Here is a 115,343-nt window from a genome sequence, read left to right on the forward strand (position 1 = left end):
AGCGCTTCAAGGCGCAGCATCCGTCCATCGCCACCAAGTCCGGCATCATGCTCGGCCTGGGCGAGACGATGGAGCAGGTGCAGGCCACCTTGCGCGACCTGCGCGCGCACGATGTCGACATGATCACCATCGGCCAGTACCTGCAGCCGACGCCGCACCATCATCCGGTGATGCGCTACTGGACGCCGGAGGAATACAAGGCGCTGGAGGACTACGGCAATGCGCTGGGCTTCAGCCACGTCGCTTCCGGGCCGATGGTGCGCTCCTCGTATCACGCCGATCGTCAGGCCGCCGGCGCGGGCGTCGCTGCTTAAGCCAGCCGATCACGCCTGCGCCCACGCTCAGGCGGGCGCGGCCGCCAGTGCCGGCGTCATCTGATGCCGCATTCGGCCGCATGCCGAGTGCATGTCGTCGCGAACTGCTCGCGACCGCCCGCGAGTAGCTCCGATGATTTCGAGCTAGAACGACCCACACGACCCCGCACACCGCGGGTCGTGGTGTCTCCGGCCGCTGCTCTCGGCTTGCAGGGTACGGTCGCGTTCACAATCCGCTACAGGCCCGGCGCTAGGCTGATTCAGCCAGCGGATGACAACGCCAGCAACTTTGGGCACTGTCATGCTGTCTGATCCGTTCACCGCCTTTCTTTCGTCGGCCCTGTGCCGAGAGCCATTCGATGACCTACAACGTTTCTGCGTCCATGAAGGCCGGCCTGCTGGCGCTGGTGTTGACCACTCCGATGGCATTGCTCGCACGCGCCGACACGGCGTTGCCGGCGGCAGCCACGCCCGACCAGGCCACAGCGACCAAGCTGGTCTATGGCCTGCTCTCCGACAGCCGCTATGCCTACCGTCCGCGCACGCTGGACGAGGCCATGACCAAGGACGTGTTCAAGCGCTATCTGGAAACCCTGGACGGCAGCAAACAGTTCTTTACCCAGACCGACATCACCGGATTCGCACCGCTGGAAGCAGGCGTGGGCGACGCGCTGCGCGGCGGCAAGCTGGATCCGGCGTTCCAGGTGTTCTCGGTCTACAAGAAGCGCGTCGACCAGCGCGTCAAGTACGCGCGCGACCTGCTCAAGCAGGACTTCGATTTCACCGGCAGCGACAAGTTCGAGTACGACCGCAAGGACGTGCCGTGGGCTGCCGACGACAAGCAGCTGGACGTGCTGTGGCGCCAGTCGGTGATGAACGACTGGCTGCGCCTGAAGCTGGCCGGCAAGAAGCCCGAAGACATCCGCAAGACGTTGGACAAGCGCTATGCGGCGCTGGCTGATTCGGTCAACGAGTTGAAGGCCGAGGACGTGTTCCAGTTCTTCGTCAACGCCTACACCAACGCAGTCGATCCGCATACCGACTACTTCACGCCGCGCACGGCCGAAAACTTCAATCAGCAGATGTCGCTGTCGTTGGAAGGTATCGGTGCGCAGCTGCAGAAGCAGGACGACATGGTGGTGATCCGTGAGGTCATCCCGGGCGGTCCGGCAGCGGTGGATGGCACGCTCAAGCCGGGCGATCGCATCGTCGGCGTGGGCCAGGCCAAGAACGGCGCGATCGAGGATGTGATCGGCTGGCGCATCGACGACGTGGTCGCCAAGATCCGCGGCAGCAAGGACACCCAGGTGCGTCTGGAATACATCCCGGCCGAATCGGGCATCGACGGCAAGCACCGCACCGTGACGCTGACCCGGCAGAAGGTGCGCCTGGCCGAGCAGGCCGCCAAAGGCGAGACCATCACCCTGCCGGCCAAGGGCAGCGAGCCGGAGCGCCGCATCGGCATCATCAAGCTGCCGGGCTTCTATCAGGATTTCGAAGGCCGTCGTCGTAACGCGACCGACTATGCCTCGGCAACGCGCGACGTCGCCAAGCTGCTGGCCGGCTTCAAGACCGACAAGGTCGACGGCGTGGTGCTGGACCTGCGCAACAACGGCGGCGGTTCGCTGGACGAGGCGATCGAGCTCACCGGCCTGTTCATTGAGCAGGGCCCGGTGGTGCAGGTGCGCGAATCCGGCGGCCGGGTCACCGTCAATGGCGACAGCAATCCCAAGGTGGCCTGGGATGGTCCGCTGGGCGTGCTGATCAACCGCGGCTCGGCATCCGCCTCGGAGATCTTTGCCGGTGCCATCCAGGACTACGGCCGCGGCCTGGTGATCGGTGAAACCAGCTTCGGCAAGGGCACGGTGCAGAACATCGTCGACCTGGACCGCTGGCCGGCGGCGGAAGGTCAGCGCTACGGGCAGGTCAAGCTTACGATCGCGCAGTTCTTCCGCGTCAGCGGCTCCAGCACCCAGCACAAGGGCGTAGTGCCGGACATCGCATTCCCGGCCAGCGTGGATGCCACCGAGTTCGGCGAGAGCACCTACGACAACGCGTTGCCGTGGACGCGCATCGCCGCCGCACCGCACACCCAGTACGGCAACTTCGCGCCACTGCTGCCCAAATTGCAGGGCCTGCACACCGCGCGTATCGCCACCGACAAGGAATTCCAGTGGTGGGAAGAGGACGTCAAGCAGTTCCGCGATGAGAAGGCCAAGAAGTACATCTCGTTGAACGAAGCCGAGCGCGTTGCCGAGCGTCAGAAGCAGGATCAGCAGCGCAAGGATCGCCAGCAGGTGCGCAAGCAGCTGGGCCTGCCGCTGGACCCGCTTGCCGAAGACAGCGATGACGGCCTGACCGGCAACGAGCGCGATATCGTCAAGGACACCGCGCGTGAGAAGGCCGCAGAAAAGCGCCCGGATCCGTTGCTGCACGAATCGGCCGCCATCCTCGCCGATGCGCTGGGCTTGCTGTCGCAGGACCAGCCGCTGTCGGCGCAGGTGCTGCCGCAGTCGACCGCGCCGGGACGTTGGGCCGACTGATCGTTCGTCGAACAGCTGGCGACGACATCAGCGTTAAATACAAGAAACGCCACCGCATCGCGGTGGCGTTTTTATTGGCCGACCCTTTCATGTCTGGCACGACGTCGCGAGCGGATTCGACTGACGATCGAGTGCCGGCTGCCGTGCCTGTGTGTCGTGCGACGCCCGTTGTACTTACGCCAGTGCCTGCCAGACACCTTGCAGACCGAGCACCAGCAAGGTGGTGAAAAAGAAACGTCGAAACGTCTCGGCAGAAATGCGGTTGCGCACCCAGGCGCCCAGCCACATGCCGATGGCGGTGGGTAGCAGTGCCCACAACGACGGAGCGATCGCCGCGCGGGGTAGTGCGCCGTGCCAGGCCAGTGCACTGGCCAGCGCCAACGTCGCCACGCCGAAACACCAGCCCAGGGAGCGGATCAACAGCTCGCGCGGTAGTTGCAGGGCGGTGAGGTAGGGCAGTGATGGCAGCACGAACACGCCGGTGGCGCCACTCAACAGACCGGTGGCCAGGCCGGCCAGTGGCCCTGCCCACGGTTCGTGACGTGCCTGCATCGTCCAGTGCCGACGGGCCAGCCCAAGCAAGGCGTACAGCGCCAGCAGCGCGCCCAACCCGGCGCGGACCAGGCTGGGGTCGGCGCCTGTCAGCACCCCTGCACTCAGCCAGGTGCCCAGCGTCACGGCGGCCAGCAATGGCCACAGACGTCGCAAGAGGGTCGCGGTGTCCGGCCCCCAGGCTTGCTGCACATTCGTCACAAGCGAAGGCAGAGCCAGTAGGGTCGCTGCCTCGGCAGGCGTCAGCCACAGACCCAGCAGCCCCATCGCAACGGTCGGCAAGCCCATCCCGGCCACGCCCTTGACCCAGCCTGCCAGCAAAAACACGCCTGCGATCAGATACCAGTGGGTGTGCAATGTCTCCATGCAGCCAAGGATCCGGGCTTGCTCCGCGGCGGACAATGCGTGATTGTTTGATGCAGGCTTCGGCAGCGCCGAAGGCTAAGGCGGGACGCCGCGCGTGCAGAGGCCCCTGGCTTGGCTGGCCTGTCCTGTCGGTGGCGAGCGCATGTCGATGACTGCACGTGCTTGTGGAGCGCTCATGCATCTGGAATTTGTCGATTTACGGTTGTTCATCGCAGTGGTCGAGACCGGCAGCATTACTGCCGGTGCACAACGCGAGGCGTTGTCGCTGGCCGCTGCCAGTGCGCGGATTCGTGCGCTGGAGCTGCAGGTGGGCGCCGTACTGCTGGAACGCGGGCGCCGCGGCGTCAGTCTGACTCCGGCCGGCGGCGTGTTGCTGCGGCACGCACGGCAATTGCAGCGGCAGGCCGAGGCGCTGCAGCTGGAGCTGGGCGGCTACGGTGGCGGTGGCCAGGTGACGCTGCGGCTGGCGGCCAATACCGCGGCGCTGTCGGCATGGTTGCCCGAACGGTTGGCGGATTTTCTCATCGCACATCCGCAGCTGGATCTGGCATTGACCGAGCAGGGCAGCGACGAAGCTGCCGATGCGGTGCGCGAGGAACGCGCCGACATCGCCGTGGTCGCGGGTCATGCCGATCTCAGTGGGCTGCAGGTGCTGCCGTTCCGTGAGGATCGACTGGTGCTGGTGATGGCTGCAGCGCATCCACTGGCCGGTGCCGCGACGCTGCAATTGAGTGAGCTCGCGGGAATGGACACGCTGGGGCTGGCCGGCGACAGCGCCTTGCAACGGCATCTGCGCGTGCAGATGAACCGCGCCGGCGTGCAGGTGCGCATGCGTGCAAAGGTACAAGGCATCGACGTGTTGTGCCGCATGCTCGCACAAGGCTTGGGCGTGGCGATTCTCCCGCACGCCGCAGTGCAACGCTCATGCGTACGCGATCAACTGGCCACGGTGCCCCTGGATGCAGCCTGGGCACCGCGGCAACTTTCGATCGTGCTGCGTTGCGAGCCTGCGTCATCGACCATGCTGCAAGCGCTGGTCGATTGGCTGCAACGCGACTGAGCTGCGTCGCGTCAGAGCGGCCGGCATCGTGACAGCGTCACGTCGCTGGCGCGGTCAACGCGGCCAGGCGAATTCGGCCAGCACCGGATAGTGGTCGGACGGCAATACACCGCCGGGACGCTGATCCAGCGTGGAAAAGCGTGTCGGTGTCAGGCCGCGGAACAGGATCCAGTCGATACGACGGGTCGGCTGCGTGGTGAAGTCCTGGAAGGTTTTTTCCGGGCCTTGCGGTTCGGGGGCACGGGCGCGTGCATCGCCAAGCGAGGCGGTGAGGACGCGGTAGGTGCCCTGGTCGGGATCGCTGTTGAAGTCGCCGGTCAGCACCACCGGAATGTTGGCCGGCAGCGCCGCGATGCGCGACAGGATCAGGCGCGCGCTGCGCTCGCGGGCGGCCTCGTCCTGGTCGCGGTGGGCGAAGTGCGTGTTGAGCAGATAGAAGCGGCGCTTGTCGCTGCGGCGCTCGAACAGGGCCCAGGTCACCATGCGCGGCAGGTCGGTGTTCCAGCTGCTGCTGCCGGGGACCTGTGGCGTTTCCGACAGCCAGAAGTCGCCCGATTCCACCACCGACAACGCGCGGCTGTCGTAGAACACGCCCATGTGCTCGTCGCTGTCGTCGCCGCGGCGGCCCTTGCCGAACCAGCGGTAATCAGGCAGTTGCGCAGCCAGATATTGCACCTGCTCCTGCACCAATTCCTGCGTGCCGAAGACATCCGGGTGCACTTGTTCGACCAATGCCGCCATCGCCGCGCGGCGCACGCTCCAACGCTTGTCGCCATCGGTATCCACCGGCACGCGCACATTGAACGACATCACCCGCAAGGGCGCAGGCGCAGGTGCAGACAACGCAGGCAAGGCGATGCACAGCAGCGCGAGTGCGGCGAACAGGGAACGTGAGATGGCGCGAACGGACAGGCGTGACATGCAGGCGGATTCCTCAAGGACCAATCGGCGAGTCTAATCGGCATGCATGACCGAAATGTCATCGACATACCGTGCGCGCTTGACGTCGTCGCACATCGGCGTAGCATTTGCACCAAGCCATCGGATAGACCGCTGGCTGCCTACTCAACCGTGAGGGATTCTCATGGCACCGCAGTACGACTATCTCGTGTTTATCGGGCGTTTCGAGCCCTTCCACAACGGCCACGCCGCCGTCGCCCGCCACGCGCTGGGCAAGGCGAACAAGCTCATCGTGTTGATCGGCTCTGCCGACACGCCCCGCACCATTCGTAATCCGTGGACCGTCGCCGAACGTGCGGTGATGATCGAGTCCGCGTTGCCGGGCGAGAGCCAGCGGCTGATCCTGCGCCCGTTGCGCGACCATCTGTACAACGAAAGCCTGTGGATTGCCGAGGTGCAGCGCCAGGTCGCCGAGGCCGTGCAGGCCGATGGCGGCACGCTCGATGCGCGCATCGGCCTGATCGGCATGGACAAGGACGCCAGCAGCTACTACCTGCGCGAGTTTCCGCAGTGGCCGCTGGAAGATGTGCAACATACCGCCACGCTGTCGGCCACCGAGTTGCGCCGTTATCTGTTCGAGGCCGGCGAGATCGGTTTCCACGGTGGGTTGCTGATGCTGCGCGGCAATGTGCCGGCGCCGGTGTACGACATGCTGGAAGCGTTCCGGCGCAACTCGCCGAGCTATGCGCAGCTGGTGGCCGAATACCGTTTCATCGAGCAGTATCGCGCCGCCTGGAAGGATGCGCCGTATCCGCCGACCTTCGTCACCACCGATGCGGTGGTGGTGCATTCGGGCCACGTGCTGCTGGTGCGTCGTCGCGCCGAGCCGGGCAAGGGCTTGTGGGCATTGCCGGGCGGTTTCGTCGGCCAGGACGAAGGGCTGCTGGACGGCTGCCTGCGCGAGCTGCGCGAGGAAACACGGCTGAAGGTGCCGGTGCCGGTGCTCAAGGGCTCGTTGCGCGGACGCCAGGTGTTCGACCACCCCGAGCGCAGCCTGCGCGGGCGCACCATCACCCATGCATTCCATTTCGAATTTCCGGCCGGTGAGTTGCCCGCGGTGCGTGGTGGCGACGATGCCGACAAGGCGCGCTGGATTCCGCTTGCCGAAGTCATGGCGATGGGCCCGCGCCTGTACGAAGATCATCTGCATATCCTCGAATTCTTCTTGGGTCGCGGCTGAGGCCGACAACGATTGCGTGCCGTCATCCACCAAATGCGTCCGCGCGCAATCCAAGATCGGCTTGAACCGTAGCCTCCCCGCCGGCGGACAGACCGCTGGTTCATTCGACGCGAAGGAGCTTCCGTCATGCATTACCTCGATAACCTGCTGCTCAACACCGACAGCTACAAGGCCAGCCACTGGCTGCAGTATCCACCCGGCACCGATGCAGCGTTTTTCTATGTCGAATCGCGCGGCGGCGTCTATGACCAGACTGTGTTCTTCGGCCTGCAGTCGATCCTGAAAGAGGCCATCAGCCGGCCGGTGACGCATGCCGACATCGACGATGCGAAGGCCTTGCTGGCCGCGCATGGCGAGCCGTTCAACGAGGCCGGCTGGCGTGACATCGTCGATCGTCTCGGCGGGCAACTGCCGATCCGCATCCGTGCCGTGCCCGAAGGCACGGTCGTGCCCACGCACAATGTGTTGATGACGATCGAATCCACCGATCCCAAGGCGTTCTGGGTGCCGTCGTACCTGGAAACGCTGCTGTTGCGCGTGTGGTACCCGGTGACGGTGACAACGGTGAGCTGGCAGGTGAAGCAGGTGGTACGCGATTACCTGCAGCGCACCAGCGACGATCCGGAAGGGCAGTTGCCGTTCAAGCTGCATGACTTCGGCGCGCGTGGGGTGTCCAGCCTTGGTTCGGCCGCGCTGGGCGGTGCCGCGCATCTGGTGAACTTCCTCGGCACCGATACCTTGTCGGCGTTGCTGCTGGCGCGTGCGCACTACCACACGCCGGTAGCCGGCTATTCGATTCCCGCTGCCGAGCACAGCACCATCACCAGCTGGGGCCGCGAGCGCGAGGCCGATGCGTATCGCAACATGCTGGCGCAGTTCGCGCGCCCTGGTTCGCTGGTGGCGGTGGTATCGGACAGCTACGACATCTACCGCGCGATCCGCGAGCATTGGGGCACCACCTTGCGCGAGGAGGTGATTGCCTCCGGTGCGACGGTGGTGATCCGTCCGGATTCGGGCGACCCGGTGGATGTGGTCGAGCAATGCCTGCTGCTGCTGGACGAGGCGTTCGGCCATCAGCGCAACGGCAAGGGCTACAAGGTGCTCAACCATGTAAGGGTGATCCAGGGCGATGGCATCAACCCGCAGTCGCTGCGCGCGATTCTCGAACGCATCACTGCTGCAGGCTATGCTGCCGACAACGTCGCCTTCGGCATGGGCGGTGCGCTGTTGCAGAAGGTGGATCGCGACACCCAGAAGTTCGCGTTGAAGTGCTCGGCCGTGCGCGTGGACGGGCAATGGATCGATGTCTACAAGGACCCGATCACCGACAAGGGCAAGCAGAGCAAGCGCGGTCGGCTGACCCTGCTGCGCGACCGTGCCGATGGCAGCTATCGCAGCGCGTTGCTGGATGAAGTCGACGCGCATGCCGACAGCGAAGATGCGCTGGTGACGGTGTGGGAGAACGGCGTCATGCAGCAGGAGTGGACCCTGGAGCAGGTGCGCGCACGTGCCGACGCCGCGCGCCGCTGACGTTCGCCGCGCGGCTAGCGGCATGCACGCCTCCTTCGACGACGACTCGTTGCTGTCTGCATCGCCGCTGTTGGCCGGGTTGCGCGCCGCCGCGCCCAGCCTGCGGCGGCGTGTGCCGCAGCAGGACGAGAGTAGCCGATGGCATGCATTGCGCATCGGCGAGCGCGCGTATCGGGCAGCGTTGCCGATCACCTTGACCCCGTATGCCTCGGTACGACCATGTTCGGCGCGCTGCGGCTTCTGTTCGGAAAACCTGCGTCAACACCGTGGTGGCCCGGCGGCAGCGATGTTGCGGCCAGGGCCGGACTACTTTGCGCAGTTGCGCGCTGCGTTGCGGCTGCTGCACAGGGTGCCGTTGTCGTATTCCTTGTCCGGCCTGGAGATGACCGACGACCCGGACTGGTTGCAGGCCTTGCTGCAGACCCTGGCGACGACGCCCGACGGCCCGTGCGTGGAGCAGCGTGTGCTGTACAGCAATGGTGCCGGCCTGGCGCGCGCGCAGGGGGCACAGTTGCTCGATGCCCTGGTCGACTTCGGTCTGTCGTGGATCGAGCTGTCGCGTCACCACCCGCTGCAGGCCGGCAACGACGCGATCATGCGCTTTCGTCCAGACGAGCCCATTGCCGATGCGGCCATTTTCGCGCGGACGGCGCAACGCATCGCAGCGCGCCTGCCGGTGCGGCTGGTCTGCATCGTGCAGCGGGGCGGCGTGGACTGTGCCGATGGCGTGGCGCAGTACATCGCGTGGGCGCGTCGCTGTGGCGCCACGCAGGTGATCTTCCGCGAGTTGTCGCGTCTGGACGATGCGTACCGCAACAATGGCACCTGGCGCTACATCGCGCAGCATCGCATCGGCATGGAAAGCCTGTTGGCGGACTGCATGCAGCAGCCGTGGTGGTCGCATTGGCAAGCCGACGGCATGACCGAGGGTTATTACTTCTGGAATCTGCGCATGCGCAGCGAGGACGGCCTGGAAGTGGTGTTCGAAAGCGCCGACTACGCGGCCATGCACGCACGCCACGCCACAGGCGACCTCTACAAGCTGGTGTTCTTCGCCAATGGCCGTCTGTGTGCGGGCTGGGACCCGGATGCCGATGTGCTGTGGGAGCCGGCCGATGGATGAACTCGACCAGCGCAGCTGGTGGACGCCGGCGCCGGATGAGCCGTCCTGGGCATTGCCCGAGGATCTGCGCGCAGCCGATCCGCTTGGCGGGCGCGACTGCGGCTGGGTGAATCAAATGCGCCCGTTCGTGCGGCACTTCAGCGTGCCGGGCGCACAGGTGTTCGATCCGTTCTGTGGATTCGGCAGCACGCTGCTGGCGGCGGCGCTGGAAGGGCGTGGCGCGCATGGCATGGAGATCGATGCCGCACGTGCGCGCCTGGCACGCACGCGCCTGCAGCGGCACGGCGTGCAGGCGCCGGTCGTGGTCGGCACGCTGGTCGACACCGCGCCCGCTGCGGCGGTCGATCTGTGCCTGACCAACGTGCCGTATTTCGGTTGTCACTGGCGCGGTGCGGCATTGCCGGGGCAGTTGTATGCCAGTGCCGATTACGCAGGCTACCTGTCCGGCATGCGGGCGGTATTGCATGCCTTGCGCAAGCGGATGCGAGTGGATGGCTTCGGTGTGGCGATGGCGGAAAACGTCGTCGTCGGCGGGCGGGTGATTCCGCAGGCGTGGGATCTGGGGCGGATCCTTGCCAGCCTGTTCACCCTGCGCGAGGAGCGGGTGCTGTGCTACCGGCGGCCGGGCGCAGCGCTGGCGCCTGCAGGCACGCACAGCAATCGCAGCCACGAGTACGCGCTGATCTTCCAGCACTGCCGTGCGCAGTTGGACCTGCAGCAGGCAGCGCTGCTGCTGCAGGCGCTACGTGCAGACGGCCTGCCGGTGCAGGTGCACGGCAGCTACGCGCGCTGGCTGCAGGCGCCCGAGTCGGTGCCGGAGGGGCCGGCGGATCTGGACCTGATCCTGCAGGCCGAGCAGCCGCTCTGGGACCGCCTCACCGTCTGGCTGCAGGCGCAGGGATTCGCCTTGAGCCTCTGGGGCGAGCCATGCCGGGCGCCGGTCGCGCTGGCGGCGGTGCGTGCCCACCACTATCTGCGCGCCGAGCGCATCGGCGCAGACGGCAGCCGCCTGCAGCTGGACCTGCAACTGCCAGCGGATGAACCGCCGTTGCCCTGATCGGCCAAGCGACGCCGCGCGCACACCGGTTGCGGCTATGCTCTGTGCCGGTTTTGGATGCCGGAATGTCTCCATGTCTTGTTCTTCCCTGATTGCGCGCGGTGCCCTGCTTGGCGCGCTGGCAACCCTGGCTGGTTGCGGTGGCAGCAAGGGCGACACCATGCTGATGCGTGAGTCGTTCAATTCCGACGACACCTACTCGCGCAGTGTGGCCTCCACCTCGCCGCAGGCCTGCGAGGCCGCGCGCCGGGTGTTGTTGAGCCAGGGCTATGCGGTGACGCGTGCCGATGCCGCTGCGGTGGAAGGCAGCAAGAACTTCCAGCTCAAGGAAGCCGACCAGAGCGAACAACTCAATCTGCGCATTTCCTGCGCCACGCAGGACGGCGGCAAGGCGCAGGTGTTCGTCAGCGCATTGCAGGACCGTTACGCGCTGAAGAAGAGTTCGACCTCGGCCAGCGTCGGCGTGGGCGTGCTCGGTTCGTTGTCGTTGCCGGTCGGCAGCAGCGGCGATTCGCTGGTGCGCGTGTCCAGCACCACGGTGCAGGACGCGGCCTTCTACAAACGCTTCTTCGACCGTCTGAATTCGTACCTGCCCAAGGTGACCGAAGCGGTGCCTGCACCTGCAACTGCTGCTCCGCCACCGCCACCGCATGCGATATCACAAGCACCGGCTCCGGTGCCTGCGGCCGCTCAGGCCAGCGAGGCGGCCACTGCTCCCGCCACGCCAGCAACAGCTGCGCCGCAACCTGCCGCAACACCTGTCGAACAGCCACCAGTGGCGCCATTGCCGGTAGAGGCGCAGGACCCGCCGCCGACACCAGCCAAGCTGCCGCAAACCGAGCCAGCAAGCCAACCGTGACGGAGCGATTCAGGCTCTGCTCCAAAGCCTGAATAGCCGGTTGCACGCTTCACGTTGCGTTCTCGACCAAGTGGCGAAAGTGGAACCATGACTCGCCAAGGGGCGAGATGGAGACAGACGATGAAGATGCGCAATTCCCTTGTGGGTATGTCCCTGATCGCGTTGATGGCAACCAGCACACTGGCGCAGGCGCAAACGCGTTCGTACCAGCAGCGTTACACCGAAGCAGATGAGGGCCGCAAGTTCGGCGATGGCACGCGCGTGCGCTGCCGCAATGTCGAAGTGCAGAAGAACTCGACCGATCCCAATCGCATCGGCGGGACAGTTGCCGGCGCGGCCATTGGTGGCCTGCTCGGCAACCAGGTTGGTGGCGGCAACGGCAAGAAGCTGGCAACCGTGGCCGGTGCAGTTGCCGGCGGCGCAGCGGGCCGCACCATCCAGGGCAACCGTCAGCAAGCCAACGGTAACCGTCAGGTCGAGCGCGTCTGCGAACGCCGCTGAACCTGATGCAGTGAATCATACGAGCCCCGGTCCTGCCGGGGCTTTCTACGTCTGAGGATGCAGCAGCTTGCTGCCGATCTACACCACTTTGTACCGATGAGTGCGTTCCAGAAGCCCCGCCCGCGGCGGTGGACGGGAGTAATGCGGCCTGCGTCAGTATCAGTATTCGCGCCGCACCTACCGCGCCGCCGCCTCTCCGTGCGTCTATGCGCGATGGCGCTGCTCGGTGTGCAGCTGTTGCAGGCTGCCGCGGCCGCGCCGAGCGAGACCGCACGCAAGGCGTCCGTTGACTGTGTGGATGCCGTGCTGCAGAAGCTGGGCTGGAGCATTCGCAGCGCCGCAGTGGGTGCGCCGGTGATCCAGCGCGGCGAGCCGTGTACGCGCGGTTCGCTTGCGCAGGCGCGTGCGGCCGGCGATCTGCAGCTGACGCTGCCGGCCAGCTGGAACGTGCAGCAACGCGGCGCCGCGCTCAAGGCCTTGCTGGACGACAGCGCCACCCAATGCGCATACGCGTTCGAACTCGGTGCGGCCACACGGCGTGCCACCACGCAGCTACAGGACAACCCGGGCTACCGGTTTTCGGCGCTGCAGCTGGGCTGGATCGGATTCGGCTGGCGTGGCGCGGCCTCGCAGGGCTGGAGCGGCTTTCGCAGTTTCGGGCGCGGCTATCAACCGCGCGGCAGCAATGCGCAGGCGCTGGATGCGTTCTATCGCGGCCAGGTGCGTTCCGAATGCGGGGTGGGGCGGCAGGTGGCCCAGCTGGCCACCCAGCGCGAGTTGTATGGCGATGCCGGATTCGATCAGGTGTTCACCTCGGGCGAGTTGTCGATCGGCACGTTTCTGACCCTGCACGACACCGACAGCATCCTGCTGGGCGCGCATGCCGGCGAGTTCTTCGCCGACGGCAAGGCGGCCAGGACCGCGCAGCTGGGCCGGCAGGCATTTGTCGGCGCGCCGGGATTTATCGCGCATGTGTTCGACAAGTCGTTTCTGGACGACATCCACAACCAGGCCGAAAACTTCGTGGTGGTGGACGTCAGCGATGCGGCGGCGCGGGCGCTGGCGCAGCACGGCGGCTTTGCGCACTACGATGCGCTCAACCGGCAGATCTGGGAGCTGGCCAGGGAACTGCGCGGGCCGGGCAAACGTCGCTTCGAGCGGCTGCTGTATGAGCGCGATGCCGCGCTGCGCGCCACGCTCGACCCGCAGCAGCAGGCACGCCTGCAAACGCTGCAAGGCCTGCTGGATGACCCGTTCTACCAGGGCTTTCTGGTGTACGTGCATCCCAAGGGCATCAAGCCGATCGGGTACCACGTGGCGCGCCTGCTCGATCGCAATCCGCGCACGCCGTATGCCATCGACCTGACCCTGCACAATCTGCGCAGCACCTTGTACTGGCGTTGGATCGACTGGCAGCTGCAACAGTGCGGCGCCGGCACCACGGCGGAACAATCCATTGAGAATTCCGCCACGCCAGCGTACGCCGGGCGTGGCACCCTGCACTGATCAGATCATGAGGAGCGATTATGGAACTGGGTATGGTGGGTTTGGGCCGCATGGGCGCCAACATGGCCGAGCGCCTGGTGCACGGCGGACACCGCGTGCATGGCTACGATCCTGGCGAAGGTGCGCGTAGCAGTGCGCAGGCCAAGGGCATTGTCACCGCCGATGCGCTGGACGCACTGGTGTCCGCGCTGCCGAGCCCGCGCGTGGTGTGGTTGATGGTGCCGGCGGGCAAGATCGTCGACGACACCCTGGGGCAGCTGCTGCCGCTGTTGCAGGCCGGCGACATCGTCATCGATGGCGGCAATTCGTACTACAAGGATTCGCAACGCCGCGCCGCGCTGCTGCATGCCAGTGGGATCGCCTTTGTCGATTGCGGCACCAGCGGCGGCGTCTGGGGCCTGCAGGAAGGCTACAGCCTGATGGTCGGCGGCGACGAAGCGGCGGTGACCACGCTGCATCCGGTCCTGGCCACGCTGGCGCCGGCAGCGGACAAGGGCTGGGGCCGCGTCGGCCCGAGCGGCGCCGGCCACTTCACCAAGATGGTCCACAACGGCATCGAGTACGGAATGATGCAGGCCTATGCCGAGGGCTTCGCGCTGATGCAGCACAAGAGCGACTTTGCGCTGGACCTGCACCAGGTCGCCGAGATCTGGCGCGATGGCAGCGTGGTGCGTTCGTGGCTGCTGGATCTCACCGCCGATGCGCTGGCGCACAATCCGACCATGGCCGGTATCGCACCATTCGTGGCCGATTCGGGCGAAGGGCGCTGGACGGTGGCCGAGGCGATCGACCTGGAAGTGTCGGCGCCGATCATCACCTTGTCGCTGATGGAGCGGCTGCGCTCGCGCGACAAGGACTCGTTCACCGACAAGCTGCTGGCCGCAATGCGCAACCAGTTCGGTGGTCATGCGGTCAAGACCACCACGGAAGCCGCGCCGACGATCGGCAGCAAGGACGTCTGAACGATCGCGCCGATTCCTGCGCGCCTGCATGGCGCGCAGTGCAGGTCTGTTCCATCGCGTCTGTGTGCGGCGACTGCCGGCGTGCGCGCTGACTGATGGCAGTGCGCATCGATGCAGTGCCTGGGCGTGGCAGCGCAGAACGCGAGCGCGCCATTGCCGATGCCAAATGTTGGCTGGGCGCCTGCACCGGCGCCCGGCCGTGCATCAGTCGCGTGAAGCCGCGTTCGCGCCTTCCAGCCATTGCACCTGGCCCGAGGCGGCGCTGCGTTGTGCCAGCTCCAGCAGTTCCATCACCTGCACCGCGTCGGCAGCGCTGACCGGTGCCGGTCCGGCGCCGGCCAGGGCATCGCGAAACGCGGCGTAGCACTGGCGGTAGTCGCCCGGCGTCGTGTCGGGTTGATGGGTATGCACGCGGCCTTCGTCGTCGACGCGGGTCAGCGTGCCCGGAAGCGGGTCCACGCCCCAACCGGCGGTACCGGGGCGGCGTCCGGCGCGTAGCTGGTCTTCCTGGGTATCCAGCCCATGCTTGAGGTAACTGCCACGGGTGCCGTGCACGGCAAAGCGCAGGCCGCTGTCGGCCACCAGCGAGCCGGCGTGCAGGATCACGCGCAGCCGCGGGTAACGCAGGGTGACGTGGAAGTAGTCGTCGCTGCGCGCCTGGTTGCGCTGGCGCTGCAGGTCCGCGCCGATCGCCTGTGGCGTGCCGAACAGCTGCAGCGCCTGATCGAGCAGATGCGGCCCCAGGTCGTACCAGAGACCGGCGCCGGGGATGTCGCTTTCGCGCCAGCGGTCGCGCACCTGCGGCCGGAAGCGGTCGAAATGCGAATGGAATTCCACCACCTCACCCAACTGGCCTTCGTCGATCAGCCGGCGCACGGTGAGGAAGTCCGCATCCCAGCGCCGGTTCTGGAACACGCTGACGATGCGCCCGGCCGCCGCCGCCGCAGCGACCACTTCGCGTGCCTGTGCGGCGTCCAGTGCAAAGGGCTTGTCCACCAGCACATGCTTGCCGGCGGCCAGGGCCTGCAACGCGAACGGTGCGTGGGTTTGGTTGGGGGTGGCCAGCACCACCGCATCCAGCGCCGGATCGGCCAATGCCGTTTCCAGATCGGCCAGCACGGCGACATCGGGGAAGTCGGCCTGCACCTGCTGCGGCTTGGACGACACCACGCTGTGCAGGGCCAGGCCGGGGGTGCCGGCGATCAGCGGGGCATGGAAGGTGCGGCCGACATAGCCATAGCCGACGACGGCCAGATTGAACGGTTTAGGCATTGAAAACGGTTCATCGCAACGACGGAGGAGGCCTGCATGGTATTGCACCCACGCGTGTGTGCCGGGTTCACAACCCCTGCATCCGGCAGTCACGTGTGCACGACGAGCGCCACTGCAGACTGCGGCCACATTCACAGGAGGGTACATCCGATGAAGAACATCACACATGCACGCAAGCTGCTGGCCCTGGCGCTGTCGCTCGGTCTGACGCTGGGTGCCTCGCAGGCATTCGCTGCGCCGCAGGAGCACGCCGCGCACAAGGATCACGCTGCCGACAACATGAACGAATCCAAGAAGCCGGTGACCGACACCTGGATCACCACCAAGGTAAAGGCCGATCTGCTGGCCACTGACAATGTGTCGGGCACCGACGTCAAGGTCGAGACCAAGAACGGCATCGTCACCCTGACCGGCACGGTTGCCACCAAGGCCGAGCACGACAAGGCCGTGGCAGTTGCCAAGGGCATCGAAGGCGTCAAGAGCGTCAAGTCCACCGGCCTAAAGGTCGTCGCTGCAAAGATGTAATTGCAGCGGTAGCGAATGCCGGGCCAGCCGAGGCGAGGCGGCTGAACCGAGCACAAGGCGCACTCCATGGGGTGCGCCTTTTTTGTTGCCTGCGCGCACGACGGGCACGCCGACGGGCGGCTGGGCGCTCGCGCCATTTTCACGTTTACTGCACTTATGATATGCCCATTCAGCTATGTCGCCGTGGGAGTGATCAGGCTGAATCGTTAATCTCATCCTGAGCCTGATCGGAGACAATGCCGACTTGCCTTCGGGGCCTTGGCAGCGAGCGGATACAGACCTAGCAATGCAGACAACGGTCCAAGAAGACAGATGGGATCGCTGGCGCCTGCCATTACTGGCGGTTGCCGTGTTTCTGATTGTGGTGGTGCCGTCGCTGCTGCTGCAGCAGATGGCGCACAACGCCAACCAGGCCGCGGTGTGGGTGTCGCATAGCCAGGAGGTGCAGGAGACCGCCCAGCGCCTGGAAGCGGCGATGCGCGATACCGAATCTGCGGCCTTGATGCGCTCGCATGGCGTGCAGCGCCCGGCCCTGCTGGAGCGCATGCGGCGCGGCCGGCGCGAGTCGCTGGCTGCGGTGCAGCGGCTGATCGTGCTGACCAAGGACAACCCCGCACAGCAGGTGCGGATGGGGCGTATCCAGAGCACCATCGAGCGGCGCCTGTTGCTGGCCGAGCGGATTGCGGTGACCACCGCGCCGGAGCAGATCCGTCTGCTGATCAACGACATGACCCTGAACAACCCGATCCGCGTGCTGATCGACGAGTTGCAGGACGCCGAGGGCAAGCTGCTGGAGTTGCGCAGTGCGCGCGCCGACACCGAACGCACGCATTACGCGGTGTTGAGCTGGGGCACGCTGGTGGTGCAGTTGCTGCTGCTGGGCACGGTGACCTGGTTGCTGCAGCGGCAGATCCGTCGCCGCCTGGCCGCCGAGCAGGAATACCTGCGCGCCAACGGCCGCGCGTCGTCGGTGCTGCAGACCGTGCGCGAGCCGATCGTGCTGCTGGATTCCGGCCAGCGCATCCTGCTGCACAACCCGGCGTTTGCCGAGTTGTACGGGCTGGACGAGCGCGGCAACGAATCGATGCCGCTGGAGGACGTGGGCGATGGCGTCTGGCGCGATGCGCAGATCCATCAGCGGCTGGCCGACGTGTTGCTGCGCGGCCGCGAGTTGTGGGACTACGAACACGAGCAGCGCGCCGCCGATGGCGTGCAGCGCACCATGCTGATCAACGCGCGGCGCATGCCGCTGCCGGACACCAGCGACGAAGACGTGGTGCTGATGACGGTCAGCGACATCAGCCTGCAGAAGGCCTCGCAGCTGCGCATCCAGGAGCTCAACCGGCAGATGGAAGGCAAGGTGGAGCAGGTGTCGGAGGTCAATCGCGAGCTGGAAGCCTTCAGCTATTCGGTCTCGCACGATCTGCGCGCGCCGCTGCGCCATGTGGCCGGATTCTCCGACAAGCTGGCGCGCCACCTGGGCGATGCGGCGGACGAGAAATCGCGTCACTACATGGAAGTGATCAGCAGCTCGGCGCGGCGCATGGCGTCGCTGATCGACGATCTGCTGGTGTACTCGCGCCTGGGCCGCAGCGCGCTGCGGTTGCAGGCGGTGGACATGCAGTCGCTGGTGTCGGAAACCCGCGCGATCCTGGATTCCAACGTACAGAGCGAGAACACCGGCCACCGTGTGGACTGGCATATCGCGCCGTTGCCGGTGCTGGTGGCCGACGAGAACATGATGCGCCAGCTGTGGATGAACCTGCTCGGCAACGCGGTGAAATACAGTACCAAGCGCGAGGTGGCCAGGATCGAGGTCACCTATACGCCGATGGCCGACGGCGGCCACCAGTTCAGCGTGCGCGACAATGGCGCCGGCTTCGACATGGAATACAGCGCCAAGTTGTTCGGCGTGTTCCAGCGCCTGCACAAGGCCAGCGAATATCCCGGGACCGGTATCGGCCTGGCCAGCGTGCGGCGTGTGCTGACGCGTCACGGCGGCCGGGTCTGGGCCGAAGGCGCGGTCGACGAAGGCGCCACGTTCTATTTTGTGCTTCCTCCTGCGCTTGAAGCGCCCAACCAAGAGTTCAATGTATGACCGCCATCCGTACCATTCTTCTGGCAGAAGACAGCCCGGCCGATGCGGAAATGGCCGTCGACGCGCTGCGCGAAGCCCGCCTGGCCAATCCCATCGTGCACGTCGAGGACGGCGTGGAGACCATGGACTACCTGTTGCGTCGGGGCATCTTCGCCGATCGCGAGGAAGGCCTGCCGGCGGTGTTGCTGCTGGACATCAAGATGCCGCGCCTGGACGGGCTGGAAGTGCTCAAGCAGATCCGCAGCGAGGAGTCGCTCAAGCGCCTGCCGGTGGTGATCCTGTCGTCCTCGCGCGAGGAGAGCGACCTGGCCCGCAGCTGGGACCTGGGCGTGAATGCCTACGTGGTCAAGCCGGTGGACGTGGATCAGTTCTTCAACGCAGTCAAGACGCTCGGCACCTTCTGGGCGGTCATCAATCAGGCACCGGAGCTGGACTGACCCATGCTGCAAGAGGGGGGCAAACTGGAGCAGCTGAAGATCCTTCTGGTGGAAGATTCACCGGAAGACGCCGAGCTGTTGTCCGATCAGCTGCTCGATGCCGGGCTGGATGCGGCGTTCGAGCGTGTGGACAGCGAGCCGTCGTTGCGTGCCGCACTGGATGAATTCCAGCCGGACATCGTGCTGTCGGACCTGAGCATGCCCGGTTTTTCCGGCCATCAGGCGCTGCGCCTGGTGCGCCAGAGCGGCGCCACGCCCTTCATTTTCGTCTCCGGCACCATGGGCGAGGAGACCGCGGTCAAGGCGCTGCAGGACGGCGCCAACGACTACATCATCAAGCACAACCCGACCCGTCTGCCGAGCGCGGTGATCCGCGCGATCCGCGAGGCGCGCGCCGACCTGGAACGCCAGCGCGTGGAGAGCGAGCTGATGCGCGCGCAACGGCTGGAAAGCCTGGCAATGCTGGCGGCCGGGTTGAGCCACGACCTGCGCAACATCCTGCAGCCGTTGCTGATCGTGCCCGACCTGCTGGCCGGACGCACCGACGATCCGCAGCTGCGCCAGCTGGCCAACGTGGTGGCCGAGTGCGGCCGGCGCGGGCACGAGATGGCCGAGTCGATGCTCTCGTTCGTGCGTGGCTCCAACAAGCCGCGCGAGCAGGTGTCGATCGCCAGCCTGTTCCAGGCCGTGCAGATGTTGCTCAAGAGCAGCCTGCCCGACGGCGTGCGCCTGCAGATGGACACGATCCCGCTGGATCTGACCATCGAGGCCAACTACACCGAGTTGCAGCAATGCCTGCTCAACCTGGGCCTGAATGCGATCCAGGCGATGCCGGGCGGCGGGATGCTGACCCTGTCGGCCGATCGCCACGACGGCACGCGCGTGCGCATGAGCGTGGCCGACACCGGCGTGGGCATGAACGAAGATACCCGCGCACGCCTGTTCAGTCCGTTCTTCACCACCAAGGCCGATGGCACCGGCCTGGGGCTGATTTCCTGCAAGCGCATCGTCGAAAGCTACGGCGGCAGCATCGTGGTCGACAGCCGCCTGGGCGAGGGCACGCGGTTCGACATGATCGTGCCGATGCGTGCGGCCGCAGTGACGATTGCCGACACCGAGCCGCCGCTGGCGTTGGGGCATGGGCAGCGCATCCTGCTGGTGGATGGCGAGGCCACGCGCCTGTCGCTACTGGGCAATGCCTTGTCCAGCCAGGGCTATCAACCGCAGCTGGCCACCGATGGCGCGGCGGCGCTGCAACTGGTGCAGCAGCACGCGATGCCGGACCTGGTGATCATCGACAGCGACATCATCCAGCTCTCGGCGGTGAGCGTGTTGTTGAGCATGCAGGAGCTGGGCTACCACGGCCCGGCGATCGTGCTCGAAGATGTCGGCGCGCCGCTGCAACGTTCGCATTTTCCGCCGGACATCCCGGTGCATGTGCTGCGCAAACCGCTGGAAATGCGCCGGGTGTTCCGCGCGGTGGCGCATGCGCTGGAAGCGGCCTGAGGCCAGGGTCTGGCGCGCTGCGGGCGGGCAGGCTCAGATGCGACACGATTGCAACAGTTGACGCCCACGCTGGCCGCATGCGCGAATAACGCATGACCACCGTGCTTCTCAGCCTCGGCAGCAACGTCCAGCCGACCCACTACCTGCGCCTGGCCGTCGACGCCTTGCGCGCACGCTTCGGCCAGCTTGCCGTCTCGCCGGCGTACCGCACGCCGGCGGTGGGCTTCGACGGGCCGGACTTCGTCAACAACGCCGTGGCGCTGGACACGGACATGGACCTGGCTGCGCTGGATCACTGGCTGCATGCGCTTGAAGATGCGCACGGCCGCGATCGCAGCGGCCCGCGTTTCAGCGACCGCACCCTGGACGTGGATGTGGTGTTCTTCGGCGATTGCATCATCGAAGGCCCCGGCCATCTGCGCATCCCGCGGCCCGAGCTCAAGCATGCCTTCGTGTTGAAGCCGCTGGCCGATATCGCGCCCGATTTTGTCGACCCGCTGAGCGGGCAGACCCTGGCCGCGCTGTGGCAGGCGCACCCGCAGCACGGCATCGCGTTCATGACGGTGGCGCTGGATGCGGCCCCGGCGCTGGATGTGGCGCGCTAGCGCCGTTGCAGCTCAACTGAGCTGGCGGCCGCCGTCCACATGCAGGGTGTGGCCGGTGACGAAGCCGGCGTCGTCCAGCAGCCAGCGCACCGCCTCGGCGATTTCCTCCGGCGTGCCGATGCGAGCCAGCGGCGTGCGTGCGAGCAGCGCCTGCCTGGCCGCTGCGGATTTGCCTTGCTCCGGCCACAGGATCGCGCCGGGCGCGACCGCGTTGACGCGTACCTCCGGTGCCAGCTCCAGCGCGAGCGAGCGGGTCAGCATTTCCAGCGCACTCTTGGACGCGCCGTACAGCGGGTGATTGCGCATCGGCTGCTGCGCGTGCAGGTCGGTGATGTTGACGATGGCACCGCGATGCTGGCGCAGCTGCGCGGCGGCAGCCTGGGCGATGAAGAACGGTGCGCGTGCATTGACTGCGAACAACTCGTCCCATTGCGCGGCTGTCGCTGCGCCGAGCGCGGTGGGGTAGAACGCGGAGGCATTGTTGACCACGCCATCCAGGCGGCCGAACGCGGCGATGCAGTCGGCGACCAGCTGCGCCGGTGCCTCCGGCAAGCGCAGATCCGCGTGCAAGGCCTGTGCACTACCGGCGCGCAGGGCGCACAGCTCCGCTACACGCGCGCCGAGCGCCGCGCCGGAGCGGTGCGCATGCAGGGCGACGCGGTAGCCGGCCGCATGCAGCGTGGTGGCGATCTGCGCGCCGATCCGGCGACCTGCACCGGTGATCAACACCACCTTGGAACTGTCTGTCATGGCGTACTCGCTCGGCGTTGCAAAGGGCTCGGCTATCCTGTGCATTGTCCCCGCAACCGGTGCCCGCATGCACGCCGACCTTCCTACTCCCGATCCGGACGCCTTGGCGCATAGCGACCGGCTGGCCGCGCATCTGCGCGCCGAGATCGCCGCCGCCGGTGGTGCGATTCCGTTCTCGCGTTTCATGGAGCTGGCGTTGTACGCGCCGGGTCTGGGCTATTACAGCGCCGGCTCCAGCAAGTTCGGCGAGGCTGGCGATTTCGTCACCGCACCGGAGCTGGGGCCGTTGTTCGCGGCCACCGTGTCCGGGGCGCTGGCACCGGTGCTGCAGCAGCTCGGGCCGCAGGCGCGCGTGCTGGAAGTGGGCGGCGGCAGCGGTGCATTTGCCGAAGTCACGCTCAAGCGTCTGCTCGAGCTGGATGCGCTGCCGGAGCGTTACGCGATCCTGGAGCCCAGTGCCGACCTGCGCGAGCGTCAGCGCGAGCGGTTGGGACGCAGCCTGATCCCGCCGGTCTTCGATCTGGTCGAGTGGCTGGACGGGCCGTTCCCGGACGATTGGGACGGGGTGCTGTTCGCCAACGAAGTGATCGACGCATTGCCCACGCCGCGCTTCACGCTGCGCGACGGCGAGGTGTATGAAGAAACCGTGGTGCTGGATGCGCAGCAGCAATTCGCGCGCGGCGAGCAGCCGGCCGATGCCTTGCTGGGCGCGGCAGTGCGGCATCTGGAACGTTATCTGGAGCAGCCCTTCGCCGATGGTTATCGCTCCGAGCTGCTGCCGCAGTTGCCCTACTGGATCCAGGCGGTGGCTGGCGGTCTGAAGCGCGGCGCGATGTTGTTCGTCGATTACGGTTACCCGCGTGGCGAGTTCTATCGTGCGCAGCGCGAAGACGGCACCTTGCGCGCGTTCTATCGCCATCGTATGCATGAGGATTTGTATCGCTGGCCGGGCCTGCAGGATCTGACTGCGTCGGTGGACTTCACCGCGTTGGCGGAGGCCGGCACCGGAGCCGGTTTCGAGTTGGCCGGCTACTGCACGCAGGCGAGTTTTCTGCTCGGCAATGGCCTGGATGCGTTGTTGGCGCAGGCCGACACGCGCACCGACGAAGTAGGGCGCATGCGGCTGCGCGAGCAAATCAAGCGGCTGACCTTGCCCAGCGAAATGGGCGAGCGCTTCCAGGTGATGGGTTTTGCGCGCGACGTCGATTTTGCGCCGGCATTTCTGGCGGGCGATCTCACGTGGCGGCTGTGACGCAGACGCTGCGCCCGTTTCATCGGCCGCGGTTGTGGGTGGGGTTGTGGATCGCTGCGATCGTGGTGGTGATCGCGGTCTGCCTGGGGCCGCCTCCGGAGATTCCGGAGCTGCCGGATAACAGCGACAAGGCCGAGCACTTTTTGACCTTCGCGCTGTTGTGCTGGGGCGCGGTGCAGTTGTTTGCCACGCGCCGCGCGCAGCTTGGTGCGGCCATCGGTCTGGTGGCTTTAGGCGTTGGCATCGAGATCGCGCAAGGCGCACTGACGACCAACCGAAGCGCCGACCCATACGATGCGCTGGCCGACACGCTGGGCATTGCTGCAGGCCTGTGCCTGGCGTGGACGCCGTTGTGTCTTGTGATGTTGCGGATCGACCAGCGCCTGTTCGCGCGGGGTTGAGTTGCGTGTGCGCATGCGTGTACGAATGCGCGTGTGCGCCAGGCACTGCCGTTATCGGGCGGTTTACTTGCGATGGCGCATTGACGCATCGGCAGCGGGTAGCGGGATGTCGTGGCAGCTGCCTGCAGTGTGTGGAGTCCCGGATCCGGCGCATGGCTGCATCGGGTAGCAGCCACGCGTACATCATCGGATGAGACGTCGATCGCAGCCTGTGGATGCGCGGGTTACAGCTTCATGTTCAGGCCAAGATAGAGCTGGCGCCCTGACGCTGGCGAAAACATCGGCTGCGCCTGCGTCCAGAAGAAGCTGTCGTACCACACGTAGGCATACTCGCGGCCGGTGGCATTGCGGACCTGCAGATCCACGCTCCAGGCGGGGTTGATGGTGTATCTGGCGGTGAGATCCAGGATGGCGAAGCCGCCGTATTTGCCGGCCAGGTTGCGCTCCTCCAGATAGTAGTCGCCTTGCGCGCGGCCCTGCATTCCCAAGCGCAGCGCAGCGGTCGGGCGGTACTCGACGCCGACGTTGCTGATGTAACGCGGCGTTGCGGCCACTTCGCGGCCGACCAGCGACACGCTGGCATCGCGGTCGTCGCGTTCGATCTTTGCCTCCTGGTACGCGTGCGATGCCCATAGCGTCCACCTGTCGCCCAGCTGCGCATTGATCTGCGCATCCACCCCACGCCTGCGTGTCTTGCCCAGGGTGACGGTGGTGCCGGTGGCGGGCATGTTGGAGACTTCGTTGGCCGCATCCTGTTGCCACACCGCAATGCGCGCCTGGCCGCCCTGGAACGGGCTGAATTTCATGCCCAGCTCCACGCCGGTATTGGTGGACGGGCGGACGTCCGCCTGCCCGGCGGTGAGGTAAGCCGGCGCCGTGGACCCGGTCAGCACCTGGAAGCTGCGGCCCCAGTTGGCATAGACGTTGGTGGTCGGGGTGAAGGCGTAGACCAGGCTCAGTTTGGGCTGCTCGATGGTGCCGTAGCGCTGCAGCGGCGCGCGAACGCCGCCGGGCAGTTGGGTGTCGCCGTCGAAGCGGTCCACACGGTAGGCCGGCACGATCTTCAGCGCCTCGGTCGGCTGATAGATCGCCTGCACGTAGGCGCCCCAGTTGTCGAAGGTATGGCGGTCGTCGTTCTGGATGCGTGCCGGCGTGGCATTGAAATCGGTGGGCTCGGCATAGCTGAAACGCTCGCGTCGGTAGGCGTTGTCCTGATGCTCGTAGTTGATGCCGCCTTCCAGGGTGAGCGTGTCGCTGCTGCGCCAGGTCAGCGTGTTGAGCATGCCGACCTGGGTCTCGTCCCAGATGCGGCGCTGGCGTGGCGCATTGCCGGTGGGCAGGTCGCTGAAGGTCACCCGGCGGTCGTCGTGATAGCGGTTGGAGTAAAGCTTGGTGCCGAAAAACAGCCCGTCTGCCAGCTTTAGATCCAGATGGACGCCGAACTGGCGCATGTCGCGGTCGTCGCCGTCGTTGCGGTTGCGCAGGTCCGAACTGCGACGGTCTGCCTGCATTTCCGCTGCGGTCATGAAGCCGGGTTCGTCGGCCTGGTTGTGATAGACGCGTGCGGTCAGGCCGATGCGCATGCCGTCGTCGAGGTTGCCGTAGAACCATTTGCCGCCCAACGAATACTTGCTGGAGGTGTCGTGGTCGCGGTAGCCATCGGAGGCCTGCACGCCGACAAAATAGTTCTGCGCAAACCCGTCGCGTTCGCGTCCCACGGCCAGCTGCGCATCGCGGGTGTTGAAGCTGCCGTAGGTCAGGCGCGCGTCGGTGTAACTGCCGCCCTGGCGCGTGCCGAAATTGATGTTGCCGCCGATATTGTGCAGGCCGTAGCGCGGATCATTGGTGCCGCGTACCACTTCGATGTAACTGATTTCCAGCGGGAACAGCATGTCGATGAAGCGCTGGTTGCCACTGTTGACGTTGCTGGGGATACCGTCGATCAGCGTCTTGATCGCATTGAGGTAACCCTCGCCGTTGAAGGCGCGAAAGCTGACCTTGCCCGATTCGGCGCCTTGCCGGGTTTCGGTGAGCTGGATGCCGGGCATCTGCCCGAGCAGCTCCCAGCTATAGGACACGTTCTTGTCCTCGATCTGATCTGCCCCCAGCACGTCCACCGAGGTCAGTACCTGATGCGCGGTGAGTTGGCCTTCGCCATGCTGGTGGACATCGACCTTGCCGAGCGTCAGCGCTGAATCGGACGACTGTGCGCGTGCCTCAGGGAGCAGCAGAACGGCGCCGACGGCCGCCGCGAGAATGTGGATCTTCATGGATCGGACAGCACCAATGCGAAGTGGGAAACCGAATGTGGCATCTTTTGCAATATTATAACATAAATGACAAATCTTCGATCCGAGCCGCAGGGCGCTCGCGGTGCGCGTGCGCTGCCCGGGGCTGGATCGCGGCAGCCAGCGCGCTTCGCACCGCGCTCAGCGGTGGCTGCGGTCAGCAGGATTGGAGGCCGGCAGCAGCTCCGGTGACCAGGCGTGGCTGGCCCGGCGCGACAGGCTTGGGTGGCAGGCGGCAGGGGGGGGGCTGGTCGCGTCGGTACGTGCCGGCCGCTGGTGCCGGTGTTCTGCGGAGCGTTAGCCGGGCATGCGTACCGCGCGTTCGCGTAGCCACTTGGTCGCCACCCACTTTTCGCCGGCCAGGACCGGTGCGCCGGCATGCAGGCTGCGTGTCATTGGATGCGGGCGGTCGTAGCTGAAGAACACCGCATTGCCTTTGACGGCGGCAACGTCCAGGTGCGCATCGGGAAAGCGCGTGGCGCCGCCGCGTTCCGGCGTGTTGAGATACATCACCAGCGATGCGACGCGTTGGCCGCCGGCCTGCAGCAACACCGGCGTGCCGGCGGCCGCGGGGTCGAAGTAATCGTAGTGCGGTTGATACTCGGCGCCGGTGGCATAGCGCAACACCTGCAGTCCTTCGCCGTGGTCCACGGGCCAGTCGAGCAGGCGGGCGATGCGTGCTTCGATGCGTTGGCACAGCGCATCCTGCCCCAGCTGCAGGCACATGCTGTGGCTGGTGCGTGCGGCATGCACGATCTGCGCGCCGTTGTCGTTGTCCACCGTGCGCGAACGCGCCAGGCGTGGCTGCGCCAGTGCGATCAATGCCTCGCATTCGGCATCGGACAGGAAATCGCCCAGCACCACCACGCGCGGCAGCAACAGGCTGACCAGCACGCGCACCTGGCGATCGCCCAGGTCCAGCAACGAGGCATCGTTGTACTGCAGCACTGCCGGCACGCGCACCGGCACCGGCAGGCCATGGGTCTGCGCGTGCTGGTGGATGTGGTCGCGCAGCAGGGCCTCGACTGCGTCGATGGCGTCCTGTTCGTTCCAGCCCTGATCCAGGAGCGGCTGTAGCGCCTGTTCGGGCGGCTGGCCGGCCATTGCCTGCGCAATGATCCAGTCGCCCAGGGCAGCGGGGATGGGAGGCGGAGTCATCCTCCTACAGTGCATGTCAATGTGTGGCAGGCATGTGTCAATTGTGTCGTCGTAAGACAAATGAAACAGACAGCCCCTATAAAAGTGACGGGGATCTTGAACGTGCTCGCCACTGCAGTGAGCGGAACGCAACCAATTCTTGACGACTCCTCTTCATACCGGACCTTTCTTGACCTGGAGATCAGCCGCATGTCCGTTCGCAATAGCAGCAAGACACTTCTCATGACCTTTGGTACCGCGCTGGCCTTGTCGGCCTGCGGTGGTGGTGCCGATCGTGTCGCCTCGCCCGGCGAGGGCGCATTTCCGCCGGCACCGACGCCGGCTCCCGCACCGACCCCGGCGCCCACGCCTGCACCGACGCCCGCTCCGGCACCGACCGGCCCGGCCGCCGATTGCCCGACCGGTTTCTCCAACGTCGGCACCATCGCCAACAACACGCTGCGCGCCTGCCAGCTGCCGGACACCATCAACGGCAACCTGGTGGTGCCGGCACGTGCGGGTACGGCGTATTCGATCAGCGGACGCGTCAACGTGGGCACCGACCGCGGCGGCAACGCCATCGCACCGGCCGCCGGCAGCACGCAGGGCATCCTGACCATCGAGCCGGGCGTGACCCTGTTCGGTTCGGCGGGTAGCGACTACATCGTGGTCAACCGCGGTTCGCAGATCTTTGCCGAAGGCAGCGCCACCGCCCCGATCGTGTTCACCGCGCGCCAGGCGCTGGAGGGCCAGGTCAGCGCCAACACCATCGGCTTGTGGGGTGGCATCGTGGTGCTGGGCCGTGCGGCCATCAACAACTGCCCGGGCACCACGGTCTCCGGTACGCCGGAATGTCAGGCGCAGGTGGAAGGTACCAATGCGTTCTACGGCGGCAACAGCGCCACCGACAACAGCGGCTCCATGCGCTACCTGCGGGTGATGTATTCGGGCTTCGAAATTTCGCCCAACAACGAGCTGCAGGGCATCACCCTGGCCGGCGTGGGCAGCGGCACGCGCCTGGATCATGTGCAGATCCACAATAGCTCCGACGACGGTATCGAATGGTTCGGTGGCACCGTCAACGGCAGCCACATCGTGATCACCGGCGCCGACGACGATTCGCTGGATACCGACGCCGGCTGGAACGGCGCACTGCAGTTCGGCATCGTGGTGCAGCGCGCCGGTGGCGGCGACCGCATGAACGAGTGGAGCAGCCTGCGCCGTCAGCCGTATTCGCGCCCGAAGGTGGCCAACTTCACCTACGTGGGCAATGCGCGCGCCGGTGCGGCGATCATGCTCAACCAGGGCACGCAGGCCGCGTTCTACAACTCGGTCGTCACGCGTCCGGCCGGTGGCAGCGGTGATGGCCTGGTGTGCTTCAACCTGGCCGATGCCGACACGCTCGGGACCTTCAACTCGGTGTTCTTCGCCTGCCCGACGGCCTTCGGCAGCGACGCGCGTGCGGCCACCCAGTTCGCGGCCGGCACCAACAACGTCGCCAACGGCGTGTCCACGTTGCAGAACACCTTCGTTAATGGCGCCAACGAAAGCGCCGTGCCGGCCTTCCAGGGCTTGAACGGGGTGAGCAGCTTCTTCCAGCAGGTGAACTACATCGGTGGCGTGCGCGATGCCAACGACACCTGGTGGCAGGGCTGGACCTGTGGCCTGACCGCCGATCGTCCCTGCTGAGGCACAGCATCGCAAGGCAGCCCGCGCGGCTGCCTTGTGATGCGTCCAGCTTCATCTTTCAGTTGCCAGGGCTCCCACGATGCGAACCTCCGCTGTCGCCCGTCTCTCGCGGACGGGCCTGTCTCTTTCCATTTCCACCTTGCTGTTTTCCGGCGCTGCGCTGGCGCAGTCGACCACCACCGATGCCGGCTCTGCCAGCGGCAGCAGCACCGCCACCAGTGCGCCCAAGCAACTCGACCAGGTCGTGGTGCGCGGCGAGTACATTCCCGAACCGATGCTGCAGACCTCGGAGGTGGCATCGTTCGTCACCCGTGAGGACATGGAGCGCACCGGCGACAGCAGCGCGGCGGTAGCGCTGACGCGTGTCACCGGGCTGAGCCTGTCGCGCGGCAAGTATGTGTATGTGCGCGGCCTGGGCGAGCGTTATTCGTCGGCATTGTTCAACGGCTCGCCGTTGCCCAGCCCCGAGCCGATGCAGCGCGTGGTGCCGCTGGATCTGTTCCCCAGCGACGTGCTGGCCAGCGTGACCGTGCAGAAAACCTATTCGGCCGATTATCCGGGCGAATTCGGCGGTGGCGTGATCGATCTGCAGTCGATGGCGGTGCCGGACAAACCGTTCCTGTCGCTGACCGTGGGTGGCGGCGTCAACAGCGTCAGCACCGGCGAAAAAGGCCTGACCTATTACGGCTCCGGCGATGACGAATGGGGCTACGACGACGGCACCCGCAAGCAGCCTGCCGCGTTGCGCGATGCGATCCAGAGCGGCCGGCGCGTGGATCTGGGCAGTTTCTCGCGCGAGGACATCCGCCGTATCGGCCGCAGCTTGAACGACGCCAACCTGTATGTGCTGCAGGAAAAGGACAGCATCGCCCCGGACGTCAATGTCGGCGGCAGTGCCGGTTACAGCATGGACGTGGGCGAGGCCAAGCTGGGCATCATCGCGGTGGCCAGCTACGACAACGAGTGGCGCACGCGCACCGGCAAGCAGCAGGACGGCATCTTTGTCGGCGATACGGTCGAGTTCAATTCCAACTACGACTTCGCCACCACCCGCAACAACGTGCGCACCAACGGCATGCTGGGCCTGGGCTGGGAGTACGGCCGCCACACCATCGGCTGGACCACCTTGTATGTGCACGATGCTTTGAAAGTGGCACGCAGCCGTGCCGGCCGCGATGAGCTGGCCGGTTTCGATGTGCGTGACGACAACACCGAGTGGTACGAGCGCCAGCTGATCAACAACCAGCTGCGCGGCACGCACGCGTTCGGCGAGTACGACGATCTCAAGATCGAATGGCGCGCAGCGGTGGCCAATGCCAGCCGCGATGTGCCGTACGAAACCGGCATTCGCTACGAGTTGCTCGATGGCTACTGGGCGCACGATGCCTCGCGCGTGCAGAACTACACCCGCTTCAGCAAGGTCGACGACAAGGTGGCCAGCGGCGGGGTGGATGTGACCTGGCGTTTGCCGATCGAGCACGACTTCACCGTCAAGGGCGGTCTGGCCTATCTGGACAACGACCGCAGCGCGTGGAGCCGCGAGTTCCGCTTCCTGGCGCTGGACGGCCCACTGCCGTTCTACAACCAGTTCCAGCGTGTGGATTACCTGATCTCCGATTACAACCTCAGCAACGATCTGCTGCGCCTGCGCGAGACCACCGGCAGCTTCGGTGCGGCCGCGTACGATGCGACCCTGAAGGTCAAGGCGGCGTATCTGCAGGCCGAGGGCGAGATCGTGCCGACCCTGCGCGCCACCGTCGGTGTGCGTTACGAAGACGCCACCCAGGCGGTGCATCCGTACGACATCTTCACTGGCGTGCGCCAGGACAGCGTGGCACCGCTGGAGAACAGCTACGCGCTGCCATCGGCCACGGTGACCTGGAATTTTGCCGAGAACCAGCAGCTGCGCTTTGGTGCATCCAAGACCATCGCGCGCCCGCAGTTCCGCGAGATGGCGCCGCAGCAGTACCTGGACCCGGACATCGACCGCCAGTTCTTCGGCAACCCGTTCCTGGTCGATAGCGAGCTGGTCAACCTGGATGCGCGGTACGAGTGGTTCTTCGAGCCGGGCGAGTATTTCACCGTCGGCGCGTTCTACAAGAGCATCGACAAGCCGATCGAAGCCATCGTCAACGATGCACCCGGCGGCGGCATCGTGCAGAGCTTCATCAATGCGCCCGAGGCCACCTTGTACGGCATCGAGCTGGAGGCCAAGAAATATCTGGACCTGCCGATCGCGGCCGACTGGTGGGGCGACAAGCGGGTGTTCGTGTCCGGCAACTACACGCGCACCAAGTCGGAGGTGAGTGCCAGCGATGGCGACACCGTGCAGCCGTTCGGCTTCACCGCACCGGTGCAGGCGACCTTGTTCATCCGCGATGGCTCGGCCTTGCAGGGGCAATCCGATGACATCGCCAACCTGCAGATCGGCGTGGAAAGCGAGAGCACCCACAGCCAGGCCACCTTGATCGCCAACTATGTCGGCGAGCGGGTGTCCGCGCGTGGCCGGCCGGGGCAACCGGATTACATCGACAAGCCCGGCACCTCGCTGGATCTGGTGATCAAGAAGGGCCTGGTGTGGTCGGGCAATACGCTGTCGTTGAACTTTGCCGCACGCAACCTGCTAAAGACCAAGTACCAGGAATATCAGAGCCTGGGCAGCAATCGGGTGGACCTGTACGAGTACCAGCCCGGGGTGACGTATGACCTGAGTGTGACAGCGCGCTTCTGATTCGACGCCCGCTGCCGGTATCGCAAACGCCCGCCCTGCCTCGCATGGCGGGCGTTTGCATCTGGGTCTGTGTCGCCGTGTGTCGGACTGTGTCATCACTTTCTTCGAACTGACACATTGCTGCCGCATTCTGTCATCCGACCGCAATCCTGAGACGGATGTCCGCTTTGCAGCGCGCTTTGCCCTCCTTGAAACCCCTGATGTCGGCGCGCGGCCGCAGCGCACTGGCCTGCGTGCTGCTGGCCTTGCTCGCGTTGCAGTGCGCGCGCGTGATGTGGTTGGTGATCGCCCCGATCGGGCCGTTGGGCACCACCCAGGTCACCACGCCTGCACAGGCGGAATTGCCGGTACTGCGCCGCGATGTGTTCTATCGCAGCGTTGCGGAGGCGAGTAGCGACGGCATCGTGTTGCATGGCGTACGCGCGGGTGGCGCGCAAGCGGCTGCGTTCCTGAGCAGCGGCGACGGCAGGCAGGGGGCGTATCGCATCGGCGATGGCGTGGTGGCTGGCGTGACGGTGCAGGCGATCGCGAGCGATCACGTGCTGCTGCGTACCGGTAGCGGCGTGCGACGTCTGGCCTTGGTGGAATCCACCGCGTCTGCGGCGGCCACATCGCCGGCAACGACCACGACGGCAGCAGCGGGCGGCGCACCTGCGGTGACGTCGAATGTCGGCACCGCGGCCGGCACGGCCACGGCGGCGGCCGTCGACCCGCAACAACTGCTCACCACCGCCGGCCTGCGTGCAAGCGAAGACGGCAGTGGCTTCACCGTGATGCCGCGCGGCGATGGTGCGCTGCTGCGCCAGGCCGGCCTGGCGCCGGGCGATGTGCTCACCCAACTCAATGGCCGCACGCTCGATGCCGAACACCTGCGCGAGCTGCAGGACGAACTGCGCGATGGCCAGGCGGCCACGCTGACCTACCGCCGCGACGGCCAGACCCACACCATGACCTTGAAGCGCCCGCAATGACTGCTGCCCGCCCCAGATGGCTCTTTTCGGCCACGTTGTTGCTCACCCTGCCGGCGGTGCCGATGCTGTCGCTGCATGCCGCCGATGCGCCGGCCGTGCGCCTGCAGGATGTGGACCTGCGCGCCTTCATCCAGGATGTGTCGCGTGCCACCGGCATCACCTTCATCGTGGATACGCGCGTGCAGGGCACGGTCAACGTGGCGCGTGCGCAGGCGATGTCGGAACAGGATCTGCTCGGCATGCTGCTGGCGGTCTTGCGTGCCAATGGCTTGATCGCGGTGTCCAGCGGGCCGTCGACCTACCGCATCATTCCCGACGATACCGCTGCACAGCAGCCGGCCAGCGCCGCCAACGGCAACCTGGGATTTGCCACGCAGGTGTTCACCCTGCAACGTGTGGATGCGCGCAGCGCCGCGGAGATCCTCAAACCGTTGATCGGGCGCGGCGGCGTGATCATGGCGATGCCGCAGGGCAACAGCCTGTTGATTGCCGACTATGCCGACAACCTGCGCCGGGTGCGCGGCCTGGTCGCGCAGATCGACACCGACCGCGCGGCGATCGACACGGTGAGCTTGCGCAATAGCTCTGCGCAGGAACTGGCGCGCACGCTGACCTCGCTGTTCGGGCAGGGGGGAGAGCGCAGCAACGTGCTGTCGGTGTTGCCGGTGGAAAGCAGCAATTCGCTGATCGTGCGCGGCGACCCGGCGCTGGTGCAGCGGGTGGTGCGTACCGCGGTGGATCTGGACGGGCGCGCCGAACGTCGCGGCGATGTCAGCGTGGTGCGGCTGCAGCACGCCAGCGCCGAGCAATTGCTGCCGGTGTTGCAGCAGCTGGTCGGGCAGACCCCGGGCAACGAGGCACAGCCCGGGCAGGACACGCGTTCCAACGCGGTGGATGTGGCCGCCGGCGCTACGGGCGCTGCACAGACGCAGGTGATCACACCGGCCGCCGGCAAGCGCCCGGTGATCGTGCGCTACCCCGGCTCCAACGCCTTGATCATCAATGCCGACCCGGAAACCCAGCGTGCCTTGATGGATGTGATCCGTCAGCTGGACGTGCATCGCGAGCAGGTGCTGGTCGAAGCGATCGTGGTGGAGATCTCCGACACCGCCGCCAAGCGTCTGGGTGTGCAGCTGTTGTTGGCCGGGCGCAATGGCACGGTGCCGTTGATCGCCACGCAGTACAGCGGCGCCTCGCCGGGCATCGTGCCATTGGCCGCAGCGGCGGCCGGCACGCGCAGCAACAACGGCGACGACGATTCGGTGCTGGAACAGGCGCGCAATGTGGCCGCGCAATCGCTGCTGGGCCTGAGCGGCGGCCTGATCGGGCTGGCCGGGCAAAGCAACGATGCGGTGTTCGGCATGATCATCGATGCGGTCAAGAGCGACACCGGCTCCAACCTGTTGTCGACCCCGTCGATCATGACCCTGGACAACGAGCAGGCGCGCATCCTGGTCGGGCAGGAAGTGCCGATCACCACCGGCGAAGTGCTGGGCGCGGCCAACGACAACCCGTTCCGCACCATCCAGCGCCAGGACGTGGGCGTGGAGCTGGAAGTGCGCCCGCAGATCAATACCGCCGGCGGCATCACCCTGGCGATCAAGCAGGAAGTCTCGGCGATTGCCGGGCCGGTCAGCGCGCAGTCGTCGGAGCTGGTGTTCAACAAGCGCCAGATCGAAACCCGCGTGGTGGTGGAAAACGGCGCCATCGTCGCGCTCGGCGGCCTGCTCGACCAGAACGACCGGCAGACCGTGGAGAAGGTGCCGCTGCTGGGCGATGTGCCCGGGCTGGGCGCGCTGTTCCGGCACAAGTCGCGCAATCGCGACAAGACCAATCTGATGGTATTCATCCGCCCGACCATCATCCGCGACGCGGCCGATGCGCAGCGCATGACCGCGCCGCGCTATACCTATCTGCGCGATCGCCAGTTGGCCGACGGCGACCCGGAAGCCGCGCTCGATGCGTTGGTGCGCGACTACCTGCGCGCGCAGCCGCCGCAGCTGCCGGCCGCGCCATCGTCGGCCGTGCCCGCACCGGCAACAACGCCGGCGCCCGGCGCGCGTCCCGCGCAGCGCTGATGCCATGAATACCGCGCGCGCCAGCATTTCCTACGCGTTTGCCAAGCGCCACGGCGTGGTGCTGCTGGGCAGCGACAGCGCCGCGCAGATCGGCCTGCGCGAAGGCGGCGACGTGCAGGCGCTGATCGAGCTGCGGCGTGCGCTGGGCATGCCGTTGCAGGTGCGCACGCTGGCGCCGTCGGTGTTCGACCGGCATGTGTCGGAGATCTACGCCGATGCCGGCATGGAGCAGGGCGTGCAGGTCGAGGCGCTGGACCTGCACGGCAGCCTGGATTCGTTGATCGACGACATCCCTACCGCCGATCTGCTCGACAGCCAGGACGATGCGCCGATCATCCGCCTGATCAACGGCATCATCGCCGAGGCCGCGCGCCTGGGCGCCTCGGACGTACATCTGGAATCCTACGAATCGCGGCTGCGCGTGCGCCTGCGCGTGGATGGGGTGATGCGCGAGGCGGCCACCTTGCCCGGACGCATCGCGCCGTTGCTGGTGTCGCGGGTCAAGGTGATGGCGCGGTTGGATATCGCCGAAAAACGCATCCCGCAGGATGGCCGCGTGTCGCTGGTGATGGGCGCCAAGGCGCTGGACGTGCGCGTGTCCACGCTGCCGACGCGCAGCAGCGAGCGGGTGGTGCTGCGCATCCTGGACAAGGAGCAGGGCACCTTGTCGCTGGCCCAGCTGGGCATGCCACCGGCGGTGATGCACACCGTGCAGCGCGCCCTGCAGGTGCCCAACGGCATCGTGCTGGTGACCGGGCCGACCGGCTCGGGCAAGACCACCACGCTGTATGCGGCGCTGAGCCTGCTCAACGATGGCTCGCGCAACATCCTCACGGTGGAGGACCCGGTGGAATACGCCATCGACGGCGTCGGCCAGACCCAGGTCAATGCACGTGTCGGCATGACCTTCGCGGCCGGCTTGCGCGCCATCCTGCGCCAGGATCCGGACGTGGTGATGATCGGCGAAATCCGCGACGCCGAGACCGCGCAGATCGCCGTGCAGGCCAGCCTCACCGGCCACCTGGTGCTGTCCACCGTGCACACCAACGATGCGGTGGGCGCAGTCACGCGGCTGCGCGACATGGGCATCGAACCGTTCCTGCTCGCGTCGAGCCTGCGGCTGATTCTGGCGCAGCGCCTGGTCCGTCGCCTGTGCACGCAGTGCCGCGCACCGCGCCCGCTGGATGCCAGCACGCGGCAGATGTTGCAGGCGCCCGACGATGCAACCATCTACGCCGCCGTGGGCTGCGCGGCCTGCCACCACAGCGGTTATGCCGGGCGCGTGGGCATCTACGAAGCCATCGCGGTGGACGATGCGATGCGCCGCCTGATCGGCGACAACGCCGACGAGGATGCCCTGGCTGCAGCGGCCTTCGCACGCGCAGCGCGCCTGGGCGATGCCGCGCGCGCCGCTGTGCTGCAAGGCCTCACCACGCTGGAAGAAGCGCTGCGGGTGACCCGCCAGCAGGACGATGCGCATGCCGCGGTTTGACTACACCGTGCTCGACCTGCATGGGCACAGCCGTCAGGGCGTGATCAGCGCGGACACGGTACAGGCTGCGCGTGCGCAACTGGAGCAGCGGCAGTGGGTGCCGGTACGCGTGGAGGCGGCGGTGGCGGCCAGCAGCGTGCGTCCGGCGCGTTTCAGTGGCAAGGATCTGGTGCTGTTCACCCGGCAACTCGCCACGCTGGTGGAAACCGCGCCGCTGGAAGAAGCACTGCGCACCATCGGCACGCAATCCGAACGGCGCGGCGTGCGCCGGGTCACCGGCCAGATGCACGGGCTGGTGGTCGAGGGCTTCCGCCTGTCCGATGCGATGGCGCGCCAGGGCACTGCGTTTCCGCCGCTGTACCGCGCGATGGTGGCCGCAGGCGAGAGTGCCGGGGCGCTGCCGCAGGTGCTGGAGCGCCTGGCCGACCTGCTGGAGCGGCAGGCGCAGGTGCGCAGCAAGCTGCAGTCTGCGTTGGTGTATCCGGCGGCGTTGGCCCTGACTGCCGGTGCGGTGGTCATCGTGCTGATGACCTTCGTGGTGCCCAAGGTGGTGGACCAGTTCGATTCGATGGGCCGCGCATTGCCATGGCTGACGCGCGCGGTGATCGGCGTGTCGAACTTCCTGTTGCATGCAGGCATTCCGTTGCTGGTGGCACTGGTCATTGCGGTGATCGCAGCGCTGCGCCTGCTCAAGCGCCCGGAGTTACGCCTGGCGGCCGACCGTGCGGTGCTGCGCGCGCCCTTGCTCGGCCGGTTGATCCGCGACCTGCACGCCGCACGCATGGCGCGCACGCTGGCCATCATGGTCAACAGCGGGCTGCCGTTGATGGAAGGCCTGATGATCGCCGCGCGCACCGTCGACAACCGCGCCTTGCGGCTGGCCACCGACAACATGGTCACGGCAATCCGCGAGGGCGGCAGCCTGGCTGCGGCGATGAAGCGCGCCGGCGTGTTTCCACCGACGCTGCTGTACATGGCCTCCAGCGGCGAAAACAGCGGGCGCCTGGCGCCGATGCTGGAGCGCGCCGCCGATTATCTGGAGCGCGAGTTCGAGTCGTTCACCACCGCGGCGATGAGCCTGCTGGAGCCGGCCATCATCGTGCTGCTCGGCGGGGTGGTGGCGGTGATCGTGCTGTCGATCCTGCTGCCCATCCTGCAATTCAACACCCTCGCGCTTGGTTGAGCGCGGCCGCCCATCCCTGGAGATCCTCATGCAGTCCATCCGTCACCGCCAACGTTCTTGCTCGCTGTCCTCGCAAGCGCGAACGCGCGGCTTCACCCTGGTCGAGTTGATGGTGGTCATCGTCATCATCGGCCTGCTGGCCACGGTGGTGATGATCAACGTGATGCCCAGCCAGGACCGCGCCATGGTCGAGAAGGCGCGTGCCGACGTGGCGGTGCTGGAGCAGGCGCTGGAGACCTATCGCCTGGACAACCTCAGCTACCCGAGCACCGAACAGGGCCTGCAGGCCTTGCTCAATGCGCCGAGCGGATTGACCCGGCCCGAGCGCTATCGCCAGGGCGGCTATATCCGCCGTCTGCCGGAAGATCCGTGGGGCCATGCGTATCAATACCGCCGCCCGGGCCGCAGTGGTGGCTTCGACGTCTACTCGTTCGGTGCCGATGGTGCCGAAGGCGGCGACGCCGACAATGCCGATATCGGCAACTGGCGCTGAGTCGCAGCAGTGCTTGCGCAAACGGCCATGGCAAGGCAAGCACGGGCATGTGCGTCGCGGGCGCAGGCGCGCGGCTTCACCCTGCTCGAACTGCTCGCCGTCCTGGTGATCACCGCACTGGCCAGTACGCTGGTGGTGCTGACCTTGCCCGATGCGCGACGCGACCTGCACGACCAGGCCGATGCATTGGCCAGTGCCTTGCTGCATGCACGCGACGAAGCCATCCTGAGCCTGCGCATGGTCGAGGTGACCGTGGATGCAGGTGGCTACAGGTTCCGCCGCCAGGCGCAGCAACGCTGGGTGCCGCTGGATGAAAAACCGTTCGCCGCGATGCGCTGGCCTGCCGGCGTGCAGACGCAGTTGCCGGTGGGCGGGACGCAGTTGAGCGTGCGCTTCGATCCCACCGGTGCGGCCACGCCGCAACGCATCGCGCTGGGCGACGGCCAGCAACAGCTGCAGGTGGTGGTGGACGCCGCCGGCGTGGTACGGGTCGATGCGCCCCTGCGGTAAGCCCGATGCCTGCGCCGGATTTTCGCTGCTCGAACTGATGGTCGCGCTGGCGATCTTCGGCATGGCCGTGGTTGGCCTGCTGAACCTGTCCGGCGAAAGCACGCGCACCGCGGCGGTGCTGGAAGAGCGCGCCCTGGCTGCAGTGGTTGCGGAGAATCAGGCGATCGACGCAATGCTGGCGCCCACCGCCGCAGCAGTGGCGCCGGCGAACGGGCAGGAAATGCTGGGCGGACGCAGCTGGGACTGGCGGCGTACGTCGATGCCAGCCGGCAGTACCGGCATCGTGCGCATCCAGGTGCAGGTGCGCGCCGCAGCGCAGGCGCAGGAAATCGCCAGCCTCAGCGTCCTGCGGAGCGCCGAATGATCCGCACACCCGGCAGCGCAGCGGGCACGCGTGGCAGCGCGGGCTTTACCTTGATCGAGCTGCTGGTCGCCCTGGCGGTGTTCGCGCTGGTGGCGGTCGCCGCGGTGGTGGTGATGCGCCAGAGCATCGACCAGCGCGATGCGGTGCGTGCACGTTTGCAGCAGGTCCGCGAGTTCCAGCTTGCACATGGCCTGTTGCGCAGCGACCTGCAGCAGGCCGCAGTGCGGCGCACGCGCAACAGTGAGGGCGGCGCTGCACGCACCGCGTTCGTCGCCAGCCCGCCCGGTGTGCCGGGGCCGCTGTTCGGTTTTGTGCGACGCGGCTGGAGCAATCCGGATCAGGCGCCGCGCGCGTCGCTGCAATACGTGGAATACCGCGTGGTCGATGGACGCCTGGAGCGCAGTGCACGCCCCGCACTCGACGGTGCAATCGCCGGTCCGCCGCAGGTGGTGTTGCGTGGGGTGCGCTCGGCGGTGGTCGGGTTCCATTATCGCGCGCAGTGGAGCGATGGTTGGAGCGGCGGGCTCGACGCGTTGCCGGATGCGATCTCGCTGGAGCTGGACCTGGAGCAATGGGGCCGCGTGCGCCAGTTGTTCCTGCTGCCGGAGGGGCGCGGATGAAGGCCTTGAACGCATGCAGGCAGCAACGTGGTGTCGCACTGCTGACGGTGCTGTTGCTGGTGGCGGTGATGACGTTGCTGATGGTCGCAGTGCTGGACGATCTGCGCTTTGGCCTGCGCCGCAGCGGCAACGGCGAGGCGATGACGCAGGCGCAGTGGTATGCGCTGGGCACCGAAACCATCGCCCGGCAACGCCTGCAGGCACTGGCCAGGCGCGACCCGATGCGTACCACGCTGGAGGGTGGCTGGAACGATCAACCGGTGACCTTCCCGCTGGACGACGGCGCAGTGAGCGTGCGGCTGCGCGACCGCGGCGGCTGCTTCAATCTCAACAGCGTGGTCGCCGGTGCGCCCGAGCAATGGCAGCGCAGCGACGACGGCGCAGCGCAGTACCGCGCCTTGCTGGAGGTGCTGGGCATTGCACCGCAACAGGCGCAGGCGCTGACCGATGCGCTGGTGGACTGGATCGACAGCGATAGCCAGCCCGGTGCGCAGGGCGCCGAAGACGATCGCTACCTGCAATCGGCAGTGCCGTTGCGCAGCGGGGCGACCCTGCTGGCGGGCGTCAGCGAGCTGCGCGCCATTGCCGGCTACACGCCGCAGGTGATCGCGCAGTTGCGGCCGCATGTGTGCGCATTGCCGGAGGCGCGGCTGTCGCCGGTCAACATCAATACGTTGCGTCTGCAGGATGCGCCGGTGCTGGTGGCGCTGACCGAAGGCGCCCTGGAATTGCCGGCCGCGCGCCGCGTCATCGCCGCGCGGCCGGCCGGCGGATGGCGCGACGTCAAAACCTTCCTGAGCCAGCCAGCGCTGATCCAGGCCGAGCTTTCCAATGTAGTGCTGGAACAGATCGCATTACGCACCCGTTATTTTTCCCTCTACAGCCAGGTCGACCATGCCGGCGCGCAGGTCGTGCTGGACGCCTTGCTGCAGCAGGATCCTGCCGGGCGCGTGCGGCTGGTGGCGCGCCAATGGAGTTCCGACGAATGAGTACCACCTTGCTGTTGCTGCCCGCCGATGCCACCGCGCACGCGATCGCCGTGCGTGTGGACGCGCATGGCCAGGTGCTGTCGCAGCGCGTGGCCAGCGCGCCGTATGAACCGTCCGCACGCAGCGTGCTGGTGGTGCCGGGCGTGGATGTGCATCTGCGCTGGCTGAGCCTGCCCGGCCGCAGCATCGCGCAGTCGGTCGCGGCCGCGCGCCTGCAACTGGCCGAACATCTGGCTGTGGAGACGCCGGCGCTGCATGTGGTGATCGCCGATCGCAGCGAGGCCGATGGCACGCGCCTGGTGGCTGCGGTGGATGGCGCAACGATGCAGCAGTGGTTGGCGCGCGCAGCGCAGCTGGGCGTCGTCCCCGATGCGGTGGTGCCCGATTGCCTGTTGCTGGAGCCCGGCGCGGACGCTGCGGCGGCAGTGGTGGACTGGGACGGTCGCTGGCTGATCCGTGGCGCAGGCCTGGCCTGCAGCCTGGAGCCGGAGGCCGCGCGCATGCTGCTGGGCGCGCGCGCGCCGGCACAGCCGCCAGCGCAGGACACCGCGCACGCCATTGCCTGCCTTGCGCAAGGCGCCACGCGCGCACAGATCAACCTGCTGCAACACGCGTTCGCTGCGCGGCCGGCCGCTGCGCGCACGGTCACTACGCGCCGTCTTGCGGCGCTGGCCGCGCTGGTGCTGCTGTCGCCGCTGGTGCTGGTGCTGGCACAGACACTGCGCTACGAAATCGGCGCGCGCCTGCTGCAATCGCGCGCCGCCGCGCAGTTGGGCGTGCGCGATGCGGCGGCGGTGCCGGCCGCGCTGCAGGCACGCCGGCATACCGGGGCAGCGGCCGATCGCCTGGCCATGCAGCTCGGCGACTTGTTCGCGGCGGTCGATGCCATGCCGGCGGCGGAGCTGGATCAGATCGACTACCACGCCACACAGCCGCTGCGCGGCACCCTGCTGCACGCCGATGGCGCCAGCCTGCAACAGTTGTCCACGCGTCTGGCCGGGGAGGGGTGGCAACTGCAGCCCGGCAGCAGCCAGGGCGAGGACGATCGCCTGCGGACGCCGTTCGTGCTGGAGCCATTGCGATGACTGCACCTGTGCAACGCGGCATGCAGTGGTGGCAGACGCGTGCGCCGCGCGAGCGGCTGATGCTGGGCGTGATGTGCGCCGCCGTGGCTGCGTTCGTCGCCTGGTACGCGCTCTACACCCCGTTGCGGCACTGGCGTGCCCAGGCGCAGGCGCGCTATGCCGCTGCGGCGCAACTGGTGCTCGATGCATCTGCGCAGGCATCGGCGAGCAGGCGTACGGCTGCAACTGGCGCAGCGGCACTGAGCGAGCTCATCGCAAGCAGCGCACGCGATGCCGGCGTCGGCATCACCTCGCAGCAGCGCAACGCAGCGGGCGGGGTGGACGTGCAGATCGATGCGGTCAGCGCCGCCAGCTTGTTCGGCTGGCTGGAGCGGCTGCGCCAGGCGCATGACCTGGCGCCGACGCAGCTGAGCATCGTGCGCGACCAGGGCCAACTGCGGGTACGCTGCGGGTTTGCGGAGCCTGCACCGTGACGCGCCTGCGTTGGATCCTGGTCTTTTTGTTGATGGTGGGCGTTGCGCTGCTGGCATGGCTGCCCCTGCGCCTGGTGTTGCCACCCGAGGGCTTGCCGTTCTCGGCGCTGGACGTGGAGGGGCCGGTATGGGCCGGCACCTTGCGGCAGGTGCAATGGCAAGGCATCGCCTTTGGCGATGTCATGGTGCGGCCGCGTATCTGGCCGCTGTTGCGTGGACAGCGCCAGGTGCACCTGCAGGCCCCGCAGCTGCAACTGCTGCTGGTGGATGGCGCGCAACACGGTATCGGCGATGCGCAGGGCCAGCTGCTGTTGCGCCAGCCGGCGGGCATGGCCTTGATCGATCTGGCGGTGGAGCTGCAGCAGGTGGATCTGCTGTTCGATGCCACCGGTTGCGTGCAGGCAGGTGGCCGGGTCGGCCTGCAACTGCTGGCGAGCGGGGCGGGCGAGCTGCCCGGTCTGCCGCCGTTGCGCTTGTCCGGGCAGCCGCGGTGCGTGGATGACAGCGCCGTGCTGAGTCTGCTGCCCGATGCACCGTTGCCTGCCGGCGTGCAGGCCGATGCACAGCTGCAAGTGTGGCGCGATGGGCGTTGGCAATTGCAGTCACGCATCGATCCGGGGCAGGACGCAGTGTTGGGTGTGGGCCTGCAGTTGCTGGGCTTCGCCGCCACCCCGGAGCGCAGCTTGTTGCGCATCGATCAGGGGCAATTGCGCTAGGACTGCTGTTACGCGCGGCGCGGCGAGAAATCTGTCGCCTGCACCATTAGCGTGCATGCCCGGAGGCTGGTGTCTTCATCGTGGCCGCTGCGAAGGCACAGTTCATTGATCCGTTGACAACGTTGTCGGCGTAGGACCCTGCGTAGTCATTGCGCCAGTTGCTGGGTTGCTTCGATAAGGCAGAAGTGCTGCTTCCGATACACGGGAGCGTGCGGTATGGACTGTGATCCAGCTCGCAACGCGTGTGCTGCGGCCCACACATTCCGGACCCACCGGAATTGGTCTGGTTACCGGGGATTGGTCAGCGACTGGTCCTGTGACAACGATGCCCGCCACGCACCCAAATGATCCTTTGTGCACCGTCGAAGGTCTTTAAAAGCAGGGCTCAGATGCGTTCGCAGCCGCCGGTCAAACACTTTCGGCAGTGACTGTTGACAGGATCTTTTAAAGACCATAAGAATCAAATCCACTGAATTGGTATTTGCCAGTCAGGGCCGTTGATCAGCAATGGCATGCGATGTCCGTCCTGGGAGGGAGGCGGCATCGGCACCCACGGGGGGCCGTACGGGGTGCTCGCAGACAACAGATCGCAGGCGGTTCCGCACGTCCGGAACTGGTGGCCTGTGCGCGTGTGGGTGGGTTGCCCAACGCCGGGATCTGTCATTGCTGATCGATCGGAATGCCAGCCGCGTCGTCGTCCAGCCATTCCACCTCAGGATCTCCCATGTCACCTGTCCCGCGTGCCTCGTTGCGTTGTTGTTCGCCCTCCTCGCTGTCCGTCGCCATCGCGCTGTCGCTGCTTGCCTGCGGTGCCAGTGCGCAGACGCAACAATCGCCGCCGCCGGCATCGGCGCAGATCTCCCAGCTCGATACCGTCAAGGTCACCAGCTCCTACCAGAAGAGCCTGATCACCGCGATGGACAACAAGCGCGACGACGTGCGCATGACCGATGGCATCTCCGCACAGGACATCGGCAAGTTTCCTGCCGAGAACATCGCCGAGGCAATCCAGCGCATCCCCGGCGTGCAGATCTCCACCATCAACGGGCGCGGCTCCACCATCAGCGTGCGTGGTCTGGGCCCGCAGTATTCGGCCACCACCATCAACGGCCAGGTGATCAAGAGCGCCGACTTCACCGACGGGTTCCGCTACGACATCATCCAGCCGGAAGTGGCCGCCGGGATCGAGGTGATCAAGTCGCCGTCGGCGGACATGGATGCCGGCGGCCTGTCCGGCACGGTCAACATCAACACCACCAAACCGCTGGACTACCAGCAGACCAAGCTGCTGTTCTCGGCCAAGACCCAATATGCAGAGTTCGCCGGTGGCTCGCCCACGCCCAAGGGCGTGCTGACCTATATCGACCAGTTCAAGTTCGGCGGTGGCGATCTGGGCGTGTTCCTCAGTGCCGGCTACCAAAAGCTCAAGGACCGCGCCGATTATCTGTGGATCGACCGCTGGTACACGCAGGATACCGACGCCGGCACCTTGTACATCCCGCGTCGTCCGCGCTATCGCTCGATCGAGCGCGAGACCACGCGCAAGATGTTCAATGGCGGCCTGCAATGGAAGCCCAACGACCAGCTGGAGATGAACCTCACTGCGCTGTATTCGCAGGACAAGACCGCCAACGACATGAACCAGCTGGTGTACTCGTTCGAGCGCACTCCGCTGACGGTGCTGCAGACCAACGGGTTGACCGCCACGCAGGTGTCGGCATCGGACTACTGGCTGGAGAACAACCGCCAGATCGAACAACATGATTTGTCCACCCAGTTGCTCACCTACGACTTCAAATGGAAGGGCGAGGCCTGGACCTTTGGTGGCGCGGCCAATTACACCCAGGGCAAGACCGACGAGAACGAACGTGCCGCGATCCTGGGCCGGATCCCCTCGGCGACGCTGCTGGATACCTCCAATCCCGACGCGATCTCGCTGACCACCGATGCCGACGCCACCGATGCAAGCGCCTGGGACAAGCGCAATCTGGTACGTAGCGAATATCCCAACGGTTCCATCCAGTCGCTCAGCAACAAGGAATGGTCGCTGCAGCTGGATGCCGAACGGTATCTGGAACTGGGTGCATTGAATGCGGTGCGCTTCGGTGCCAAGTACCGCCGCGAAACCTTCGAGCGCGACGTGCGCCGGCGTGACTTTCTGTATCTGCTCAGGACCGGTGCGGTGTCGGGCTTCGACATGTTCCCGGAGCTGTCGGCCGCCAACAGCACGGTCAGCAACTTCCTCGACGGGCAGCTGGCCTCGCAGGACAGCTGGGTCACCCCGGACATCGCGGCCTACGCGCGCTCGCTGGCCGCCGCTGGCATCAGCGTGCCGGTGCTGTTCGCACCGCAGAGCAGCTACAGCATCGAGAACGACATTTCCTCGGCCTATGCGATGGCGCGCATCGATACCGACATCGGCAGCATGCGCCTGCGCGGCAACCTCGGCATGCGCTACGAAAACACCAAGCGCACCACCGACACCTATCTGACCCAGGCGCAGGCCGCCAGCGACGATGCCAATGTGGTGATCGGCACCGCGCGCGCGCCGTACGAGTATTCCAACTGGCTGCCGAGCCTGAATCTGGTGCTGGACATGCGCGACGACCTGCTGCTGCGCTTTGCCGCCGCCAAGGTACTGGTGCGGCCGATCCTGGACAGCAATACCGCCATCGCCTCGACCATCTCCACCGGCACCAATACCGGCGGCACCACCACCTATGTTGTCACCCAGGGCCAGACCGATCTGAAGGCACTGACCGCCGACCAGGCCGACCTGAGCCTGGAGTGGTACTACGGCAACGGCGGCGCGCTGACCGTGGCCGGCTTCTGGAAGAACATCAAGAACGGCACCTTCAACAGCATCGTCTGCCCGACCGCCTTCAACGGCACCGCGCTGTCCAGCAACGCGGCCGGCGACTGCGTGGACAGTGGCGGCGATATCTACGAGATCACCGCCACCACCAACGACCCGAGCAAGGTCAAGATCCGCGGTTACGAACTGGGCTGGACGCAATCGCTGGATGCCTGGCTGCCGATCGACGGCTTCGGGGTGACCACCAACTTCACCCGGGTGATTCCGCAGCGCGATGCCGATTTCCAGATCCGCAACCTGTCCGAGCAGACCTGGAACGCCACCGCGTACTGGGAGAGCGCGCATTATTCGGCGCGCGTTTCGCTCAACCATCGCAGCGAGTACGAACAGGACAGCAGCGACAGCTTCTTCGCGCGCGAAGGCCACACCATGAAGGCGCGCACCCAGCTGGATGCAGTGCTCGGCTACCAGGTCAACGACAGGCTGAGCTTCCAGCTCGGTGGCTTGAATCTCACCAACCGCACCGAGCAGGCCTACAAGGACATCGCCAGCCGCTGGCAGATGACCGGCGTCACCGGCCGCAGCTACTACCTGTCGATGCAGTGGGACATGCTGTGATGCCGGGCCAGCGAGCACTGCGCCGGCAGGCACCGCTGCGGGTGGCAGCCAGCAGCGCAGGCAATGCCGCAGGTGTGATGGACGCGCGCCATGCAGTGGTCACGCGCGCGCCGCGTGCGTCACGGAGCGCGCCTGCGGTGCAGGCTGGCGGGCGCCATCATGCGCAGGCGTGAGTTCCTTGCCGGCAGCGTCTGCGCCTCGTCGCTGCTTGGCGTGCCGGCGCTGCTGCCGGGCGCGGCGAACGCTGTAGCGACACGCGCGGGCAGTGGCGGCACGCCGCGTCCCGCGCCACCGCCAGCGGGCACCGATGACTCCGGCCAGTGGCTGGACCTGGACGAGGGCTGGCGCTTCCATGCCGGCGATCTGCCGCCGCCGCGCCTGCTTGCGCAGGACGAGACTTACGACAACGCCAAGGCCGGCCGCGCCTGGGGCGCAGCGGCGCCGGACTACGACGACACCGGCTGGCGACAGCTGCAACTGCCGCACGACTTCGTGGTGGAGCAGGCGGTGCGCGCCGACGCCAACATCGCGCAGGGCTATCGCCCGCGCGGCATTGCCTGGTACCGGCGCACGCTGCGGCTGGACGAGTCCGTGCGCGGCCAGGCGGTGGAACTGCGCCTGGACGGCATCGCCAGCCATGCCACCGTGTGGGTCAACGGCATGCTGATGGCGCGCAGCTGGAGCGGCTACAACGGGCTGGTCATCGATCTCACGCCGGTCGCGCGCTACGGCAATGCCGTGAACAGCATCGCCATCCGCGTGGATGCCGAGGCGATGGATGGCTGGTGGTACGAAGGCGGCGGCATCTACCGGCACACCTGGCTGGTGCTGCGTGCGCCCTTGCATATCGCCGGCGATGGCCTGGCGGCGGTGCCGCGCGAAGGCCCGGGCGATCTCTGGCAGCTGCCGGTGCAACTGGACCTGGTCAACAGCGGCGAACAGCCTGCCGAGGCGTGGGTGGATGTGGCGCTGCGCGACCCAGACGGTGCTGTCGTGGCGAGTGGCGAGACGCAACTGCGCGTGGCTGCATTCGGTACCGTGCAGGCGGCCATCAGCATGTCGGTGCCGCAACCGCAGCGCTGGAGCGTGGACACGCCGGTGCTGTACCGCGTGCAGGCCAGCGTGCGTGGCGCGGACGGCCGCAGCGACCATGCCGAGTGCGAGATCGGCTTTCGCAGCCTGCGCTTCGATGCCGACCACGGCTTCTTCCTCAATGGCCGCCCGCTCAAGATCAAGGGCGTATGCCTGCATCAGGACCATGCCGGCGTCGGGGTGGCGCTGCCCGATGCCTTGCACGCGTTTCGCCTGCAGCGCTTGAAGTCGATGGGCTGCAATGCCATCCGCCTGCATCACGCGGTGGCACCGGAACTGCTGCAGGCCTGCGACCGGCTCGGCATGCTGGTGATGGCCGAGAACAGGCTGTTCAATCCCGCACCCGAGTATGTGGCGCTGCTGCAGAACATGGTGCGGCGCCAGCGCAACCATCCCAGCGTGTTCCTGTGGTCGCTGCTCAACGAGGAGCCGCTGCAGGGCACCGCCACCGGTTACGCGATCATGGCGCGCGCCGCCAGCGCCGTGCGCGCGCTCGACGACAGCCGCCCGATCACCGCCGGCATGAACGACGGCATGTTCGCCACCCGTGGCGCGGCCGATGTTGTGGACGTGCTCGGCTTCAACTACCGCCAGTTCAACTACGACCGCGTGCATGCGGCGCGGCCGCGTACGCCGATGCTGTCCAGCGAGGACACCAGCGCGTTCCAGACCCGCGGCGCGTGGTTCACCGACCTGGACGCGCACGTGGTGGCCGAAGACGACAGCTTGGCCGCGGACTGGGGCAATACCCACCGCCGTGCCTGGCAGCTGATTGCCGAACGCCCGTTCGTCGCCGGCAGCTTCGTCTGGACCGGCTTCGATTATCGCGGCGAACCCACGCCGTTCGAATGGCCGTCGGTGGGCGCGTTCTTCGGCATCATGGATCAATGCGGATTTGCCAAGGGGGCCTACTGGTTGCGCCGCGCGCTGTGGATCGACGACGCGCCGGTGCTGCACCTGTTGCCGCACTGGAACTGGCCCGGTCGCGAAGGCCGGCCGATCAAGGTGATGGCGTTCTGCAATGCTACGCAGGTGGAGCTGTGGCTCAATGGCCGCTCGCTGGGCAAACAGGCGGCGGATCGCGCGCAGATGAATCAGTGGCAGGTGGATTATGCGCCGGGCGTGCTGGAAGCGGTGGCCTGGCGCGACGGCCGCGAGGTGGCGCGTACGCGGGTGGAAACCACCGGCGCGCCTGTCGCGTTGCGGCTCACGCCCGACCGCCCCCAGCTGCGCGGCGATGGCCGCGATGCGCAGCCGGTGACATTGGAAGCGGTGGATGCGCAAGGTCGCCACGTGCCCGATTGCAATGCAATGCTGACGCTGCAGATCAGCGGTGGCCGCTTGCTGGGGGTTGGCAATGGCGACCCGAATGCACACGCCGCCGATCAGGGCATGCAAGTGGCCCTGTTCAACGGGCTGGCGCAGGCGATCGTGCAGGCCGAGTGTGGCGCAGGCGTATTACGGCTGCAGGCGCGCAGCGCAGGCGTGCGCGATGCGGTGGTCGAGATCGCGTGCGTGACGGTGCCGCTGCCAGCCACGGTGCCGATCGTGGCGCCGGTGATGGTGGTCGAAAGCTGGCGCCACACCGCCGCCTTCGCGCAGCCGCCGGCGCCGGATCTCTCGCGCCGCCCCAACGACAACAACAGCTGGAGCAATACGTTGCCCGGCACCCTGGAAACCGCGCCCGAACGCGCCGGCTACGTGTTGTACCGTACCCGGTTCACGCCGTGGCAGGGCGTGCAGGCCCACGGCGGCATGCTCGACCTGGGCCGCCTCAGCGGGCCGGCGCAGGTGTTTCTGGATGGCCGTGCAGTGACGCAGGCGGCGGCCGGCACACCGATCAAGTTGGCGCTTGCACCCGCGACCGGCGCGCGCACGCTGGCGGTGATCCTGCAGGTCGCTGCGGATCAACCGTTTGGATTCCACGACGTCGTCACCGTGCAGTATCGGAACTCGCCATGATTACCTCATCGTTTTTCCTGGCCGCGCCCGTGCGGCTGTTCGCCGGCGCAGTGCTGGGCGCGTTGCTCGCCGTTCCCCTCACCGTGCTGGCCACGCCACCCGCACAGGCGGTGCTGCAACGCCTGATTGGCGCACGCGCCACCCAGTTCGAGATGCGCGTGGCACCGCGCGGCGATGGCGCGGACTGGTATCGCATCGATGCCGGCGGCGACACGGTGCGCATTGCCGGCTCCTCGCAGGTGGCCTTGGCGCGTGGCGCCTACGTCTATCTGGGCCAGGCCGGTGCGGCCTCGATGAGCTGGGAAGGCGACCGCGTGGCGCTGCCGGCGCAATGGCCGGCCTACAGCAGCGGCCAGGTGCGCACGCCGTTTGCCCATCGCGCCTATCTCAACACCTGCACCTACGGCTACACCACGCCGTTCTGGGACTGGCCGCGCTGGCAGCGCGAGATCGACTGGATGGCGCTGCACGGCATCGACATGCCGCTGGCGATGGAAGGGCAGGAGGCGATCTGGCAGGCGCTGTGGCGCGAGTTCGACGTGGGCGATGACGCGCTGGCGGAGTATTTCTCCGGCCCCGCCTTCACCCCATGGCAGCGCATGGGCAATATCGAAGGTTATCGTGCACCGTTGCCGCAGCAATGGATCGACAGCAAGCGCGTGCTGCAGACGCAGATCCTCACCCGCATGCGCGAGCTGGGCATGCAGCCGGTGCTGCCGGCGTTTGCCGGCTACGTGCCCAAGGCATTCGCGCAGGCGCATCCCAACGCGCGCATCTACCGCATGCGCGCCTGGGAAGGTTTCCACGAAACCTACTGGCTGGATCCGCGCGATCCATTGTTCGCCCAGGTGGCGCGCCGGTTCCTGGAGCTGTACACGCAGGCCTACGGTGCAGGCGAGTTCTATCTGGCCGACGCCTTCAACGAGATGCTGCCGCCGGTGGCCGACGACGGCAGCGACGTGGCCGCCGCCAAGTACGGCGACAGCATCGCCAACTCCGATGCCGCACGTGCCAAGGCCGTGCCGGCGGCGCAACGCGATGCACGCCTGGCCGAGTACGGGCAGGCCTTGTATCGCTCCATCGCGCAGGTCAATCCGCAGGCCACCTGGGTAATGCAGGGCTGGCTGTTCGGTGCCGACCGCGAGTTCTGGCAACCGCAGGCGATCGCTGCGTTTCTCGGCAAGGTACCCGACGCGCGCTTGATGGTGCTGGACATCGGCAACGACCGCTATCCCGGCACCTGGAAGGCGGCGCAGGCGTTCGACAGCAAGCAGTGGATCTATGGCTACGTGCACAACTACGGCGCCAGCAACCCGTTGTACGGCGACTTCGCGTTTTATCGACACGATCTGCAGGCCTTGCTGGCCGATCCGGACAAACGCAATCTGCGCGGCTTTGGCGTGTTTCCGGAAGGGCTGCACAGCAACTCGGTTGTTTACGACTATCTCTACGCGCTGGCCTGGGAGGGCCCGCAGCAATCCTGGTCGCAATGGCTCACGCAATACACCCGCGCGCGCTACGGCCGCAGCGATGCGGCCTTGCTGCAGGCCTGGTCGGATCTGGAGGCGGGCATCTACCAGACCCGCTACTGGTCGCCGCGCTGGTGGAACAAGCGCGCCGGCGCGTATCTGCTGTTCAAGCGGCCGACCGCCGACATCGTCGGCTTCGACGACCGCCCCGGCGATCCGCAACGTCTGCGCCGCGCCATCGACGCGTTGCTGCAGCAGGCCGACCGCTATACCGACGCACCGCTGTACCGTTACGACCTGATCGAAGACGCGCGGCATTACCTGAGCCTGCAAGCCGACCGTCAATTGCAGGCGGTGGTGCAGGCCTACGACGCCGGCGACTTTGCGCGCGGCGATGCGTTGCTGGCACGCACCACGCAACTGGTGCAGGGGCTGGATGCATTGGTCGGCGGCCAGCACGAAACCCTGGCCGACTGGACCGGCCAGGCCGCCGCAGCCGCCGGCAACGATGCCGCACTGCGTCGTGCCTATGTCGGCAATGCGCGTGCGCAGGTCAGCATCTGGGGCGGCGACGGCAATCTGGCCGATTACGCGTCCAAGGCATGGCAGGGCATGTACGCGGATTTCTATCTGCAGCGCTGGACGCGCTTTCTCGGCGCATACCGTGCGGCACGCAAGGCGGGCACACCGTTCGACGCAGCGGCAGTCAACGCGCAGCTTGCCACGTGGGAGCGCCAATGGGTCGCGCAGGACGAAGTGCCGAAGCGACAGCCACCCCGCGACCCACTGACCTTGCTGCGCGGCTTGCTGGCGCAGGTGGACGCGCAAGAGGGTTTGCAAAGCGCCATGCAACGCAATGTGCAAGGCAGTACGCACAGTGCAACGCAAGGCATTGCCCAAGGCGACGTGCACGGCATGGCGCACGGTGCCATTCGCGGCACCACGCAAGGTACTGCCCAATGAGCAGATCCATATTGCACATCGCGGCCCTCCATGAGCGCTTCCGTACCGAAGCAGCGACACTCGCCACGGGCAGCACGTCTGCAGGCCGCCTCCCCCTGCAGTCGCTGGGCAAGGAACTGCAATGAGCGCACAAACACTCTCCGCTGCGGCTGGTGCCGCAACCGCAACACCCAGGCGCGAACGCTTCCTGTCGCTGGACGTGTTCCGCGGCCTGACCATCTTCCTGATGATCCTGGTCAACACCGCCGGGCCCGGCGCGCAGCCATATGCGCAGCTGACCCACGCGGCCTGGTTCGGCTTCACGCTTGCCGATCTGGTGTTTCCCTCGTTCCTGTTCGCCGTCGGCAGCGCGATGAGTTTTGCGCTGGCCACCGGCACGCCGCACCGGCAGTTCCTCGCCCGCGTGGGCAAGCGCGCCGCGCTGATCGTGATGTGCGGCGTGCTGATGTACTGGTTTCCGTTCTTCCACCCGCAGCCCGATGGTGGATGGGCGTTCACTGCAGTCGATCAACTCCGCCTGACCGGCGTGCTGCAGCGGATCGGCCTGTGCTATCTGCTCGCGGCGCTGCTGGTGCGCTATCTGCCGCCACGCGCTATCGCGCCAGTTTGCGTCGCGCTGCTGCTGGGCTACTGGGCGTTGCTGTACGTCTTTGGCCAGCCCGGTGCGGAGCTGAGCAAGACCGGCAACGCCGGCACCCGGCTGGACCTGTGGCTGTACGGGCATGCGCATCTGTATCGCAAGGATGGCGGCTTCGACCCCGAGGGCCTGCTTGGCACGCTGTCGGCCACGGTCAACGTGCTGGCCGGCTATCTGGGCGGGCGCTTCCTGCAGCGGCACGGCAAGACCGGTGCCGCCACGCGCAGCCTGTTGCTGGCGGGCGCGGGGCTGGTGCTGCTGGCACTGCTCTGGCACCCGGCCTGGCCGCTGTCGAAGAAGCTCTGGAGCGGGTCGTTCGTCGCCTGCACGGTAGGCCTGGATCTGCTGGCGCTGGGCGTCCTGGTCTACCTGCTGGAGTTGCGCGGCTGGAGCGGCGGCAGCGGCTTCTTCACCGTGCTGGGGCGCAACCCGCTGGCGATCTACCTGTTCTCCGAACTGTTCGTGGTGGTGCTGCGGCTGATTCCGGCCGGCAGCTCCGGGCTGGACCTGTACGCCTGGGCCGGCATCCGCGTGTTCCAGACCATCGCGCCGGGCCCGCTCGGGTCGCTGCTGTGCGCGATGAGCTACACGCTGCTGTGTTGGTGCGTGGGCTGGTGGATGGATCGGCGGCGCTGGTATCTGCGGCTGTGATTGCCCGACCCGGCAATCGGTGACGCAGCCCCGGCGCGCGGACGGTGCAGCACCGGCCTGGTCATCGGCATGCATCCCGCCCTTGACCAGCGCGGTGGATACCTGCGTCAGCCAGTCTTGTCATCGCTCCCGACGATCCACAGCCGCTAATGCGCTGCAGGCAAATTGGTACTATATTGGACCTAACGAATCCAAGTCGGTCCGGAGGACAGGCAATGGCCAAACCGAAAACCGAAGCCAGGACGGACACCGACCCCCGGATGGACGCGCTGACGCTGGACGCCTCCGCGCCGACGCCGCTGTATCTGCAACTGGCGAGCAAGCTGGACGAGCAGATCCGCGGCGCGCAGTGGAAGGCCGGCGAGGCGCTACCGGCCGAGCGCCAGCTGTGCGAGCGGCTGCAGATCTCGCGGGTGACCCTGCGCCAGGCCGTGGACGTGCTGGTCGAACAGGGTTTGGTCTCGCGCCGGCAGGGCGCCGGCACCTTCGTCACCACGCAGATCCAGCACCAGCTCAGCGGCCTGACCAGTTTCAGCGAGACGCTGCGCATCAAGGGCTACGAGCCCGGCACGCGCTGGCTGGAGCGGCGGCTGCGTCCGGCGCATGGCGAAGAGATCCTGCGGCTGGGCCTGTCGCCGGATGCGGCGGTGGCCTCGCTGACCCGCCTGCGCAGCGCCGACGACCGGGTCATGGCCTACGAGCATGCGGTGTTGCCGCAGCGCATCGTCGCCGACCCGCAGCAGATCGGCGATTCGCTCTACAGCTACCTGGACGCGCAGGGCACCCCGGTGGTGCGCGCGCTGCAGTACTTCCGCGCGATCAATCTGCCCGCGCGGCTGGCCGAACACCTGCGCATGAAGACCGGCGAGGCGATCCTGCATGTGGTGCGCGTGGGCTATGCGCGCGACGGCAGCGCGATCGAATTGACCGACACCTATTGCCACAACGATTTCTACGATTTCGTCGCCGAACTGCGTCGCTGATCCAGCGCGGCGCCCCCCAACCGACAACTCAAGAGCCAGCCGATCCATGACTACCGCCAGGCCCGCAAATCCCGTTGTCTCGATCGCCATCGTCGGCGTGCTGTTCTTCATCATCGGCTTCTTCACCTGGATCAACGGGCCGCTGATCACCTTCGTGCGGCTGGCGTTCGACCTCAACGAGGTCAACGCCTTCCTGGTGCTGATGGTGTTCTACCTGTCGTACTTCTTCCTGGCGCTGCCGGCGTCGTGGATCCTCAAGCGCACCGGCATGAAGAAGGGGCTGGCGCTGAGCCTGGTGGTGATGGCGGTGGGCGCGGCCGGATTCGGCCAGTTCGCCACCCAGCGCTGGTATCCGGGCGCCTTGGGCGGCCTGTTCGTGATCGGCAGCGGCCTGGCGCTGCTGCAGACCGCGATCAACCCGTACATCAGCATCCTCGGGCCGATCGAGAGTGCGGCGCGGCGGATCGCGCTGATGGGCATCTGCAACAAGATCGCCGGCATCCTGGCGCCGATCCTGATCGGCTCGCTGGTGCTGCACGGCATCGGCGATCTGTCCGCGCAGGTGGCCAGCGCCGATGCGGCGACCAAGCAGCAGTTGCTCACGGCCTTCGCCGCCAAGATCCACGCACCGTATCTGGTGATGTCCGGCGTGCTGCTGTTGCTGGCGATCGGCGTGCTGTTCTCGCCGCTGCCGGAGCTGCGGGCCTCCGAGGCCAATGCCACGCCCGGTAGCGCGGTTGGCGTGCAGAAGTCCAGCATCTTCCAGTTCCCGCACCTGTGGCTGGGCGTGTTGTGCCTGTTCGTCTACGTGGGCGTGGAAGTGATGGCCGGCGATGCGATCGGCACCTACGGCCACGGCTTCAATCTGCCGCTGGACAGCACCAAGATCTTCACCTCCTACACGCTGGGCGCGATGCTGGTTGGCTACATCGTCGGCCTGGCGTTGATTCCGGGTGTGATCTCGCAGGCGCGCTATCTGAGCGTGTCGGCGGTGCTGGGCGTGCTGTTTTCGCTGGGCGCGCTGCTGACCCACGGCTATGTGTCGGTGGGCTTCGTGGCCGCGCTCGGTTTTGCCAACGCGATGATGTGGCCGGCGATCTTTCCGCTGGCCATTCGCGGGCTCGGCCGCTTCACCGAGATCGGGTCGGCCTTGCTGGTCATGGGCATTGCCGGCGGCGCGATCATTCCGCAGCTGTTCGCCATTCTCAAACAGCACTACGACTTCCAGGTCGTGTTCGCTGCGCTGATGGTGCCGTGCTATCTCTACATCCTGTTCTATTCGCTGCGCGGTTACCGTGTGGGCCTGCCGGCCCAGGCCAAGTGAACCAGGCAGCATGATGCGTTCCGACGAACAAGGCACACCCATGCGCAGGCCCACCATCAAAGATGTCGCCGAGCGCGCCAAGGTCTCGTTGAAGACCGTGTCGCGCGTGATCAATAACGAACCGTCGGTGATGCAGGCCACGCGCGCGCGCGTGCTGCGCGCCATCGCCGATCTCGACTACGAACCCGACCCGTCCGCGCGCAATCTGCGCAGCGGCACGCCGTTCGTGATCGGCCTGGTCTACGACAATCCCAACCCGTATCACATCATCGGCATCCAGAACGGCGTGCTGGCCGCCTGCCGCGAAACCGGCTTCGGCCTGCAGATCCATCCCTGCGATTCCACCTCGCCATTGCTGGCCGAAGAACTGGCCGAATGGGTGCAGCGCTCGCGGCTGGCCGGCGTGGTGCTGACCGCGCCGATGTCCGAGCGCCCCGAGTTGATGGCCGGCCTGGCTGCGCGCGGCATCAAGAGCGTGCGCATCATCGCCGCCACCGACGATCCGGGCGACGGCCCCTGCGTCTATATCGACGACCGCGCTGCCGCCTACGAGATCACCGAGCATCTGGTCCAGCTGGGCCATCAGCGCATCGGGTTCCTGTGGGGTGGCCCGCAGCACCGCTCCAGCGGCGAGCGCTACGCCGGTTACGAGGCCGCGTTGAAGGACTACGGCATCACCCTGGACAAGCACTTGGTGATTCCCGGCGATTACACCTTCGACGACGGCTTCCGTGGCGCGCGCCGGCTGCTGTCGTTGCGCGAGCCGCCCACCGCCATCTTCGGCAGCAACGATGAGATCGCTGCGGGCGTGCTGGCCGCGGCCAAGTCCACCGGCATGAACGTGCCGTATCAATTGTCGATCGCCGGCTTCGAGGACAGCCCGTTCTCGCGCCAGTCCTGGCCGGCGCTGACCACCGCCAAGCAGGCCACCGACGACATCGCGCGGCATGCCGCACGCCTGTTGATCAGCCAGCTGCGCAGCGATGCCTACGACGACCAGCCCGCGCAGTTGCAGAACCGCGGCTTCGTGCCGCAGCTGGTGGTGCGCGGTTCCACTGCACCGGCGCAGACGCCGTCCGCCAAATCCCTTCCTCCCGAATCCGCCTGAGCACGATGAGCCTTCCCACCGAAACCGAGACCTTGATGTTCCGCGAGGCGGCGCAGACCGCCGACGTGGTCGCCGCACAGTTCGCCCGCAATGCCGACACCGTCGCCGCCCTCGCGCAGTCGCTGCGCGATACGCCGCCGCCGTTCGTGGTGACCTGTGCACGCGGCAGTTCCGATCACGCAGCGACCTACGCCAAGTATCTGTTCGAAACACAACTGGGCATCGTGACCGCCTCTGCATCGCCGTCGGTGGGCTCGGTCTACGCATCGCCGCTGCAGTTGCGCGGTGCGCTGTACATCGTGATCTCGCAATCGGGCAAGAGCCCGGACCTGCTGCGCAATGCCGAGGCCGCCAAGGCGGCCGGCGCGCGCGTGGTCGCCCTGGTCAACGTCGAGGATTCACCGCTGGCGCAGCTGGCCGAGGTGGTGATTCCGCTGGGCGCAGGCCCGGAAAAAAGCGTCGCTGCCACCAAGAGTTATCTCGCCTCGCTGGCTGCGCTGCTGCACCTGGGCGCGGTGTGGAAGAACGACCCGGCCCTGCTCGCGGCGGTAGAGGCACTGCCGCAGCAGTTGCGCGCCGCCTGGCAGGCCGACTGGTCCGCGCTCACTGCCGGCCTGGTGCCGGCACACAACCTGTTCGTGCTCGGTCGCGGCCTGGGCCTGGGCGCGGCGCAGGAAGCGGCGCTGAAGTTCAAGGAAACCTGTGGCCTGCATGCCGAGGCGTACAGCTCGGCCGAGGTCAAACACGGGCCGATGGCGCTGGTGGGGCCGGGCTTCCCGGTGCTGGTGTTCGCCCAGCCCGACGAAACCGGCGCCGGCACGCGTGCGCTCGCCGCCGAATTCCGCGCGCGTGGCGCGCAGGTGTGGCTGGCCGCCCCCGACGGCGATCTGCCGCTCGTGGATGCGGCACATCCGGCCAGCGCGCCGCTGCTGACCGTGCAGAGCTTCTACCGCGCGATCAACGCGCTGGCCCTGCAGCGTGGCAACAATCCCGATCTGCCGCCGCATTTGAACAAGGTCACGGAAACCGTTTGAACATGGATGCTTCCCCGATTCAAGCGTTGTGCAATGCACGCGTGCTCACCGACGATGGCTTGCAGGATGGGCTGGTGGTCCTGCTGGCCGGCACGCAGATCCAGGCGGTGGTGGCGGCCGACGATGCGCGTGTTGCGCAGGCGCATACGCGCGTGGATCTGGGCGGCGCCACCTTGCTGCCCGGCTTCATCGACATCCAGGTCAACGGCGGTGGTGGCGTGTTGTTCAACAATGCGCGCGACCCCCAGGCGCTGGCCACGATCGCGGCCGCGCATCGCCGCTACGGCACCACCGGCATGCTGCCAACATTGATCAGCGACACCGCCGAGGTCATGGCCGAGGCGATCGCCGCCACGCGCCAGGCCATCGCGCAAGGCGTGCCCGGCGTGCTCGGCATTCATCTGGAAGGCCCGTACCTGAGCCCGGCCCGCAAGGGCACGCACGACGCGCACAAGTTCCGCCTGCCCGACGCACACGAGATTGCCGTCGATACCTCGCTGGACAACGGCGTCACCCTGATCACGCTCGCACCCGAGCGCGTGCCGCTGGACGACATCCGCGCCTTTGTCGCCGGCGGCGCGATCGTGTTTGCCGGCCACACTGCGGCCAGCTACGAGCAGGCGTGCGACGGCATTGCCGCCGGCGTCAGCGGTTTCACCCATCTGTACAACGCGATGTCGCAGCTGGCCGGGCGTGAGCCCAGCGCGGTCGGCGCCGCGTTGGAAGACCCCGATGTGTGGTGCGGCATCATCGTCGATGGCGTGCACGTGCACCCGGCCAGCCTGCGCGTGGCGCTGGCCGCCAAACCGCGCGGCAAGCTGTTGCTGGTCACCGACGCCATGCCGATGGTCGGTGCCGGCAGCCCCAGTTTCGACCTGTACGGCGAAACCATCACCGCCGTGGACGGCGTGGTACGCAATGCCGACGGCGCACTGGCCGGCTCGGCGCTGGACATGGCCACGGCCGTGCGCAACAGCGTGCAGTGGCTGGGCGTGGATCTGGCCGAAGCCGCGCGCATGGCGTCCACCTATCCGGCGCAATGCATCGGTCTGGGCCAGCGCCTGGGCCGCATTGCACCCGGCTATCAGGCCGATCTGGTGCTGGTGGATGCAGACGTGCAGGTACTTGCCACCTGGGTCGCCGGGCAGCGCGAGTAAGTCCGCTCGCCGCCGCACGAACCCGTTCGTGCGGCGCGATGCGTTTGAAACCTTGTTTGCGGTCGTGTCTGCGGTGAACCGCCATCGTCGGTACGCTGCAGCATGAGCGTGCGTGCGTGCGTGCGCGAGTGCAGGGCATGCTTTCGCCAAGCTCCGGAAAGGCATCAGTGTCGAACGCTGGAGCAGCCAAGCAGAAGTCGGGCGCTTTCGGCGTCACGCAGCGCGTAGTGCAACCGACGCGCTTTCCGTTGCAGTAGACGCTCGACGATGACTGCAGCCGCATGCGCTTGCAGCACGTCAGCACTGCAATCGCAGTGGTTTGGCAAGGCGCCGCATACACCATCCACCACGACAAAGCCTGCAACACACTCTGCATCGCAACATCCGGCTGCGCAGCCTTGTGGCATCAGGCCGCTACGCGCAGTGGTCTGCATCGTCGATGCACATGAGTGCGAACACGATCACGCTGTCATTCCAATATCTGCGTCGGCGGTGCGGTTTCAGGCATGAAACTGGGCTTTTGTGGCAGCGAGTTGACAGCCCCGGCCGCGAAAGGCACCTTCGCTGATAACGTTGTCAGCGAGCAGGAGCCACTTCTGAATTCTTGAAAGCGTTGTCGTCCGGCCGCTGGTCGGACTGGCGCTGACCCGCATGCCGCTACGGCAGTGCGGGACGCTGCTCGCATCCGGCACAGGGGACGGAGTGCGGGCATGTCACGCGCACCGCGCGTTGTCGTGCAACCACATGGTTGCCACCTGACATCCGTCAAGAGGTCTACGCAATGCCGTCTTCCCGTGTATTCGAGTTGTCCCGTCACCTGTTCTGTCATGCGCACCCGCTGCGTCGTACTCCATTGAGCACTGCAGTCCGCGGCCTGTTGATCGGTGGCGCTACCCTGGCAGGTCTTGCCGCGTTGCCCGCAGGTGCGCAGGAGCAGGCTGCAGTCCCGCAGGAACAGGCGCCCGCGCAAACCAATCCCTCGGTATCCACGCTGGACGAGGTCAAGGTCGTCGGCTATCAGGCCAGCCTCGGCAAGGCACTCAACGTCAAGCGCAACGCCGATGCGATCGTCGATGCGATCAGCGCCGAAGACATCGGCAAATTCCCAGACACCAACGTCGCCGAGTCGCTGTCGCGCCTGTCCGGCATCACCGTGGATCGCCAGTTCGGCGAAGGCGAGAAGGTCAGCATCCTCGGCACCGATCCGGCACTCAATCGCGTGCTGCTCAACGGCCAGACCATTGCCTCCACCAGTTGGGGCGGCGATCCCAACGACCCGGACAGCCGCTCGTTCAACTACAGCACGCTGGCGCCGGAAGTGGTCGGCCTGATGGAGGTCTACAAGACACCGGAGGCACGCATCGACGAGGGCTCCATCGGCGGCACCGTGATCGTGCACACGCGCAAGCCGCTGGACCTTGAGCGCAACACGCTGACCGGCACCCTGAGCTACGGCTATAACGATCGTTCCGAGGAGGGCAAGCCGAATGCCTCGGCGCTGTACAGTTGGAAGAACCAGGATGAAACGCTCGGTGTGCTCACCTCGGTGATGCATTCGCAGCGTGTGTTGCGCCGCGATGGCGTGGAGATCTTCGGCTACGACAATGTGCAAGGCGCAGGGTTTCCGGCGTCCGTGGTCGGCAACAACACCGGCGTCTTTCCGACCTCGATCAACACCGCGTTGTTCCAGCAGACACGCAAGCGCGACGGCGTCAGCGCGGCGCTGCAGTGGAAGCCGGATGCCGATTTCGAGCTCAACCTGACCGGTTTGTACGTCAAGGAAAGTTTCGACAACTACAACCAGAGCCGCTATGGCTACTGGGGTTCCACCCCCGGCGATGCGCAGGCGCTGGGCTTCGAGAACGGCGTGGCGACCTCGGGTACGTTCGGCGACCAGTCCAACACCTACCTGGACGGCTACCTGCGCAACAGCGAGGTCAGCACCGGCAGCATCCATCTACGCGCCGACTGGCATGGCGATGGCTGGAATGCGTCCAGCCAGGTGGGCTACACCAGTTCGCAGGGTGGCGCCGAGCGCATCTACGGCATCCAGTTCCGCAACCTCGCCGGTTACAGCTACAACATCGACGGGCGTCGTACCGCGATGGACTACAGCACCGACCCCACCAACGCGGCGGCGATGCAACTCAATAACGCCTCGGCCAGCCACAGCCCGCAGTACGACAAGGAGCGCTACCTGCAGCTGGACTTCGACCATGCGGTGGAGTGGGGGCCGTTCACCCAGATCCTCACCGGCATCAAGTTGACCAATCACGCCACCGGGCAGTCCTCCTACAGCCGCACATGGACCCCGAACGACGGCAGCACGCTGGCCGCGTTCTCGCCGGGCACCACGCCGTCGGGCTATCTGGACGGCTTGTCGACCAGCGCCGACATGCAGCGCTGGTCGACCATCAACAGCGGCGCCATCAGCCAGTACATCGGTGGCCTGGAAGGCGATGACGGCTTGCCGATCAGCTACGCCGGCAACTACAGCATCGAAGAGCAGAACCGCGCCTGGTTCCTGCAGGGCAATTTTTCCGGCGAGCGCTATCGCGGCAACGTCGGCGTGCGTTACGTGCACACCCGCGATTCCACCGATGGTTTCAGCTACGCGCCCGGTGGCGGCTATACGCCGGTCAACTTCCTCAACAGCTACGGCAAGTGGTTGCCGTCCTTCAACATCGCCTACGACCTGCGCGACGATCTGATGCTGCGCTTTGCTGCGTCCAAGGTGATCGCACGGCCGCGCTACACCAACATGACCCCGTACGTGGCCACCGACGACACCACGCTCACCGCGTCCACGGGCAATCCTGGATTGAGTCCGTACGAGTCCACCAACCTGGGCGCATCGCTGGAGTGGTACTTCTCCGACAGCAGCCTGCTCAGCGGCGAGTTCTTCTCGCGCGATATCTCCAACTACATCCTGACCACGGTGGAAGACCGGGTGTTCTTCAACAACGCCACCGGCGGCTCGAGCACCTATCAGACCTCCGTGCCGACCAACGCTGGCGATGCCAAGGTGCGCGGCGTTGCGCTCAACCTGCAGCACAACTTCGGCAACGGGTTCGGCGTGGTGGCCAACTACACCTATTCCGATTCCAAGACCGACGGCGATTACAGCCTGCCGTACAACTCGCGCAACGCCTACAACATCAGCCCGTACTACGAGCAGGGCAAATGGAGCGCGCGGGTGAATCTGGGCTGGCGCTCGGAATACTTCACCCAGATCGGCCGCCTCAACGGCCAGCAGATGACCGATGCATTCACCCAGGTCGATGCCTCGTTCGGCTACCAGGCCACCGAGCGCCTGCGCGTGGCGCTGGAAGCCACCAATCTGCTGGATGAAACCTACTTCAGCTATATCGGCAACAAGAACCAGCCGTACTACATCTACAAGAACGGCCGCTCCTTCATGCTGAGCCTGAATTTCAAGCTGTGACGTCGGCCGGGCGGCTGCTTTCGGGCAGCCGCCTTGTTGCAATGGCGGCGACTCGCGTTTGCAATGAGTCGCTGACGGTCGCCGGCGGATCTTTCGCCAGCCAGTATCGCTGCAGCAACGCTTTGCTTGGCACGGCTACATCCCTGTCGAATAGCGACAGGGTATGCGCGATGCATCGGCTACGTGCCGGCCTTTCTTGCGGCCGCAATCGCCGCAATCCGCGCCTTCGCCAATGCCTCGCCGATCTGCGGGCCTTGCAGGCCTTGTGCGGCCAGGTCGCGCGCATTGATGGCCAGCGCAGCGGCGTGCAGGTGCTTGAGCTGTTCGCCCTGCGGATATGCTGCGTCTTCGCTGCCCAGCCGGCCACGCTTGTCGGCTTCGCAGACCAGCGCGAGTTGCGCGATGCGCTCGGGGCGGCGAAACGCGTCGCAGCGCACCAGCAGCTCGTGCACGGTGCGGTCGCGCAGTTCGGCCAGGCGATGCACGTTCAAGTGTTCGCGGCAGGCAGTGATGGCGAGCTGGCGATAATCCTGTGGCACCTTGAGCCGCTCGCACAATGTCTGCAGCGGGGCAACGCCGCGCTGTTCGTGCATGATGTGGCGCGGCCATTCTTCCTCCGGCGTGAGCGCCTTGCCCAGGTCGTGGGTCAATGCGGCAAAGCCCACCAGCGCGTCGCCGGGCGCCAGTCGCGCGGCCATGTCGCTGACCATTTCCTGGTGAATGCCGGTATCCACCTCCGGATGAAACTCGGCACGTTGCGGCACGCCATACAGCGCATCGATCTCGGGCAGGATGACGCGCAGCGCATCGGTGTCGTGCAGCGTGCGCAGGAATGCCGACGGCTGCGCACTCTCCAGCACGCGGCGCAATTCCTGCCACACACGTTCGGGCACCAGGCTGTCCAGCTCGCCGCTAGCGGCCATCTCGCGCATCAGTGCTGCGGTCTCTGGCGCGACAGTGAAACCAAGCGGTGCCAGGCGTGCCATGAAGCGGGCAGCGCGCAATACGCGCACGGGATCTTCGATAAAGGCCGGCCCCACGTGCCGCAGCACGCGCGCCTGCAGATCGCGCGCGCCGCCATAAGGATCGAACAGCTCGCCAGTGTCCTCGTCACGTGCGATCGCATTGATGGTGAAGTCGCGGCGCAGCAGATCCTCTTCCAGCGTCACCGAAGGATCGGCATCCACCACAAAGCCGCGATAGCCGCGCCCGGACTTGCGCTCGGTACGCGCCAACGCATATTCCTCACCGCTGCGCGGATGCAGGAACACCGGGAAATCCTTCCCCACCGGTTTGAAGCCCAGGCGTTCCATCTGCGCCTGATCGGCACCGACCACCACCCAGTCGCGGTCGCCAGCGGGCTGGCCAAGCAGGGCATCGCGGACTGCGCCGCCAACAAGATAGATCTTCATCGCGACATGATGCCCGATGCGGTGCGTGTGTCGTAGAGCGACTGATCCACGGCTTGGCTGCAGGGCCTTTGCCCGCCCACCATCGCGGACATGTCGTAGGGCACAGTGGACGATCTACGGCTTTGCGGATAGATCAGCTGTAGAGCGGGGTGATGTGTGGTTTTGCTGCAGGGCCCTTGCCCGCCCACCCTCGCGGGACACGCCGCAAGTACGTCCCTGTAGGCTCTTACGCGGCATCCATGCCGCGTAAGGTCCCGCGACGGTGAGCGGGCAAGGACCAGTCGAGATGGTCGGTGTGCACAGCTAAGCGCAATGCTTGATGCCGATGCGCCGGTTCAATGCGCGATGCACGTCGAGCGGCAACCAGTCGGGACGTCTGCTGCGCATGGGTAAGAGCAGCGCGTGATGTGCATTTCGGATAGTGATGTACTTGCCCGGCCCAACGGACAACGTCCAATGCACGTCGTGCAACAAGCTGCTTTCACGTGATTACCGACCAACATCCTGGTGCGGTGCCCTTGCCGGTTGCGGGACCGTGTGGCGGCACGGATGCCGCCACCGAGCCTCCACGGACGGATTCACGGCGTGTCCCGCAAGCGGTGAGGGCACCGCGCCCTCGACGACCCGAGTCTTCGATGCACCGAAACAACGCAGCGACGGGAACGCTTGATTTGCCCCAGAGCCCCAGAGCCCCAGAGCCTCAGAGCTTGAGAGCCTGAAGCCTCAGAGCTTCAAGCCTAGGAGCGAACGAAAGGCAAGTATCAGAGCGGCATCGCCTAGCTTGCGCCCCAGGCCAAGACAACCACGCGCAACCGCGCAAGCACGACCACCTCATCCGGCCGCCATGTTCGGCGGCTGACTGGGAGCTCAGTCCTGCGCCGCGTTATTGGTCGCCTGGCCTGGCGTGCACACCGGTTTCAGGCGCTTGTCCACCAGCTTGCCCATCAGGCGATCGCTCAGCGGCAGCATGTCGCCGTTGAGCCGCCAGTCGTAGATCACGCTGAAAGCCAGCACACGCGCGACGTACTCACGGGTTTCCTTGTAGCTGATGGTCTCGATCCAGAAGTCCGGCTCGAAGTTGGGCCGTTGCGATTGCCAGCGCCCGGTCGGCCCCGGGCCGGCGTTGTAGGCGGCGATGGTGAGGTAGGGCAGGCCGTAGGTATTGAGCAACTGGCGCAGATAGGCGGTGCCGATGGCGATGTTGGTGTCCGGCTCGTACAGGCTGGTGGCGCCCGCGTAACCGGGCAGGGCGATGCCCTTGGCCACGGCCGCGCCGGTGCCCGGCAATACCTGCATCAGGCCCATCGCGTTGGCAGGCGAGCGCGCGCGCGGATTAAAGATGCTTTCGGCACGGATCTCCGCTGCCACCCAGGCCGGGTCGATCGCGTTCTTGGCCGCTTCGCGGCGAATGCTGTCGTCGTGATGCAGCGGAAAGCGCAATGCATACAGGCGTTGTTCGTCCGGCTGCTTGCCGAGCGCGAACACTGCGCGATCGAACCAGCCATTCTCGCTGGCCACCTGCACCGCCAGCCGGCGCTGGGTGTCGTCGAAGCGGCTTGCGGCATCGTTCCACTCGGCCACGGCCCAACCGGGGCGGTCGATCTGGAACAAGGCGATGGCACGGAGCAACGCCGGATCGCGCGCGACGGCGGCCTTGGCCTGCGGGGTGTCCTTGGGCTCCCACGGGCACAGCCGATAAGGCTGCTGCAGACGATCGGCGGCCAGGAAGCCGTGGAAGGTCGGTGATTGCGCGGCTGCGCGATACAGCGGCTGCGCGGCCGCGGCAGCGCCGGTCTTCTCGGCCAAGCGCGCCTCGAAATACTGCCAGCGCGAATCGCTACGCTGGGTGGCGGGCATCTTGCGGATCGCCGCCAAGGCGGCCGGCCAGTCGCCGCGCGCCATCGCCTCGCGCGCACGCCATTCGTGCAGGCGCTCGTCGTACGAGGCATCGGGCACTGCATTGAGGCGACGCGCCGAATCCGGCAGGTACGACGCCACCGTCCACAGCGCGATCTGGTACAGCACCTGGCCGCGCTGCGCCTCGCTGAAGCCGAGCGCGCTGGCCAGCTGCGGCAACTGCTGCTCGGCCGCATCCGGGTCGCTCTTGGCCAGCTTGGCCAGGCCATCGACTGCGATGCGTCGGCTGCGCTCGGTCCTGGGCCAGCTCGATGCACGTGGATGCACCTTGTCCAGAAACGCGGCGTAGTCGTTGGCCAGGGCCAGATCGGCTGCCGGCAGGCCGCGTGCGGCCGTGCGCATCACTGCGGGCAGTTGTGCATCGGCGGCCGCCTCCACGCGCTCCCAGCGCAGCGCCGGAGTGAGCTCGCCGCGCGACTCCAGCCCGGCGACCACCGGATCGCAGGCGTCGGGCAGGCCCTTGCCGGTGCGCCATAACGTCAACGCATCGCGACTCCACTGCGCATCCAGCTTGCCGGTTGCCTGTCGCGCGGTCAGCTGCGCACAGCGCAGGCCGACGTTGTCGGTGGGTTTCCAGTTGGCCAGCAACGTGGTCCAGTCCTGGCGCCGCGCCACCGCTGGCAACCAGGTGCTGCGGAAGCTTTCGGCCACCGGCTGGCCTGCATAACGCTGCAAAAATCCCTGTGCCTGCGTGTTGGAGACGTTGTCGATGTTGCGCTTGAGCGTGGCAAATTCCAGCCAGCCATAGAGCGGGTGACGGCTCAGGGCACCGAGCTGACCGGCATCGGACTGGCCGCGCTCTGCGGCGGCGATGGCATCGCGCATGGCGGTCAATTGCGGGTCGAGGCTTTGGGCATGCAGCGTGGTGCTGCCAAGGCACAGCAGGCCGACGAAAACAGTGGCAAGACGGGGGGCATAAGTCATTGCGCGATGATACCGAAGCGCGCCCGCGCGCCTGAGTGAATACGTGCAGGATCGACGCCCGCCAGCGCTGTCGGCAGCGACCTGCGCCGCAAGGTGCAGATGCGTCCCGTTGGCGCGCGGTCTTGGTCTGCGGCCCGGCGCGCAATGGGAAGCGTCTCTCACTGCCTGCATGGTTGGCTTGCGGGGCGTTAAGGTTTCGTTTAAAAGTTGGGGCGGACCGCAGGGCACGGGGGCGTGCGGACACTTAGCAGTCCTTCTGGAGAGAGAAAGGATGAAGCGTCTGATTGGCTCCCCGCGGTCATGCCTGGCCGTGCAGTTGTCGTTGTGTCTGGTTCCCACACTCGCCTGGGCGCAACAGCCCGAGGCCGCCCCGAGTACGCGCACGCTCGACAGCGTGCAGGTCACCGGCACCCGCATCAAGACCGCAGAATTGCAGGGCCAGGTGCCGATCCAGACGCTCAACCGCGCCGACATCGAACGCACCGGCCTGACCTCGATCGGCGAGGTGCTGCAGGAACTCACCGCGTCGGGTTCGGCGCTCAACGCCAAATTCAATTCGTCCGGCAACTTCGGCTTCCCGCCCGATGGCGGCGGTGTGGGCGCCGGCTCGGCGCAGGTGGATCTGCGCCATCTCGGCTCCAAGCGCGTGCTGGTGCTGGTCGATGGCATCCGCTGGGTCAACGAGTCCTCGGCCTCCGGCGTGGGCTCGTCGACCGATCTCAACACCATTCCGTTGGCGATCGTGGAGCGCATCGAGGTGCTCGAAGACGGCGCCTCGTCGCTGTACGGCTCGGATGCGATCGCCGGCGTGGTCAACATCATCACCCGGCGCAGCTTCGACGGTGCGCAGGTCACGCTCAACTATGGGCAATACGGCAAGGGCGATGGCGCCAACCAGGGCATGGACCTGGCCTGGGGCACCAGTGGCGAGGATTTCAGCCTGTTTCTGGGCGCCAGCTACGTCAAGCAGGATCCGATCTACGCACGCGACCGCGCGCAGGCCCGCTTCCCGATCCCGGGCACCGGGTTGACCTTTGCCAGCTCGGCAACGCCCGATGGTCGCTTCCAGTTCGTCGACCCCAACACCGGCGTGCGCCAGAACCTCACGCCCAATGCCGGCGTCGGCACGCCGCAATACGATGGCAGCGCCGGCTGTACGCGTAGCGACGACTACCACTGCTTCGGCACCGCAGACCGCTACAACTTTGCCGAACAGAACCTGTTGCTGACACCGTCCGAGCGCAAGGGCGTGTTCGCGCAATTCCGCTATTACTTCAACGACGACGTGCAGTGGTACGTCAAGGCGCTGGGCAACCGGCGCGAGTCGACCAACCAGGCCGCGCCCGAGCCGATCTTTCTCGGCCCCGATGCCGGCACCGGCAATCCGCTGGCCGACAACATCGTGATTTCCGCGCTCAATCCGTTCAATCCGTTCGGCTTCGAGTTGAACTCGGCCACCAACCTGATCCAGATCGGTCGCCGCCCGGTGGAAGGTGGGGCGCGCCGTTTCGAGCAGCAGGTCGACACGCAATACTTCGGCACCGGCCTGGTGGGCACCTTCGAAGGTGCGGCGCGCACCTGGTTCTGGGACATCAACGGCATGTACAGCAAGAACAAGGCCGAACAAACCAACTACGGCAGCTACAACCTCTACAACATCAACCTTGGCCTGGGCGATCCGGCCGCGTGCGCGGCGGTGGCCGGCTGCGTGCCACTGGATATCTTCAGCGGCGCCGGCAGCATCACGCCGGAGATGTTGCGCTGGATCCAGCCGGTGGTGCGCGACCGCAGCCAGAACGAGTTGAGCCTGTTCACCGCCAATCTGAGCAGCGAGCTGTTCCAGCTGCCCGGTGGTGCGGTGTCGTTCGCCACCGGCTACGAATACCGCAAATACGAAGGGTCCTACCAACCCGATCCGCTCACCGTGGCGGGGCGCTACAACGGTGTGCCGTCGTTGCCGACGTCAGGCAGCTACGACGTCAACGAGGCCTATCTCGAACTCAATATCCCGATCTTCGCCAATTCGTCGTTGGGCGACAAACTCGACCTGAATATCGCTGGCCGTTATTCGGATTACTCCACTTTCGGTGGTGAGTTCACGCCAAAGTACGGCTTGCGTTGGCAGGTCACCGATGAGCTGGTGCTGCGCACCAGTTATGCAGAGGGCTTCCGTGCGCCGACCATCGGCGAGCTGTTCGGTTCGGCCGCGCGCGCCGATCTGCAGCTGTCCGATCCATGCTCGATCGGGTTGGGCGGCACCGCGCCGCGCGGCAGCGCCGCGAACTGCGCATCGCTCGGCGTACCGGCCGGCTATCAACAGGCCAACCAGCAGATCTCGGTCACCACCGGCGGCAACGAGCAACTGGATCCGGAACGTTCGCGCAGCTTCAGTGCCGGCTTCGTGTTCAGTCCTGGCTTTGCCAGCAATGCCAGCTGGTCCGATCGCCTCGACCTGGAGATGACGTTCTATCGCCATCATGTCGATGGCGCGATCCAGGCGATCAATGCGCAAACCCAGCTGGATCTGTGCGTGGATACCCTGGACGCGCTGTATTGCAATGGCATCGGGCGCGCCTCCACCGGCGGCATCAATGCGTTCAACAACCGGTTGACCAATCTGGGTTCGATCAAGACCGACGGTTGGGATGTAGACCTGTTCTGGACCTTGCCGGAAACGGCGCTTGGCCGTTTCAAATTGTCCTGGCAGAACACCTTCGTGGGCCGCTACGAGGCACTCGGTGCAGCAGGGCAGCGCCAGCCGCAGGGGCCGGGCATCGAAGTGGTGGACAGCGCGATCCCCGAGTGGACCAGCAACGCGGTACTGGACTGGTCGCTGGGCAACTGGACCGCATCGTGGACGGCGCGCCACATCTCCAAACTCACCGAGCAATGCGGCGATGCGGTGGAATTTGCGGTGTGTTCCGATCCTGCCACAGGCACCAATCGCCTGGATGCGATCACCTACCACGATGCACAGCTGGGTTATCGCGTCGATTGGCTCAAGGGGCTGCAGCTCACGGCCGGCTTGAACAACGTCTTCGACAAGGACCCGCCGCTCTGCCTGTCGTGCTCACTCAATGGCTACGACGCCTCCACCTACGACATTCCCGGCGGGCGCTTCTGGTATGCGCGGGTCGACTTGAAGTTTTAGTCCATCAGGTCGGGTCGGTCGTAAAGCGGAGGGCGGCTGATCTGCGGCTTGGCTGCAGGGCCCTTGCCCGCCCACCCTCGCGGGACACGCCGCAAGTACGTCCGTGTAGGCTCTTACGCGGTATCCATGCCGCGTAAGGCCCCGCGACGGTGGGCGGGCAAGGACCAGTCGAGTTGGTCGGTGTGCATGGCTGCGAGCAATGCACGACGTGCGCTGCTCGGTAATGGCGCATCCGATCAGCTTCCCGATTCAATCCGAGTAACAAGCAGCTTTTCACACGACCACCGATCCACTCTCTAGTGCGGTGTCCTCGCCGATTGCGGGACCGTGTGGCGGCATGGATGCCGCCACCGAGCCTACAAGGACGTACTTGCGGCGTATCCTGCGAGCGCTGAGGGCGCCGCGCACTCGACCCAGGGTAGCGCACTGCGTTTTCTAGCATCACCCGCGCACAGGTGCATCGCCGGCCACGTAGTAGTCGGCGGTGCTGCGCGGCAGTGGCGTGCGGCCACGCATGCGGTCGGCGATCTTCTCGGCGATCATGATGGTGGTGGCGTTGAGGTTGCCGGTGATGATGCGCGGCATGATCGAGGCATCGATCACCCGCAGGCCCTCCATGCCGTGTACGCGGCCCTGTCCGTCGACCACCGCCATGTCACCGGTGCCCATCGCGCAGGAGCAGGACGGGTGATACGCCGTCTCTGCGCGTGCGCGCACGAAGGCATCCAGCTCGGCATCGGTCTTGCAGTCCGCGCTCGGGCTGATTTCACGGCCACGATAGGCATCCAGTGCGGGCTGGGCGATGATCTCGCGGGTGATGCGGATCGCATCGCGAAATTCCTGCCAGTCCTGATCGGTGGACTGGTAGTTGAACAGGATCGACGGATGCTGGCGCGGGTCGCGCGACTTGGCATGCACGCGCCCGCGGCTGGGGGTGCGCATCGAGCCCACATGCGCCTGGAAGCCGTGCTCCTTCACCGCATTGCTGCCGTTGTAATTGATTGCCACCGGCAGGAAGTGATACTGGATGTTGGGCCAGTCGAATTCTTCGCGCGTGCGGATGAAGCCGCCGGCCTCGAACTGGTTGCTGGCCCCGGTGCCGGTGGCGGCGAACAACCACTGCGCACCGATGGCGGGTTGATTCCACCATTGCAGCGCCGGATACAGCGACACCGGCTTGGTGCAGGCGTACTGGATGTAGACCTCCAGGTGGTCCTGCAGGTTCTGGCCAACGCCGGGCAGGTCGTGCACTAGTTGCACGTCGAGTGCGCGCAATAGATCGGGCGCGCCGACACCGGAGCGTTGCAGCAGCTGCGGCGAGGCAATTGCGCCAGCACACACCAGCACTTCGCGGCGCGCATGCGCGTCGATGCCCTCGCTGCTGTTGCCGACCAGGTAATGCACGCCGATCGCGCGCTTGCCGGCAAACAGGATGCGGTCGGTGGTGGCGTGGGTGACGATGTGCAGGCCATCGCGCGGACGTGCCATGTCCAGATAGCCGCGCGCGGTGCTTGCGCGGCGCCCCTGCGGCGTCACCGTGCGGTCCATCGGCCCGAAGCCTTCCTGCTGATAGCCATTGAGATCGTCGGTGCGCGGGTAACCGGCCTGCACGCCGGCGTCGACCATGGCATGGAACAGCACGTTGTTGTCGTTCTTCGGCGTGGCCACGCTGACCGGGCCTTCGCCGCCGTGATAATCGTTGGCGCCGATGTCGCGTGTCTCGGCCTTGCGGAAGTATGGCAACACGTCGCGGTAGCTCCAGTCTTCCAGGCCCGGCCGCTTGGCCCAATGATCGAAATCCAGTGCATTGCCGCGGATGTAGCACATGCCGTTGATCAACGACGAGCCGCCCAATCCCTTGCCGCGCCCGCATTCCATGCGCCGGTTGTCCATATGCGGCTCCGGCTCGGTCTCGTAGGCCCAGTTGTAGCGACGGCCCTGTAACGGGAACGCCAGCGCCGCCGGCATCTGGGTGCGGAAATCCAGCCGGTAATCCGGCCCGCCGGCTTCCAGTAGCAACACGCTGACGCCCGGATCTTCGGTCAGGCGCGCGGCCAGCACGTTACCTGCCGAGCCGGCGCCGATGATGATGTAGTCGTATTCGCGTTGCATGGGGTTCTCCTTGTTGCGGTGCCGGTGTGAAGCGGCTTTCAAGACGATTGCGCGGTGGGCGGCTGTTCTTGTTCGAAATGGCGGCGCGGTCTACAGGCTTCAGCTCGCGCAGCTCGCCGGTGTCGCCGGCGCCGGCCTGCCAGGTGGCGTCGGTCGGTCAAAACACCGACGCGTAGCGTTCCAGTTCGACCTGGATGGATTTGGTGCGGGTATAGGCCTGCAGCGTGGCCAGGCCGTTTTCGCGACCCACGCCGGATTGCTTGTAGCCGCCCACCGGCATCGCTGCCGGCGACTCGCCCCAGGTGTTGATCCAGCAGATGCCCGCCTGCAAGCGATGGATCAGCCGATGCGCGCGCGCCAGGTCGGGCGTCACCACACCTGCGGCCAGGCCGTAGGTGGTGGCATTGGCGCGCGCGATCGCTTCGTCTTCGTCGTCGTAGGTGAGCAGGCTCAGCACCGGTCCGAAGATCTCTTCGCGCACGATGGTCATCACGTCGGTGCAGTCGCTGAAGATGGTCGGTGCGACATAGCAACCTTGTGCCAGCGCGCCATCGCGCAGACGTTCGCCACCGCACAGCAGGCGCGCCCCCTCGGCCTTGCCCTGTTCGATGTAGTCCAGCACGCGCTGCATGTGCGCGGCGCTGACCATCGGACCAAAGGTGGTGCGCGCATCTAGCGGGTCGCCGATGTGGATGCGTTGGACGCGTGCCAGCAGCCGCGCCTCGAAGGCGTTGCGCAGCGCGCGCGGCACGAACACGCGGGTGCCGTTGGTGCAGACCTGCCCGGAGCTGTAGAAGTTGGCCATCATCGCGATGTCGGCGGCCAGATCCAGGTCGGCGTCGGCGCAGACGATCAGGGGCGACTTGCCGCCCAGTTCCATGGTCACGTCTTTCAGCGACGAACTCGAGGCACTGGCCATCACCTTGCGCCCGGTCGCGGTGCCACCGGTGAAGCTGATCTTTTCGATCTGCGGGTGTTCGGTGAGCGCGGTGCCCACGCTGGCGCCGTCGCCGGGCAGCACGTTGAACACGCCATCGGGCAGGCCGGCCTCGGTGAAGAGTTCGGCCAGCTTGAGTGCGGTCAGCGGTGTCACTTCGCTGGGTTTGAAGATCATTGCGTTGCCGGCCGCCAACGCGGGCGCGGCCTTCCACAGCGCGATCTGGATCGGGTAATTCCATGCGCCGATCGCGCCGACCACGCCGAGCGGCTCGTGCCGCGTATAGAAGAAGCTGCCTTCGCGCAGCGGCACCTGTGCGCCCTGCAGTGCCTGCGCCACGCCAGCGTAGTACTCCAGCACATCCGCGCCGGTGACGATGTCCACGCTGCGGGTTTCGCTCAGCGGCTTGCCGGTGTTGAGCGTTTCCAGCTCGGCCAGCGCATCGTTGCGCTCGCGCAGCAACGCCACCGCACGCAGCAGGATGCGCGAGCGTTCCACCGCGGTCAGTGCCGCCCATTGCTGCTGGCCGGCCGTGGCGCTGTCGACCGCGGCATCCAGGTCGTCGGCACCGGCGTTGTGCACATTGGCCAGCACCTCGCCGGTGGCGGGGTTGACCACCTCGAAGGTGTGGCCGCCGCGGGCGGGAACATAGCGGCCACCGATATACAGCAACTGGTCGGGAAAACGTGGCATGACAAACCTCCTGTGGGGCGCACGCGGCAGCGGCGGCACCTCAGCGAGTGAGATGCAGGAACTGCAGGTGACGCTCGTATTGATCGATGATGTCGTTGATGATCTGCTCGCGGCTGTAACCGACCATGTCGTAATCCTGGCTGCCTTCGTACAGATACACTTCGGCGCGGTAATAGCGTTGGTTGCGCAGGCGTTGCGCGGCGAAAGACGGCGTCAGGTAGCCGCGCATCACCACCTGGTAGCGGAAGCCCTGCTGCTCGCCATGGTCGACGCTGATTTCCATGTCGTCGTCGTCCAGCCGGCTGCTGACCTGCCAGCCTTCTTCCTGCAGCTGTGCGGTGACCGCTTCGATCGCCGGGCGCACCTGGTCGTGCATGAAGCGATAGACCTCATCGCGCGCCGGGAAATGCATCGCCTGGCCCAGGCGCTGACGCCAGCCGCGGTGATGCCGCGATTGCCCGATCAGCGGGCTGGGGCTGTAGAGCTGCGCACGCTTGCGTTGCGATTCTTCGCTGAGCGCGCGCGACAAGCCCCAGGCCATCAGCAGCAACACCGCAGAGAACGGCAGCGAGGCCAGCACCACGGCCGATTTCAATGCGTCCATGCTGCCGGCCAGCAGCAGGCCGCCGGTCACCACCGCGGTGAGCACACCCCAGAACACGCGCAGCCAGCGCGGGCCATCGTCGTGCGGCTCGCCGCCGTGCGAGGACAGCGTGGACAACACCACCGTGCCGGAATCGGCGGAGGTGACGAAGAACACGAAGCTGATCGCCACCGTCACCGTAATCACCGTGCGGCTCCACGGGTAGCCCTGCAACAGCGAATACAGCACCGTTTGCGGCGCATCGATGGCCTGTTGCGCCAGCGCGCCCTGGCCGTGATGCAGTAACTGGTCCAGCGCGCTGTTGCCGAAGATCGACAGCCACGCCAGGGTGAAACCGAGCGGTATCAACAACACGCCGAGCACGAATTCGCGAATGGTGCGGCCGCGCGAAATGCGTGCGATGAACAGGCCCACGAACGGCGCCCAGCCGATCCACCACGCCCAGTAGAACACCGTCCAGTTGCCGAGCCAGTCACTGCGGCCGCCGTAGGCGTACACATCGAAACTCTTGTTGACCACACTGCCCAGGTAGTCGCCCAGGTTCTGGATCAGCGCGTTGAGCAGATACTGCGTGGGGCCGGCGAACAGCATGAACAGCAGCAGCGCGATCGCCAGCAGCATGTTGATGTCCGACATCCAGCGCACGCCTTTCTCGACGCCGGACACCGCCACCACGATCGCCGCGCCCATCATCGCCACGATCAGCGCGACCTGCACCCAATGGGTGTGCGGCACATCCATCAAGGTGCTCAGGCCGGCGTTGAGATGCAGCACGCCAAAGCCCATGTCCGCGCCCAGGCCGAACACGGTGGCCACGATGCCCAGCGCATCCACCGTGTAGCCGATCGGCCCGTTGATGCGCTTGCCGATCAGCGGATACAGCGCCGAGCGCAGGGCCAGCGGCAGGTTGTGGCGGAATGCGAAATACGCCAGCGCCATCGCTGCCAGCGCGAACACGCCCCAGCCGTGCAATCCCCAATGCAGGAACAGCAACTGCATCGCCTGCCGTGCAGAGGCTTCGCCGCTGCCGGTGCCGCCCTGCGGCGGTTGCAGGTAATGGGTGAGCGGTTCGGAGACGCAGAAGAAGAACAGCGTGATGCTGATGCCCGCGGCGAACAACATGCCGGCCCAGGACAGATAGCTGAATTCCGGTTCGTCGTGATCGGCGCCGAGCTTGATGTTGCCGTAGCTGGACAAGGCCACGCCAAGCACAAACACCAGATACACCGTCATCGCCAGCAGGTAGTACCAGCCGACATTGCGCGAGGCCCAGGTCTGCGCGTCCAGCAGCACGCGGCCCGCTTCGAGCGGAAACAACGACACCAACAACGCAAACGTACACACCACCGTGGCCGCCAGCACGAATACCGGGCGCAGGGTGCGCACCGGCAACAGCTGCGGCTCAACCGCACTCATGCCGACACACTCATATGACGCGTATCACGTGCTGTGCTCCCAACGAAAAACCGCCTGCGTTATCGCACAGGCGGTGTCGAGGGGGTGTCATCGGTCGAGTCCGCCAGTGCGAACCCGTAGCCACTTTGCTTGGTGGCTAGCGCAGCAGCTGCAGCGGCACGCGGATATCCATGCCCACCGCAAGATGGTCGGAGAACGCGGCGGGAATCGCTTCGATATGCTCGATGGTGAGGCTGTCGCTGACCAGGATATGGTCGATCGCCCGGTCCGGACGCCAGCTCGGAAACGTATGCACTTCGCAGCTCGGCGGCTGCAACCGCGTGTGCCGGTACAGCGCCTGCATTTCCGGCCGGTCGGCCATGCAGTTGAAATCGCCCATCAACATCGCGTTGGGATGCTCGGACAGCAACTCGGCGATGAAGGCCAGCTGCGCCATGCGCGAATTGGCGCCCAGCGACAGATGCGCCACCGCCACCGCCAGGCCTTCGCGCCCCTGCCCGAACTTGGCCAGCAGGATGCCGCGCCCGCCGATCCGGCCGGGCAGGGCGTGGTCCTGCACTTCCAGCGGTTCCAGCTTGCTGAGCAAACCATTCGCGCTGGAGGCCACCCCGCCCATGCGGCGGTTGGGCTGGTGGCTCCAGTAATGGAAGCCGGCGCGCTCGGCCAGATAGTGGGTCTGGTTGGTAAAACCCGAGCGCAGGCTGCCCGGGTCGGCCTCCTGCAGGCCCACAATGTCGCGCTCGCCGGCCAGCTTGGCAATGCTGTCCAGGCTGGTGCGCTTGCTGCCCAGCGGCAACGCATGCGACCAGCTGCGCGTGACGTAATCGCTGTAACGGCGGGTGCTGGAGCCGGCCTGGATATTGGCCGTCAGCACCCGCAGGGTGCGCGAATCCGAAGCGTTCACAGGGCGGCGATCGACAGGATCACTTGGCCAGCGTGGCGCGTTCGCGCGCAATCAGGTGATCGGCGATGCGCAGCATGTCCGGGAAGCTCTGGCCCTTGACCAGGTACTTGCCGTTGACGATCAGCGACGGGGTGCCGGTGAGCTTGCTGCGGGTGGCGAACTGCTTGGCGCGGTTGGTCTTGGCCGACACGCCGAAGCTGCTCATGGTGTCGATGAAGGTCTTCTGGTCCACGCCGTACTTGGCGTAGAACGCGGCGATGTCCTGCACCGAATCCTTGCCACGCTCGCCCTTGAGGGTCTGCTCGGTGTGGATGGCCTTGTACAGCGCTTCGTGGGTCTTTTCCTGCACGCCCAGGGTTTCGGCGGCGTAGAACGCACGGCCGTAGTCGTCCCACGGGCCGCCGAACATCGCCGGCACGTAGACGAAGTGCACGTCCGACGGCAGGCCGGCCTTCCACGGCCCGATCAGCGGCTGGAACGCGTTGCAGGCGGGGCAGACATAGCCGAAGACCTCGGCCACTTCGATCTTGCCGGCGGCCTGCTGGTACGGCTGGCCGCCTTCGATATCCAGATAGTCGGTGCCGGCGACCGGCTCGGGGCCGTTCGGCGCGCGCGGTGCGGCGCTGGGGGCGGCGGCCGGCGGGGTGCTGGCGCTCTCGCCAACTGCAGGCGGTGCGGCGGGATCGGCGGCCGGCGTGGCAGCGGCCGGAGCAGGCGCCGTTTCGGCAGCCGGCGTGGTGGCGGCAGGTGCGGTGTCGGACGAGCCGTCCTGGGCCTTGCAGGCGACCAGGATCGGCAGCAGCGCCATCAGCGTCAGGGCGAAGCGGGTCTTCATCGGATTGGATCTCCAGCGTGGGGCGAGGAAAGGGCCGGACGGCCGCGGGGCGCATGATGCCACGGGCGGCCGTCGGTGGCGGTTACGCGGTTCAGCGCTTGGCAGGCGCAGCGTGTTCGCGGGCGATCAGGTAGTCGGCCACGCGCAGCATGTCCGGGTAGTTGCGCGCGCCGATCAGATAGCGCCCGTTGACGATGATCGCCGGGGTGCCGGGCAGCTTGCTGCGCTTGGCGAACTCGCGCGCGGCATCGAGCCTGGCATCGACCGCCTGGCTCTTGTAGGTCTCGATGAAGCGCTGCTGCGGCACGCCGTAGCCGGCGTAGAAGGCGGCCAGTTCCTCCGGGGCGACGTTCTGGGTCGGCACGGTCTGCTTCTCGTGGATCGCCTCGAACATGGCGCGATGGCTGCGCTTGGCCACGCCCAGGATGTCGGCGGCGAAGTAGGCACGCGCGAAGGCATCCCAGAACCCGCCAAAGGCCGCCGGCACCGGGGTGAAGCGCACATACGACGGCTGCTTGGCCACCCAGGCCTCCAGGGTTGGCTCGAAGTGCGCGCAGTGCGGGCAGGTGTAGCCGAACACCTCGACCACTTCCACCTTGCCGGCCAGCGGCGCGTACGGCTGGCCGCCGTCGATGACGATGTAGTCGTCGCCTTCGACCGGCGGGGCGTTCTTGTCTGCGGCACAGGCCGCCAGCGGCATCAACAGCAACAACAGCAGGGACAGGCGGGAAAGCAGATTCATGCAGGCTCCGTGGGGGTGGGAAGGGGGAGGGCGGGAAACGACGACGCCGGTCGCGGGACCGGCGTCGTGACACGGTGTGGCGGTTGCGGCGGTCAGCTCATGAGCGTGCGGGCGTTGCTGCGGGCAGTTGCGCGGCGGCGGCATCGTCGGCGCGGTCGTGCAGACCCTGCAGATAGCTGGCCAGCGCCTGGATCTCCTGCTCGGTCAGCGGGTGCGCCACCTGCGCCATGATATTGAACAGCGCCGGGTTGCGCTCCTGGGTGGTGCCGGCCTGGTATTCCTTCAGGCGTCGCGCCACGTACTCGGCATGCTGGCCGCCCAGGCGCGGATACGCCGGGCCGGGATTGCCGCTGCCGGACGGGCCATGGCAGGCCATGCAGGCCGGCACGCCGCGCGCGACATCGCCGCTGCGGTAGAGCTTCTCGCCGACTTGGTAGAACTTCAGGCCCTGGTACGGACCCTCGTTGACCACCGCATCGTCGGCCACCCCGGCAGCGGTTTTCTGCGTGGCGAAGTAGGCGCCCAGGTCGCGCATGTCCTGCGCGGTGAGGTCCTTGACGAACGGCACCATCACCGCCGACATGCCGGTATTGCGCTCGCCGCTGGCGATCAAGGCGACCTGGTGCGCCACGTAGCGCTCGGTCTGGCCGGCGATGCGCGGGTACATGGCCACCGCCGGATTGCCGTCCGGGCCATGGCAGGCCGCGCAGGCGGCGGCCTTGGTCTGGCCGGCCTTGGCATCGCCCCAGGTGGTCTTGGACAGGTCCACCTCCAGCGGGGCAATGCGCACCGGCGGCGGATCGGGGATCGGCGTGACCGCCGACTGCGCAAACGCCACGGCGGCGATGACCGGCACGGCGAGGGCGGCGAGGACTAGCACACGAGCATGGCGCATCAGCTAAAGCTCCGTATGGACCCGGCCCGCGCGCGTTGGGTGCTGGCTGTGGCAGGCGTGCTTCGATTATCGACACGCCTTTGCGCCAGGGTCAACGAACAGTGCAGCAAAACCGTCAGGCCCCGAACGTGCGATCCTAGGGAGATGTCGCTCCTTATCGAACAAGCCCGCTACCACCTGTCCGCCCACAACGCCCGGCAATTGCCCGACGATGGCGGCTACGAGGTCGCCTTCGCCGGCCGCTCCAACGCCGGAAAATCCAGCGCGCTCAACGCGCTGACCCGCCAGAACGCACTGGCCCGGGTGTCCAAGACCCCCGGCCGCACCCAGCAGCTGGTGTTCTTCCAGATCCAGCCCGAGCGCTATCTGGTGGATCTGCCCGGTTACGGCTACGCCAAGGTGCCGCAGGACCTGCAGGCGCACTGGCAGGCCTTCATCGACCGCTATTTCCGCACCCGCGAAGCCTTGCGCGGGCTGGTGGTGGTGATGGACATCCGCCATCCGCTCAAGGATTACGACCTGCAGATGCTCGGCTATGCGGCCGAGCGCGGCTTGCCCGCGCACGGTTTGCTGACCAAGGCCGACAAGCTCGGCCGTGGCCAGCAGATGCAGACGCTGCAGAAGGTCAAGAAGGAAGTGACCTCGCGCTTTGGCGACAGCGTGACCGTGCAGACCTACTCCGGCGAGTCGCGCCAGGGCGTGGACGAGTTGCGCGGCATCGTCGGCGGCTGGTTGGGCCTGGACGTCGCGGCGCCTGCCGCGGAGTGAGCCGGGCCGGGCCTGGCGCATGACGCCTGGCCTTCAGAGCATCAGGACGGCGAGCCAGGGCTCGCCGTTTTTTCATTGCGGCACCGCGCCGAATTCGGTCGGCACCCAGGCGAACGCCTTGCCCTCACGGCGCACATGACCCAGCCCCGGGAACGGCAGATGCGCGCCGGCCACCCACCAGCGGCCGTCGGCGGCCTGCGCCAGCAGGTGACGCCGTGAGGCGATCGCCTTGCTGCGGTCGCTGTCGGCCTCGAACGAGGCGTCCGGCCGGGCAAACTGCACCGCGTGGTAATGCAGCACATCGCCCCACACCAGCACCGTGTTGCCGGTGCCACCGTCGAAGCGATAGGAGACATGGCCGGGCGTGTGGCCCTGGCTGTCCAGCGCGGTGATGCCGGCCGGCAATGCGCTGATGCCGGGCTGGAAGCGGCGCAGCCGACCCTGGGCCTGATACGGCGCCACCGCTGCGCGTGCCAGCGGGAAGGCGAACTGCAGCATCGGCGCGGCACCGGCCTCCGAGGCCGGGTCCAGCCAGTACGCGGCATCGGCCTCGGACAGCCACACCGTGGCATTGGGAAAGGCCGGCCTGCCCTGCGCATCGAGCAGGCCGCACAGGTGGTCCGGATGCGCGTGGGTGAGCAGCACATCGTCGATCTGGGCGGGGTCGTAACCGGCGGCGCGCAGGTTGCTCAGCACCTGACCCAGGCCGGGCCCCAGGCACTGCGCGGTACCGGTATCGACCAGGCTGAGGTGGCTGCCGTCCTGGATCAGATAGGCGTTGACTGCCGTCTGCAGCCCCTTGTCGTCTTCGGGCACGTAGCCCTGCGCGAGCAGGCGGTCGCGCTCTGCCGGGGACACGTTGGACAGCTGTTGCCGCGTCAACGCCACGCTGCCGTCGAACAAGGCGGTGACGCGCAGCGTGCCGATGTGCTGCAGATAGAAGCCGGGGACCTGTGCGTGGGTGGATGCGGGCGCAGCGGCGTGCGCCAGCGTGGCGCTTGCGGCGAGCAACAGCGGCGCCAGCGGACGCAGCGCGGAAAAAACAGACATGAGCAACTCCAGGACAGGCGGCAAGCGCCGCGGTGTCGCCATGCTGGCCGCGGCGACCTGCGCGATTCGCTCATTGCGCTGCGCGAAGCGCTCGCGTCGGCGATCTAGCGGCTATTGCCGATGCTGGCCGGATCCAGCCCGTAGCGCTGCTGGAAGCGCTGACTGAAGCTGCGGGTAGAGCGATAGCCGGCCCGCGCGGCCACGGTCTTGAGCGGCCAGCGCGTGCTGTAGAGCAAGGCCATGGCGTGCGCCAGCCGCGCGTCGGTGATCAGTTCGCGCAGCGAGCGGTGTTCGGCAGCCAGATGCCGGCGCAAGGTGGCGCCGCTGATGCCCAGGCTGTCTTCGATATCGCGCGAGCGCCACGCCCGCTGCGGTTGCGCGGTGATCAGCGTACGCACCTGCTCGGCAACGCTTGGCGCCGGCGGCAGCAACAGGCCGCCGTGGCCGCGGCGGCAGAGGGTGACGACCAGTGCGGCCAGCGCCAGGCGTGCTTCGGTATACAGACCGTGCTGCAGCGCATCGCGCCATTGCCGCAGTGTCAGCGCGAAATCGATCGCCGGCAGTTGCGCGATGTCGGCGCCGGCCTCGGGCAGCGGCTCGTTCCACAATGCGCGTGCAGCGGCCAGCGCCTCTTCGCAGAGGGGGACCACCACGCTCAGGTAGAGCCCGGTCTGCGGGTCGGGCGTGTTGATCACATCGATGCGGCAACGGCGCGTCACCAGGAACAGATCGCCCGGCACGAACTGCAGCGATTGGGTCGCGCTGCGCACCTGCTTGCGGCCCTGCAGCACCATCGCGAACTGCGCCTGGGTCAGATCCACCGAGCGCGCCCCGTGTTCGCGCCGCGCACTCACGCAGGCAAACCCTTCGGCGCGCTCGCAATGCAGCAGGCTGGCCATCTGCGCGAGCAGGGCGTCGGTGGGTGTGGGCGCAACCGTCATGGCCGGGCGATGCTACAGGATCGCGGCTGCGCGGCTGCGGACGATCAAACGCCGTGGATCCGCGCGTGCGGGAAGTTGCGGGGGGCCAGTTTCAGCCTGGACGGTTGCGGCCTGCGGTGCCCTCCGTCACGCCCGGCCCCGGGTGCCGCGGTCACGCCAGCGCTTGCTGCCTGCCTCGGCCACGCCGTGCGCATGGATGGAAATGTCAGACCCGGCCGATGGCAGCAATTCTTTCCATGCCCTGCGGTTATAGTGCGGGCCTTGCGGTGGCAGGGGAGGACCCCCACATCGTTCCCCTAAATTTTTTTGCGAGCCTGCCCTTGTCGAGTCCCAGCCACGTTGCCGAAACGCCGATCACCGAACGCGCGGAGCTGGTCCAGGTGCTGGCCTCCGGCGAGAAGCCCAGCGCTGACTGGCGGATCGGCACCGAGCACGAAAAGTTCGGCTTCCAGCTCGACGACCTGCGCGCGCCCACGTTCGAAGGCGAGCGCGGCATCCAGGCGCTGCTGACCGGGTTGACCCGCTTCGGCTGGGAGCCGGTGCAGGAAAACGGCCACACCATCGCGCTGCTGCGCGACGGCGCCTCGGTGACGCTGGAGCCGGCCGGCCAGCTGGAACTGTCGGGTGCGGCGGTGGAAACCCTGCATCACACCTGCGTGGAAACCGGCACCCATCTGGACGAGGTGGCGCAGGTGGCCGGCGAGTTGCAGCTGGGGTTCCTGGGCATGGGCTTCCAGCCCAAGTGGCGCCGCGATGAAATGCCGTGGATGCCCAAGGGCCGCTACCAGATCATGAAGAACTACATGCCCAAGGTCGGCTCGCTCGGCCTGGACATGATGACCCGCACCTGCACGGTGCAGGTCAACCTGGATTACGCCACCGAAGCGGACATGGTGAAGAAGTTCCGCGTGTCGCTGGCGTTGCAGCCGATCGCCACCGCGTTGTTCGCCGATTCGCCGTTCACCGAAGGCAAGCCGAACGGCTACCTCAGCTACCGCTCGCACATCTGGACCGATACCGACGCCGACCGCACCGGCATGCTGGACTTCGTGTTCGAGGACGGCTTCGGCTACGAGCGCTATGTCGATTACCTGCTCGATGTGCCGATGTATTTCTCCTACCGCGACGGCGTCTACGTCGATGCCAGCGGGCAGAGCTTCCGCGACTTCATGCAAGGCAAGTTGCCGGCACTGCCGGGCGCGCTGCCGACGCTGCGCGACTGGTCGGACCACATGACCACCGCATTCCCGGAAGTGCGCCTCAAGAAGTACCTGGAAATGCGCGGCGCCGACGCCGGCCCGTGGGACCGCCTGTGCGCGCTGTCGGCGTTCTGGGTCGGGCTGCTGTACGACGACACCGCGCTGGATGCGGCCTGGGATCTGGTCAAGGATTTCAGCACCACCGAGCGCCACGCGCTGCGCGACGGCGTGCCCAAGCATGCACTCGGCCTGCCGTTCCGCAATGGCACGGTGCGCGATTTGGCGGTGGAAGCGGTCAGGATCGCCCGCGAGGGCCTGCGTCGGCGTGCGCGCCTGAATGCCGATGGTCAGGACGAAACCGGCTTTGTGGATGTGATCGCCGAGATCGCCGAGAGCGGTGTCACCGCCGCCGAGCGCAAGCTGGCGCTGTATCACGGTGCATGGAATGGCGACATCGATCGCGTGTTCCGCGAGTTTGCGTACTGAGCGCTTGCTGATCGCAGCAGTGGTCGCGCGCGGCTGATCGATCGCGCGGAGCGTTGCTTGCAGGCGTGAACTCTCGGGTGCGCGCCGGCCTGCACCGCCGAGCCTGCGGGCGGGATAACGTGCTCCAACCCGGCCCTAGCGCCGCTCCGGCATGCACGGCAGGCGCACCGTCACCCGCAGGCCGCCACCTGTTGCACGGTTGTCCAGGCGCAGGTCGCCGCCATGCGCCAGCACGATGCTGTGCGCCACCGACAAACCCAGCCCGATGCCGCCGGTGTCGCGATTGCGCGAGGACTCGCCACGCACGAACGGCAACAGCAGCTGTTCGCGCTGGGTCGGGTCGATGCCGGGGCCGTCGTCGTCGATCCACAGCACGCCCTCTTCGCCGTCGCGCTGCAGTTGCAGGCGCGCGCGCTTGCCGTATTTCAGCGCGTTCTCCAGCAGGTTCATCACTGCGCGCCGCAAGGCCAGCGGGTCGCCATCCAGGGTGATCGCCGGGCCGGGCAGCAGTTCGGCATCGGCGCCGATGTCGGTGGCGTTGTCGACCACGCTTTCCACCAGCAGGCGCAGGTCCAGCGGCGCGCGCTTGCCGCGGTGGCGATCGTTCTGGATGAAATCCAGCGCGGCGGAAATCATCGCCTTCATCTCGTCGATGTCGGCCAGCGCCTTGTCGCGCAACGGCGGCTGCAGGCCGTCCAGGCGGAACGACAGGCGCGCCAGCGGCGTGCGCAGGTCGTGCGCGATCGCCGCCACCATGTGGGTGCGTTCGTTGATCAGGCGGTTCAGGCGGGCCTGCATCGCATTGAACGAATCGGCCGCGCGCACGATCTCCGGTGGGCCGCTGCGTTGCAGTGCGGCAGCATCCGGGTTGCGGCCCAGCCGGTCGGCGGCTTCGGCAAAGCGCTTGATCGGCGCCGACAACGCACGCGAGAACCACCACGCCAGCGGCACGTTGGCCAGCAGGCCGGCCAGGAACAGCAGCACCACATGGGTCTTGAACTCGGCCGACAGCCGCCGCGGTGGCGACTCGACCGTGCGCCAGCGGCCATCGGGCTGTTGCAGCGCGGCGGTGAAGCCGTCCAGCAAGGGCACGCCCGGGGTCAGGCGCTCGCTTTCCCAGGCGCCGGGGCTGTCGTCCGGACGCAGTCCATTGCCGAACGGCGGGGCACCGGGGGGGCGCTCGTGCGGCCAGTCGCCTGGCGCCGGCGGCGAGCGCTGCAAGGCCTCGTGGCGATTGCCGGCGTAACTGGCATCGCCATCATCGGCCCCGAATGCCTGCGATTGGCCGGGCATGCGCGGCGGTGGGGACATGCCGATGCGCGGGCCCTGACGATCGTCGGCGCTGCGGTAGAAGCGCACGCGCTGCTCGGGGACATCCAGCCAATGGGCCAGCAGCATTTCGGCGAACCCGTCGCGCACCTGGCCTGCCGGCGGCAGCGGGGCCTGGGCCGATTCGTGCACCGTCAGGGTCTGGGTGCCGGCCGGCATGCGCGTGGACAGCAGCGCCACCACCTCCGGCGGATGCACCGGCGGCTCGTAGACCGGAGTGCGCATCACCAGCAGGGCGATGCCGACCGCCTGGGCAGTGAGCAGTGCCACCGCCAGCAGCACGAAGGTACGGGCAAAGATCGACAGCCCGCGACGTGCCGGTTTGCTCACAGACGCGAAACGCCCGGCAGCAGCATGTAGCCCTCGTTGCGCACGGTGCGGATCAACTCGGTATGCACGCGCTCGTTGATCTTGCGGCGCAGGCGGCTGATCTGGCTGTCGATGGCGCGGTCATAGACGTCGGTATCGCGGCCACGGGCGTAGTCCAGCAACTGGTCGCGGCTGAGCACCCGCTGCGGATGCTCGACGAAGGTACGCAGCAGCGCGAACTCACCGTCGGACAGGTTGATGAAGATGCCGGTGGGGTCACGCAGGTCGCGCCGCACCACGTCCAGCCGCCAACCGGCGAACTCGTAGACATTGCCACGGTGGTCGGCCTGCTCGCTGCTGGCCTGGCTGCGGCGCAGCAGGGCGCGTACCCGCGCCAGCAGTTCGCGCGGATTGCAGGGTTTGGCCAGGTAATCGTCGGCGCCCACTTCCAGGCCGATGATGCGGTCGGTGTCGTTGCCCAGCGCGCTGAGCATGATGACCGCAGGTGAACCGCGCTCGCTGGCCAGCGCCCGCGCCGCGCTCAGGCCGTCTTCTCCAGGCATCATCACGTCGAGTACGATGAGGTCCGGGCGGCGCTGGGCGATGCTCTTGCGCATCTCCGCCACGTTTTCGGCAACGTCCACCTGGTAGCCGTGGGCGCTGAGGAACTCGCCGATCAGCTTGCGCAGGTCCGGGTCGTCGTCGACCACAAGAACGCAGGGTTGTTGCATGTCCATGGAGATCATCGTCGGTGGCGCGGAGCTTGGCCCGCGCAGGGTGGTGGCGACCGGGTACATGGTGCTCGCAGTTGCAGGGCTGGAGCACGCATCATAATGATTGAATTTGTCAACCTTTGGCACACGTGTGACGCAACATGACAGAACGGGACATCGCGCAGGAAACCGGGCCATCGACACTGTGCCGCAGCAATGGCGAGTGTACGCATGACAAGGCGTTTCCGATGATGCGGGTGATCAGCCGCGACAACGGCGTGGGCCTGACCCGGGACATGGTGCTGATGGCGCAGACGCTGCGTGCCGGCGGCATACCGGTGCAGGAAGTGGGCTTCACCAGTCAGCGGCTGCACGACACCGCACGCGAAGCCCGTCTGTGGGCCAGTCGCGCGCTGTTCGGGCGGGTGCCGGTGCAGATCTTTTCCGAGCGCGTGTATGCGCGCTGCCTGCCGCTGGGCCAGACCAACCTGCTGGTGCCCAATCCGGAATGGTTGCTGCCCAAGTGGCTGCCGCGGCTGCCGCAGTTCGACGCGGTGTTGTGCAAGACCCATCACGCGGAGCGGATTTTCCGCAGTCTGGGCTGCACCACGCGGTTCATCGGCTTCACCAGCCCGGATCGCTACGACGCACAGGTCGTGCGTCAGCGTGCGTTCTTCCATCTGGCCGGGCGCAGCACCGCCAAGGGCACCCGTGTGCTGCTGGAGACCTGGCAGCGGCATCCGGAATGGCCGCTGCTGACGGTGGTGCAGAATCCGCGCACGGCCGGCAAGCCGGTGGTGTCGCCGAACATCGACCACCGCGTCCGTTATCTCGACGACGCCGAACTGCGCCGCCTGCAGAACGCGCACCTGTTCCATCTGTGCCCATCCGAGGCCGAAGGCTTCGGGCATTACCTGATGGAAGCGCTGAGCGTGGGCGCGGTGACGCTGGCCACCGACGGTGAGCCGATGAACGAACTGGTCAGGCCCGAGCACGGCGTGCTGATTCCGGTGGCCGAGGTGCACCAGCGGCGTCTGGCGTCGTACTACTTCGTGGACGCGGCGGGCATTGCGCAGGCGGTGGAAACCGCGCTGGCCTTGTCGCAGGCGCAGCTGGATCAGCTGTCTGCCAACGCGCGGGCGTTCTACCAGGCCAACGATGCCGCGTTCGCCGCGCGCTTCCGCAATGCGGTGTTGGCGTCGTTGCCGGCAGATGCGGCGGAGGTCACCACGGACGTGGCCCAGGCGGTCGTCGAAAATTGATGCGTTAGCCCCTGGCTTGGCCGGGTCACCGCTCTGACAAAGCCCTGCGTGTTGGATGCAGCACGGTGCTGGCGTGGTCCCAGGTCTTGCACGCTGCATGACGGCGCACGCCAGCGATCGGCGCGCAGCGGCAAATGCACGACATATCGCGATGCAACGCTCTCCCTGACCAAGCGGGTACAGCCCGCCATTGCCATGTGCGTGCGGTAAGCGCATGCGCCATCCAGCCAGGGAGATTGACGATGGTCCAGACACGTTCCACAGCCGTTGCCATCAGTGCAGTGCTCGCAGTGATCGGCCTGGGCGGCTGCGCCAGTTTCTGCGGCGCACCTTCCGGCGGGCCACCGCCGCCGCCCGCGCCACCACAGGCACAGCGTGGTCCGCCACCACCACCGCCACCGAGTGCGAGCGATCTGGCCGCGATGCAGGCCTGTGCTCAAGAGCAGGGAGTGGCCTTGCCCCCGCCAGTTGCGGCCACGCCGCATCCCGATGCGCCCACGCAGGGCATGGACCGCAGTGCGTTTGAGCGCTGTCTGGCCAGCAACGGCGTGCGGCGGCCAATGCCGTTGCCCGGCGGGCCCTGGCGCGACGGCCCGGCGCCAGATCGCCCGCACGGGCCTGGCGAACCACATGGTCCGCCACCCCACGATCCCGACTTCGACGCCGCGTTGCAGGCCTGTGCCACCGCGCAAGGCATCGCGTTGCCTGCGCCTGACGCGTCGCCCCTTGGCCCGCCTCCGCCCGCGCTGTCGCAATGCCTGGAGGCCGAAGGTTTCGCGCCACTGCCGCGGCATGGCTGATCGTGCTGATCACGCCGCCCGTCGGTTCTAGCTGCTGGCGGCGACGCTGCAGCTGGAGTGAGTTGCGCAGGAGCGGCGGTCGCCCTGCACGATGCATTGCGGGATCCGGACGAAGCGGACACTGGCCGCGCTTGGCGGCCTCTACCTGGATCCTCTGACAATCGCCAGGCAGTCGCGAGGCCGACTGAAGCGATTTTCCTCCGTGATGCTTCAGCCGGGTCCTATCCGTATGCCAGGCACTCGACGACACTCTGCAGTGTCGAGCACGCTACTGACAAGCTCTTCGCCATCGATTGCGCACTGTGTGGGCTCACCCGGTACGAATGATCGACGACGATGCGCGCAGGCAAGAGCCGGCCACGATGAGTGCCGTGCCCGACGACACCATGCAGGACAACGCGGCGCTGCGGGACGAGCTTTCCGGCATGCGTCGCCTGCATGCCCTGCAGGTCAGCCTGGCGGCACAGGCCGATGCGCGCATCGCGCTGCAGGAGATCACCCGCTTGCCTGTGCCTTCGCGCGTACCGACTGCGGCTGCGTGCAACTGGTCAGTGCACACAACAGCGAGATGGAGCTGCGTGTCTATCGCGGACATGACGAACGCAGCGCATTCGTCCAGCAGTTCCTGAAGGACGGCTTCCAGGCGACCTGCGACACCGTGCGGCGCGAACGTCGGCAGTTGGTGATCGAGGACATCGAAACCTTCACCCCGTTGAAGGGAACGCCCGATTATGAGGCCGCGCTGTGCAGCGGCATCCGTGCTGCCCAGTTCACTCCGTTGTTCAATCGTGCCGGTGGCCTGCTGGGATTGCTCGGGACCCAGTTCACGGTGCCGTATCGGCCTGCGGAGCACGAACTCAGATTGCTCGAACTGCTCGCATGGACGGCTGCCGACTACATCGAGCGCCATCGCGGCGAGCTGGCCTTGCGCATGAGCGAGTCGCGGCTGGCCGCGCTGTCGGCGGCAAGTTCCGAGGTGCATTACCGCATGAGCGCCGACTGGGACGAGATGCACCAGCTGACCGCCGGCGCACGCACTGCCGATGCGATGGCGACCAGCCGTTCCTGGATCATGGATTACATCCCTGCAGAGGATCAGGCGCTGGTGCGGAGCAGGATCGATGCAGGGATCCGCGCGCGCAGCGCGATCGTGTTCGAGCACCGGGTGCGACGCGCCGATGGCAGCATTGCGTGGATGGCGACCAAGGCGGTACCGGCACTGGATGCGGACGGGCGCATCACCGAGTGGTTCGGTGCCGGCGCCGACGTTACCGCGCGCAAGCAGGCCGAGGAACATCTACGCGAAAGCGAGGCGCGGCTGACCTATGTGCTCGATCAGGTTCCGATCGGAATCGGCCTGTTCGATACGCAAGGCCGCTTCACCTACCGTAATCCACAACTGCGTGAGCAGCTGGCAGAGCGGGTGCCCTCGCGCGAGTCATTGCAGGAGCAACCGTGGGCCGGGGTCGACCAGCAGGGGCGGGCGGTTGCGATCGAGGAATTTCCCTGCGCCCGTGCGCTGCGTGGCGAAGATGCGACCATGCCGGTGGATTTCCTCGATCCCCGTGACACTGCGCAGCGCTGGTTGCGCATCACCGCGGTGGCGCTGCGCGAAGAGGACCGTGTGACCGGTGGCGTTGCGGTGGTGCAGGACGTCACGGTGCAGCGCCAGGTGCAGACGGAAGTGGGCGCGCTTGCCGAGCGCAATCGCGACATCCTCGAAAGTATTTCCGATGCCTTCTATGGCGTCGACGCGCAGGGGCGCTTCACCTACATCAACCAGAAAGCCGAGCTGCTGTGGGGGCGTTCGCGCGACCAACTGCTGGGAAACCTGCTGTGGGAGCAGTTTCCCGACTCGATCGGGTCGCTTCCGTATCAGGCGCATGTGCGCGCGGCACAGACACGCCAGGTGGTCAGACTGGAAGCCTTGTCGCCGGCATTGGGGTACTGGGTGGATATCAGCATCTATCCCACCAACGATGGTGGCATGTCGGTGTATTTCCGCGACATCTCCGACAAGAAACGCGCCGACGCGCGGCTGCGTGCCAGCGAAGAACGCTTCCGCACCGCATTGACGATCGAAACCGTCGGTGCGACCTACTTCGACATGGGCGGCCGCCTCACCGATGCCAACGACACCTTCCTGAAAATGAGCGGCTACAGCCGTGCCGACGTGGAAGCGGGCACGCTCTCCTGGCAGGCGCTGACCCCACCCGAAGCCAGGGACCTGTGCGAGCGGGCGTTCGAGGAACTCAGGACCAAGGGCAGTGCCACACCGTATGAGCGCCAATACCTGTGCAAGGACGGAATCCGGCGCTGGGCCCTGTTTGCGTCCAAGCGCTTGCCCGACGGCACCGGCTTCGAGTTCGTGCTCGACATCACCGACCGCAAGCTCACCGAAGCGGCGCTGCGCGAGGTGCAGGACCGCAATGCCTTCCTGCTGAAACTCTCCGACGCGCTGCGGCCGCTGTCCGATCCGGCTGCGATCCAGGGCGAGGCCGCGCGCGTGCTGGGCGAGCATCTGGCCGCCGGCCGCGCCTACTACGTCGAGGTGGATGCCAGGGCGCAGCAGTACGTGGTCGAGCGCGACTGGCATCAGCCCGATGAAACCAGTCATGCACGTCGTTTCGCGTTGACCGACTGGCCGATGCCCTGGCTGCTCGACGCGCAGACCTGGGTGGTGCGCGATGCCGCCACCGATCCTGCATTGCCCGACGATCAGCGCGCGGCCTATCTGGGCAACCAGATCGCTGCGCTGATCGTGGTGCCGCTGATCAAGGGCGGCCGGCTGGTGGCGACCTTCGTGGTCAATCAACGCAGCGCACGCAACTGGAATGCCGCCGAGATCCGTCTGGCAGAGGAAACCGCCGAGCGCACCTGGGCGGCGCTGGAGCGTGCGCGTGCACAGGGCGCGCTGCTCGAAAGCGAGGAGCGCTACCGGGTGATTCTGGAGAGCGCGCTCGACTACGCAATCTTTACCACCGATACGCGCGGACACATCCAGACCTGGCCACCGGGAGCGGAGGCGGTGTTCGGCTGGACCGCGGAAGAGGCGATCGGCCAACACATCGCGATGACCTTCGTTGCCGAAGATCGCCTGACCGGCGTGCCGCAGCGCGAGATCGAGCAGGCGCATTACACCGGCGGCGCGCCGAATGTGCGCTGGCATCGGTGCAAGGATGGCCGGCACGTCTTCATCGAAGGCGCAACGCGGCCGCTGCGCAATGGCAGCGCCGAGCCGCTGGGCTATCTCAAGATCGGCCAGGACGTGACCCGACGACGGCAGTGGGAAGATCGCCAGCAGGTGTTGCTGGCCGAGCTGCAGCACCGCACGCGTAATCTGATGGGTGTGGTGCGTGTGGTCTTCAATCGCACGCAGCGCAGCAGCAAGACCATCGCCGAGCTGGCGCTGATCTACAACGATCGCCTGGATGCCCTGGCGCGCGTGCAGGGCCTGCTGTCGCGCCTGAACGAGGGCGATCGTATCCTGTTCGACGAATTGATCCGGGTCGAGCTGTCGGCCATGGGCGCGATCGATGCGCAAGGCCAAGGCGACCGCGTGACACTGGACGGCCCCGCCGGCGTGCGTCTGCGCTCCAGCACCGTGCAGACCTTTGCGCTGGCCCTGCATGAGCTGGCGACCAATGCCAACAAGTACGGCGCGCTTGCACAGGCCGGCGGCCAGTTGCGGGTGCGCTGGCGCCTGCTGGGTACCGCCAAGGGCACCCGCCTGCATATCGAGTGGAGCGAGACCGGTGTGCATATGCCGGCGCCTGGCGAAGCGGCGCAGGGCTCCGGCTATGGGCGCGAGCTGATCGAACGCGCGTTGCCGTACCAGCTGCAGGCCGAGACGACTTACGCGCTGGGGCCGGACGGCGTGCGCTGCACCATCGAGCTGCCGGTATCGCAGAGCATGCGTCTGGACAGCGACGACAGCTGACGGGCGCGTGTTGCGCCTGCACATGCCCGCCAATGGCGTGCTGCAGTGCGACGGCGGCCGGCGGGCCGAATTCGCCGCCGTGCAGCAGCATGGGGCGAGGAGCTGCAGACGCCTGGATGGACCTTCAACGCCATGGCTGGCGTGGTGGTGTCGCAGCTGGACTCCGATCCAGGCCACAACCGTCAGCAGCCTCTTTGCGCCGACATGTTCACGGGCATGGATTTTTTTGGGCGAATCCATATACTGCCCCCCAGTATCTGGCCGGAGTCGTCATGCCGCATTCGCCGCAGGAAAAAAAGCGGGCGCTAGCACGCGTGCGACGTCTGCGCGGGCAATGCGACGCGCTTGAGCGCGCGCTGGAGGCGGGCGCAGACTGTGCGCCTGTGCTGCAGCAGATCGCCGCAATCCGGGGTGCCGTCAATGGGCTGATGTCGCAGGTGCTCGAAGCGCATATCCGCGAGGACTTCGGCCACGCCGCCGCTTCCGACGCGCAGCGCGCCGAGCGGGTGCAGGAGCTGCTCGGGCTGGTCCGGTCCTATCTCAAATGAACTCCCACCGGGCCGGCGCCTGCCGTGCCCGTCCTTGAACCCCATCGTCAGGAGCGCCACCACATGAAATCCCGTGCAGCAGTTGCATTCGGACCCGGCAAGCCGCTGGAAATCGTCGAGATCGACGTGGCACCGCCACAGGCCGGCGAAGTGCTGGTCCGCATCACCCACACCGGTGTGTGCCACACCGACGCGTTCACGCTGTCCGGCGACGACCCGGAGGGCATCTTCCCGTCCGTGCTGGGCCACGAGGGCGGCGGCATCGTCGAGCAGGTCGGCGAGGGCGTCACCAGCGTCAAGGTCGGCGACCACGTGATCCCGCTGTACACCGCCGAATGCCGCAAGTGCAAGTTCTGCCTGTCGGGCAAGACCAACCTGTGCCAGGCCGTGCGCGCCACCCAGGGCAAGGGCCTGATGCCCGACGGCACCACGCGCTTCTCCTACAACGGCGAGCCGATCTACCACTACATGGGCTGCAGCACCTTCAGCGAGTACACCGTGGTGCCGGAGATCTCGCTGGCGGTGGTGAACCCGGAAGCGCCGCTGGAAAAGGTCTGCCTGCTCGGTTGCGGCGTGACCACCGGCATCGGCGCGGTGCACAACACCGCCAAGGTCAAGCCGGGCGAAAGCGTGGCGGTGTTCGGCCTGGGCGGCATCGGGCTGGCGGTGATCCAGGGCGCGGTGCAGGCCAAGGCCGGGCGCATCCTGGCCATCGACACCAACCCGGGCAAGTTCGATCTGGCGCGCAGCATGGGCGCCACCGATTGCATCAACCCCAAGGACTACGACAAGCCGATCCAGGAGGTCATCGTCGAGCTGACCGATGGCGGCGTGGACTTCAGCTTCGAGTGCATCGGCAACGTCAACGTGATGCGTTCGGCGCTGGAGTGTTGCCACAAGGGCTGGGGCGAGAGCGTCATCATCGGCGTGGCCGGCGCCGGCCAGGAAATCAGCACCCGTCCGTTCCAGCTGGTGACCGGCCGCGTATGGCGCGGGTCGGCCTTCGGCGGCGTCAAGGGACGGACCCAGTTGCCGGGCATGGTGGAGCAATCGATGAACGGCGAGATCGATCTCGATCCGTTCATCACCCACACCATGCCGCTGGAAGAGATCAACGAGGCCTTCCACCTGATGCACGAAGGCAAGTCGATCCGCACCGTGATCCATTTCTGACCGTACGGCCAGGAGCGGCGCGCGGCCGCTTCCGCGCACGTGGTACCCGATACTCCGGGAGGGGCATGATGACCAGCGTCTCGATTCATCCTTCGGTAGACAGTGGTATAGCGCGTGGCGGTGCGGAGAGCTTTCAGGGCGGAACCCTTGAATGCCACTGCGCCAGCGACAAGGTGACCGTGGACGTGGCTGCGCAGACCGCGCACAACCACGCCTGCGGCTGCAGTAAATGCTGGAAGCCGGAAGGCGCGACCTTTTCGGTGATTGCAGTGGTGCCGCGCGACAAGGTCACGGTGACCGCGCATGCGGAAAAGCTCAAGATCGTCGACGAAAGCGCGGCGATCCAGCGGCATGCGTGCACCGGCTGCGGCGTGCATATGTTCGGTCGCATCGAAGACAAGGGGCACGCGTTTTACGGTCTGGACTTCATCCATACCGAGTTATCGCGGCAGTCGGGCTGGTCGCCGCCGGGCTTTGCGGCGTTCGTGTCCTCCATCATCGAAACCGGCACGCCGCCGGCGGACATGGACGGCGTGCGCGCGCGTCTCAACGAGCTCGGGCTGACCCCGTACGACTGCCTGTCGCCGGGATTGATGGATGCGCTGGCCGCCAACGTGGCACGCAAGAAAGGTTTGCTGCACTGATCGTCCAACCCCGCGGCCGGCGCTCGTGCCGGCCGCGGGTTTTTATCGAAGGAATCTCATGGAACGTATCGAACACCATGCCTGTTTTGGCGGCTGGCAAGATGTCTACCGGCATCAGTCGCAGAGCTTGAACTGCAGCATGCAGGTCGGCGTCTATCTGCCGCCACAGGCCGCCGATGGCCCGTTACCGGTGCTGTATTGGCTGAGCGGGCTGACCTGCACCGAACAGAACTTCATCAGCAAGGCCGGCGCGCAGCGGTATGCGGCCGAGCACGGCGTGATCCTCGTCGCGCCCGACACCAGCCCGCGTGGCGACGATGTGGCCGACGCGGATGGCTACGACATCGGCAAGGGCGCCGGCTTCTATGTCGACGCCACCGAGCAGCCGTGGGCGGCGCACTACCGCATGTACGACTATGTGGTGAACGAATTGCCGGCGTTGATCGAAGCGCAGTTCGCCACCACCGGTGCACGCGCGATCAGCGGCCACTCGATGGGAGGCCATGGCGCCTTGACCATCGCGTTGAAGAATCCGGGCCGCTATCGCAGCGTGTCGGCATTCTCGCCGATCGTCGCGCCCAGCCAGGTGCCATGGGGCGAGAAGGCATTCGGCCAGTATCTGGGGGCGGACCGCGCAGCGTGGCAAGCGTACGACGCCACCGCGTTGATCGCACAGGCACAGGAGCGCCTGCCGCTGTTGATCGATCAGGGCGATGGCGACGAATTCCTCGAGAACCAGCTGAAGACGTCGCTGTTTGAACAGGCCGCCAAGGCCGCCGGTTATCCGGTCACGGTGCGGCTGCAGCCCGGTTACGACCACAGCTATTACTTCATCGCCAGCTTTATCGGCGAACACATCGCGCACCACGCCGCGGCGTTGCGTGGTTGATCGGCTGGTCGAGTGCGCGGTAGGTGCGTGGTATGTGATGGTGAATGGTGGATGGTGGTGCGCATTGCGTTACGTTGCATTGCCGCGCTGCCGTGTTGCGTGTGCCGCGGCTTGAGCAAGGCGTCGAATCGACCTCCCTTCTCCTATCGGAGAAGGTGCCCCTCAGGGGCGGATGAGGGTACGGGCTCACTGGCGGATGAGGTGACGAGCAAAGCTGGTGGAGCAGGCAGGCGGGCTTGTAGAGCAGCCGATCTGCGGCGTGGCTGCAGGGCCCTTGCCCGCCCACCATCGCGGGACACGCCGCAAGTACGTCCATGTAGGCTCTCACGCGGCATCCATGCCGCGTAAGGTCCCGCGACGGTGAGCGGGCAAGGACCAGGCGAGATGGTCGGTGTGCTGGTGCAAGCAGAGCATGGCGTGCCGTTGTTTGGATAACGGCGTCCTGTCAGCTTTTCAATACAGCGCATTCAACAGGCAGGCTTCAACACAACGCCCTGCAGACTTCCTGGTAAGGCGCGCAAGCAGCCTTTTCGCATCTGAAGTCTGCATCGACCAGCTGCGTCACATCATTATCTTGTCGGCTATAGCCATTGCCACAAACCAAGAACGGCTAACGCACCACCTGCGCCGCAAGCTTGCCCAATCGGCGCATCGCGCGCTCCAGCGTGTCGCTCCATGGCTGGCCGCAGGTCAGCCGCAGGTGGTCTGCGTAGTCGCCACGGCTGGAGTACAGATGACCGGGCGAGGTGCCGATGCGTTCTGCCAGTGCGGCCTCGAACACGGCCTGGCCGCTACCGCCGTCGGGCAATTGCAGCCATAGCGATAACCCGCCTGCCGGGTCGCCCACGCGCGTGCCTTCCGGCCAATGCCGCACGATGGCATCGCGCAGCCGCTGCCCGTTGTCGGCCAGGGTGCGGCGCAGCTTGCGCAGGTGCCGTTCCAGATCGTGTTGCGCCAGGTAATCGGCCAGTGCCAGTTGCGGCAGGCTGGCGCTGCCGACGGTTGAAAAGTACTTGGCGCGCACCAGGGCGTCGGTCCAGTCGCCACCCAGCAACCACCCCACCCGCAGGCCGGGCGAGAGCACCTTGGAGAACGAGCCGCAGGTGATCACGTTGGCATGCGTATCGAAATGGCGCAGCGGACGTGGACGTTGGCCCGACCAATCCAGTTCGCCGTAGATATCGTCTTCGATCACCACGGTGCCATGGCGTGCGCAGCTGTCGAGCAATGCGCGCTTGGCGCTGTCGGGCGTGAGGCTGCCGCTTGGATTGTTGAAGTTGGGAATCAGCACTGCCGCACGCACCGGCGTGCGCTGCAACAGCGTATCCAGACGCGCGATATCGATGCCCTGGCCGGGACGGTTGGGTACCTCCAGCACCTTCAGGCGCAGTGCCGCCACCGCCTGCAGGATGCCGTGATACGTGGGCGTTTCCACCAGCACCACATCGCCTGGTGCGGTGAGCGTGCGCAGCGCCAGGCTGATCGCCTCCATCGCGCCGGCGGTGATCACCACTTCTTCTGCGTCGACGGTGGTTGCGCAGTGTGCATAACGTTGTGCGATCTGGCGGCGCAGTGCGGCGTGCCCTTGCGGCGGTGCGTAATCCAACGCCGCCGTGCGCTGGCGACGCAGCTGCCGCGACAGGGCTGCGGCCAGTTGCGCGGTGGGCAATAACGCAGGCGCGGGGGTGGCAGTGTGCAGCGGCACCAGGTCGGTACGCGCCAAGGTGTCGAGTACGTGCTGCAAGGCGGGGTTGTCGACCATGCCCGGTTTGCGCCGACGTGGGACGGGTGCGGCGGCCGGCAATGCAGGCGCCGCACTGCGCACGAAGTAGCCCGAGCGCGGGCGCGCTTGCACGCGCCCCTCGCGTTCCAGTTGCAGGCAGGCCTGCACGGCGGTGGCGGTGCTGATGCCATGGTTGGCGGCCAGTTGCCGGATCGAGGGCAGGCGCTCGCCGGCACGCAGGGTGCCGCCTTCGATCTGCTGCCGCAGCTGCCTGGCCAGCGATTCGTACAGCAGCATCTGCGGGCGCCTTCCATCTGTATTGGTCGATTTGCAGCGTATCTGAATCTGTGATGGTCGGGTAGCACGTTGCAGACTGGCCGTGCCCGGTGAGTACGCCGGGTATCTTCCCCTCTGTGAGGTTGGCCGTGCTACTTCCTGTGTTTATCGTCGATGCGTTCACCACGCTGCGTTTCAAGGGCAATCCGGCAGCCGTGGTGCCATTGCAGGCCTGGTTGCCGGAGCCGGTGATGCAGGCCATCGCCAGCGAACACAATCTTTCGGAGACCGCCTTCTTCGTTCGCGACGACAGTGGCGTATTCGACATCCGCTGGTTTTCTCCGCTCAAGGAGGTCGGCTTCTGCGGGCATGCGACCTTGGCCAGCGCGTTCGTGATCGCGACGCACCAGCTGGCGGCGTTTCCACTACGCTTGCGTGCGCCGGCTGTCGGTGAGATCGCCGTTGCCAGGATGGATGAGCGCAGCTTCGAACTACGCTTCCCCAACCAGGAGCCGTCGCTACTGCAGGTGGTGCCGCACGCGTTGTCTGAGTCGTTATCGATCGCGCCCCAAGCTGTCTATGCGAATGCGCAGGCGTATATCGCTGTCTACGCCGACCAAACACAGGTGCGTGCGGTGACGCCGGATCTGGGCCGGATGCTGGCGCTGGCGCCGCGCGATGTGGCGGTCACCGCACCAGGCCTTGAGTATGATTTTGTCTCCCGCTATTTCTGGCCCTGCAACGGCGGTAGCGAAGATCCGGTCACCGGATCGATTCATGCCGCGCTTGCGCCGCTGTGGGCGCAGCGGCTGGGCAAGACGCAGCTCACCGCGCTGCAGGTCTCCGCGCGTGGCGGCGAACTGCAGTGCCGGGTCGAGCCGCGGCATGTCTACGTGCGCGGCAGCGCTGTCCAGTATCTGCAGGGAACCATTGCGCTATGAACACTCCCCTATCTGTGCATGCAGTATCGGCCGGCGCTGGGCGACGGGCGGTCTGGCAATTGCTGGTTGCCGAAGTCCTGATCGGTTCGGTCGGCGTATTCGTCCACGAAAGCGGGCAGGATCCGGTGACGGCGGTGTTCTATCGCTGCCTGTTCGGGGCGCTGTTTCTTACCTTATGCGGCTTGGTCGGTGGACAGCTACGAGGGCTGTGGCGCGAGCGTGCGCTGTTGCGCGATGCCATCGTCAGCGGTGTGCTGCTGGTGTTGAATTGGGTGGCGTTGTTCGCCGGCATGGCGCGCTCGTCGATCGGCGTGGCGACCATGGTCTACCACGTGTTTCCGTTCGTGATGTTGCTGCTGGCCGCGCTGGTGCAAGGCGAGCGCACGCGGCGTGTCGATCTGGGCTGGACGTTGCTGGCATTCGTCGGCGTGGCCTGCTCGGCAAATCCGGCGCGGTTGTGGCAGGCGGCCGACCGTGGCTATCTGATCGGCATTGCACTCACGCTGTTGGCGGCGTTGCTATGCGGTGCGTCGCTGCTGATGTCGCGCCGTATCAGCCGCGAGCGGCCGCTGGCAGTGGTGACGGTGCAGTGTTGGGTCGGCACGTTCCTGCTGGCCGGGTTTTCCAGCAGTGCGGCGTTGCATCCGGGCCTGCATTGGCTGTGGCTGGCGGGCCTGGGCGTGATCCACAGCGGCATCGTCTATGTGCTGTTCTATTCGTCCTATCGCCATCTGCATGTGGCCACGATTGCGGTGCTGGCGTTCGTGTATCCGCTGGTGACGCTACTGCTGGACTATCTGCTCTATGGCCACGCATTGGTGCCGGTGCAGTGGCTGGGTCTGGCGCTGATCGTGGTGGGCACGCTGGCGGTGAATCTGAAATGGCGCTGGCCGCGGCGTGTGGCAGACAGCGCACCGGCCTGAGCGAAATGCCGCCGCGTCGTGCACGCAGCGGCCGTGGAACTCAACGTACGTCGCGCAGTTCCCAGTGGTGCCCGGCCAGGGCCTGCATGCGTTGCTTGAGCAGGTCGCCGGGAATGCTGGTGGTGGCGACCAGGTCCACACGCAGATCGCCCTGCTTGCCGGTAACCGTGGCCGACGGATCGGTCACGCCCAGGCTGGGGTCCACCGCGTCCGGGTCGGCCTGCAGCTGGCGCCAGCGATCGAACCAGGCCGGATCACGCAAGGCGGCCTGCAACTGTTCGGCAAAGGCCTCGGCACCATGGGCACTAAAGCTTACGCTCGCATCGCCGCCGCGGGCGAGCTTGGGGTCGGGCAGGCTGATCGAGTAGCTGACAGGCATGTGCAAGGACTCTGATGGATGACGCCGGTACGTTAGTGCAGCGGCGGTGAGTGCTCCGTCGACAGGTGGGGACACGTGGGAGCCTCCAGGTGCGGCGTCACGGCTTGTTCCGCGAGCGGGGAGGGCGCTGTGTGCTCGCCTCGCCAGGTTTTGACGGCATCTGGTGAGCGAGGCTGCGACTCGGAATCCCGGTTGTCTTTGTGTCCTTGTGTATTAGGGATGAGGTCGCGCGGCTAGATCAGTTGTAGAGCGGCTGATCTGCGGCTCCACTGCAGGGCCCTTTGCCCGCCCACCCTCGCAGGACACGCCGCAAGTACGTCCATGTAGGCTCTTACGCAGCATCCATGCTGCGTAAGGTCCCGCGACGGTGGGCGGGCAAGGACCAGTCCAGATGGTCGGTGCGCACGGGTAAGCAGGGTATGGGATGCATCGTTTGCAGCATGCCCAATCAGTTGCCAAGACGAGCCAAGCAATCAGCAGGCTTTCAATGAAGCAACCTCAAAACGTCCTGGAGCGGTGACCTTGCCGGTTCCGGGACCCTTGGCGGCATGGATGCCGCCAAGGAGCCTCCATGGACGGATTTACGGCGTGTCCCGGAAGTGGTGAGGGCACCGCGCCCTCGACCAACGAGGCTCTGCTCCAACCTCATAACGCCCTGACTCAAAACCTGGTCGTCCTGAGTTGGGACTAGAGGCGGAAGTTGTCCGGAAACGACTGCATAGCGTGGAGACGTGACTGCAGACCGTCGCCACACAGCATTTATGCGGAATTTACGCGGCGGCTGTTGCAGGTCCATAGCGACTTTACGCAGCCCGGGAAGACACTGCGCGGGTTGGCGGAGCGGTTCCGCCGTGGACGATCCCGATGCATCCCTTGACCTGTCTGCTCCATCGCCGCTGCGCGCGCGGTGCGGCAGCGCTTTGCCTTGTCGGCCTGCAGACGCTGCATGCGCCGCCGCATCTCGCATCCATCGCGCCGCGTTGCGCGCGTCTTGGGGAGTAGCTGACATGCCTGCCTGGTTGTCCCTGTTGTGCGGCGTGGCCGTACTCGTTGCCGCCGCGTACCTGTTGTACGTGGTCCTGCGCCCCGAAGACTTCTGATGCGAGTGCGCTCCAATGATTGAAACTCTCCTTGTCTACGCGCTGGCCATCGTGCTGGCCTGGCCCCTGGGCCGTTATCTGGCAGCGGTGATGCGCGGCGCCCCGATGCGTGGCGACGTGCTGTTCGGCTGGATCGAACGGCCGTTGTATGCGTTGCTCGGTACCCGCCCGCAGCAGGGGATGTCCTGGCGTGGGTATGCGGTAGCTTTCCTGCTCAGCAACCTGGTTGTCGGCCTGCTCACCTGGGCAGTGTTCATGACCCAGGCGTGGCTGCCGTTCAACCCGGACGCCATTCCGAACATGCGCTGGGACACCGCGCTGCACACCATGGTGTCATTCGTTACCAACACCAATCAGCAGCACTACTCGGGCCAGGCGCAGTTGTCGTATCTGGCGCAGATGACCGGCATCGTCGGCCTGCAGGTGGTCACGCCGATGATGGGTCTGGCATTGGCGGTGGCGACCTTGCGCGCATTGTTCGGTGGGCGGGCGGTCGCAACTGTGTCCGACGCCTTGCCGGCATCCAATGCGACGGTCAGCGCCAAGCCACGGGTGGCCGGGCTGGAGGAGCCGGAGATCGTCACGCCGCGCCCGGGGCGGCAGCAGTCGGCTGCCGGATTGGAGGCGTTGCCGGAGGCAGACGTCGGCAATTACTGGGCGGATGTGATCCGCGCCAGCGTGCGTGTGTTGCTGCCGCTGTGCCTGCTGTGGACCGTGCTGCTCGGCTGGCAGGGCGTGCCCTCCACGCTGCAGGGTGCGGCTACCGCCGCACCGCTGGACAGCAGCGCCGGCATGCCCAAGCAGACCATTCCGGTCGGGCCGGTTGCGGCGATGGTCGCGGTCAAGCAGCTCGGCACCAACGGTGGCGGCTGGTACGGCCCCAACAGTTCGGTGGCGCTGGAAAACCCCACGCCGCTGAGCAACCTGCTGGAGACCTTGGCGCTGGTGCTGTTGCCGATGAGCGTGGTGTTCATGGTCGGCTACCTGACCGGGCGCAAGCGTCTCACCGCGTTGGTGTTCGGCACCATGCTGACGATGTCGGTCGCATCCACCGCGCTGTTGCTGTGGTCCGAAGCGCATTCGGCCAGCGCCAGCTCGGCTGCCTTGATGGAAGGCAAGGAGGTGCGTGTCGGCGCAGATGCGTCTGCGTTGTGGGCGGCCTTGACCACGCAGACCTCCAACGGCTCGGTCAATGCGATGCACGATTCGCTGGCGCCGTTGAGCGGCCTGGTCACGCTGGTGGACATGCTGATCAACGCGATCTGGGGCGGCATCGGCTGCGGCCTGCAGCAGTTCGTGGTGTATCTGCTGCTGAGCGTGTTCCTGGCCGGTTTGATGACCGGGCGCACGCCGGAGTTGTTCGGCCGCAAGATCGAAGCGCGCGAGGTGCAGTTGCTTGCGCTGCTGATCCTGCTGCAGCCATTGGTGGTGCTGGGCTTCACTGCAGTGGCGCTGGCGGTGCCGGCATTTACCGCCAATTCCAATCCCGGCTTCCACGGCATCAGTCAGGTGTTCTACGAGTACACCTCGGCCTTTGCCAACAACGGGTCGGGTTTCGAAGGCCTGGGCGATGCGACGTACTGGTGGAACCTGAGTTGCTCGGCGGTGCTGGCATTGGGCCGCTATCCCGCGCTGATCCTGCCGCTGATGGTTGCCGCGCGCATGGCGGTGAAGCGGCGCGCGCCGGAATCGGCCGGCAGCCTGCAAGTCGAAACGCCAACCTTCGCGCTGACCCTGATGGCGATCGTGCTGGTGCTCACCGTGCTGCAGTTCATGCCGGCACTGGTGCTGGGTCCTATCGCTGAACACCTCGCCCTGGCGGCGTCCTGAGAGTTTGAGCAATGTCTACGATCGATACGACTGAAAAACGCGCGCGCGGTGACGCGGCGTTGTTCGACGCCGCCGTGCTGGTGGCGGCGATGCGCGCGGCCTTCCTCAAGTTGGCGCCGCGGCATCTGCTGCGCAGCCCGGTGATGGCGGTGGTGATGGGTGGCACGCTGCTGGCGGCGGTGATCACCGCCAGCGGGTATGGCAATGCCGGGTTCGGCTGGGCGGTGACGGCGATCCTGTTCGTCACCGTGCTGTTCGGCAATTTCGCCGAGGCCATCGCCGAGGCGCGCGGGCGTGGGCAGGCCGCATCGCTGCGCCGTGCGCGCAAGGATCTGGTCGCCCGCCGGGTGGAAACCGCACTCGGCGGCCGCGAGACCCGCGTGCCGGCGGCAGAGCTGCGCCCGGGCGACTACGTGATGGTGTCCGAAGGCGAATTCGTCCCGGCCGATGGCGAGATCGTGCGCGGCGTTGCAACGATCAATGAAGCGGCGGTCACCGGCGAATCGGCACCGGTACTGCGCGAGGCCGGCACCGATCGCAGTGGCGTGATCGGCGGAACGCGCGTGCTCTCCGACGAGATCGTGTTCAAGGTCACCGCCGAGCCGGGGCATAGTTTCCTGGATCGCATGATCGCCTTGGTGGAAGGCGCCAACCGGCAGAAGACGCCGAACGAAATCGCGCTCACCTTGTTGCTGGCGGCGATGACGCTGACCTTCCTGATCGTGGTGGCCTCGCTGCCGGCGATTGCGGGTTTTGTCGGCGTTACGCTGGATCCGCTGTTGCTGATCGCGCTGCTGGTGTGCCTGATCCCGACCACCATCGGCGGGTTGTTGCCGGCGATCGGCATTGCCGGCATGAACCGCGCGCTGTCTGCCAATGTGCTGGCCAAATCCGGCAAGGCGGTGGAAGTGGCCGGCGACGTGGACGTGCTGTTGCTCGACAAGACCGGCACCATCACCTACGGCGACCGGCAGGCCACCGCGTTCCATCCGCTGGCCGGTATCGACCGTGCGCAGCTGCGCGATGCGGCAATGCTGGCCTCGCTGGCCGACCCGACGCCGGAAGGCAAATCTATCGTCAAGCTGGCACGCCAGCAGGGCGCGGTGGCGGTCGAGCCGGAGGGCGCGCATTTCATCGGCTTCACCGCGCAGACCCGCATGTCCGGCGTGGATCTGGCCGGGCGCAGCATCCGCAAGGGTGCCGGCGATGCGATCGTGGCCTATGTGCAGGCGCAGGGCGCCACGGTGTCGCCGGAGTTGAATGGCCGCATCGAAGAAGTCGCGCGCGGCGGCGCCACCCCGCTGGTGGTGGCCGAAGGCCGGCATGTGCTGGGCGTGGTCGAGCTGAGCGATGTGGTCAAGCAAGGCATCAAGGAAAAGTTCGCGCAGCTGCGTGCGATGGGCATCAAGACGGTGATGATCACCGGCGACAACCCGCTCACGGCCGCCGCGATTGCCGCCGAAGCCGGCGTGGACGACTACATCGCCCAGGCGCGCCCGGAAGACAAGCTGGCCCGCATCCGCGCCGAGCAGGCCGGCGGGCGGCTGGTGGCGATGGTCGGCGACGGTACCAACGATGCGCCGGCGCTTGCCCAGGCCGACGTGGGCCTGGCGATGAACTCCGGCACGCAGGCGGCCAAGGAGGCCGGCAACATGGTCGATCTGGATTCGGATCCGGCCAAACTGCTGGCGGTGGTCGAAGTGGGCAAGCAGCAGCTGATCACGCGCGGTGCGTTGACCACGTTCTCGTTGGCCAACGATGTGTCCAAGTATTTCGCGATCCTGCCGGCGCTGTTTGCCGCGGCGATTCCGTCGATGGCCGCGCTCAACGTGATGCAGTTGTCCAACCCGCGGCATGCGGTGCTGGCGGCGTTGATCTTCAATGCACTGATCATCCCGGCATTGATTCCGCTGGCGTTGCGCGGCGTGCGCTTTCGCCCGTCCAGCGCCACGGCCCTGCTGCGCCGGAACATGCTGATGTACGGCGTCGGTGGCGTGTTGCTGCCGTTTGCCGCGATCAAGTTGATCGACCTGGCGCTTGTCGCCACCCTGGGGAACTGAGTCATGACGATTTCTTCGAAAACCGGTCCGTCCACGGCGCAGCCGTTGCGCGACGACGGCGCCCTGCGCGGGGCGGTGATGCTGGCGTTGTTCATCCTGCTGGGCCTGGGCCTGAGCTATTCGCTGGTCGCCACCGGCATCACCGGTGCGCTGTTCCCCGCGCAGGCGCACGGCTCGTTGCTGCGCGATGACACGCGTGTGGTCGGCTCGGCCCTGGTGGCGCAGCCGTTTGCCGACGCGCGCTATTTCCAGCCACGCCCCTCGGCGGCCAAGTACGACCCGAGCGCGGCGGCCGGCAGCAACCAGGCGCGTTCCAATCCCGACCTGCAAAGCCGCATTGCCGCCACGCGCGCCGAGGTGGCTGCACGCGACGGCATCGCACCGGAGGCGGTCCCCGCCGAACTGATCACCCAATCCGGCAGTGGCCTGGATCCACACCTGAGCCCGGCCGGCGCCCAGGTCCAGGTGCGTCGCGTCGCCGCCGCGCGCGGCTGGCCGGAACAGCGCGTGGCTTCGCTGGTACGGGCCGCCACCGAACAGCCACAGTTCGGCCTGCTCGGGCAGCCGCGGGTGAATGTGCTGGCACTGAACCTGGCGCTGGATCGCGCGGGGAATGGGGAGTCGGGAATCGGGAATGGGCCAAGGCAACAGCACTAGAGCTGTCAGCTCGCGGTAGGCTGCACCAATCCCCAATCCCGCTTCCCCAATCCCGGCCTCCATGATTGACGCCCGCACCCAACAAGCCGACGCGCTGATCGGCGAACTGCAGCGCGAACATGGCGGGCGCCTGACCGTGTTTCTGGGCGCGGCGCCCGGGGTGGGCAAGACCTACGCAATGCTGTCGCGGGCGCGCGAGCGCCTGCGCCAGGGCATGGACGTGGTGGCCGGAGTGGTGGAAACCCATGGCCGCAGCGAAACCGCGGCACTGCTGGATGGCCTGCCGCTGCTGCCGCGCACCCGCATCAACTACCAGGGCCGGGAGCTGGAAGAACTCGACCTGGACGCGTTGCTGGCGCGCAAGCCGAAGCTGGCGCTGATCGACGAGCTGGCCCATCGCAACGTGCCGGGCAGCCGGCACGAGCGGCGCTGGCAGGACATCGTGGAACTGCTCGATGCCGGCATCGATGTCTACACCACGGTCAACATCCAGCACCTGGAAAGCCTCAACGACATCGTGCTGCGCATCACCGGCGTGCGCGTGTCCGAAACCGTGCCCGATGCGGTGTTCGACCGCCTGCGCGACATCGTGCTGGTGGACCTGCCGCCGCGCGAACTGATCGAGCGCCTGCAGCAGGGCAAGGTGTATCTGCCCGAGCAGGCGACACAGGCCTTGCAGGCGTTTTTCTCGCCTTCCAACCTCACCGCGCTGCGCGAGCTGGCGATGCAGACCGCGGCCGACCGCGTCGACAGCGATCTGCGCGACACCCAGGCCGCACGCGGTTTGCCGGGCACTGCCGCCTTGCGCCGCCGCGTGGTGGTGGCCATCGATGGGCGTGGCAGCTCGGATTATCTGGTGCGGGTGGCGCGGCGGTTGTCCGAACGACGCGATGCCCCGTGGACGGTGGTCACCGTGCAGACGCGCACCGTGGCCGACGCCGCCTGGCAGCTGGAGATCGACCGCGCGTTCGCACTGACACGCCGCCTGGGGGGCGATACCGCGCTGCTGCATGGTGCCAACGTCGCCGAGGCGTTGCTGGATTTCGCCGCGCAAAACGGCGTGTCCACGCTGGTGCTGGGGCGCACGCGCGAACGCCCGCTGGCGCGCATGTTCAACCGCACGCTGACCCAGCAACTGCTGCAACGTGGCGCGCATTACGAACTGGTCATCGTCAGCTCCGCCGATGCGCGCGCACGCGCACGCCAGCGTTGGCGCAATCCACGCCAGTGGTTGCAGCGCTACGACCTGGCGTTCGCGGCGATCGCCGCCGCTGCCGCGGTCGCGGTGGCGTGGGTGATCCAGCGCTGGACCGACATCGACGACCTGTCGATGGTGTTCATCGTCGCGGTGGTGCTGGTGGCCTCGCGCACGCGCATGGCTGCCGCGGTGATCGCCGCGCTGCTGAGTTTTGTCGCCTACAACTTCTTCTTCATCGAACCGCGCTTCACCCTGCACATCAGCGCGCGCCAGGGCGTGGTGACGGTGTGCCTGTTCCTGATTGCCGCCCTGGTCGCCGGCCGCCTGGCCTCGCGCCTGCGCAGCCAGGTGCTGGCCTTGCGCGCCGCCAATGCGCATGCCAATGCGCTGCAGACGCTGGCCCGCGAGCTCAGCACCGCCGCCGATCTGGGGCAGGTGCTGGAAGCCGGCCGTCGCGCGCTGGCCACGGCCCTGGATGCCGAGGCCTGGTTGCGTCTGGAGCAGCGCGAAAGCGACGCACCGGCCAGCTTCGGTGCACTCGATCGCAGCGCGGCGGACTGGACCCAGCGCCACGGTCAGCCGGCCGGCCGCTTCACCGATACACTGGCCGGTGCGCAGTGGTGGTGCCTGCCGGTGCGGCACGAACGCGGCAGCCTGGGGGTGGCCGCGCTGCGCTTTCGTCAGAGCGTGCAGCGGCCCGGCCTGGAGGAGCGTCGGCTGGCCGAAGCGATGGTGGAGGACATCGGCCAGGCGGCGCTGCGCACGCGCCTGGTCGCCGATCTGGAAGGCGCGCGCGTCAGTGGCGAAACCGAGCGCCTGCGCTCGGCATTGCTGTCCTCGGTCTCGCACGATCTGCGCTCGCCGCTGGCCTCGATGATCGGCTCGGCCAGCAGCCTGGCCAGCTACGGCGATGCGATGGACGCGCAAGACCGCCACAGCCTGCTCGACACCATCCAGCTCGAAGGCGAGCGGCTGGATCGCTACATCCAGAACCTGCTCGACATGACCCGGCTCGGCCACACCGGGCTGACCTTGAAGCGCGACTGGATCGGCGTGGACGAGCTGATCGGCTCGGCCACGCGGCGGCTGCAGCGCTACCAGCCGGCGGTGCGCCTGCAACTGGATCTGGCCGCCGACCTGCCGGCGATCTGGGTGCACCCGGCACTGGTGGAACAGGCCATCTTCAACGTGCTGGAGAATGCGGCGAAATTTTCGCCAGCCGGTGTGGCCGTCACCGTGCAGGCACGGCTGCAGGCCGGCGCCCTGCAGATCGATATCGGCGACCAGGGTCCCGGCATTCCCGAGGACGAGCGCGCGCGCATTTTCGACATGTTCTACAGCGTGGAGCGTGGCGACCGCGGCCGTCACGGCACCGGGCTGGGCCTGACCATCTGCCAGGGCATGATCGGCGCGCATGGCGGCAGCGTGGAGGCGCTGGCCGGCGCCGATGGTCACGGCACCACGATCCGCATTACGCTGCCGTTGCTCGTTCCCGCCGCGCCACCTCGCCCCGATGCCGACTGACTCCACTGCCATCCCGCCTGCCCGCGTGCTGATCGTCGACGACGAGCCGCAGATCCGCCGCTTTCTCGACATCAGCCTGCGTGCGCAGGGTTACCGCGTGCTGCAGGCCGGCACCGCCGAAGAAGGCCTGGCCACGCTGGCCGGGCAGGGCGCCGAACTGGTGGTGCTGGACATCGGCCTGCCCGATCGCGACGGCCACGAGGTGCTGCGCGAGATCCGCCAGTGGTCCAACGTGCCGGTGATCATGCTCACCGTGCGCGCCGGCGAAACCGAAAAGGTCGCCGCGCTCGATGCCGGCGCCAACGACTACGTCACCAAGCCGTTCGGCGTGCAGGAACTGATGGCGCGCATCCGCGCGCTGCTGCGCCAGGCCGGCGCCGGCAGCACGGTGGAAGAGAGCGTGTTCGACGACGGCCGCCTGCACATCCACCTGGGCCTGCGCGAGGTCACCCTCGATGGCGAAGCGGTGCCCTTGAGCCGCAAGGAATACGCCCTGCTCGCGCTGCTGCTCAAGCACGCCGGCCGCGTGGTCACCCAGCCGCAACTGCTGCGCGAGGTGTGGGGCCCCACCCACGAGGAAGACACCCATTACCTGCGCATCCTGGTCGGCAAGCTGCGCCAGAAACTGCACGACGATGCCGCCGACCCGCATTACATCGTCACCGAACCGGGCGTGGGTTTGCGCTTTATCGGGGTGACGCGCTGAGGCGACAACGCCACTAGCGCGGTGGCAGCACCTTGCCCGGATTCAGGATCCCGTCCGGATCGAGCGCGGCCTTGATCGCGCGCATCGCCGCCAGCGTCTCTGCGCTGAAGGCCTGGGCCATGAAGTCGCGCTTGGCCACGCCGATGCCGTGCTCGCCGGAGAGTGTGCCTTCCAGCGACAGCACCAGTGCGAACAGACGCGGCAATGCGGCATGTGCGCGCGCGTCTTCGTCGGCATCGGCCGGGTCGTACATGATGTTGACGTGCAGGTTGCCGTTGCCGGCATGGCCGAAGGCCACGATCGGCAACGCGAACTCGGCGGCAAGCGCTTCCACGCCGGCCACCAGTTCGGGGATGCGCGAGACCGGCACCACCACGTCCTCGTTGATCTTGCCCGGCTTGATCGTGCGCAATGCCGGCGACAGCGCACGCCGCGCGGCCCACAACCTGTCGCGCGCGCTGCCATCGGCGGCCACGTCCAGGCTCACCACGCCCTCGCCATCGGCGGCATCGTGCAAGGCCTGCAATGCGTAGGGCAGGGTGTCGTGATCGCCATCGGCTTCGATCAGCAGCATCGCGCCGGCCTCGGGCACATCGCTGCCGTTGCGGCGCAGTAATGCGATCGCACTGGCATCCATGAATTCCAGCATCGTCGGCGTGGTCGGTTGCGCCATGATGCGCGACACCGCCGCCGCGGCGCTGGCCGCATCGCGATACAGCGCGCGCACGCCGGCTTGCGCGATCGCGCGCGGCGTCAGCTTCAAGGTCGCTTCGACGATGATCGCCAGGGTGCCTTCGCTGCCGACCAGCAGATGCGTCAGGTCGTAGCCGGTGGAATTTTTCGTGTACGCACCGCCGCAGCGGATCACCTCGCCGGTTCCGGTCACAGCGACCAGGCCGAGCACGTTGTCGCGGGTGGCGCCATATTTCACCGCGCGCGGGCCGCCGGCATTGGTGGCCAGATTGCCGCCGACGCTGCAGATGTCCGCGCTGGACGGATCCGGCGGCCAGAACAGGCCATGCGGCTGCAAGGCCTGCTGCAATTGGCCGTTGAGCAGGCCCGGTTGCACGATGGCGCAGCGATCGGCCGGACGCAGCGCAAGGATGCGATCCATGCGTGCCATCGACACCACCACGCCGCCGGAAAACGGCACCGCCGCACCGGTGGTGCCGGTGCCGGCGCCGCGCGCGACGATCGGCACGCCATGCGCGCGGCAGGCCTGCACGATGGCCACCACATCCTCGGTATCGCCCGGCAAGGCGACGGCGGCGGGCAATGCCCAGCGGCGCGAATCGTCCTCGCCATAGCGGCGCCGCGCGTCGTCGCCGGTCAACCAGCCATCGGGGCCAAGCCGCGCGGCCAGTAACGCGGCCAAGGCAGTGGGAAGCACATCGGTCATGAAGTGTGATCCTGTGGTGCCGCGCGCTGGATGCATTTCCATCCCAGCACCGCGACGGTGAGCGGCAGCCAGACCCAGCGCAGCTCGGAGAGCAGCGTGGCAAGGCCGCGCGCATTGAAGAAACCGTTGGCGAAAGGCGACACGCGAATCGGCCGCCATGGCGCGAACCAGCGCGCCTCGCTCCAGGGCCAGGTCAGGGCAACGCCCAGGCCACCGGAGGTCATCGCATCCAGCAATGGATGCGATGCGGCGCAGACGAACAAGAACGCTGCTGCCTGCAGTGCGTCCGCACGCAACAGGCGATGCGCAACACCACCCAGCAGCGCGATCAGCCCGGCAAACAGCAACGAGTGGCTGGCACCGCGATGGCCGAACGCATCCGCGTACGGAACATGCAACGCGAACGCCAGCACATCGGCATCGGGCAACATCGCCGCGACGATGCCGGCACCGAGCAGCCGCGGCGGCAGGCGGCCGCGTTCACTGGCGCACCAGAGCGCCAGCGGCACCGCGGCATGGGTGATGATGGTGGGCATCGCGCGTGGGTCGTCGTCAGCAATCGTCGGCGCGGAAGGCGTCGCGGATCCAGTTCAGCACCGGCGGCTCGCCGCTGGCTTCCACCACATCGAAGCGGCACGGCAAGGTCGCCAGTGCCGGGTGATAGGCAAGGAACAACTGCGCAGCCAGCACCAGCTTGCGGCGCTTGCGCGCATCCACCGATGCCGCGCCGCCGCCGAAGCGGTTGTCGCGGCGATAGCGCACTTCCACAAACACCAGTGCCTGGCCGTCGCGCATCACCAGATCCAGTTCGCCGCCGCGGTAGTTGGCATTGCCCACCACCAGCCGCAACCCGGCCTGCTCCAGCAGCGCGCGTGCGGCCGCTTCCACCGCCGCACCCCGCTGCTGGCGCGCTGCCGGCATGGCGTCAACGGCCGTCGGCGATCGGCACCGGGCGGCCACCGTTGAAGGTGGACCAGGCCGGGGTGCGCAGCACGTTGCCGAAGCCATCCAGATGCAGGGTGCCGGTGGCTCCGCGCAGGCCGCCGTCGGTGCCGGTGGCGAGTTTTTCCAGATATGCGCTGATCTTCCAGGCGTCGTAGCCGAACGCGAACAGGCGCGCGCCGGGTCCGCGTGCGCTGGGCAGCGTGCTGGCGACCTGGGTGGAGGCCGGCAGCCCGGACACGCCCAGCGCTGTCCAGGTCTCGCTCGGGTAGATGATGCCATCCAGGGCCAGGTCGTCTTCGACCTTGCCGGTGCCGGCCACCAGCTGCGAGGTGCCCACGCGCGACTTGCCGGCGAATCCGCTCAACGCCAGTTGCGGCGCCAGCGCGCGCGCGGTGTTGCCGCGCACCGCCAGGAATACCGCATCGGCGGCACCGTAGTTGCGCAGCTGCGCACCGATGTCGCCCGGCACCTCGGCCACGCTGATGCTGCCGGCGACGCTGCCGCCGCGTTCGGTGAAGCGGTCGCGGAAGGCCTTGATGGTGCGCTTGCCGTTGTCGTCGCTGGTGCCGACGATCAGCACGTTGCGGCGCTCGCGCGAGAGCAGGTATTCGGCGGCCATGATGCCGTCGTCTTCCGGCGCCAGCGAGAAGCCGGCGCTGCCGCTGGGCGGTGCCTTGTTGTCGGTGGGGCGGTTGAGCGCCAGCACCGGCACCGGCAGCTGGCCGCGTGCGAACACGGCGCTGACCTCGTCGCGACCCAGCGGGCCGACCACGTAGTCGACCCCGGCGCTCACCGCCTTGTCGTAGGCGGCATTGGCGCCGGCGGCGGTACCGGCGGTATCGAAGAAGCGCAGTTCCGGGCGGCGGCGGGTTTCGGCGTAGTAACCGGCCAGCAGGCCGTCGCGCACCGGCGCCGAGGCGGTGGCCAGGCTGCCGCTGAGCGGCAGCAGCACGCCCAGCTTGACCGGCGGGCGATAGCCGTCGCGTTCGGCCGGCGGGCGCTTGCTGGTGTCAAAGCCCCATTGCGCGTCGCGATCGAACGCGCGCGGCAGCGCCAGCCCGCGGCTGATCAAGGCGCGGCCGGCAAAGTTGTACAGCGGGTCGCCCGCCGGCAGCGCCGCGGTGCGGCCCTTCAGCGTGGCATCGTCGAGTGCGGCGAGCAGGCGCACGATCGCGCGCTGGTTCTCGCTGCGCGGGGTGCCGGTCAGGCTGGCGTCGGCGCGTGCGCGGTCGGCGGCGGCCCCGAACAGGTCGCCGGTGCCTTCCAGTGCGGCGGCGCGTGCCAGCAGCCAGCGGGTCTGCAGCGGCTGCGGCAGTCCTTGCGGGCTGTCGCCCAGGGCCTGCAGCGCCTGCGCGGCCTGCTTGTCGATCACCGCCAGCTCGCCGGTCAATAGCGCGAAGCGGGCGCGGTCTTCGCCGCTGAGATGGCGCGGGGTCACCTGCGCCAGCAGCGTGCGCGCACGTGCGTCATCGCCGGCGTCGTGCCAGCCGAATGCAGACGCGGCCAGCAGGCGGCTGCGCTGCGCACCGCTGGCGCTGGCCGCCTCGGCTTCCAGTTGCTGCGCCGCCTCGCGCGGCTTGCCCTGGTCCAGCAACGCCAGCGCCGCGCTCTGGGTCGGCGAGGCGGTCTGGGTCACGCTGCTGGTGGCGCAACCGGCGGCCAGCATCACCATCAGCGACAGGGCGGAGATCCTTGCAACACGCTTGTTCATTTCAGATCCATTGGACGGGGCCCGCCGGGGCGGACCGTTAAAAACGCTACGATTCTACCCTTTGCCCTACGGAATACCGTTGATGACCTCCCCCGGAACCCTGCACGTGGTCGCCACGCCGATCGGCAACCTGGCCGACCTGTCGCCGCGTGCGCAGGAGGTGCTGCGTGGCGTGGCCGCGATCTGCGCCGAAGACACCCGCCATACCCGCCAGCTGCTCGGCCATTTCGGCATTGATCGCCCGTTGCTGGCCCTGCACGACCACAACGAAGAGGCGATGTCCGAGCGCATCGTCGCGCGCCTGCGCGAGGGCGAGTCGCTGGCCATCGTCAGCGACGCCGGCACCCCCCTGGTCAGCGACCCCGGCTTCAAGCTGGTGCGCGCCGCCCGCGCGGCCGGGATCCGGGTCAGCCCGGTGCCGGGTGCCTGCGCCGCCATCGCCGCGCTCAGCGTGGCCGGCCTGCCCAGCGACCGTTTCGGCTTCGAGGGCTTTCTGCCGGCCAAGAGCGCCGCCCGCCGCGAGCGCCTGGCGCACCTGGCCGGCGAAACCCGCACCCTGGTGTTCTACGAGTCCTCCCACCGCATTGTCGAGTCGCTGGCAGACCTGCGCGGGGCCTTCGGTGACGAGCGCCCGGCGGTGATCGCCCGCGAGCTGACCAAGCTGTTCGAAACCGTGCTCGACGGCACCCTGGCCGAGCTGCAGGCCAGGGTCGAAGCCGACGACAACCAGCGCAAGGGCGAGTTCGTGGTGATGGTGCAGGGCGCCGCCGACGCCGCCGAAGGCCAGCTGGCCGAAGGCCGCCGAGTCTACGCCAAGCTGGCCGAACACCTGCCGCCGTCCACCGCTGCCAAGCTGGCTGCCGAGCTGACCGGTGCGCCGCGCAAGGCCTTGTATGGCGGGTAGGTGTGCTGTTGCAGGAGCACGTTGACCTGTAGTGGGATTTTTCTCGGTAAGGCCTCTCGCGCCCGGGTGCGCTCCTACGGGCAATTGCGGGCCTGCCGGCGATGGCGGGGCCGGCTCGCGGCGCCGTTCTGCACGGTGGCGATAGCGTATAGTGCGCCCCGGCGGAGTCGGCCAGACAGTCGCGTCACTCGCAAGAGTGCCGAGGAAAGTCCGGGCTCCATAGGGCAAGGTGCCAGGTAACGCCTGGGCGGCGCAAGCCGACGGAAAGTGCAACAGAAAGATACCGCCTACGTCCCTCGTCACCCCTCTGCCGCCACTGAAGCGTGTCGGCGATGCATATAGGCATCGCCAAGTGCATTCGGAGGCCGCAGAGGGGTGGCGAGGGGCCGGTAAGGGTGAAATGGTGCGGTAAGAGCGCACCGCGAGTCCGGTAACGGACCGGCACGGCAAACCCCACCTGGAGCAAGACCAAATAGGGATCCATTGGCGTGGCCCGCGCTGGATCCGGGTAGGTTGCTTGAGCGCTGCGGTGACGTAGCGCCTAGACGAATGACTGTCCACGACAGAACCCGGCTTATCGGCCGGCTCCGCCACCTTCTTTCGGGCGTTCGCCCTTCTCAACGCGGGGCCCCTCTGGGGGCCAGAATTCCGCGGCTGTGTCGCTGCCTTCTTTGGGCGTTCGCCCCAAGACCACACCCACGCTTGGTACGGCCTTCGGCAGTCCAAAACGCGGGCCCCGCGCCGGGCATGCCAAAACCCTGCGGCTGTCGCCGCGCCCCCTTGACTCAAGGGGGCTTGCACTTGGGTGCGTTGCTGGGGCGCCTTGCCTTGGCTGCGATCACTGTGCGCTGGTTGCGGCAGTCATTGTCGACGCGTCCCGACGATGTCCAGCCGCGTTTCGCCCTGGAAGATCCCGGCGGGGCCGAAGCGGCGTTCGTGGATGAAGCCGCTGCCCTGGTGGTCCACCGCGACGATGGTGCTGGCGCGGGTGCCGTAGCTGGAGCCGTTGATGAAGGCGGCCGAGAGCAGGCGTTCGGTGGGCAGGTCCACGCCGGTGTGGGGCAGGGCGGCGTCGGGCGCGATGGCGGGGTTGCCCAGGGCGGTCCACAGCGGTTGCAGGTCGTCGCTGCCTTCCGCGCACCAGTCGTGCAGGATTGCAGTCAGTGCAGCGGTCTTGGGCCAGTGCGCGTCCAGCGGGCCGTTGGACATGCCGTGGATGCCCGGCGCCAGCGTGCGTGCCAACGGCGGGTGGTTGCTGAGGTGTTCGCAGCGCTCGGCGTCGCACAGCAATAGATTGAATGGCGGGAATTCGTGCGCGGCCGCTGCCAGGTCGCCGGCGTACACGGCCGCGTCCAGGCTGCCGGCCAGGTAGTCGGCGATGAGATGTCCGCGCGAGCGGCCGGACGCAGTGGCGAGCGGGTCGCGCACATTGGTCACCACCGCGGCGCGGCCGTCGCTGCCCAACCCCACCCAACTGCCGCCCGAGCGCAGATCGCGGCCCGCCAGCACGCCGTCGGCGGGTGCCGGCCAGGGCGCCAGTGCAGCGGTCGGCCGGTCGTGGAATTCATCGCGGTTGCCCGCCAGCAGCAGGCGCCAACGCGGGTGGGTTTTCCAGGCAAGAGCGACCAGGCACATGGCGCCGATTGTCGCCTGTTTGCGCAACGACCATGTGCAGCTGGCGCAGTGTGAAGTGAGACTGCGGTCGGGTTTACATGGCCTTCACGCCCCTGAATTTTTGTTCAATCTCAAAATCTGAGATGAAACAGCAACTTGTGGATAACCTTTGAACAAGTCTCTAAAGAGTGCTGCAACTCATTGATGCGACTGGCGATTTGTGACCTTCAAAGTTGTTGACAACCTTTGACGCGCTGCTAAGGTGGGCAACGGAGGGAAAACCAGGTGTTTTGTGGTTTTTCGTGGTTCAATGATCCCCCAGCGGGTATTCGAGGTTGTATTCGGTGTTTCAGGGCGAGACTGCCATCACGGTGGACGACAAGGGGCGTATGGCGGTGCCAACCGCGTACCGCGACCTGGTCACGCGCGTGAGCGGCAATCGCCTGGTGCTCACCTACAACCCGTTCGAAGCCGGGTGCCTGTGGCTGTACGCGGAAAAGGAGTGGGAGCGGGTGCGTGACGATGTGATGTCCAAGCCCAATACCCAACGCGTGATCCGCACGCTGCAGCAGAAACTGGTGGGTTCTTCCGCAGTGCTGGAGCTGGACGCCAATGGCCGTCTGAGCATCCCGGCCAGCCACCGCAATGCGGTCGGCATCGAGAAGAAGGCCGTGCTGCTGGGCATGGGCGACAAATTCGAACTCTGGAGCGAGCAGGCACATCGCGCACTGATCCAGCAGACATTGTCTGACGGGGATCTGGGCGATGAATTGCTCGATCTCAGGTTGTGAGCCGGGGTGCCCGGATGCGCGGTGAAGCGCAGCCCGGTCACCCGGTGTCGCAGCCACCGGCGGCCCATGTGCCGGTGCTGTACACGCAGGTTCTGGACGGCCTGCAGGTGATCGAAAACGGAACCTATCTCGATGGCACGTTCGGACGTGGCGGACACGCCCGTGGCGTGCTGCAACATCTTGGCCCGGGAGGTCGACTGCTGGTGATGGACAAGGACCCCGACGCGATTGCCGTGGCCGAACAGTCGTTCGGTGACGATGCGCGCGTGTCCATCCATCGCGGCAGCTTCGCCAGCCTCGGCCAGGTGGTCGCTGCGGCAACCGTCGACGGCATCCTGCTGGATCTGGGCGTGTCCTCGCCGCAGCTGGACGTGGCCGGGCGCGGTTTCAGTTTCGGCAAGGACGGCCCGCTGGACATGCGCATGGATCCGGACGCCGGCCAGAGCGCGGCCGAGTGGCTCGCGCATGCCAGCGACCGCGAGATCGCCGACGTGCTGTGGACCTATGGCGAAGAGCGTCAGAGCCGTCGCATCGCGCGCGCCATCGTGGCCCGCCGCGCCGAACAGCCGCTGCTGCGCACCGCGCAATTGGCCGAGCTGATCGCCTCGGTGATGCCGCGCGGCGACAGCAAGA

Annotated in this window: 89 protein-coding genes and 1 other RNA gene (2 of these 90 cut by a window edge); 64 read left to right on the forward strand and 26 right to left on the reverse strand. The window is 66.8% G+C overall.

Annotated features, from left to right (window positions below; genetic code table 11):
- Positions 1–314: the 3' end of a lipoyl synthase gene (gene lipA, locus ABQ039_RS03375; RefSeq protein WP_024939683.1), read on the forward strand. The gene continues 700 nt to the left of window position 1, outside the view; 314 of the gene's 1,014 nt are visible here — the last part of the coding sequence; its start codon lies off the left edge, out of view; it ends in the stop codon at positions 312–314.
- Positions 315–697: 383 nt separating this feature from the next.
- Positions 698–2,857 (forward strand): carboxy terminal-processing peptidase, encoded by a 2,160-nt coding sequence (locus tag ABQ039_RS03380; protein ID WP_024939682.1) that lies wholly within the window; start codon positions 698–700, stop codon positions 2,855–2,857.
- A 174-nt stretch (positions 2,858–3,031) separates the two neighbouring features.
- Here ABQ039_RS03380 and ABQ039_RS03385 read toward each other — a convergent pair whose 3' ends face one another.
- Positions 3,032–3,775 (reverse strand): sulfite exporter TauE/SafE family protein, encoded by a 744-nt coding sequence (locus tag ABQ039_RS03385; RefSeq protein WP_349778162.1) that lies wholly within the window; start codon positions 3,773–3,775, stop codon positions 3,032–3,034.
- Positions 3,776–3,950: 175 nt separating this feature from the next.
- On the opposite strand from ABQ039_RS03385, the gene ABQ039_RS03390 reads away from it, so the two are divergent.
- Positions 3,951–4,835 (forward strand): LysR substrate-binding domain-containing protein, encoded by an 885-nt coding sequence (locus tag ABQ039_RS03390; RefSeq protein ID WP_349778163.1) that lies wholly within the window; start codon positions 3,951–3,953, stop codon positions 4,833–4,835.
- 54 nt (positions 4,836–4,889) lie between these two features.
- Here ABQ039_RS03390 and ABQ039_RS03395 read toward each other — a convergent pair whose 3' ends face one another.
- A complete protein-coding gene (locus tag ABQ039_RS03395) occupies positions 4,890–5,756 on the reverse strand; it encodes an endonuclease/exonuclease/phosphatase family protein (protein ID WP_349778164.1) in 867 nt (288 codons plus the stop codon).
- A 163-nt stretch (positions 5,757–5,919) separates the two neighbouring features.
- On the opposite strand from ABQ039_RS03395, the gene ABQ039_RS03400 reads away from it, so the two are divergent.
- From ABQ039_RS03400 to gnd, 8 genes are all read left to right on the forward strand, one after another.
- On the forward strand, positions 5,920–6,975 hold the full coding sequence (locus ABQ039_RS03400; protein WP_016900843.1) for a bifunctional nicotinamide-nucleotide adenylyltransferase/Nudix hydroxylase: 1,056 nt from the start codon (positions 5,920–5,922) through the stop codon (positions 6,973–6,975).
- A gap of 126 nt (positions 6,976–7,101) precedes the next feature.
- Positions 7,102–8,505: a nicotinate phosphoribosyltransferase gene (locus tag ABQ039_RS03405; RefSeq protein WP_349778165.1), complete on the forward strand. Its 1,404-nt coding sequence runs from the start codon at positions 7,102–7,104 to the stop codon at positions 8,503–8,505.
- Positions 8,506–8,527: 22 nt separating this feature from the next.
- Positions 8,528–9,628 carry a hypothetical protein gene (locus ABQ039_RS03410; protein WP_349778166.1) on the forward strand — a complete coding sequence of 367 codons (1,101 nt, stop codon included), beginning with the start codon at positions 8,528–8,530 and terminating at the stop codon, positions 9,626–9,628.
- On the forward strand, positions 9,621–10,685 hold the full coding sequence (locus ABQ039_RS03415) for a DNA methyltransferase (protein ID WP_184610198.1): 1,065 nt from the start codon (positions 9,621–9,623) through the stop codon (positions 10,683–10,685). The genes ABQ039_RS03410 and ABQ039_RS03415 overlap by 8 nt, the downstream gene beginning before the upstream one ends.
- A 73-nt stretch (positions 10,686–10,758) precedes the next feature.
- On the forward strand, positions 10,759–11,544 hold the full coding sequence (locus ABQ039_RS03420) for a DUF2242 domain-containing protein (RefSeq protein ID WP_184610200.1): 786 nt from the start codon (positions 10,759–10,761) through the stop codon (positions 11,542–11,544).
- A gap of 120 nt (positions 11,545–11,664) precedes the next feature.
- Positions 11,665–12,045 carry a glycine zipper 2TM domain-containing protein gene (locus tag ABQ039_RS03425; protein ID WP_024939674.1) on the forward strand — a complete coding sequence of 127 codons (381 nt, stop codon included), beginning with the start codon at positions 11,665–11,667 and terminating at the stop codon, positions 12,043–12,045.
- 213 nt (positions 12,046–12,258) lie between these two features.
- Entirely contained in the window at positions 12,259–13,551 is a 1,293-nt protein-coding gene (locus ABQ039_RS03430; RefSeq protein WP_349778167.1) for a hypothetical protein, read from the forward strand.
- Between the two features lie 20 nt (positions 13,552–13,571).
- Entirely contained in the window at positions 13,572–14,513 is a 942-nt protein-coding gene (gene gnd, locus ABQ039_RS03435) for a phosphogluconate dehydrogenase (NAD(+)-dependent, decarboxylating) (protein WP_349778168.1), read from the forward strand.
- A gap of 204 nt (positions 14,514–14,717) precedes the next feature.
- Here gnd and ABQ039_RS03440 read toward each other — a convergent pair whose 3' ends face one another.
- A complete protein-coding gene (locus ABQ039_RS03440; protein ID WP_104556025.1) occupies positions 14,718–15,785 on the reverse strand; it encodes an oxidoreductase in 1,068 nt (355 codons plus the stop codon).
- A 150-nt stretch (positions 15,786–15,935) separates the two neighbouring features.
- Between ABQ039_RS03440 and ABQ039_RS03445 the strand changes: the two genes are divergently transcribed.
- From ABQ039_RS03445 to folK, 5 genes are all read left to right on the forward strand, one after another.
- Positions 15,936–16,310: a BON domain-containing protein gene (locus ABQ039_RS03445; protein ID WP_024939670.1), complete on the forward strand. Its 375-nt coding sequence runs from the start codon at positions 15,936–15,938 to the stop codon at positions 16,308–16,310.
- Positions 16,311–16,596: 286 nt separating this feature from the next.
- Complete coding sequence (locus tag ABQ039_RS03450; RefSeq protein WP_024939669.1) at positions 16,597–18,408, forward strand: ATP-binding protein; 1,812 nt, start codon at positions 16,597–16,599, stop codon at positions 18,406–18,408.
- Positions 18,405–18,845, forward strand: coding sequence for a response regulator (locus tag ABQ039_RS03455; protein ID WP_016900854.1), 441 nt, complete (start codon positions 18,405–18,407; stop codon positions 18,843–18,845). The genes ABQ039_RS03450 and ABQ039_RS03455 overlap by 4 nt, the downstream gene beginning before the upstream one ends.
- 3 nt (positions 18,846–18,848) lie before the next feature.
- Entirely contained in the window at positions 18,849–20,351 is a 1,503-nt protein-coding gene (locus tag ABQ039_RS03460; RefSeq protein WP_024939668.1) for a hybrid sensor histidine kinase/response regulator, read from the forward strand.
- 92 nt (positions 20,352–20,443) lie between these two features.
- On the forward strand, positions 20,444–20,956 hold the full coding sequence (folK, locus tag ABQ039_RS03465) for a 2-amino-4-hydroxy-6-hydroxymethyldihydropteridine diphosphokinase (protein WP_046345647.1): 513 nt from the start codon (positions 20,444–20,446) through the stop codon (positions 20,954–20,956).
- 12 nt (positions 20,957–20,968) lie between these two features.
- Here the strand turns inward: folK and ABQ039_RS03470 are convergent, their stop codons facing one another.
- Positions 20,969–21,706: a pteridine reductase gene (locus tag ABQ039_RS03470; protein WP_024939667.1), complete on the reverse strand. Its 738-nt coding sequence runs from the start codon at positions 21,704–21,706 to the stop codon at positions 20,969–20,971.
- Here ABQ039_RS03470 and ABQ039_RS03475 point away from each other — a divergent pair.
- Both ABQ039_RS03475 and ABQ039_RS03480 read left to right on the forward strand, forming a co-directional pair.
- Positions 21,705–22,958 carry a class I SAM-dependent methyltransferase gene (locus ABQ039_RS03475; protein ID WP_024939666.1) on the forward strand — a complete coding sequence of 418 codons (1,254 nt, stop codon included), beginning with the start codon at positions 21,705–21,707 and terminating at the stop codon, positions 22,956–22,958. The two genes, ABQ039_RS03470 and ABQ039_RS03475, sit on opposite strands and share 2 nt — an antisense overlap.
- A gap of 32 nt (positions 22,959–22,990) precedes the next feature.
- Entirely contained in the window at positions 22,991–23,359 is a 369-nt protein-coding gene (locus tag ABQ039_RS03480; protein ID WP_202397592.1) for a VanZ family protein, read from the forward strand.
- A gap of 224 nt (positions 23,360–23,583) precedes the next feature.
- Here ABQ039_RS03480 and ABQ039_RS03485 read toward each other — a convergent pair whose 3' ends face one another.
- Positions 23,584–25,629: a TonB-dependent receptor gene (locus tag ABQ039_RS03485; RefSeq protein ID WP_349778169.1), complete on the reverse strand. Its 2,046-nt coding sequence runs from the start codon at positions 25,627–25,629 to the stop codon at positions 23,584–23,586.
- A 315-nt stretch (positions 25,630–25,944) separates the two neighbouring features.
- Positions 25,945–26,805, reverse strand: coding sequence for a 2OG-Fe(II) oxygenase (locus tag ABQ039_RS03490; protein WP_349778170.1), 861 nt, complete (start codon positions 26,803–26,805; stop codon positions 25,945–25,947).
- Between the two features lie 189 nt (positions 26,806–26,994).
- Between ABQ039_RS03490 and ABQ039_RS03495 the strand changes: the two genes are divergently transcribed.
- From ABQ039_RS03495 to ABQ039_RS03610, 24 genes are all read left to right on the forward strand, one after another.
- Positions 26,995–28,473: a hypothetical protein gene (locus tag ABQ039_RS03495; protein ID WP_024939662.1), complete on the forward strand. Its 1,479-nt coding sequence runs from the start codon at positions 26,995–26,997 to the stop codon at positions 28,471–28,473.
- A 79-nt stretch (positions 28,474–28,552) separates the two neighbouring features.
- Positions 28,553–31,204 carry a TonB-dependent receptor domain-containing protein gene (locus ABQ039_RS03500; RefSeq protein ID WP_026063987.1) on the forward strand — a complete coding sequence of 884 codons (2,652 nt, stop codon included), beginning with the start codon at positions 28,553–28,555 and terminating at the stop codon, positions 31,202–31,204.
- A gap of 158 nt (positions 31,205–31,362) precedes the next feature.
- A complete protein-coding gene (locus ABQ039_RS03505) occupies positions 31,363–32,175 on the forward strand; it encodes a type II secretion system protein N (RefSeq protein ID WP_349778171.1) in 813 nt (270 codons plus the stop codon).
- The gene (gspD, locus tag ABQ039_RS03510) at positions 32,172–34,253 is read left to right on the forward strand and encodes a type II secretion system secretin GspD (protein WP_349778172.1); all 2,082 of its coding nucleotides are present in this window, start codon (positions 32,172–32,174) and stop codon (positions 34,251–34,253) included. The genes ABQ039_RS03505 and gspD overlap by 4 nt, the downstream gene beginning before the upstream one ends.
- Positions 34,254–34,257: 4 nt before the next feature.
- Positions 34,258–35,745, forward strand: coding sequence for a type II secretion system ATPase GspE (gene gspE / locus ABQ039_RS03515; RefSeq protein WP_349778173.1), 1,488 nt, complete (start codon positions 34,258–34,260; stop codon positions 35,743–35,745).
- Positions 35,732–36,928: a type II secretion system inner membrane protein GspF gene (gspF, locus tag ABQ039_RS03520; protein WP_349778174.1), complete on the forward strand. Its 1,197-nt coding sequence runs from the start codon at positions 35,732–35,734 to the stop codon at positions 36,926–36,928. The genes gspE and gspF overlap by 14 nt, the downstream gene beginning before the upstream one ends.
- 28 nt (positions 36,929–36,956) lie before the next feature.
- Positions 36,957–37,421 carry a type II secretion system major pseudopilin GspG gene (gspG, locus tag ABQ039_RS03525; RefSeq protein WP_104556017.1) on the forward strand — a complete coding sequence of 155 codons (465 nt, stop codon included), beginning with the start codon at positions 36,957–36,959 and terminating at the stop codon, positions 37,419–37,421.
- Between the two features lie 27 nt (positions 37,422–37,448).
- A complete protein-coding gene (locus ABQ039_RS03530) occupies positions 37,449–37,931 on the forward strand; it encodes a GspH/FimT family pseudopilin (RefSeq protein WP_039530856.1) in 483 nt (160 codons plus the stop codon).
- Complete coding sequence (gspI, locus tag ABQ039_RS03535) at positions 37,915–38,295, forward strand: type II secretion system minor pseudopilin GspI (protein ID WP_184457154.1); 381 nt, start codon at positions 37,915–37,917, stop codon at positions 38,293–38,295. Before ABQ039_RS03530 ends, gspI begins: the two co-directional genes overlap by 17 nt.
- Positions 38,292–38,915 (forward strand): type II secretion system minor pseudopilin GspJ, encoded by a 624-nt coding sequence (gene gspJ / locus ABQ039_RS03540; RefSeq protein ID WP_184457152.1) that lies wholly within the window; start codon positions 38,292–38,294, stop codon positions 38,913–38,915. The genes gspI and gspJ overlap by 4 nt, the downstream gene beginning before the upstream one ends.
- A complete protein-coding gene (gspK, locus tag ABQ039_RS03545) occupies positions 38,912–39,904 on the forward strand; it encodes a type II secretion system minor pseudopilin GspK (protein ID WP_349778175.1) in 993 nt (330 codons plus the stop codon). The genes gspJ and gspK overlap by 4 nt, the downstream gene beginning before the upstream one ends.
- Positions 39,901–40,989 (forward strand): type II secretion system protein GspL, encoded by a 1,089-nt coding sequence (gene gspL / locus ABQ039_RS03550; protein WP_349778176.1) that lies wholly within the window; start codon positions 39,901–39,903, stop codon positions 40,987–40,989. The genes gspK and gspL overlap by 4 nt, the downstream gene beginning before the upstream one ends.
- Positions 40,986–41,462 carry a type II secretion system protein GspM gene (gspM, locus tag ABQ039_RS03555; protein ID WP_349778177.1) on the forward strand — a complete coding sequence of 159 codons (477 nt, stop codon included), beginning with the start codon at positions 40,986–40,988 and terminating at the stop codon, positions 41,460–41,462. Before gspL ends, gspM begins: the two co-directional genes overlap by 4 nt.
- Positions 41,463–41,494: 32 nt before the next feature.
- The gene (gene gspN / locus ABQ039_RS03560; protein WP_374057855.1) at positions 41,495–42,178 is read left to right on the forward strand and encodes a type II secretion system protein N; all 684 of its coding nucleotides are present in this window, start codon (positions 41,495–41,497) and stop codon (positions 42,176–42,178) included.
- 724 nt (positions 42,179–42,902) lie between these two features.
- Positions 42,903–45,611: a TonB-dependent receptor gene (locus ABQ039_RS03565; RefSeq protein ID WP_349778178.1), complete on the forward strand. Its 2,709-nt coding sequence runs from the start codon at positions 42,903–42,905 to the stop codon at positions 45,609–45,611.
- A 159-nt stretch (positions 45,612–45,770) separates the two neighbouring features.
- Positions 45,771–48,665 carry a beta-galactosidase GalA gene (gene galA / locus ABQ039_RS03570; protein WP_349778179.1) on the forward strand — a complete coding sequence of 965 codons (2,895 nt, stop codon included), beginning with the start codon at positions 45,771–45,773 and terminating at the stop codon, positions 48,663–48,665.
- Positions 48,662–51,097, forward strand: a complete 2,436-nt coding sequence (locus tag ABQ039_RS03575; RefSeq protein ID WP_184610234.1) for an alpha-N-acetylglucosaminidase — start codon at positions 48,662–48,664, stop codon at positions 51,095–51,097. The genes galA and ABQ039_RS03575 overlap by 4 nt, the downstream gene beginning before the upstream one ends.
- 121 nt (positions 51,098–51,218) lie before the next feature.
- Positions 51,219–52,385, forward strand: coding sequence for an acyltransferase family protein (locus tag ABQ039_RS03580; RefSeq protein ID WP_184610237.1), 1,167 nt, complete (start codon positions 51,219–51,221; stop codon positions 52,383–52,385).
- Between the two features lie 260 nt (positions 52,386–52,645).
- Complete coding sequence (locus ABQ039_RS03585) at positions 52,646–53,368, forward strand: GntR family transcriptional regulator (RefSeq protein ID WP_016900882.1); 723 nt, start codon at positions 52,646–52,648, stop codon at positions 53,366–53,368.
- A gap of 46 nt (positions 53,369–53,414) precedes the next feature.
- Positions 53,415–54,692 (forward strand): sugar MFS transporter, encoded by a 1,278-nt coding sequence (locus tag ABQ039_RS03590; protein WP_024940299.1) that lies wholly within the window; start codon positions 53,415–53,417, stop codon positions 54,690–54,692.
- A gap of 40 nt (positions 54,693–54,732) precedes the next feature.
- Positions 54,733–55,800: a LacI family DNA-binding transcriptional regulator gene (locus ABQ039_RS03595; protein WP_024940298.1), complete on the forward strand. Its 1,068-nt coding sequence runs from the start codon at positions 54,733–54,735 to the stop codon at positions 55,798–55,800.
- A gap of 5 nt (positions 55,801–55,805) precedes the next feature.
- Positions 55,806–56,834, forward strand: coding sequence for an SIS domain-containing protein (locus ABQ039_RS03600; RefSeq protein ID WP_016900885.1), 1,029 nt, complete (start codon positions 55,806–55,808; stop codon positions 56,832–56,834).
- 2 nt (positions 56,835–56,836) lie between these two features.
- Positions 56,837–57,991, forward strand: coding sequence for an N-acetylglucosamine-6-phosphate deacetylase (gene nagA / locus ABQ039_RS03605; protein ID WP_184610240.1), 1,155 nt, complete (start codon positions 56,837–56,839; stop codon positions 57,989–57,991).
- A 781-nt stretch (positions 57,992–58,772) separates the two neighbouring features.
- Positions 58,773–61,436: a TonB-dependent receptor gene (locus tag ABQ039_RS03610; protein ID WP_184610243.1), complete on the forward strand. Its 2,664-nt coding sequence runs from the start codon at positions 58,773–58,775 to the stop codon at positions 61,434–61,436.
- Between the two features lie 179 nt (positions 61,437–61,615).
- Here the strand turns inward: ABQ039_RS03610 and ABQ039_RS03615 are convergent, their stop codons facing one another.
- The gene (locus ABQ039_RS03615) at positions 61,616–62,848 is read right to left on the reverse strand and encodes a multifunctional CCA addition/repair protein (protein ID WP_184610245.1); all 1,233 of its coding nucleotides are present in this window, start codon (positions 62,846–62,848) and stop codon (positions 61,616–61,618) included.
- An 867-nt stretch (positions 62,849–63,715) separates the two neighbouring features.
- Positions 63,716–65,689, reverse strand: a complete 1,974-nt coding sequence (locus ABQ039_RS03620) for a transglycosylase SLT domain-containing protein (protein WP_104577096.1) — start codon at positions 65,687–65,689, stop codon at positions 63,716–63,718.
- A gap of 271 nt (positions 65,690–65,960) precedes the next feature.
- Between ABQ039_RS03620 and ABQ039_RS03625 the strand changes: the two genes are divergently transcribed.
- Positions 65,961–68,840 carry a TonB-dependent receptor gene (locus ABQ039_RS03625; RefSeq protein WP_184610247.1) on the forward strand — a complete coding sequence of 960 codons (2,880 nt, stop codon included), beginning with the start codon at positions 65,961–65,963 and terminating at the stop codon, positions 68,838–68,840.
- A gap of 441 nt (positions 68,841–69,281) precedes the next feature.
- Here ABQ039_RS03625 and betA read toward each other — a convergent pair whose 3' ends face one another.
- The 7 genes from betA to ABQ039_RS03660 form a co-directional block, all read right to left on the reverse strand.
- On the reverse strand, positions 69,282–70,952 hold the full coding sequence (betA, locus tag ABQ039_RS03630; protein WP_184610249.1) for a choline dehydrogenase: 1,671 nt from the start codon (positions 70,950–70,952) through the stop codon (positions 69,282–69,284).
- Between the two features lie 157 nt (positions 70,953–71,109).
- On the reverse strand, positions 71,110–72,582 hold the full coding sequence (gene betB, locus ABQ039_RS03635) for a betaine-aldehyde dehydrogenase (protein ID WP_184610251.1): 1,473 nt from the start codon (positions 72,580–72,582) through the stop codon (positions 71,110–71,112).
- A 40-nt stretch (positions 72,583–72,622) separates the two neighbouring features.
- Positions 72,623–74,602: a choline BCCT transporter BetT gene (gene betT / locus ABQ039_RS03640; RefSeq protein WP_184610253.1), complete on the reverse strand. Its 1,980-nt coding sequence runs from the start codon at positions 74,600–74,602 to the stop codon at positions 72,623–72,625.
- A 136-nt stretch (positions 74,603–74,738) separates the two neighbouring features.
- Positions 74,739–75,476: an endonuclease/exonuclease/phosphatase family protein gene (locus ABQ039_RS03645; protein WP_024940789.1), complete on the reverse strand. Its 738-nt coding sequence runs from the start codon at positions 75,474–75,476 to the stop codon at positions 74,739–74,741.
- Positions 75,477–75,525: 49 nt separating this feature from the next.
- Positions 75,526–76,341, reverse strand: coding sequence for a thiol:disulfide interchange protein DsbA/DsbL (locus tag ABQ039_RS03650; protein WP_016902612.1), 816 nt, complete (start codon positions 76,339–76,341; stop codon positions 75,526–75,528).
- Positions 76,342–76,432: 91 nt separating this feature from the next.
- A complete protein-coding gene (locus ABQ039_RS03655; RefSeq protein WP_039528724.1) occupies positions 76,433–77,083 on the reverse strand; it encodes a thiol:disulfide interchange protein DsbA/DsbL in 651 nt (216 codons plus the stop codon).
- Positions 77,084–77,180: 97 nt separating this feature from the next.
- The gene (locus tag ABQ039_RS03660; protein WP_181141917.1) at positions 77,181–77,978 is read right to left on the reverse strand and encodes a cytochrome c; all 798 of its coding nucleotides are present in this window, start codon (positions 77,976–77,978) and stop codon (positions 77,181–77,183) included.
- A 144-nt stretch (positions 77,979–78,122) separates the two neighbouring features.
- Between ABQ039_RS03660 and yihA the strand changes: the two genes are divergently transcribed.
- Positions 78,123–78,746 (forward strand): ribosome biogenesis GTP-binding protein YihA/YsxC, encoded by a 624-nt coding sequence (gene yihA, locus ABQ039_RS03665; protein ID WP_024939454.1) that lies wholly within the window; start codon positions 78,123–78,125, stop codon positions 78,744–78,746.
- Positions 78,747–78,818: 72 nt separating this feature from the next.
- Here yihA and ABQ039_RS03670 read toward each other — a convergent pair whose 3' ends face one another.
- The gene (locus ABQ039_RS03670) at positions 78,819–79,796 is read right to left on the reverse strand and encodes an MBL fold metallo-hydrolase (RefSeq protein WP_349778180.1); all 978 of its coding nucleotides are present in this window, start codon (positions 79,794–79,796) and stop codon (positions 78,819–78,821) included.
- 104 nt (positions 79,797–79,900) lie between these two features.
- Entirely contained in the window at positions 79,901–80,737 is an 837-nt protein-coding gene (locus ABQ039_RS03675) for a helix-turn-helix transcriptional regulator (RefSeq protein WP_024939452.1), read from the reverse strand.
- A gap of 320 nt (positions 80,738–81,057) precedes the next feature.
- Here ABQ039_RS03675 and ABQ039_RS03680 point away from each other — a divergent pair, with 320 nt between their 5' ends.
- A complete protein-coding gene (locus ABQ039_RS03680; RefSeq protein ID WP_184381296.1) occupies positions 81,058–82,422 on the forward strand; it encodes a glutamate--cysteine ligase in 1,365 nt (454 codons plus the stop codon).
- A 135-nt stretch (positions 82,423–82,557) separates the two neighbouring features.
- On the opposite strand, the gene ABQ039_RS03685 is transcribed toward ABQ039_RS03680, so the two are convergent.
- Positions 82,558–84,081, reverse strand: a complete 1,524-nt coding sequence (locus ABQ039_RS03685) for an ATP-binding protein (RefSeq protein ID WP_179464582.1) — start codon at positions 84,079–84,081, stop codon at positions 82,558–82,560.
- Complete coding sequence (locus ABQ039_RS03690; RefSeq protein WP_087962308.1) at positions 84,078–84,797, reverse strand: response regulator; 720 nt, start codon at positions 84,795–84,797, stop codon at positions 84,078–84,080. Before ABQ039_RS03690 ends, ABQ039_RS03685 begins: the two co-directional genes overlap by 4 nt.
- A gap of 137 nt (positions 84,798–84,934) precedes the next feature.
- On the opposite strand from ABQ039_RS03690, the gene ABQ039_RS03695 reads away from it, so the two are divergent.
- From ABQ039_RS03695 to fghA, 7 genes are all read left to right on the forward strand, one after another.
- Positions 84,935–86,035 carry a glycosyltransferase gene (locus tag ABQ039_RS03695; protein WP_126965286.1) on the forward strand — a complete coding sequence of 367 codons (1,101 nt, stop codon included), beginning with the start codon at positions 84,935–84,937 and terminating at the stop codon, positions 86,033–86,035.
- A 1,123-nt stretch (positions 86,036–87,158) separates the two neighbouring features.
- Positions 87,159–87,464, forward strand: coding sequence for a hypothetical protein (locus ABQ039_RS03700; RefSeq protein WP_237474936.1), 306 nt, complete (start codon positions 87,159–87,161; stop codon positions 87,462–87,464).
- Positions 87,404–90,775 carry a PAS domain S-box protein gene (locus ABQ039_RS03705; RefSeq protein WP_349778181.1) on the forward strand — a complete coding sequence of 1,124 codons (3,372 nt, stop codon included), beginning with the start codon at positions 87,404–87,406 and terminating at the stop codon, positions 90,773–90,775. Before ABQ039_RS03700 ends, ABQ039_RS03705 begins: the two co-directional genes overlap by 61 nt.
- Before the next feature lie 272 nt (positions 90,776–91,047).
- The gene (gene frmR / locus ABQ039_RS03710; protein ID WP_016902624.1) at positions 91,048–91,323 is read left to right on the forward strand and encodes a formaldehyde-responsive transcriptional repressor FrmR; all 276 of its coding nucleotides are present in this window, start codon (positions 91,048–91,050) and stop codon (positions 91,321–91,323) included.
- A gap of 63 nt (positions 91,324–91,386) precedes the next feature.
- Positions 91,387–92,496 carry an S-(hydroxymethyl)glutathione dehydrogenase/class III alcohol dehydrogenase gene (locus tag ABQ039_RS03715; protein ID WP_054591879.1) on the forward strand — a complete coding sequence of 370 codons (1,110 nt, stop codon included), beginning with the start codon at positions 91,387–91,389 and terminating at the stop codon, positions 92,494–92,496.
- Positions 92,497–92,564: 68 nt separating this feature from the next.
- Positions 92,565–93,140, forward strand: coding sequence for an S-(hydroxymethyl)glutathione synthase (gene gfa, locus ABQ039_RS03720; RefSeq protein WP_184615647.1), 576 nt, complete (start codon positions 92,565–92,567; stop codon positions 93,138–93,140).
- A 58-nt stretch (positions 93,141–93,198) separates the two neighbouring features.
- Positions 93,199–94,029 (forward strand): S-formylglutathione hydrolase, encoded by an 831-nt coding sequence (fghA, locus tag ABQ039_RS03725; protein ID WP_104556174.1) that lies wholly within the window; start codon positions 93,199–93,201, stop codon positions 94,027–94,029.
- A 610-nt stretch (positions 94,030–94,639) separates the two neighbouring features.
- On the opposite strand, the gene ABQ039_RS03730 is transcribed toward fghA, so the two are convergent.
- Complete coding sequence (locus ABQ039_RS03730) at positions 94,640–96,049, reverse strand: PLP-dependent aminotransferase family protein (protein ID WP_349778182.1); 1,410 nt, start codon at positions 96,047–96,049, stop codon at positions 94,640–94,642.
- A 128-nt stretch (positions 96,050–96,177) separates the two neighbouring features.
- Between ABQ039_RS03730 and ABQ039_RS03735 the strand changes: the two genes are divergently transcribed.
- Together ABQ039_RS03735 and ABQ039_RS03740 are read left to right on the forward strand one after the other, a co-directional pair.
- Complete coding sequence (locus tag ABQ039_RS03735; RefSeq protein ID WP_349778183.1) at positions 96,178–96,969, forward strand: PhzF family phenazine biosynthesis protein; 792 nt, start codon at positions 96,178–96,180, stop codon at positions 96,967–96,969.
- Positions 96,966–97,892 (forward strand): DMT family transporter, encoded by a 927-nt coding sequence (locus ABQ039_RS03740; protein WP_349778184.1) that lies wholly within the window; start codon positions 96,966–96,968, stop codon positions 97,890–97,892. Before ABQ039_RS03735 ends, ABQ039_RS03740 begins: the two co-directional genes overlap by 4 nt.
- 40 nt (positions 97,893–97,932) lie before the next feature.
- Here ABQ039_RS03740 and ABQ039_RS03745 read toward each other — a convergent pair whose 3' ends face one another.
- Complete coding sequence (locus ABQ039_RS03745; RefSeq protein ID WP_039509881.1) at positions 97,933–98,271, reverse strand: hypothetical protein; 339 nt, start codon at positions 98,269–98,271, stop codon at positions 97,933–97,935.
- Between the two features lie 1,007 nt (positions 98,272–99,278).
- Between ABQ039_RS03745 and ABQ039_RS03750 the strand changes: the two genes are divergently transcribed.
- From ABQ039_RS03750 to ABQ039_RS03775, 6 genes are all read left to right on the forward strand, one after another.
- Entirely contained in the window at positions 99,279–99,371 is a 93-nt protein-coding gene (locus tag ABQ039_RS03750) for a potassium-transporting ATPase subunit F (RefSeq protein WP_006452907.1), read from the forward strand.
- A gap of 15 nt (positions 99,372–99,386) precedes the next feature.
- Positions 99,387–101,201 carry a potassium-transporting ATPase subunit KdpA gene (gene kdpA / locus ABQ039_RS03755; protein ID WP_349778185.1) on the forward strand — a complete coding sequence of 605 codons (1,815 nt, stop codon included), beginning with the start codon at positions 99,387–99,389 and terminating at the stop codon, positions 101,199–101,201.
- Positions 101,202–101,212: 11 nt separating this feature from the next.
- Positions 101,213–103,261, forward strand: a complete 2,049-nt coding sequence (kdpB, locus tag ABQ039_RS03760; RefSeq protein WP_039515790.1) for a potassium-transporting ATPase subunit KdpB — start codon at positions 101,213–101,215, stop codon at positions 103,259–103,261.
- A gap of 3 nt (positions 103,262–103,264) precedes the next feature.
- The gene (gene kdpC / locus ABQ039_RS03765) at positions 103,265–103,918 is read left to right on the forward strand and encodes a potassium-transporting ATPase subunit KdpC (protein WP_184610281.1); all 654 of its coding nucleotides are present in this window, start codon (positions 103,265–103,267) and stop codon (positions 103,916–103,918) included.
- Between the two features lie 61 nt (positions 103,919–103,979).
- On the forward strand, positions 103,980–106,640 hold the full coding sequence (locus ABQ039_RS03770) for a sensor histidine kinase KdpD (RefSeq protein WP_039523533.1): 2,661 nt from the start codon (positions 103,980–103,982) through the stop codon (positions 106,638–106,640).
- Complete coding sequence (locus ABQ039_RS03775) at positions 106,630–107,346, forward strand: response regulator (protein ID WP_047126017.1); 717 nt, start codon at positions 106,630–106,632, stop codon at positions 107,344–107,346. Before ABQ039_RS03770 ends, ABQ039_RS03775 begins: the two co-directional genes overlap by 11 nt.
- Positions 107,347–107,359: 13 nt before the next feature.
- Here ABQ039_RS03775 and ABQ039_RS03780 read toward each other — a convergent pair whose 3' ends face one another.
- Genes ABQ039_RS03780 through ABQ039_RS03795 form a run of 4 tightly spaced genes read right to left on the reverse strand, consistent with a single transcriptional unit; the run spans position 107,360 to position 111,401 of the window.
- Complete coding sequence (locus ABQ039_RS03780) at positions 107,360–108,745, reverse strand: FAD-binding oxidoreductase (RefSeq protein WP_104577208.1); 1,386 nt, start codon at positions 108,743–108,745, stop codon at positions 107,360–107,362.
- Entirely contained in the window at positions 108,742–109,281 is a 540-nt protein-coding gene (locus tag ABQ039_RS03785; protein ID WP_167704750.1) for a metal-dependent hydrolase, read from the reverse strand. The genes ABQ039_RS03780 and ABQ039_RS03785 overlap by 4 nt, the downstream gene beginning before the upstream one ends.
- 16 nt (positions 109,282–109,297) lie before the next feature.
- Positions 109,298–109,666, reverse strand: coding sequence for a YraN family protein (locus ABQ039_RS03790; protein WP_104590614.1), 369 nt, complete (start codon positions 109,664–109,666; stop codon positions 109,298–109,300).
- 4 nt (positions 109,667–109,670) lie between these two features.
- Positions 109,671–111,401, reverse strand: coding sequence for a penicillin-binding protein activator (locus tag ABQ039_RS03795; RefSeq protein ID WP_016903090.1), 1,731 nt, complete (start codon positions 111,399–111,401; stop codon positions 109,671–109,673).
- 82 nt (positions 111,402–111,483) lie between these two features.
- On the opposite strand from ABQ039_RS03795, the gene rsmI reads away from it, so the two are divergent.
- Both rsmI and rnpB read left to right on the forward strand, forming a co-directional pair.
- A complete protein-coding gene (rsmI, locus tag ABQ039_RS03800) occupies positions 111,484–112,305 on the forward strand; it encodes a 16S rRNA (cytidine(1402)-2'-O)-methyltransferase (protein ID WP_039523544.1) in 822 nt (273 codons plus the stop codon).
- Between the two features lie 163 nt (positions 112,306–112,468).
- Positions 112,469–112,898: RNase P RNA component class A (gene rnpB, locus ABQ039_RS03805), an RNA gene on the forward strand.
- Positions 112,899–113,166: 268 nt separating this feature from the next.
- Here rnpB and ABQ039_RS03810 read toward each other — a convergent pair.
- Positions 113,167–113,940 (reverse strand): NRDE family protein, encoded by a 774-nt coding sequence (locus tag ABQ039_RS03810; RefSeq protein WP_349778186.1) that lies wholly within the window; start codon positions 113,938–113,940, stop codon positions 113,167–113,169.
- Positions 113,941–114,254: 314 nt separating this feature from the next.
- Between ABQ039_RS03810 and mraZ the strand changes: the two genes are divergently transcribed.
- Positions 114,255–114,710, forward strand: a complete 456-nt coding sequence (mraZ, locus tag ABQ039_RS03815) for a division/cell wall cluster transcriptional repressor MraZ (RefSeq protein ID WP_024939430.1) — start codon at positions 114,255–114,257, stop codon at positions 114,708–114,710.
- A 14-nt stretch (positions 114,711–114,724) separates the two neighbouring features.
- Positions 114,725–115,343, forward strand: partial view of a 16S rRNA (cytosine(1402)-N(4))-methyltransferase RsmH gene (gene rsmH, locus ABQ039_RS03820; RefSeq protein ID WP_184610472.1) — the 5' portion only. 425 nt of this gene lie beyond the right edge of the window; 619 of the gene's 1,044 nt are visible here — the first part of the coding sequence; the start codon lies at positions 114,725–114,727; its stop codon lies off the right edge, out of view.

Source organism: Xanthomonas sp. WHRI 6108 (assembly GCF_040202385.2).
GTDB lineage: Bacteria > Pseudomonadota > Gammaproteobacteria > Xanthomonadales > Xanthomonadaceae > Xanthomonas > Xanthomonas arboricola.

Bases quoted from the DNA above. Each gene is read 5' to 3' on its own strand.
- ABQ039_RS03730 (WP_349778182.1), bottom strand. From the start codon at position 96,049: ATGCTGCTGTACGAATCGCTGGCCAGGCAGCTGCGGCAGCAGATCGAA.
- ABQ039_RS03410 (WP_349778166.1), top strand. From the start codon at position 8,528: ATGCACGCCTCCTTCGACGACGACTCGTTGCTGTCTGCATCGCCGCTG.
- ABQ039_RS03655 (WP_039528724.1), bottom strand. From the start codon at position 77,083: ATGAATCTGCTTTCCCGCCTGTCCCTGCTGTTGTTGCTGTTGATGCCG.
- betB (WP_184610251.1), bottom strand. From the start codon at position 72,582: ATGCCACGTTTTCCCGACCAGTTGCTGTATATCGGTGGCCGCTATGTT.
- ABQ039_RS03450 (WP_024939669.1), top strand. From the start codon at position 16,597: ATGCAGACAACGGTCCAAGAAGACAGATGGGATCGCTGGCGCCTGCCA.
- ABQ039_RS03460 (WP_024939668.1), top strand. From the start codon at position 18,849: ATGCTGCAAGAGGGGGGCAAACTGGAGCAGCTGAAGATCCTTCTGGTG.
- ABQ039_RS03445 (WP_024939670.1), top strand. From the start codon at position 15,936: ATGAAGAACATCACACATGCACGCAAGCTGCTGGCCCTGGCGCTGTCG.
- ABQ039_RS03485 (WP_349778169.1), bottom strand. From the start codon at position 25,629: ATGAAGATCCACATTCTCGCGGCGGCCGTCGGCGCCGTTCTGCTGCTC.
- gspJ (WP_184457152.1), top strand. From the start codon at position 38,292: ATGATCCGCACACCCGGCAGCGCAGCGGGCACGCGTGGCAGCGCGGGC.
- ABQ039_RS03785 (WP_167704750.1), bottom strand. From the start codon at position 109,281: ATGCCCACCATCATCACCCATGCCGCGGTGCCGCTGGCGCTCTGGTGC.
- gspN (WP_374057855.1), top strand. From the start codon at position 41,495: ATGGTGGGCGTTGCGCTGCTGGCATGGCTGCCCCTGCGCCTGGTGTTG.
- ABQ039_RS03750 (WP_006452907.1), top strand. From the start codon at position 99,279: ATGCCTGCCTGGTTGTCCCTGTTGTGCGGCGTGGCCGTACTCGTTGCC.
- ABQ039_RS03385 (WP_349778162.1), bottom strand. From the start codon at position 3,775: ATGGAGACATTGCACACCCACTGGTATCTGATCGCAGGCGTGTTTTTG.
- ABQ039_RS03430 (WP_349778167.1), top strand. From the start codon at position 12,259: ATGGCGCTGCTCGGTGTGCAGCTGTTGCAGGCTGCCGCGGCCGCGCCG.
- ABQ039_RS03395 (WP_349778164.1), bottom strand. From the start codon at position 5,756: ATGTCACGCCTGTCCGTTCGCGCCATCTCACGTTCCCTGTTCGCCGCA.
- ABQ039_RS03775 (WP_047126017.1), top strand. From the start codon at position 106,630: ATGCCGACTGACTCCACTGCCATCCCGCCTGCCCGCGTGCTGATCGTC.
- ABQ039_RS03440 (WP_104556025.1), bottom strand. From the start codon at position 15,785: ATGCCTAAACCGTTCAATCTGGCCGTCGTCGGCTATGGCTATGTCGGC.
- ABQ039_RS03505 (WP_349778171.1), top strand. From the start codon at position 31,363: ATGTCCGCTTTGCAGCGCGCTTTGCCCTCCTTGAAACCCCTGATGTCG.
- ABQ039_RS03495 (WP_024939662.1), top strand. From the start codon at position 26,995: ATGTCCGTTCGCAATAGCAGCAAGACACTTCTCATGACCTTTGGTACC.
- ABQ039_RS03690 (WP_087962308.1), bottom strand. From the start codon at position 84,797: ATGGACATGCAACAACCCTGCGTTCTTGTGGTCGACGACGACCCGGAC.
- kdpC (WP_184610281.1), top strand. From the start codon at position 103,265: ATGACGATTTCTTCGAAAACCGGTCCGTCCACGGCGCAGCCGTTGCGC.
- ABQ039_RS03490 (WP_349778170.1), bottom strand. From the start codon at position 26,805: ATGACTCCGCCTCCCATCCCCGCTGCCCTGGGCGACTGGATCATTGCG.
- folK (WP_046345647.1), top strand. From the start codon at position 20,444: ATGACCACCGTGCTTCTCAGCCTCGGCAGCAACGTCCAGCCGACCCAC.
- ABQ039_RS03420 (WP_184610200.1), top strand. From the start codon at position 10,759: ATGTCTTGTTCTTCCCTGATTGCGCGCGGTGCCCTGCTTGGCGCGCTG.
- ABQ039_RS03470 (WP_024939667.1), bottom strand. From the start codon at position 21,706: ATGACAGACAGTTCCAAGGTGGTGTTGATCACCGGTGCAGGTCGCCGG.
- ABQ039_RS03575 (WP_184610234.1), top strand. From the start codon at position 48,662: ATGATTACCTCATCGTTTTTCCTGGCCGCGCCCGTGCGGCTGTTCGCC.
- nagA (WP_184610240.1), top strand. From the start codon at position 56,837: ATGGATGCTTCCCCGATTCAAGCGTTGTGCAATGCACGCGTGCTCACC.
- ABQ039_RS03795 (WP_016903090.1), bottom strand. From the start codon at position 111,401: ATGAACAAGCGTGTTGCAAGGATCTCCGCCCTGTCGCTGATGGTGATG.
- ABQ039_RS03705 (WP_349778181.1), top strand. From the start codon at position 87,404: ATGGAGCTGCGTGTCTATCGCGGACATGACGAACGCAGCGCATTCGTC.
- ABQ039_RS03530 (WP_039530856.1), top strand. From the start codon at position 37,449: ATGGCAAGGCAAGCACGGGCATGTGCGTCGCGGGCGCAGGCGCGCGGC.
- ABQ039_RS03745 (WP_039509881.1), bottom strand. From the start codon at position 98,271: ATGCCTGTCAGCTACTCGATCAGCCTGCCCGACCCCAAGCTCGCCCGC.
- ABQ039_RS03700 (WP_237474936.1), top strand. From the start codon at position 87,159: ATGATCGACGACGATGCGCGCAGGCAAGAGCCGGCCACGATGAGTGCC.
- ABQ039_RS03770 (WP_039523533.1), top strand. From the start codon at position 103,980: ATGATTGACGCCCGCACCCAACAAGCCGACGCGCTGATCGGCGAACTG.
- ABQ039_RS03625 (WP_184610247.1), top strand. From the start codon at position 65,961: ATGAAGCGTCTGATTGGCTCCCCGCGGTCATGCCTGGCCGTGCAGTTG.
- ABQ039_RS03405 (WP_349778165.1), top strand. From the start codon at position 7,102: ATGCATTACCTCGATAACCTGCTGCTCAACACCGACAGCTACAAGGCC.
- ABQ039_RS03810 (WP_349778186.1), bottom strand. From the start codon at position 113,940: ATGTGCCTGGTCGCTCTTGCCTGGAAAACCCACCCGCGTTGGCGCCTG.
- rsmI (WP_039523544.1), top strand. From the start codon at position 111,484: ATGACCTCCCCCGGAACCCTGCACGTGGTCGCCACGCCGATCGGCAAC.
- fghA (WP_104556174.1), top strand. From the start codon at position 93,199: ATGGAACGTATCGAACACCATGCCTGTTTTGGCGGCTGGCAAGATGTC.
- ABQ039_RS03500 (WP_026063987.1), top strand. From the start codon at position 28,553: ATGCGAACCTCCGCTGTCGCCCGTCTCTCGCGGACGGGCCTGTCTCTT.
- gspL (WP_349778176.1), top strand. From the start codon at position 39,901: ATGAGTACCACCTTGCTGTTGCTGCCCGCCGATGCCACCGCGCACGCG.
- ABQ039_RS03740 (WP_349778184.1), top strand. From the start codon at position 96,966: ATGAACACTCCCCTATCTGTGCATGCAGTATCGGCCGGCGCTGGGCGA.
- ABQ039_RS03455 (WP_016900854.1), top strand. From the start codon at position 18,405: ATGACCGCCATCCGTACCATTCTTCTGGCAGAAGACAGCCCGGCCGAT.
- gspE (WP_349778173.1), top strand. From the start codon at position 34,258: ATGAATACCGCGCGCGCCAGCATTTCCTACGCGTTTGCCAAGCGCCAC.
- ABQ039_RS03715 (WP_054591879.1), top strand. From the start codon at position 91,387: ATGAAATCCCGTGCAGCAGTTGCATTCGGACCCGGCAAGCCGCTGGAA.
- galA (WP_349778179.1), top strand. From the start codon at position 45,771: ATGCGCAGGCGTGAGTTCCTTGCCGGCAGCGTCTGCGCCTCGTCGCTG.
- ABQ039_RS03790 (WP_104590614.1), bottom strand. From the start codon at position 109,666: ATGCCGGCAGCGCGCCAGCAGCGGGGTGCGGCGGTGGAAGCGGCCGCA.
- ABQ039_RS03565 (WP_349778178.1), top strand. From the start codon at position 42,903: ATGTCACCTGTCCCGCGTGCCTCGTTGCGTTGTTGTTCGCCCTCCTCG.
- yihA (WP_024939454.1), top strand. From the start codon at position 78,123: ATGTCGCTCCTTATCGAACAAGCCCGCTACCACCTGTCCGCCCACAAC.
- ABQ039_RS03380 (WP_024939682.1), top strand. From the start codon at position 698: ATGAAGGCCGGCCTGCTGGCGCTGGTGTTGACCACTCCGATGGCATTG.
- ABQ039_RS03400 (WP_016900843.1), top strand. From the start codon at position 5,920: ATGGCACCGCAGTACGACTATCTCGTGTTTATCGGGCGTTTCGAGCCC.
- ABQ039_RS03580 (WP_184610237.1), top strand. From the start codon at position 51,219: ATGAGCGCACAAACACTCTCCGCTGCGGCTGGTGCCGCAACCGCAACA.
- ABQ039_RS03415 (WP_184610198.1), top strand. From the start codon at position 9,621: ATGGATGAACTCGACCAGCGCAGCTGGTGGACGCCGGCGCCGGATGAG.
- ABQ039_RS03425 (WP_024939674.1), top strand. From the start codon at position 11,665: ATGAAGATGCGCAATTCCCTTGTGGGTATGTCCCTGATCGCGTTGATG.
- ABQ039_RS03390 (WP_349778163.1), top strand. From the start codon at position 3,951: ATGCATCTGGAATTTGTCGATTTACGGTTGTTCATCGCAGTGGTCGAG.
- gspI (WP_184457154.1), top strand. From the start codon at position 37,915: ATGCGCCCCTGCGGTAAGCCCGATGCCTGCGCCGGATTTTCGCTGCTC.
- ABQ039_RS03585 (WP_016900882.1), top strand. From the start codon at position 52,646: ATGGACGCGCTGACGCTGGACGCCTCCGCGCCGACGCCGCTGTATCTG.
- ABQ039_RS03780 (WP_104577208.1), bottom strand. From the start codon at position 108,745: ATGACCGATGTGCTTCCCACTGCCTTGGCCGCGTTACTGGCCGCGCGG.
- gspK (WP_349778175.1), top strand. From the start codon at position 38,912: ATGAAGGCCTTGAACGCATGCAGGCAGCAACGTGGTGTCGCACTGCTG.
- ABQ039_RS03675 (WP_024939452.1), bottom strand. From the start codon at position 80,737: ATGACGGTTGCGCCCACACCCACCGACGCCCTGCTCGCGCAGATGGCC.
- gspF (WP_349778174.1), top strand. From the start codon at position 35,732: ATGCCGCGGTTTGACTACACCGTGCTCGACCTGCATGGGCACAGCCGT.
- ABQ039_RS03620 (WP_104577096.1), bottom strand. From the start codon at position 65,689: ATGACTTATGCCCCCCGTCTTGCCACTGTTTTCGTCGGCCTGCTGTGC.
- ABQ039_RS03670 (WP_349778180.1), bottom strand. From the start codon at position 79,796: ATGTCTGTTTTTTCCGCGCTGCGTCCGCTGGCGCCGCTGTTGCTCGCC.
- gspG (WP_104556017.1), top strand. From the start codon at position 36,957: ATGCAGTCCATCCGTCACCGCCAACGTTCTTGCTCGCTGTCCTCGCAA.
- gspM (WP_349778177.1), top strand. From the start codon at position 40,986: ATGACTGCACCTGTGCAACGCGGCATGCAGTGGTGGCAGACGCGTGCG.
- gspD (WP_349778172.1), top strand. From the start codon at position 32,172: ATGACTGCTGCCCGCCCCAGATGGCTCTTTTCGGCCACGTTGTTGCTC.
- ABQ039_RS03590 (WP_024940299.1), top strand. From the start codon at position 53,415: ATGACTACCGCCAGGCCCGCAAATCCCGTTGTCTCGATCGCCATCGTC.
- ABQ039_RS03595 (WP_024940298.1), top strand. From the start codon at position 54,733: ATGCGCAGGCCCACCATCAAAGATGTCGCCGAGCGCGCCAAGGTCTCG.
- gfa (WP_184615647.1), top strand. From the start codon at position 92,565: ATGACCAGCGTCTCGATTCATCCTTCGGTAGACAGTGGTATAGCGCGT.
- betT (WP_184610253.1), bottom strand. From the start codon at position 74,602: ATGAGTGCGGTTGAGCCGCAGCTGTTGCCGGTGCGCACCCTGCGCCCG.
- kdpB (WP_039515790.1), top strand. From the start codon at position 101,213: ATGTCTACGATCGATACGACTGAAAAACGCGCGCGCGGTGACGCGGCG.
- kdpA (WP_349778185.1), top strand. From the start codon at position 99,387: ATGATTGAAACTCTCCTTGTCTACGCGCTGGCCATCGTGCTGGCCTGG.
- betA (WP_184610249.1), bottom strand. From the start codon at position 70,952: ATGCAACGCGAATACGACTACATCATCATCGGCGCCGGCTCGGCAGGT.
- ABQ039_RS03615 (WP_184610245.1), bottom strand. From the start codon at position 62,848: ATGAAGATCTATCTTGTTGGCGGCGCAGTCCGCGATGCCCTGCTTGGC.
- ABQ039_RS03660 (WP_181141917.1), bottom strand. From the start codon at position 77,978: ATGCGCCATGCTCGTGTGCTAGTCCTCGCCGCCCTCGCCGTGCCGGTC.
- gnd (WP_349778168.1), top strand. From the start codon at position 13,572: ATGGAACTGGGTATGGTGGGTTTGGGCCGCATGGGCGCCAACATGGCC.
- frmR (WP_016902624.1), top strand. From the start codon at position 91,048: ATGCCGCATTCGCCGCAGGAAAAAAAGCGGGCGCTAGCACGCGTGCGA.
- ABQ039_RS03650 (WP_016902612.1), bottom strand. From the start codon at position 76,341: ATGAAGACCCGCTTCGCCCTGACGCTGATGGCGCTGCTGCCGATCCTG.
- ABQ039_RS03600 (WP_016900885.1), top strand. From the start codon at position 55,806: ATGAGCCTTCCCACCGAAACCGAGACCTTGATGTTCCGCGAGGCGGCG.
- ABQ039_RS03610 (WP_184610243.1), top strand. From the start codon at position 58,773: ATGCCGTCTTCCCGTGTATTCGAGTTGTCCCGTCACCTGTTCTGTCAT.
- ABQ039_RS03695 (WP_126965286.1), top strand. From the start codon at position 84,935: ATGACAGAACGGGACATCGCGCAGGAAACCGGGCCATCGACACTGTGC.
- ABQ039_RS03475 (WP_024939666.1), top strand. From the start codon at position 21,705: ATGGCGTACTCGCTCGGCGTTGCAAAGGGCTCGGCTATCCTGTGCATT.